At 70.7% G+C, this 85259-nt stretch carries 77 protein-coding genes, 1 tRNA gene and 2 pseudogenes (1 of these 80 running past the window's edge); 30 read left to right on the top strand and 50 right to left on the bottom strand.

Translation table 11 applies throughout. The features are described from left to right. From AB0K92_RS10530 to AB0K92_RS10520, 3 genes are all read left to right on the top strand, one after another. On the top strand, positions 1–1065 hold a 1065-nt coding region (locus tag AB0K92_RS10530; protein ID WP_365921356.1), incomplete at its 5' end, for a PP2C family serine/threonine-protein phosphatase. Positions 1066–1189: 124 nt separating this feature from the next. Then, positions 1190–2536 (top strand): VWA domain-containing protein, encoded by a 1347-nt coding sequence (locus AB0K92_RS10525; protein WP_365921354.1) that lies wholly within the window; start codon positions 1190–1192, stop codon positions 2534–2536. A gap of 82 nt (positions 2537–2618) precedes the next feature. Next, positions 2619–4082: an FHA domain-containing protein gene (locus tag AB0K92_RS10520; RefSeq protein WP_365921352.1), complete on the top strand. Its 1464-nt coding sequence runs from the start codon at positions 2619–2621 to the stop codon at positions 4080–4082. A gap of 95 nt (positions 4083–4177) precedes the next feature. Here AB0K92_RS10520 and AB0K92_RS10515 read toward each other — a convergent pair whose 3' ends face one another. Beyond that, on the bottom strand, positions 4178–5164 hold the full coding sequence (locus AB0K92_RS10515; RefSeq protein ID WP_365921350.1) for a methyltransferase domain-containing protein: 987 nt from the start codon (positions 5162–5164) through the stop codon (positions 4178–4180). Positions 5165–5277: 113 nt separating this feature from the next. Between AB0K92_RS10515 and AB0K92_RS10510 the strand changes: the two genes are divergently transcribed. Then, positions 5278–5691 carry a globin gene (locus AB0K92_RS10510; protein ID WP_165998671.1) on the top strand — a complete coding sequence of 138 codons (414 nt, stop codon included), beginning with the start codon at positions 5278–5280 and terminating at the stop codon, positions 5689–5691. Positions 5692–5799: 108 nt separating this feature from the next. Here the strand turns inward: AB0K92_RS10510 and AB0K92_RS10505 are convergent, their stop codons facing one another. From AB0K92_RS10505 to ettA, 3 genes are read right to left on the bottom strand one after another with little or no spacing between them, the layout of a single operon-like run. Next, positions 5800–6495 (bottom strand): hypothetical protein, encoded by a 696-nt coding sequence (locus tag AB0K92_RS10505; protein ID WP_365921348.1) that lies wholly within the window; start codon positions 6493–6495, stop codon positions 5800–5802. Beyond that, on the bottom strand, positions 6492–6908 hold the full coding sequence (locus tag AB0K92_RS10500; protein WP_365921346.1) for a thioesterase family protein: 417 nt from the start codon (positions 6906–6908) through the stop codon (positions 6492–6494). The genes AB0K92_RS10505 and AB0K92_RS10500 overlap by 4 nt, the downstream gene beginning before the upstream one ends. A 6-nt stretch (positions 6909–6914) precedes the next feature. Beyond that, a complete protein-coding gene (ettA, locus tag AB0K92_RS10495) occupies positions 6915–8579 on the bottom strand; it encodes an energy-dependent translational throttle protein EttA (protein ID WP_165998677.1) in 1665 nt (554 codons plus the stop codon). A gap of 455 nt (positions 8580–9034) precedes the next feature. Here ettA and AB0K92_RS10490 point away from each other — a divergent pair, with 455 nt between their 5' ends. Beyond that, a complete protein-coding gene (locus AB0K92_RS10490; RefSeq protein WP_365921343.1) occupies positions 9035–10246 on the top strand; it encodes an MFS transporter in 1212 nt (403 codons plus the stop codon). A gap of 202 nt (positions 10247–10448) precedes the next feature. Here AB0K92_RS10490 and AB0K92_RS10485 read toward each other — a convergent pair whose 3' ends face one another. The 4 genes from AB0K92_RS10485 to AB0K92_RS10470 all read right to left on the bottom strand — a co-directional run bounded on the left by AB0K92_RS10485 (position 10449) and on the right by AB0K92_RS10470 (position 16690). Beyond that, positions 10449–11864, bottom strand: a complete 1416-nt coding sequence (locus AB0K92_RS10485) for a Cys-Gln thioester bond-forming surface protein (protein ID WP_365921341.1) — start codon at positions 11862–11864, stop codon at positions 10449–10451. 261 nt (positions 11865–12125) lie between these two features. After that, the gene (locus AB0K92_RS10480; protein ID WP_365921340.1) at positions 12126–12653 is read right to left on the bottom strand and encodes a single-stranded DNA-binding protein; all 528 of its coding nucleotides are present in this window, start codon (positions 12651–12653) and stop codon (positions 12126–12128) included. A gap of 209 nt (positions 12654–12862) precedes the next feature. Beyond that, positions 12863–15079 carry a YfjP family GTPase gene (locus AB0K92_RS10475; protein WP_365921338.1) on the bottom strand — a complete coding sequence of 739 codons (2217 nt, stop codon included), beginning with the start codon at positions 15077–15079 and terminating at the stop codon, positions 12863–12865. Between the two features lie 3 nt (positions 15080–15082). Continuing rightward, complete coding sequence (locus AB0K92_RS10470; RefSeq protein WP_365921336.1) at positions 15083–16690, bottom strand: dynamin family protein; 1608 nt, start codon at positions 16688–16690, stop codon at positions 15083–15085. A 321-nt stretch (positions 16691–17011) separates the two neighbouring features. On the opposite strand from AB0K92_RS10470, the gene AB0K92_RS10465 reads away from it, so the two are divergent. Beyond that, positions 17012–17087: transfer RNA gene (locus AB0K92_RS10465), tRNA-Arg, on the top strand. Positions 17088–17262: 175 nt separating this feature from the next. On the opposite strand, the gene AB0K92_RS10460 is transcribed toward AB0K92_RS10465, so the two are convergent. The 11 genes from AB0K92_RS10460 to AB0K92_RS10410 form a co-directional block, all read right to left on the bottom strand. Beyond that, a complete protein-coding gene (locus AB0K92_RS10460) occupies positions 17263–18657 on the bottom strand; it encodes a site-specific integrase (protein WP_365921334.1) in 1395 nt (464 codons plus the stop codon). After that, positions 18657–18854, bottom strand: a complete 198-nt coding sequence (locus AB0K92_RS10455) for a helix-turn-helix domain-containing protein (protein ID WP_365921332.1) — start codon at positions 18852–18854, stop codon at positions 18657–18659. The genes AB0K92_RS10460 and AB0K92_RS10455 overlap by 1 nt, the downstream gene beginning before the upstream one ends. After that, on the bottom strand, positions 18851–20218 hold the full coding sequence (gene repSA / locus AB0K92_RS10450) for a replication initiator protein RepSA (RefSeq protein WP_365921330.1): 1368 nt from the start codon (positions 20216–20218) through the stop codon (positions 18851–18853). Before repSA ends, AB0K92_RS10455 begins: the two co-directional genes overlap by 4 nt. 127 nt (positions 20219–20345) lie before the next feature. After that, entirely contained in the window at positions 20346–20657 is a 312-nt protein-coding gene (locus tag AB0K92_RS10445) for a SpdD-like protein (protein ID WP_365921328.1), read from the bottom strand. A gap of 20 nt (positions 20658–20677) precedes the next feature. After that, entirely contained in the window at positions 20678–20833 is a 156-nt protein-coding gene (locus AB0K92_RS10440; RefSeq protein ID WP_365921326.1) for a hypothetical protein, read from the bottom strand. 10 nt (positions 20834–20843) lie between these two features. Continuing rightward, complete coding sequence (locus AB0K92_RS10435) at positions 20844–21035, bottom strand: mobile element transfer protein (RefSeq protein ID WP_365921324.1); 192 nt, start codon at positions 21033–21035, stop codon at positions 20844–20846. Between the two features lies 1 nt (position 21036). After that, positions 21037–21231, bottom strand: a complete 195-nt coding sequence (locus tag AB0K92_RS10430) for a hypothetical protein (RefSeq protein WP_365921322.1) — start codon at positions 21229–21231, stop codon at positions 21037–21039. 19 nt (positions 21232–21250) lie between these two features. Beyond that, on the bottom strand, positions 21251–21940 hold the full coding sequence (locus AB0K92_RS10425) for a DUF2637 domain-containing protein (protein ID WP_365921320.1): 690 nt from the start codon (positions 21938–21940) through the stop codon (positions 21251–21253). 83 nt (positions 21941–22023) lie between these two features. After that, on the bottom strand, positions 22024–23379 hold the full coding sequence (locus AB0K92_RS10420) for an FtsK/SpoIIIE domain-containing protein (protein WP_365921318.1): 1356 nt from the start codon (positions 23377–23379) through the stop codon (positions 22024–22026). Between the two features lie 3 nt (positions 23380–23382). Continuing rightward, positions 23383–23739 carry a hypothetical protein gene (locus AB0K92_RS10415; protein ID WP_365921316.1) on the bottom strand — a complete coding sequence of 119 codons (357 nt, stop codon included), beginning with the start codon at positions 23737–23739 and terminating at the stop codon, positions 23383–23385. Positions 23740–23879: 140 nt separating this feature from the next. Continuing rightward, positions 23880–24659 (bottom strand): GntR family transcriptional regulator, encoded by a 780-nt coding sequence (locus AB0K92_RS10410; RefSeq protein WP_365921314.1) that lies wholly within the window; start codon positions 24657–24659, stop codon positions 23880–23882. 18 nt (positions 24660–24677) lie between these two features. Here AB0K92_RS10410 and AB0K92_RS10405 point away from each other — a divergent pair, with 18 nt between their 5' ends. Both AB0K92_RS10405 and AB0K92_RS10400 read left to right on the top strand, forming a co-directional pair. Continuing rightward, the gene (locus AB0K92_RS10405; protein WP_365921312.1) at positions 24678–25142 is read left to right on the top strand and encodes an NUDIX domain-containing protein; all 465 of its coding nucleotides are present in this window, start codon (positions 24678–24680) and stop codon (positions 25140–25142) included. A gap of 511 nt (positions 25143–25653) precedes the next feature. Continuing rightward, a complete protein-coding gene (locus AB0K92_RS10400; RefSeq protein WP_365921310.1) occupies positions 25654–26856 on the top strand; it encodes an IS110 family transposase in 1203 nt (400 codons plus the stop codon). 227 nt (positions 26857–27083) lie between these two features. Here AB0K92_RS10400 and AB0K92_RS10395 read toward each other — a convergent pair whose 3' ends face one another. From AB0K92_RS10395 to AB0K92_RS10385, 3 genes are read right to left on the bottom strand one after another with little or no spacing between them, the layout of a single operon-like run. Then, the gene (locus tag AB0K92_RS10395; protein ID WP_365921308.1) at positions 27084–28343 is read right to left on the bottom strand and encodes a DNA adenine methylase; all 1260 of its coding nucleotides are present in this window, start codon (positions 28341–28343) and stop codon (positions 27084–27086) included. A 21-nt stretch (positions 28344–28364) separates the two neighbouring features. Beyond that, positions 28365–29750: a hypothetical protein gene (locus tag AB0K92_RS10390; protein ID WP_365921306.1), complete on the bottom strand. Its 1386-nt coding sequence runs from the start codon at positions 29748–29750 to the stop codon at positions 28365–28367. A gap of 16 nt (positions 29751–29766) precedes the next feature. Beyond that, a complete protein-coding gene (locus AB0K92_RS10385) occupies positions 29767–31827 on the bottom strand; it encodes a DUF87 domain-containing protein (protein WP_365921304.1) in 2061 nt (686 codons plus the stop codon). Between the two features lie 1043 nt (positions 31828–32870). On the opposite strand from AB0K92_RS10385, the gene AB0K92_RS10380 reads away from it, so the two are divergent. After that, entirely contained in the window at positions 32871–33776 is a 906-nt protein-coding gene (locus AB0K92_RS10380) for a hypothetical protein (protein WP_365921302.1), read from the top strand. A 647-nt stretch (positions 33777–34423) separates the two neighbouring features. On the opposite strand, the gene AB0K92_RS10375 is transcribed toward AB0K92_RS10380, so the two are convergent. The 4 genes from AB0K92_RS10375 to AB0K92_RS10360 all read right to left on the bottom strand — a co-directional run bounded on the left by AB0K92_RS10375 (position 34424) and on the right by AB0K92_RS10360 (position 36458). Next, the gene (locus tag AB0K92_RS10375; RefSeq protein WP_365921300.1) at positions 34424–34705 is read right to left on the bottom strand and encodes a hypothetical protein; all 282 of its coding nucleotides are present in this window, start codon (positions 34703–34705) and stop codon (positions 34424–34426) included. Further along, positions 34702–35433, bottom strand: a complete 732-nt coding sequence (locus tag AB0K92_RS10370; RefSeq protein ID WP_365921298.1) for a GntR family transcriptional regulator — start codon at positions 35431–35433, stop codon at positions 34702–34704. The genes AB0K92_RS10375 and AB0K92_RS10370 overlap by 4 nt, the downstream gene beginning before the upstream one ends. Positions 35434–35440: 7 nt before the next feature. Beyond that, positions 35441–35662: a hypothetical protein gene (locus tag AB0K92_RS10365; RefSeq protein ID WP_365921296.1), complete on the bottom strand. Its 222-nt coding sequence runs from the start codon at positions 35660–35662 to the stop codon at positions 35441–35443. Positions 35663–36179: 517 nt separating this feature from the next. After that, positions 36180–36458: a hypothetical protein gene (locus AB0K92_RS10360; RefSeq protein WP_365921294.1), complete on the bottom strand. Its 279-nt coding sequence runs from the start codon at positions 36456–36458 to the stop codon at positions 36180–36182. Between the two features lie 78 nt (positions 36459–36536). Between AB0K92_RS10360 and AB0K92_RS10355 the strand changes: the two genes are divergently transcribed. From AB0K92_RS10355 to AB0K92_RS10345, 3 genes and pseudogenes are all read left to right on the top strand, one after another. Continuing rightward, on the top strand, positions 36537–37292 hold the full coding sequence (locus tag AB0K92_RS10355) for a GntR family transcriptional regulator (protein WP_365921292.1): 756 nt from the start codon (positions 36537–36539) through the stop codon (positions 37290–37292). Positions 37293–37342: 50 nt separating this feature from the next. After that, positions 37343–37540, top strand: a complete 198-nt coding sequence (locus AB0K92_RS10350; protein WP_365921290.1) for a hypothetical protein — start codon at positions 37343–37345, stop codon at positions 37538–37540. A gap of 177 nt (positions 37541–37717) precedes the next feature. Continuing rightward, positions 37718–38596 (top strand): annotated as a pseudogene (locus tag AB0K92_RS10345) (NAD(P)-dependent oxidoreductase). 527 nt (positions 38597–39123) lie between these two features. Here AB0K92_RS10345 and AB0K92_RS10340 read toward each other — a convergent pair. The 3 genes from AB0K92_RS10340 to AB0K92_RS10330 all read right to left on the bottom strand — a co-directional run bounded on the left by AB0K92_RS10340 (position 39124) and on the right by AB0K92_RS10330 (position 40964). Beyond that, the gene (locus AB0K92_RS10340) at positions 39124–39990 is read right to left on the bottom strand and encodes a tyrosinase family protein (protein ID WP_365921288.1); all 867 of its coding nucleotides are present in this window, start codon (positions 39988–39990) and stop codon (positions 39124–39126) included. Then, positions 39974–40393 carry a tyrosinase family oxidase copper chaperone gene (locus AB0K92_RS10335; RefSeq protein WP_365921286.1) on the bottom strand — a complete coding sequence of 140 codons (420 nt, stop codon included), beginning with the start codon at positions 40391–40393 and terminating at the stop codon, positions 39974–39976. Before AB0K92_RS10335 ends, AB0K92_RS10340 begins: the two co-directional genes overlap by 17 nt. Before the next feature lie 292 nt (positions 40394–40685). Further along, positions 40686–40964, bottom strand: a complete 279-nt coding sequence (locus AB0K92_RS10330; protein ID WP_365921285.1) for a hypothetical protein — start codon at positions 40962–40964, stop codon at positions 40686–40688. 594 nt (positions 40965–41558) lie between these two features. On the opposite strand from AB0K92_RS10330, the gene AB0K92_RS10325 reads away from it, so the two are divergent. From AB0K92_RS10325 to AB0K92_RS10290, 8 genes are all read left to right on the top strand, one after another. Beyond that, on the top strand, positions 41559–42770 hold the full coding sequence (locus tag AB0K92_RS10325) for a glycosyltransferase (protein ID WP_365921283.1): 1212 nt from the start codon (positions 41559–41561) through the stop codon (positions 42768–42770). Then, the gene (locus AB0K92_RS10320) at positions 42767–44239 is read left to right on the top strand and encodes an exopolysaccharide biosynthesis polyprenyl glycosylphosphotransferase (RefSeq protein ID WP_365921281.1); all 1473 of its coding nucleotides are present in this window, start codon (positions 42767–42769) and stop codon (positions 44237–44239) included. Before AB0K92_RS10325 ends, AB0K92_RS10320 begins: the two co-directional genes overlap by 4 nt. Positions 44240–44245: 6 nt before the next feature. Then, positions 44246–45604 (top strand): O-antigen ligase family protein, encoded by a 1359-nt coding sequence (locus AB0K92_RS10315; protein ID WP_365921279.1) that lies wholly within the window; start codon positions 44246–44248, stop codon positions 45602–45604. Continuing rightward, positions 45601–47238, top strand: a complete 1638-nt coding sequence (locus tag AB0K92_RS10310) for a lipid II flippase MurJ (RefSeq protein WP_365921277.1) — start codon at positions 45601–45603, stop codon at positions 47236–47238. The genes AB0K92_RS10315 and AB0K92_RS10310 overlap by 4 nt, the downstream gene beginning before the upstream one ends. A 70-nt stretch (positions 47239–47308) precedes the next feature. Then, on the top strand, positions 47309–47998 hold the full coding sequence (locus tag AB0K92_RS10305; protein WP_365921372.1) for a polysaccharide deacetylase family protein: 690 nt from the start codon (positions 47309–47311) through the stop codon (positions 47996–47998). 8 nt (positions 47999–48006) lie between these two features. Then, positions 48007–49197, top strand: coding sequence for a glycosyltransferase (locus AB0K92_RS10300; RefSeq protein ID WP_365921275.1), 1191 nt, complete (start codon positions 48007–48009; stop codon positions 49195–49197). Next, positions 49197–49871, top strand: a complete 675-nt coding sequence (locus AB0K92_RS10295) for a lipopolysaccharide biosynthesis protein (RefSeq protein ID WP_365921273.1) — start codon at positions 49197–49199, stop codon at positions 49869–49871. The genes AB0K92_RS10300 and AB0K92_RS10295 overlap by 1 nt, the downstream gene beginning before the upstream one ends. A 5-nt stretch (positions 49872–49876) precedes the next feature. Then, a complete protein-coding gene (locus tag AB0K92_RS10290; protein WP_365921370.1) occupies positions 49877–50992 on the top strand; it encodes a GNAT family N-acetyltransferase in 1116 nt (371 codons plus the stop codon). A 40-nt stretch (positions 50993–51032) separates the two neighbouring features. Here the strand turns inward: AB0K92_RS10290 and AB0K92_RS10285 are convergent, their stop codons facing one another. The 9 genes from AB0K92_RS10285 to AB0K92_RS10245 all read right to left on the bottom strand — a co-directional run bounded on the left by AB0K92_RS10285 (position 51033) and on the right by AB0K92_RS10245 (position 60345). Next, positions 51033–52358 carry a glycosyl hydrolase gene (locus tag AB0K92_RS10285; RefSeq protein WP_365921271.1) on the bottom strand — a complete coding sequence of 442 codons (1326 nt, stop codon included), beginning with the start codon at positions 52356–52358 and terminating at the stop codon, positions 51033–51035. Between the two features lie 241 nt (positions 52359–52599). Further along, a complete protein-coding gene (locus tag AB0K92_RS10280) occupies positions 52600–53355 on the bottom strand; it encodes an LPXTG cell wall anchor domain-containing protein (protein WP_365921269.1) in 756 nt (251 codons plus the stop codon). Positions 53356–54099: 744 nt separating this feature from the next. After that, positions 54100–54357 (bottom strand): hypothetical protein, encoded by a 258-nt coding sequence (locus AB0K92_RS10275; RefSeq protein ID WP_365921368.1) that lies wholly within the window; start codon positions 54355–54357, stop codon positions 54100–54102. Positions 54358–54442: 85 nt separating this feature from the next. Then, the gene (locus tag AB0K92_RS10270) at positions 54443–54703 is read right to left on the bottom strand and encodes a hypothetical protein (RefSeq protein WP_365921267.1); all 261 of its coding nucleotides are present in this window, start codon (positions 54701–54703) and stop codon (positions 54443–54445) included. A 270-nt stretch (positions 54704–54973) separates the two neighbouring features. After that, on the bottom strand, positions 54974–55222 hold the full coding sequence (locus AB0K92_RS10265) for a hypothetical protein (RefSeq protein ID WP_365921265.1): 249 nt from the start codon (positions 55220–55222) through the stop codon (positions 54974–54976). Positions 55223–55501: 279 nt separating this feature from the next. Beyond that, positions 55502–55759: a hypothetical protein gene (locus tag AB0K92_RS10260; RefSeq protein WP_365921263.1), complete on the bottom strand. Its 258-nt coding sequence runs from the start codon at positions 55757–55759 to the stop codon at positions 55502–55504. A 217-nt stretch (positions 55760–55976) separates the two neighbouring features. Further along, positions 55977–56321, bottom strand: coding sequence for a hypothetical protein (locus AB0K92_RS10255; RefSeq protein WP_365921261.1), 345 nt, complete (start codon positions 56319–56321; stop codon positions 55977–55979). A gap of 506 nt (positions 56322–56827) precedes the next feature. Then, positions 56828–57691 (bottom strand): ABC transporter permease subunit, encoded by an 864-nt coding sequence (locus AB0K92_RS10250; RefSeq protein WP_365921259.1) that lies wholly within the window; start codon positions 57689–57691, stop codon positions 56828–56830. Then, complete coding sequence (locus tag AB0K92_RS10245) at positions 57688–60345, bottom strand: CocE/NonD family hydrolase (protein WP_365921257.1); 2658 nt, start codon at positions 60343–60345, stop codon at positions 57688–57690. The genes AB0K92_RS10250 and AB0K92_RS10245 overlap by 4 nt, the downstream gene beginning before the upstream one ends. 176 nt (positions 60346–60521) lie before the next feature. On the opposite strand from AB0K92_RS10245, the gene AB0K92_RS10240 reads away from it, so the two are divergent. Beyond that, a complete protein-coding gene (locus AB0K92_RS10240) occupies positions 60522–61367 on the top strand; it encodes a hypothetical protein (protein ID WP_365921255.1) in 846 nt (281 codons plus the stop codon). 55 nt (positions 61368–61422) lie between these two features. Here AB0K92_RS10240 and mmsA read toward each other — a convergent pair whose 3' ends face one another. The 5 genes from mmsA to iolC all read right to left on the bottom strand — a co-directional run bounded on the left by mmsA (position 61423) and on the right by iolC (position 67648). Next, entirely contained in the window at positions 61423–62925 is a 1503-nt protein-coding gene (gene mmsA / locus AB0K92_RS10235) for a CoA-acylating methylmalonate-semialdehyde dehydrogenase (RefSeq protein ID WP_365921253.1), read from the bottom strand. Between the two features lie 14 nt (positions 62926–62939). Further along, complete coding sequence (iolD, locus tag AB0K92_RS10230; RefSeq protein WP_365921251.1) at positions 62940–64817, bottom strand: 3D-(3,5/4)-trihydroxycyclohexane-1,2-dione acylhydrolase (decyclizing); 1878 nt, start codon at positions 64815–64817, stop codon at positions 62940–62942. Further along, the gene (iolB, locus tag AB0K92_RS10225) at positions 64814–65635 is read right to left on the bottom strand and encodes a 5-deoxy-glucuronate isomerase (RefSeq protein ID WP_365921249.1); all 822 of its coding nucleotides are present in this window, start codon (positions 65633–65635) and stop codon (positions 64814–64816) included. Before iolB ends, iolD begins: the two co-directional genes overlap by 4 nt. 7 nt (positions 65636–65642) lie before the next feature. After that, positions 65643–66527 carry a deoxyribose-phosphate aldolase gene (locus AB0K92_RS10220; RefSeq protein ID WP_365921366.1) on the bottom strand — a complete coding sequence of 295 codons (885 nt, stop codon included), beginning with the start codon at positions 66525–66527 and terminating at the stop codon, positions 65643–65645. 170 nt (positions 66528–66697) lie between these two features. Continuing rightward, positions 66698–67648 carry a 5-dehydro-2-deoxygluconokinase gene (iolC, locus tag AB0K92_RS10215; protein WP_365921247.1) on the bottom strand — a complete coding sequence of 317 codons (951 nt, stop codon included), beginning with the start codon at positions 67646–67648 and terminating at the stop codon, positions 66698–66700. A gap of 421 nt (positions 67649–68069) precedes the next feature. On the opposite strand from iolC, the gene AB0K92_RS10210 reads away from it, so the two are divergent. Further along, positions 68070–68270, top strand: coding sequence for a MerR family transcriptional regulator (locus AB0K92_RS10210; RefSeq protein ID WP_365921245.1), 201 nt, complete (start codon positions 68070–68072; stop codon positions 68268–68270). Between the two features lie 45 nt (positions 68271–68315). Here AB0K92_RS10210 and AB0K92_RS10205 read toward each other — a convergent pair. Beyond that, positions 68316–69360 (bottom strand): annotated as a pseudogene (locus tag AB0K92_RS10205) (zinc-dependent alcohol dehydrogenase family protein). A gap of 187 nt (positions 69361–69547) precedes the next feature. Here AB0K92_RS10205 and AB0K92_RS10200 point away from each other — a divergent pair. Together AB0K92_RS10200 and AB0K92_RS10195 are read left to right on the top strand one after the other, a co-directional pair. Then, positions 69548–69787 carry a heavy-metal-associated domain-containing protein gene (locus AB0K92_RS10200; RefSeq protein ID WP_365757558.1) on the top strand — a complete coding sequence of 80 codons (240 nt, stop codon included), beginning with the start codon at positions 69548–69550 and terminating at the stop codon, positions 69785–69787. An 88-nt stretch (positions 69788–69875) separates the two neighbouring features. After that, positions 69876–72197, top strand: a complete 2322-nt coding sequence (locus tag AB0K92_RS10195) for a heavy metal translocating P-type ATPase (protein ID WP_365921243.1) — start codon at positions 69876–69878, stop codon at positions 72195–72197. A gap of 630 nt (positions 72198–72827) precedes the next feature. Here AB0K92_RS10195 and AB0K92_RS10190 read toward each other — a convergent pair. From AB0K92_RS10190 to AB0K92_RS10170, 5 genes are all read right to left on the bottom strand, one after another. After that, the gene (locus tag AB0K92_RS10190; RefSeq protein WP_365921241.1) at positions 72828–74117 is read right to left on the bottom strand and encodes a citrate synthase; all 1290 of its coding nucleotides are present in this window, start codon (positions 74115–74117) and stop codon (positions 72828–72830) included. Between the two features lie 244 nt (positions 74118–74361). After that, the gene (locus AB0K92_RS10185; RefSeq protein ID WP_365921239.1) at positions 74362–76632 is read right to left on the bottom strand and encodes an ATP-dependent RecD-like DNA helicase; all 2271 of its coding nucleotides are present in this window, start codon (positions 76630–76632) and stop codon (positions 74362–74364) included. A 39-nt stretch (positions 76633–76671) separates the two neighbouring features. Then, on the bottom strand, positions 76672–76869 hold the full coding sequence (locus AB0K92_RS10180; RefSeq protein WP_365921237.1) for a DUF397 domain-containing protein: 198 nt from the start codon (positions 76867–76869) through the stop codon (positions 76672–76674). Between the two features lie 6 nt (positions 76870–76875). Next, the gene (locus AB0K92_RS10175; RefSeq protein ID WP_365921235.1) at positions 76876–77073 is read right to left on the bottom strand and encodes a DUF397 domain-containing protein; all 198 of its coding nucleotides are present in this window, start codon (positions 77071–77073) and stop codon (positions 76876–76878) included. Between the two features lie 5 nt (positions 77074–77078). Next, positions 77079–77933 (bottom strand): helix-turn-helix transcriptional regulator, encoded by an 855-nt coding sequence (locus tag AB0K92_RS10170; RefSeq protein ID WP_365921233.1) that lies wholly within the window; start codon positions 77931–77933, stop codon positions 77079–77081. A gap of 227 nt (positions 77934–78160) precedes the next feature. Here AB0K92_RS10170 and AB0K92_RS10165 point away from each other — a divergent pair, with 227 nt between their 5' ends. Together AB0K92_RS10165 and AB0K92_RS10160 are read left to right on the top strand one after the other, a co-directional pair. After that, positions 78161–78571 (top strand): ATP-binding protein, encoded by a 411-nt coding sequence (locus AB0K92_RS10165; protein ID WP_165998751.1) that lies wholly within the window; start codon positions 78161–78163, stop codon positions 78569–78571. Then, complete coding sequence (locus tag AB0K92_RS10160; RefSeq protein ID WP_365921231.1) at positions 78571–79467, top strand: hypothetical protein; 897 nt, start codon at positions 78571–78573, stop codon at positions 79465–79467. Before AB0K92_RS10165 ends, AB0K92_RS10160 begins: the two co-directional genes overlap by 1 nt. A gap of 55 nt (positions 79468–79522) precedes the next feature. Here AB0K92_RS10160 and AB0K92_RS10155 read toward each other — a convergent pair whose 3' ends face one another. After that, on the bottom strand, positions 79523–79768 hold the full coding sequence (locus AB0K92_RS10155; RefSeq protein WP_365921229.1) for a hypothetical protein: 246 nt from the start codon (positions 79766–79768) through the stop codon (positions 79523–79525). A gap of 275 nt (positions 79769–80043) precedes the next feature. Between AB0K92_RS10155 and AB0K92_RS10150 the strand changes: the two genes are divergently transcribed. From AB0K92_RS10150 to AB0K92_RS10135, 4 genes are all read left to right on the top strand, one after another. Then, the gene (locus AB0K92_RS10150) at positions 80044–81087 is read left to right on the top strand and encodes a LacI family DNA-binding transcriptional regulator (RefSeq protein ID WP_365921227.1); all 1044 of its coding nucleotides are present in this window, start codon (positions 80044–80046) and stop codon (positions 81085–81087) included. Then, on the top strand, positions 81084–82622 hold the full coding sequence (locus tag AB0K92_RS10145; RefSeq protein ID WP_365921225.1) for a sugar ABC transporter ATP-binding protein: 1539 nt from the start codon (positions 81084–81086) through the stop codon (positions 82620–82622). Before AB0K92_RS10150 ends, AB0K92_RS10145 begins: the two co-directional genes overlap by 4 nt. After that, positions 82612–84573 (top strand): substrate-binding domain-containing protein, encoded by a 1962-nt coding sequence (locus tag AB0K92_RS10140; RefSeq protein WP_365921223.1) that lies wholly within the window; start codon positions 82612–82614, stop codon positions 84571–84573. The genes AB0K92_RS10145 and AB0K92_RS10140 overlap by 11 nt, the downstream gene beginning before the upstream one ends. A gap of 64 nt (positions 84574–84637) precedes the next feature. Then, positions 84638–85259, top strand: the 5' portion of a protein-coding gene (locus tag AB0K92_RS10135; RefSeq protein ID WP_365921221.1) for a ribokinase. Its footprint extends 281 nt past the window's final position; only the first 622 of its 903 coding nucleotides appear in the window; its start codon is at positions 84638–84640; its stop codon lies beyond the right edge, outside the window.

The raw sequence follows: 85259 nt of genomic DNA, 5'->3' as shown, positions 1-85259 counted from the left end.
GGGCCCCCCCCCCCCGCGGCGCGCCACCCCCCCCACGCCCCCGCCGGTTCCGCCGCGCCCGCCGCGCCCGCCGTGCCCGACGAGTACCCGCTCCAGGCCCCGGACCCGCAGATCGCCGAAGGCGCCGCCGCCGCGCCGCCCGCCGGCCCCGCCCGGCTCTGCGTAGCCTGCCGGGCCGGCCGGGTCGACGACGACGGCTACTGCGAGAACTGCGGCCACGCCCAGCCCCGCGAACGCGACCACATGGAGGAGGAGTCCGGTCCCGTCGCCGCCGTCAGCGACCGCGGCCTGCGCCACCACCGCAACGAGGACGCGTTCGCCATCGGCACCACCGCACTGCCCGACGGGTCCCCCGCCGCCGTGGCGATCGTCTGCGACGGCGTGTCCTCGGCGACCCGCCCCGACGACGCCTCCCTCGCCGCGTCCCGCGCGGCGAGCGCCGCGCTGCTCGCCGCGCTGCCGCACGGCACCCACCCCCAGCAGGCCATGCACGAGGCGATCGTCGCCGCCTCGCAGGCGGTGAACGCCCTGGCCCACGAGCCCGCCACGGCCCGCGAGCACGCCCCGCACCAGAACGCCCCGGCGTGCACCCTGGTGGGCGCGGTGGTGACGAACGGTCTGCTGGTGGTCGGCTGGGTCGGCGACAGCCGCGCCTACTGGATCCCCCTGGACCGCACCGCGCCCGCGGCCCGCCTCACCGAGGACGACTCCTGGGCCGCGCAGATGGTCGCCGCGGGCCTGATGAACGAGGCCGAGGCGTACGCCGACGAGCGCGCCCACGCGATCACCGGCTGGCTCGGCGCGGACGCCTACGAACTGGAGCCGCACACCGCCTCGTTCAAGCCGGACCGCCCCGGTGTCGTGATCGTCTGCACGGACGGCCTGTGGAACTACGCGGAGGCCGCCGAGGAGATGGCCGGCGTCCTCCCGCCCGACGCCGCCGACCGGCCGCTGCACAGCGCCCGCGTCCTGGTCGGGCACGCGCTCGACGGCGGGGGCCACGACAACGTAACAGTGGCCGTCCTGCCGTTCCCGGCCCCGCCGCAGGGGGCAGGATCCGCCTGAGGCGTCGGGCGACACGGGGAAGCTTCGCGCGCGCGACGGGGAAGCCTCGCCGGACCGGAGGGGACCGGTCCGGCCACAGCCGTGACCCCGCTCCGGCGGGGCACCGAGGGGGAGTCGAGTACGCATGGCCAGATTGTCGAAGTCGAACGTGCCCCGGTTCTCGGTGGACGTGTACCAGAACGAGTACCTCCCGGAGGGCGGCCGGGAGGTCAACGCGATCGTCACGGTGACCGCGACCGGCGGCGGCACCCTCGGCAGCGCCGTCACCGCACCGCAGGTGTACGCGCCCGGCCGGGGCCCGTCCGCCGCCGTGGCGATCATGGTCGACTGCTCGGGGTCGATGGACTACCCGCCGGCCAAGATGCGCAACGCCCGGGACGCGACCGCCGCCGCGATCGACACCCTGCGCGACGGCGTGCACTTCGCGGTGATCGGCGGCACCCATGTGGCCAAGGAGGTCTATCCGGGCGGCGGACGGCTCGCGACCGCGAGCCCCACCACCCGTGAACAGGCCAAGCAGGCGCTGCGCAAGCTGAGCGCGAGCGGTGGCACCGCCATCGGCACCTGGCTGCGCCTCGCCGACCGGCTGCTGTCCTCCGCGGACGTGGCCATCCGCCACGGCATCCTGCTCACCGACGGCCGCAACGAACACGAGTCGCCGGAGGATCTGAAGGCCTCCCTGGACGCCTGCGCCGGACGTTTCACCTGTGACGCGCGCGGCGTCGGCACCGACTGGGAAGTGAAAGAAGTCACAGGGATCGCCTCGGCGCTGCTCGGCAGCGCCGACATCGTCGCCGATCCGGCCGCTCTCGCCGCCGACTTCACGCGGATGATGGAGACGGCGATGGGCAAGGAGGTCGCGGATGTCGCGCTGCGGCTGTGGACGCCGGTCGGCACGACCATCAAGTTCCTCAAACAGGTGGCGCCCACGGTCGAGGACCTGACCGGCCGCCGCACCGAGGCCGGCCCGCGCGCCGGCGACTACCCCACCGGTTCCTGGGGGGACGAGTCCCGTGATTACCACCTCTGCGTGGAGGTTCCCGCCGCGGACCTCGGCCGGGAGATGCTGGCGGCGCGGGTCTCGCTGGTGATCCCGCAGCCCGACGGCGGCGCGCACAACCTCGGCGCCCAGGGTCTCGTACGGGCCGTGTGGACCGACGACATGGCCGCGTCGACGTCGATCAACCCCCAGGTCGCCCACTACACCGGCCAGGCCGAACTCGCCCAGGTCATCCAGGAAGGGCTCGATCTGCGCAAATCCGGAGACATCGACGGAGCAACGGCCAAACTGGGGCGCGCCGTTCAGCTCGCCGGCGCCTCGGGGAACGCGGATACTGCGAAACTGCTTGCGAAGGTGGTGGACGTGGTCGACGCCGCGACAGGTACTGTGCGACTGAAGGCGAAGGTCGCGGAGGCCGACGAGATGACTCTCGAGACTCGGTCCACCAAGACTGTTCGTGTAAAGAAGTGACGTAAACAGGAACGAGCCTGACCCCTTGGGGTTGGAGAAATCCGGTCGAAGCGGCCGGAAAAGGAGAGGGGGAAGCGCCGACATGCCGACCTGCCCGAACGGACACCAGTCGGGTTCCGACGACTGGTGCGAGGTCTGCGGTCACCGCATGGCCGGAGCCGTGCCCCCGCCCCCGCCTCCTCCGCCGCCCGGCGGTGGCGGATACGGCTTCCCGCCGGCCGCGCCCGGCGCGGCCGGCCGGCCGGCCGCGGCGCCCAGCCCGCAGCCGGAGCTGTGCCCGCAGTGCCGCACGCCCCGCGAGGGCGGCGCGCCGTTCTGCGAGGAGTGCCGGTGGAACTTCCTGACCAACACCGCGACCTCGTACACCCCGCCCGCGCCGTCCGCCCCGCGCCCGCCGGCACCCGGCCCCGGCCAGGGCCCCGACCCGCGCTTCCAGCGGCCGCCCGGCCCGCCGTCGTACGGCGGCACGGACCAGTACGAGTACCAGGGCTCCCGCCCGTCACAGGTGAACCGTCCCGCGGAACCGATCCCTCCGGGCGGCCCCGGCTTCGGCGGTGAGCCGGGTGGCCCCGGCGGACACGCCGCTCCCGGCATGCCGCCCAGGCCCGGTGGACCTGGTGGTCCGGGTGGAGCCGGTGGACACGGTGGTCCTGGCGGCTTCCCCGGCCCCGGCGGTCCGGGTCAGCCCGGCGGCCCCTTCGGGGAGCGCCCCGGCGGCCCCTCCCCCGTGCCCGGCCAGGCGGGTCCGCCGCCCGGTTTCGGCGCGGACCCCTCGCGTTCGGTCCCTCCGCCGCCCGGCCCGCCCGGCGGCCCCGGTGGCCCCGGTGGCCCTGGCGGTCCCGGTGCGACGGGTGGCGCCCCGCAGGCCTTCCACCAGCCGGGCCCCGGCGGCCCCGGTGGTCCGGGCGGTCCGGGTGCCCCCGGCGGCCCGTCCTACGGCGGCGGTGACGACTGGGTGATCTCCCCGCCGTCCACCGGCCCCGGCGCACCCGGCGGCCCCCACGGCCACGGCGGGCCCCAGAGCCACGGCGGTCCCGGCGGCCCGGGTGGCCCCGCCCAGCCCGGCGGCGGCTACGGCTACCCGCACCCCGGCGCGAACCAGGCCCCGCCGCCGCCCGCACCGCCCGCCCCGCAGGGCCCGGTGACCTGGACGGCGACGATCGGCCCGGACCGCGAGTACTTCATGGCGATGATGCAGCGCTCCGGCCCCGAGGCCGCGGGCCTGAACCTGCCCGCGTACTCACCGGAGCAGCGGCGCACCCTCACCGGCAACCAGGTCACCATCGGCCGCCGCCGCCACTCCACCGGCGACACCCCCGACATCGACCTGTCGGTGCCGCCGGAGGACCCGGGTGTCTCGCACCAGCACGCGGTGCTGGTCCAGCAGCCGGACGGCAGCTGGGCGATCGTCGACCAGAACTCGACCAACGGCACCACGGTCAACGGCGCCGAGGAGCCGATCCAGCCGTTCGTGCCGGTGCCGCTCCAGGACGGCGACCGGGTGCACGTGGGCGCCTGGACGACGATCACCATCCGCCGCGGCTGACCGCCGGGGCGGACCGCCGGACCGGACTGCCGGACCGGACTGCCGGACCGGACTGCCGGACCGGACTGCCGGACCGGACTGCCGGACCGGACGGCTCATCCCGGAAGGGGCCAGGCATACGGCCCCTCCGGGTCGTCCAGCCACGCCCACTCCCCCTCGCCGGTGACCGTGATGCCGTAGCGGTCGCGGCGCGGCCGGCCCTCGCGCTCCCACAGCGCGTACGCCTCCTGCGGGTCGAGGCTGCCGCGGGTCAGCGCGAACAGGAACCGGAACAGGTCGTCCTCGCGGCCCCGGCGCGGCACGGCACCCAGCCCCGCCGGCTCGGCGTCGCTCGGGCCGGCGCCGCGCAGCGGCACGAAGTAGGCCGGGGAGTCCAGGAACCGGCCCTCGGCCTGCCCGCCGGCGCCGGCCGTCAGCAGCACCAGGCCGGTGGCGAGGGGGGTGAGGATCCGGCCGCCGGGGCGGCACTGGGCGAGCCAGGCGCGCGGGATCGTGGGCAGCGCGCAGGTGGCGATGATCCGGTCGAACGGCGCCCGCTGCGGCACTCCGCGCGCGCCGTCCCCGGTGAGGACCACGGGGTGGTAGCCGGCGGCGTCCAGATGCCGCCGCGCGGACTCGGTGATCTCCGGGTCCACATCGATGGTGGTGACGAGATCGTCGTCGCCGAGCCGGTGCGCGAGCAGGGCCGCGTTGTAGCCGCTGCCGGCGCCGATCTCCAGCACCCGGTCGCCGTCCTCGACCCCGAGCGCGGCCAGCATCAGCGCCATGAGGGAGGGCTGGCTGCTGGAGGAGAGCAACTGGCCGTCGCGCAGCCGGGTGGCCAGCGGCTCGTCGGCGTACGCGCCCTTCATCCAGCGCTCCCGCGCCCGCGGGTCGGGGTGTTCGCCCCAGCGACGTTCGTATCCACCGAGGACGCCGACGTAGTAGTACGGCACGAACAGGTGCCGCGGCACCGCGGCGAACGCCTCCCGCCACACCGGGTCCGCGGCCCAGGCGCCGCTCGCCTCGATCTCCCGCACCAGCGCGGCCCGCGCGGAGACGGCGAGTTCTTCCAGGTCCTTGTCGAGAGCGTGGGCACCCATACGTCCACTGTGCTGCGCATCACAGCCAGAGGCGAGCACCCCAGGTGGGGAGGGAGCGGGGGGTCCGCGGGCGGGTCCTAGGCCTTCCGTCCTCGGTCACGGTGTCTGAGAGCATGGAGGGCGTGAGAGAGATTCGGCGTGGCACGCTTCAGGAGCAGACCTTCTACGAGCAGGTCGGCGGGGAGGAGACCTTCCGTCGGCTCGTCCACCGTTTCTACGAGGGAGTCGCCGAGGACCCGATCCTGCGGCCGATGTATCCCGAGGAGGACCTGGGCCCCGCGGAGGAGCGGCTCGCGCTCTTCCTGATGCAGTACTGGGGCGGTCCGACGACGTACAGCGAGAACCGCGGCCACCCGCGGCTGCGGATGCGCCACGCCCCGTTCACGGTCGACCGCGCGGCGCACGACGCGTGGCTGAAGCACATGCGGGTCGCCGTGGAGGAGCTCGGCCTGTCCGAGGAGCACGAGCACACGCTGTGGAACTACCTGACGTACGCGGCGGCGTCGATGGTGAACACCCCGGGCTGAGCCCGCGCCGGAACAGCCGGAGCGCCGGAGGAGCCGGAAGCGCCGGAGGAGCCGGAAGCGCCGGAAGAGACGAGAAGGGCGGCAGGGACCCTGTGTCCCCGGCCGCCCTCAGCTCGTCGAGCGGACGCTGACGCCCAGCAGTCCCAGCCCCTCCGGCCGGGACCGGCGTACGGCGATCGACCCGTAGGGCGTGCGCAGCCGCAGCCAGGGCCCGGAGGCCAGCAGCGCCGGCTCCTCGGCGCCGGGCACGGGCCGCAGGAAGCCCAGCGACTGGGCGGCGTGCACGGCCCGCACGGGCAGCCCGGTGGTGCCGACGGTCCGGGACCAGATCTCCCGGCCGATCCGGTCCAGCTCGGCCCGCGTCCGCGCCTCGGGCGCCAGTTCCGCGGTGCGGGAGCGGAACTCGGCGACCCCGGCGGCGACCATCGCGCGCAGCGCGTCCGTCGCCGGCAGTCCGGGCTCCGGCCGCCAGCCGCCGCGCGGCGGCAGCACCCCGGCCCACGGCGGCCCGGTCACCGCGCCGGGCACGGCGGCCGTGGCCGCCTTCTCGTCCACGGACTCGAGCAGTTCGCCCGCGGAGACGGTCACGTCCAGGGTGACGTCCAGCCCGTTCTCGTACGGCTTGGCGAGCCGTACGGCGCGGATCGCCAGCACCTCGAAGGACGGCGGCCGTCCGAAGACGGCGAGCGCGGTGCCCGCCGCCTGGAGGCGCACCGCGGCTCCACGGTCGTAGTGGAGCAGCCGGGAGAGGAAGGCGGCGAGGTCCGCCGCCTCCCTCTCGTCGGCGAGGTGCAGCTCCGTCATGCCGCGCCGGCTCCCCGCTCGGCGGCGTCGTCCATGTACTCCTTGAGGAACGCGCGTTCCTCGTCGGTGATCCGGCGGGGCCGCTGCCGTTCGAAGTCGAACGGCACGATGACGGTCGACGCCCGGACGTAGATCTGGTCGCCGTCCTTCACCTCGTAGGCGATGGTGAAGGAGGCGGCCCGGATCTCGGTGACCCACAGCTCGATGGTCACCGGCTCGTGCCGGTGGACGAGCTGCCGCTTGTAGTCGATCTCGTGGCGCGCCACCACGGACCCCTGCTGGAAGTCCTTCTCCGGGCGGAAGAGGAAGTCGATACGGGCTTCCTCCAGGTAGCGCAGGAACACCACGTTGTTGACGTGGCCGTACGCGTCCATGTCCGCCCAGCGCAGCGGGCAGCGGTAGATGTGCCGCAAGACCGATCAGCCCCGGGTCAGCTTCTTGTAGGTGGCCCGGTGCGGACGCGCGGCGTCCGGACCCAGCCGCTCGATCTTGTTCTTCTCGTACGACTCGAAGTTGCCCTCGAACCAGAACCACTTGGAGTCACCCTCGTAGGCGAGGATGTGCGTGGCGACGCGGTCCAGGAACCACCGGTCGTGGGAGACGACCACGGCGCAGCCGGGGAACTCCAGCAGCGCGTTCTCCAGGCTGCTGAGCGTCTCGACGTCGAGGTCGTTGGTCGGCTCGTCGAGGAGCAGCAGGTTGCCGCCCTGCTTCAGGGTCAGCGCCAGGTTCAGGCGGTTGCGCTCACCACCGGAGAGCACCCCGGCCGGCTTCTGCTGGTCCGGCCCCTTGAAGCCGAAGGCGGACACGTACGCCCGGCTCGGCATCTCGACCTGGCCGACGTTGATGTAGTCGAGGCCGTCGGAGACGACCTCCCACAGCGTCTTCTTCGGGTCGATGTTCTCGCGGCTCTGGTCGACGTACGAGATCTTGACGGTGTCGCCGACCTTGATCGAACCGGAGTCCGGCGTCTCCAGGCCCTGGATCATCTTGAACAGGGTGGTCTTGCCGGCGCCGTTCGGGCCGATGACACCGACGATGCCGTTGCGCGGCAGCGTGAAGGAGAGGTCGTCGATCAGGACCTTCTCACCGAAGGCCTTGTTGAGCTTCTCGACCTCGACGACGATGTTGCCCAGCCGCGGGCCCGGCGGGATCTGGATCTCCTCGAAGTCCAGCTTCCGCATCTTCTCGGCCTCGGCGGCCATCTCCTCGTAGCGGGCCAGACGCGCCTTGGACTTGGCCTGCCGCCCCTTGGCGTTGGAGCGGACCCACTCCAGCTCCTCCTTGAGGCGCTTGGCGCGCTTGGCGTCCTTCTGGCCCTCGACCTTCAGACGGGTCTGCTTGGTCTCCAGGTACGTGGAGTAGTTGCCCTCGTACGGGTAGGCGCGGCCGCGGTCGAGCTCGAGGATCCACTCGGCGACGTTGTCCAGGAAGTACCGGTCGTGGGTGATCGCGACGACGGTGCCCGGGTACTTGGCCAGGTGCTGCTCCAGCCAGTTCACCGACTCGGCGTCGAGGTGGTTGGTGGGCTCGTCGAGGAGCAGCAGGTCGGGCTGCTCCAGCAGCAGCTTGCACAGCGCGACGCGGCGCCTCTCACCACCGGAGAGGTTGGTGACGGGCCAGTCGGCCGGCGGGCAGCCGAGGGCGTCCATGGCCTGCTCCAGCTGGGCGTCGAGGTCCCACGCGTTGGCGTGGTCCAGCTCCTCCTGGAGCTTGCCCATCTCGTCGAGCAGCGCGTCCGAGTAGTCGGTGGCCATCAGCTCGGCGATCTCGTTGAACCGGTCGAGCTTGCCCTTGATCTCGGCGACACCCTCCTGGACGTTCTCCAGGACGGTCTTCTCCTCGTTCAGCGGGGGCTCCTGGAGCAGGATGCCGACGCTGTAGCCGGGCGAGAGGAAGGCGTCACCGTTGGACGGCTGCTCCAGCCCCGCCATGATCTTCAGCACGGTCGACTTACCGGCACCGTTCGGGCCGACGACGCCGATCTTCGCCCCGGGGAGGAAGTTCAGGGTGACGTCGTCGAGGATCACCTTGTCGCCGTGCGCCTTGCGCGCCTTGCGCATGGTGTAAATGAACTCAGCCAAGAGAAACCGTCCGGCAGCTTGAATCTGGCAGTGGGCAGATACACCCCATCTTGCCTGACGGCTACCCCCTGGGGGAAACCCGTATGGTGGGGGGCGTCTGACCTGGGGTTTCACTGAACGTGCGCGCACCTGAACGGGAGAAGCGCGTGATCGTTGATCACGGCGTACTCGTACCCGCGTACGTCCCGCACGGGCTCCCCGAGTCCCCGTGCCGTCTCGACCAGGCTCTCGCGCACCACCCCCGGCGAGGTCGACGCCGTGGGACGCCGTAGGGACTGCGCCTTTTCAGTCCCACAGCGAGGTGCGCGGCCTGAGCCCTCGCGTCGGCCGTTGTCAGCCGGAATGCGACATCACCCGTGAAGGGCAAGGGTGCAGTCGCAGATCTGCCAGCCACCTCTCGGTGAGGCCTGCTGCGCTGATCACGGAACGCGCTGCCTTTCACAGGACGGAACGCCATGCCGGCAACCACCACAGCTTCTGTCAGCGGCGAACTCTTACCCCCTCGCTCTCCGCTGATGGGATGGCCGGCCGTCGTATCGGTGATGCTGGGGATCTTCGCCATCGTCACCACAGAGATCCTGCCGATCGGGCTGCTGACCTCGATCGGATCCAGTTTCACCGTCTCGGACGGGACGGCCGGACTGATGACCATGCCGGGCTTTCTGGCGGCGATCGCCGCTCCCCTGGTCACCGTGGCCACGGCACGCTTCGACCGCCGGCTGATGCTGTGCGTCTTCATGCTCTTGCCGGCACTGGCGAACTTTCTTGCCGCCGCGGCACCCGACTACTGGCTCGTACTGACTTCCCGGATCATGGTCGGGATCACGATCGGCGGCTTCTGGTCGATCGGAGCCGGGTTGGCGGAACGACTGGTGCCGCCGGCCTCGGTCGGCAGGGCAACTGCTGTGATCTTCTCTGCCGTCCCGCTGGGATCCGTCCTCGGTGTGCCGGCGGGCACCCTCATCGGAGATCTCGCTGGATGGCGAACGGCCTTCACCGTCATGGGAGCTCTGACGGTCGGCGTACTGATCATGCTGCTGTTCTTCGTCCCGCCGCTTCCTCCGGTGCAGACCACGCGGCTGGGCGTCCTGGGCGGCATGCTGCGCAACGTCAACACGCACTTCGCACTCCTGCTGACGTTCCTTGTTGTACTGGCTCACTTCGGCGCCTACACCTACGTGACACCATTCCTGGAACAGGTCACCCACGCCAGCGGTGGTCTGATCACTGCGTTCCTGTTGCTCTACGGCGCGGCCGGCATCCTCGGCAGCTTCCTGGGCGGCGCCTGGGTGGCCCGGTATCCGCGGGGCGTCTTCGGGCTCGCGGCCGCCCTGATCGCCACGGCGACTCTCCTGCTTCCAGCGTTGGGCCGTTGGGAGACCGGCGCAGTGATGCTGCTGATCCTGTGGGGCATCGCGTACGGCGCCGTACCAGTCGCGTCGCAGACATGGTTCTCCAAGGCGGCACCGCACGCCCCGGAAGCGGCATCGGTCCTGTTCACAGCTTCTTTTCAGGCAACCATCTCGATTGGTGCCCTCGCAGGGGGAGTCATCCTGGACCGCACCTCTTTGTCCACGGTCATGCTGCTGGGCGGTTGCACCGCAGTGCTCATGGTCCTGGCGGTAGGGACACGCCTCGCCGGGCCAGACTGCAACGAGCGGTCCTGAGCACACAGAGATCTGCTCACAGAAGCTTCTGTCCCACCGCCAAGGGCTTTCACTGTCACCCGGCCAGTAAGCCCGGCCGCCGCCGGGCGGGCCAATGTCACCCTCAGGCGCGGGCGCGTCCCTGTACCGCCATGACCGGCCGTGCCCACGCGTGCCGGTCCCGTCCGACCAGTGGCGGACGAGGCCCCTCGGGCCTCTCCCGTCAGTCCTGAGCCTTGCGCTTGCGGACCAGCACCAGTGCCGCCCCGCCGATCACCACCAGGCCGATGGCCACGCCGCCGATCAGCGGTGTGGTGCCGGAGCTGCCGGTCGCGGCGAGGTTGACGTCCTCCGTGGGGGCGCCGGCCGTGGCGGGGGTGGGATCGGTGAGGGTCTGGGTGGAGACGCTGGCGTCCTCGGACTCGGCGGCCTGGGTGCGGCAGTCGAGGACGCCGGTGAAGCGGTGTTCGAGGCCGGCGGGGCCGGTGATCGTGAAGTCGTAGGCCTGGTCCTCCTGGAGGGGCACCGTCACCGTGCGGGTCTCGCCCGCGGCGATGGTGTGTTCCATGCCCATCAGCTCGAAGGTGAACGGCGCGTCGCCCGTGTTCACGGCCGTGATGTCGACGCCGCCCTCGGCGCAGTTCTCCGCCGCGGAGAGGGCCGGTATGGCGCCGGCCTCCGCCCAGGTCGCGGTGGCCGTCGCGGAGACGGTCGACTCGCTTGAACCGGCCAGGATCTGCGTCTGGCTGCGGCTTTCGGAGGCGAAGGCGCGGCCCACCGGCACGGTGGTGGAGGCCTGCACGGTCAGCTCGGTCGAGCCGTCCGCCGCGTCCGCGGGCACGTCGAAGAACAACTGGGTGCCGTCCTGCGCCGCGGTCACCGGCTTGCCGTCCTTCCCGACGACCCGTACGCCACTGGTGGCGGCGTCGGCCGGCGGGGTCACCCGGACGCTGTCCGCGTTGGTGTTCACCGTGACCGGGCCGAGCAGCGCACCGGGGCGGCCCGAGAGCGCGGGCGGGTCGAGGGTGAGGGAGGCCTCGGGCTCCGCCGTGCCGCGGGCGCTGTCCTCCAGGTAGTCCGCGAGCTTCTCGGCCTGCGGGTCGACCGCCTCGACGTCCACACCGTCCGAGTAGCGCCAGATCGCGACCTGGGTGCCCGCCGCGGCGTCCTGCTCGCTGAGGCCGCCGCTCACACCGGCCTTGCGCGCGAGCGCCGCCAGGTCGTTGACCTGCGGGTAGGAGTTCTGCAGGATCCAGCGGATACGGCCCGCGTCCTCGTTTGCGCCGAGCGACGTGCCGCTCCACGGCGTCTCGTGGTACTTGGCGTCCTTCTGCGTGGGGTTGTGGATGTCGACGCAGTAGGTCTGCAGGGTGCCGCCGCCCTCGACGGACATCTCGAACAGCCCCGCCGACAGCTCCTGATCGCCCGCGTCGCTGTGCACCACGGCGGCGCCGTACGTCTTCAGGCCGCCGATGGTGGCGGTCGCGCCGCCCTGGGCCCGGCCCGCCGTCTCGTCGGCCGCGGCCCGCCCGGCGGCGGCCGTCAGGGTCGCCACGGTCAGTCCGGACACCAGCGTCGCGGCGGCGATACCGGCCGCCCCTCGCCCGCACACGGACCGTGCGGAGAACGAAGCAAACACAGAATTCCCCTTCGAGCAGGACCGGTTGACGTGGGGGCGCGGTCCCGCCAGCAGAGTGGTCAAGCCCCAGGAGCCACGTCCGGCATCCTAGGTAGGCGCGCGTACCGCCTTTCCCGGTGATCCCTTCAGAGCGGTGATCCGACTCGTAATCGTTATCGCGCGGACCGGCGTGAGCTGGGCTTATCGACAAATCCACCGGTCCTTTCCGGCGCATTCGTCGACAAGCCCGCACTTCAGGTCAGGCTCGGGCGTTGCCTGACATTACGTCACCAGTGCTGGCTCGGCTAGGCGTTGGTCGTCGGGTGCGTCCGCAGGGGGCGAATCATCCGTCGGCGTCTCCCAGTTGGGCTCCGGGCGCGGTGACGAGGAGGTCGTTTCCCCCGCCGTATCGGCCGGCCCCGCCGTTCCCGTCGTCCCCGCCGCTCCCTCCGCACGCCCCGTGCGGCGGAACGCCGCCGTGCCCCGTGCCAGATCGTGGCCGATCGCCACGGCGTCGATGTCCGCCCAGGTGCGGCTCTGTCCCTCCCGCATGTCGGTGCGCACCTTGAGCCGGCCCTGCACCACCACCGGCTCCCCCAGGTTCAGCGAGGACATCACGTTCGTGGCGAGCTGGCGGTTGGCCCACACCGTGAAGAAGTTGGTGTGGCCGTCCGTCCACGTGTTCTTCTCACGGTCCAGATAGCGCGCGGTCACCGCCAGCCGGAACCGTGCCGACGCCCCCGTCGGCGTCTCCCGGTAGACCGGCTGGGTCGCCACGTTCCCGACCGCGCAGATGATCGTCTCGTTCATCGTCAGCCCCTCCCTCGTACGGGCCCTCCCGTACGGCGGCGTCGTCTGGTCCGGCGACCGCGTCCGTCGCGATCGCCGCGCACCCAGACTGCCCGCCTTCCGCCGAGCCCGCCGCGGCCTGTGGACCCACCCCCAGGATGTGGAAAACCCCGCCACCCACACGGGTGACGGGGTATGCCCCTGCCCCCACACACAACCCCCCACAACCCCTACGGCGCCCCCGCCCCGATGACCCTCCCGTACTGCTCCCGCACCTCCCGGTACCGGAGCAGCTCCGCCGCCACCGGATCCAGCACCCGGGCCCGCCCGCACCCGGCGGCCGCCTCCCGCAACCGCCGTTCCGCCTCCATCCCGTACCGCCGGGCAGGCCCCCTCGCCGCCAGCCGGCAGCTCCACTCCACCAGCGGCCCGCCGATGATCCCGGCCACCATCAGCAGCACCGGCACCCCGAGGTTCGGTGACATGACCCCGACGATCTGCCCGACCAGCCACAACCCGCCGATGACCTGGAGGATCGTCATGGACGCTTGCGCGAGCACCGCCACCGGCCACCAGCCGGGCCGCGGCGGACGCCCCCCGGGCAGTGCGGCCCGCGCCGTCAGCTGGTCCAGCGCCTCGGGCAGTCCCTGCGCGCCCCGTACGGCCGCCTCCCGCACCGCCTGCGCCCAGGGCGCGGGCAACCCGGCCGCCGCGCGGTCGGCCACCGTCCGCACCGCCTGCTCGACCCGCTGCCGCGCGGTGGCCTCCTCGTCGGCCTGCGCCCGGACCGGGATACGGCCCGTGGACGGTTCCCGCCGGTCGTGGCACCACCGCCACAGCCGCAGCCACGGCGTGCCGCACGCGCGGTTGGCGTTGCGCAGCCAGGCCCGCTCGGCGGCCTCCCCGGCGGCGGTGGCGCCGACCGCGTCGGCGAGCCGCGCGGAGAACTCGTCCCGCGCCGCCTCGCTGAGCCCGGCGCGCCGGCCGGTGGCGTAGACGGGCCGCAGCCGCCACGCGGCGGCGTCCAGGTCGGCGGCGATACGCCGCGCGGGGGCGGCGCGCTCGGCGACGAACTGGCCGAGCGCCTCGCGCAGTTCGCCGACGCCGTCCCCGGTGAGCGCGGACAGCGCCAGCACGGTCGCGCCGGGCTCGCCGTACTCCCCGAGGGCGATGCCGTCCTCGTCGAGCAGCCGCCGCAGGTCGTCGAGGACCTGCTCGGCGGCCTCGCCGGGCAGCCGGTCGATCTGGTTCAGGACGACGAACATGATCTCGGCGTGCCCGGCCATGGGCCGCAGATAGCGCTCGTGCAGCACGGCGTCGGCGTACTTCTCCGGGTCCACGACCCAGATCACCGCGTCGACCAGGGCGAGCACCCGGTCCGCCTGCTCGCGGTGGCGCACGGCCGCCGAGTCCAGGTCGGGCAGGTCCACCAGGACCAGCCCGCGCAGCTGCCCGTCGACGTCCGCGTGCTGTGCGGGGCGGCGGCGCAGCCGGGGCGGGATGCCCAGCCGGTCGATGAGGGGCGCCGCCCCGTCGCTCCAGCTGCACGCGATGGGCGATGACGTGGTGGGGCGCCGTACGCCGGTCTCCGAGATGGTCACTCCGGCGAGCGCGTTGAACAGTTGTGACTTGCCGCTGCCGGTCGCGCCCGCGAGGGCGACGACGGTGTGCTGCCCGGACAGCCGGCGCCGCGCGGCCGCCTCGTCGAGCACGCGGCCCGCCTCGGCGAGCGTCCGGCTGTCGAGCCGGGTCCGGGAGAGCCCCACGAGTTCCCGCAGCGCGTCCAGCCGTGACCGCAGCCGCCCGTCGAACACCGGCGTGGGCGGCTCGCTCTGCGCCCCGCCCAGCCCGCCGATGCGGGTCTCGGACGAGGTGACCGGCTCCGCCGTGACGGCCCCTTCGGTGACCCGCCGCGCGATCAGCCCGTCGTCCCAGGCGATCCCGGACTCCGGACGGCCGGTACGAGGCCCAGGGGCACCGCCGCCCTTCCCACGCGCGCCGCCCTTCCCCGCGCCGCCATTCCCCTCTCGGTCCTCCCCTCCGCCGTCCTTCCCACCGGCGACCTTTTCCCCTCCACGCGCGTCACCCGTCATGCCGCCCGTCCCGCTCCCCTTCGCACCGCGCCCCTCCACATCGCCCTCCACGCGGGAGCCGCCCTTCCCATCGCCCTCCACACAGGAGGTGCCTTTCCCGTCGTCCTCCACGCGGGAGGCGCCCTTCTCCTCACTCTCCGCGCGCACACCTGCCTCCCCTGGCTTCCCGCCCTCGCCGGCCTCCCCCTCCTCCGGAACGCGTCGCTCGACGTGACCGCGGTGACCGGAGTGAGACGAGTGACTGGAGTGTTCAGAACGACTGGAATGACCGGAGCGACCCATGCGACCGTCGCGATCCGGGCGACCGCCCTGATCAGCGTGCTCGGTGTGGTCCTGGTCCGTGACGGCGGTCACCGGTCACCTCTCCTTCTGCAGTACGGACAGCGCGGCGATGAGCTCGGCCTGCGGCTCGGGGTGGACGTCGAGGGCGTCGAGCGGGGCGAGACGGCGTTCACGCTCGGCGTGGATCACGCGGTCCAGGTACTCGGCGAGCAGCCGCCCGCCCCGGTCCCGCAGCCGCAGCGCCCCGTGCGCGCCGATCCGCTCGGCCAGCCCCTCGCCCGCCGACCGGGCCCGGCGGCCGCCGAGCAGCGCGGTGGCGACGAGGGCGGCGACCACCTCAGGGTCGGGTGCGGGGGTGCGGTCGAGCTCGCGCACCTCCTCCTCGGCGTACTCCTCCAGCTCCCGCCGCCACCGCCGTACGGCCATCCCGATCCGGTGTTCGGCGCTGTCCGGCCCGGTGTCGGGGTCGGCGAGTTCGGGGGCGCCCGCGGCGGGTTCGCGCCGCCAGGCGTCGTCGACACGCTCGTCGGCGGCGGTGACGGCGCACAGCAGCAGGTCGCCGAGGCTGTCCACGAGCGCGTCCAGCAGTTCCCCGGCGGTGCAGTCGAGTGGGAAGGCCCGCCACCGCTTGAGGGCGTTCCCGGCGAGCACGGCCCCCGACTGGAGTCGGCTGCGCACGCGCGCGTGCTCGCTGTCGTAGGCGGTGTCGACGGCGGAGGTGAGCCGCAGGGCGGCGGCGTACTGGGCGGCGGCGGCACTGGCCAGCTCGGGCATCCGGGACTTCAGGGAGTCGAGGACGCCGTACGCGGTGCGGGCCATGGCGTGCTGGCGGGCGGCGGGGTCCTGGGCCTGGTGGACGAGCCAGGTGCGCAGCGGCGCGACGGCGGTGGCGGGCAGCAGTCCGCCGCCCCAGGCGGATTCGGGCAGCTCGGGCACGGTGAACCTGGGCACGTCGCCGAGGCCGGCCTTGGTGAGCAGGGCGCCGTACCGCCGGGAGACCTCGGAGACCACCTGGTGGGGCACCCGGTCGAGCACGGTGACCAGCGTCACCTGGTACTCCTTGGCGGTGCGCAGCAGATGCCAGGGGACGGCGTCGGCGTAGCGGGCCGCCGTGGTGACCATGACCCAGATGTCGGCGGCGCAGAGCAGCTCGGCGGCGAGGACGCGGTTGTCGGCGACGAGGGAGTCGATGTCGGGCGCGTCGAGCAGGGCGAGGCCGGGCGGCAGGGTCTCGGCGGTCTCGATGCGCAGCACGCGCGCGGGGTTCTCGCCGGGGAGCAGCAGGTCGTCACTCGCCTCCTGCTGGGGCACCCACACGCGCGTGAGGTCGGGCAGCACCCGCATCCCGCTGAACCAGTGATGGTCCTCCGGGTGGCAGACCAGCACCGGTGTCCGTGTCGTCGGCCGCAGCACACCCGCCTCGCTGACCCGCCGCCCCACGAGCGAGTTGACGAGCGTCGACTTCCCGGCCCCGGTGGATCCCCCTACGACGGCGAGCAGCGGTGCTTCCGGCTGTCTCAACCGGGGCACCAAGTAGTCGTCGAGCTGGGCGAGCAGTTCGTCGCGGTTGGCACGCGCGCGTGGGGCCCCCGCCAGGGGCAGCGGGAAGCGTGCGGCGGCGACGCGGTCGCGCAGCGCGGAGAGTGCGTCGAGCAGCTGAGGCCGTACGTCCAAGGTCACCACATGCGAAGAATGCCCAATTTTATGGGATTTCTGAAGCATATGAGCATGTCTGCGCGCCGACAGGACACAAGGGACGGAAGGGACGACCGGGACAGGACGGCAGCGCAGGCATAACGAGTGCACAACACCCGGTGCGCGAGGCGTCAAAAGCGCTGCACGATTCGTACCTGCCTGCGATTATCAGGACCGCTTCACCGAACCTCCACATCGAGCCACGGAGGCGAAGCAACAGGGTCAAGGATCCGGGAGCCCTATCCTTGTCCCCGGCAACGTCACGGATCAGCCCACACCCGGGCACCACGACAGAGGCCACCACACCCGGCCCCCGTAGCTCAGTGGATAGAGCAGGCGCCTTCTAAGCGCTTGGCCGCAGGTTCGAGTCCTGCCGGGGGCGCCAGTCTCCGCCCTCCCCGATGGGAGGGCTTTCTGCTGTTCAGAGCAGGTGCCGACCGACACGACGAAGCCCCGGACGCCCTGTCGATGATCAAGGGCGGAATCCGGGGCTGTACGGCTGTCGCCGGGTTTTGGCGGGTGGCCGTGTCGAATACGTGTCGAGGTTTTCGGCCGGACGATCAGCCGGCGCCCGGAACCTCCGGGAGATCACCCGCGGCTTCGAGCCGCCGCTTCAGGTCCGGCAACTGCCCGTCGATGCAGCGGGCGTAGGTGGCCAGGAGGACGGCCACGCTGTTTCCGGCCCACTCCGCCACCTGCGCGGGTGGGATCCCGTCGTTCAGCCACTTCGTCAACCGCGTGTTCCGGTTGTCGTACACGCGCCGCCCGGTGGGCGACTCGTAGACGTGAGGGGGCAGTACGGCCTTACGCGCGCTGCGCCACGCCCGACGGATGACGGACCCGGCGAGAATGCCGCCCGACTCGCCCTGGAACAGCAGATCACCCGGCTGGAGCTGCTCGTCCTCGATGTGCTGGCGCAGGATGCGCGTCAGGGCCGGATGCCCCGGCACAGTGCGGGTCTCGCCCTCCGCGCGGCCCTTCAGGTCGCGTTGCTCATGGATCTCCCCCGTGTCGGTCCACTGCTTTCCGACCTCGGGGGTCGCCGTGTGGATCAGCAGCTCGCACCACTGATCTTCGGCGTCAGGCTCCGGCAGCGTCACATCCTCCACGCGCATGGCCACGGCTTCCTCAGGGCGTGGGCCGCAGTAGTAGAGCGTGGCGAAGAAGGCGTGCAGCCGCTTGCCGCCGCGCGGCCGGCGCCGTATCCAGTCGAGGATCGCCGCCGCCTGCTCGGGGTTCATCAGGGACCGCTTGTCCACGGCGTTCGTGGTCTTCGTGGCGGCCGTCGACTCCTTCCCCTTGGGAAGGGGGTTGGCCCTCAGGATGCGCCGCCGGATCGCGTACTTCATGGCGACGTTGAGGATCCGACGGTTGCGCTTGCGGGACCAGGCCGCCGCCTGCTTGCCGTCGAGGCGGGTGTCGATGGCGCGAAGGACTTGGTCGACCATCTCCGGGTCCTCCCAAGCGGAGACAGGCAAGGAGTTCCGCTCGACCCATCGAAGGATGGCCACCACGTCCGGAGGCGCGTCCGGGCGTCGGTTGGTGTTGAACGCCCATTCGCGCAGAGCGGTGCGTACGGCTGCCGGTGCGAACTGGGTGGGCTTGGCCCGTAACAGTGCGATGGTTGTCGCGGTCAGGGTCTTGGCGATGTTCTTGCGGCTGTGGCCGCCGAGTTGAGGCCAACGGGCGTCCACGTATTCGACGGCGAACTTGTACCAGCTCATGGCAGCGGCCTTGGAGCGATGGGACACCGGAAGACCGGTGGCGATGACGAAAGCCTCGCCCTTGCTCGTGGCCCGGATGAGTTCGGAGCGGAAGCCTTCGGCGAGCGCAACCGTGTCGAAGGGTTCACGCCAGCGCTTCCCCGCGACCACCCAGCGCACTGTGTACGTGTTCTTCCGGGCGCCCTTGTAGGTGAGGATCTTGTAGACCTTGACGTCGTACGTCGTCTCCATCAGGCGGCGTCCTCACGGTCGTAGAGCCAGTCTTCGAGGTCGCTCCGCCGGATCCGGAGGTCGCCGTTCGGGAGCTTGATGCAGCGCGGTGCACGGCGTTTGGCCCGCCAGTCGTAGAAAGTCGAGCGCGAGATGGCCAGTTCCTCGCAGACCTCCGCGAGGGTGAGCATGCTGCGTGACCGGACGGTCGTGGTCATTCCGTGCTCCCTTCGGTGAGGAGGGCTTCGCGGGCGGTGTCGCGGTTGGTCAGGAGATCCCGGGCGATGGTTGCGGCGAGGGCGGCCTCGCCCGGCGTGTGGCCGTGGCCGGCGTATTGCCAGTCCGCGAGGACCAGGCCGGTGTCCGGCTCGCGGTCGGCGAGGCCGAGGGCGGTGGCTTCCTGGGCGGCGCGGTAGTCGGCGCGTTCCTGGCGGAGGGCGCCGAGGGTGGTGGAGTAGGTGCGCGACTTGGACGAGAAGTGCCCGCGGAACCCGAGCATGTGCGCCCAGGCCCAGAGGCGCCGGTCCGGGTAGAGGCCGTCCAGGTCGCGGCACGCCGTGATGAGGCGACGGGTGTGGTCGGGAACGCCGTGGCGGTCGAGTTCGGCGAGTTCGCCGATGCGGCGGTCCAGGGTGCCGGTGTTCTCGGCGGCCTTGGTGGCGTACTTGGCCACGTACGAGGCGACGGCCTGTTCGGTGATGTCGGAACCGTCGCCGAAGGCCTTGACCGGGCGGACGTCGAGTTGCCGGCCCCAGCGGAAGGTCCGGGTCGGCTGATCACCGACGGCCGGGACGGAGACCGACGTGTACGAATGCGCGGCGGCGGCACGCAGCGCATCCGTGAGGAGGTCGACCGTGGCCCAGGCGGGCGGGCGTGTTCCGGGCCCCTCTGGCCCGTCGAGGCGTACGACGGCGTGGAAGTGCAGGGCCCCGCGCTTCTGGAATTCGGCGACCTTGCCGTACGAGACGCGAAGGTGATCGGCGAGCTCCCGGCGGGTCAGACCGGCGCGGGCGGCGAGTTCGCGGCGGAGCCGCGTGGTGAAGCGCTGCCAGAGCTGCCCGGCGTGGTTGTTGAACAGCACGGCGCCCGCGTAGTCGTACGTCGCCGGGTCGAGGGCGGTGCCCAGCTCCGGGGCGTCGGGCGCGTGCGGGGTGCCGCAGCGGCAGGTGCCGTGATCGGGCCGGTTGTGGACCGGGCCGAACGACGGGGCCGTGAGGGTGACGAAGACGCGCGGGTGATCCCGGACGGTGGCGGGGACGTCACGGCGGTCATCTCCGGCGAGGCCAGCGCGGATCAGGTGGTAGGTGTCCCCCGCGTAGGTCCAGGCGCAGGCGGGGCAGCGGGACGCGCGGCGGTTCCCGCAGGCGAGGCGGAGCCGTCCACCCGGCTCGTTCGCGGTGGAGTAGTGGTGCAGGGTCTCACCGGTGGTCCTGTCCTTCTGGAGGGTCCAGCCGGTGAGGTGGATGGGATCGGAGCAGCCGCCGGTGCGGCGGATCTGGTCCTCCCAGCGTGCGTAGTCGGAGGCCGAGGCCACTCGGAGCACGTCTCCGAGGGTGATCGGATCGAGCAGTGTGTCTGGCATGGGCGCGCTCGGTATCGCGGATGAGGCGCGGTGGGCCATGCTGGGTGTTCCTTCCGGTTGCGAGAACGGACAGGGACGGCGCCCGGGCGGCGGATGCTTGGCGGTATCGAGGCCGCCCGGGGGCCGGTCAGCGTCGCTTCGCCTCGGCGGCGAGCAGCGAGCGCAGGACGACGGCGCAGACGGCGACCGAGACGGCGGTGACGGCGACCGCGAGGAGCATGGAGACCAGGACGGCTCCGACGACCAAGACCACGGCAGTGCCGCCGCCGACCAGGGCGAGCGCGGTGCCGGGGGTGAGCTGGACCGTGGACCGGGCCGGGACGACGGGTGCCGGCGGCGGGGCCGGGGTGCCCGGGGTGACGGCGGTCGGCTCGATGACCGCGGGCGGGGTGACAGTGCCGGTGGGCTGCGGCATGGTCGGGAGCTTGGGCCGGAACATGACGGATCTCCTTTCTCGGGTTACTTCACGGCGGTGTCGATGACCGGGGCGAGAAGGCTGTCGGCGAGGAGGTAGCCGCCCAGGAGGAGTACGGCGACGAGCCACCAGGGCGGGCGGATGAGCTTGACGCCGAGCCAGCCCACAACGATCAGGGCGAGCCAGAGAGGGACGTCCACGGGTGGCCTCCTAGCGGACCTTGCAGCGGTGAGTGCGGGCGGCGAGCTGGGCGGCGGACCGGCTGGAGTAGTCGGCGGACCAGCCGCAGCCGTCGTTGCTGCACACGGCGGCGTGCTTGGTCTGGCCGTAGCGGTTGCGGTGGGTGCCGATCTGCACCGGGCCGATCCGCATCACGGAGTGGAAGAAGTCGCGGGCGGGCATGTCAGTGGGTCTCCTCTCGGGTGGTGGTCGGGTCGGGGAAGGCGGCGCGGATGCCGGCGGCGGTGGCCGGGTCGGTGGTGCGACGGGCGGCTTCCTCGGCGAGCAGGTGGGCGAGGTAGGGCCGGTCGGCGGCGGTCATCTCGGCGGCGGCGTCGAGGTGGTCGGCGGCGGTCAGGTCGGCCGGGTCACAGGTCAAGACGTGTCTCCCGTCGGGGTCAGGTGAGCTGGGCGGCGATGGCGTCGGCCAGGTGCGGCGGGACGCCGAGGCGGGCGCGCAGGGTGTCGGTGTCGATCCGGGCACCGGTCCGTTGCTCGTGGTCGGCGGCGACCTTGCGGGCGTGGTCGACCAGCGCGGCCGGGACCGGCACCGCCGGAGAAGCCGAGGATGGTTCGGCGGTGGGCGGGGCCGGTGGTTCCTCGGGTGCCGGGGCCGCAGCGGGGCCGGGCACTGGGTCCGGCTCGACGACGGCCGGTTCGGGCTCCGCCTCGGGCACGGGGTCCGGGTCGGGGGTGGCGAGTGCCGGCACCTCCGAACCCCGGCGGGTGGGTGTGTGGGCGAGGAGGGTGCCGCCCATGAAGGCCAGGGCGGGCCAGGCGGCGACGAGGATGCGCAGCCAGGCCGGGACGTCGCCGAGGTCGAGGAGTCCGGCGGTAGCGACGTTGGCGCCGAGCGAGGCGACCAGGGCGATCAGGAACCAGCACCAGGCCAGCCGGGACGGCCCCTCGGTGCGCAGTCGACGCCAGGCGGCGACCAGCAGCAGGTCCACCGAGACCGGGTACGCCCAGGCCTTCCAGCCGTCCTGTCCGGCAGCGGCGGCCAGGTCGTGCAGGTGGGCGAAGGACAGCGCCCCGGCGATGACGGCCTGGACGAGCACGGCGTCGATACGGAAGGTGGGGCGGCCCATCACGGCTCCTTCCTGTGAGCAGGCATGGCGGGGGTAGGGACCTGGCGCGAAGGCGGTCACGCCGGCCGAGAGGGCGGGTGAGGTCAGGCCGTGGCAGGGTCCGTCTTGGACAGCGGCGACCGGGCCGACGGCAGCGCGGCGAGCGCGGGCCGGAAGGGGGCGAGGGCGGGCAGGTCGGGGGTGCGATCGGCGTACTTGTTGCAGAGGTTCACGGCCTGGCGCAGCGAGGTGTGCGGGGCGCGGATGCGGTGCCAGCCGCCGGAGGAGTCCCCGGCGATGGCCAGCCCGCGGATCTCGGCGGGAATCTGGATCGCGGCCAGGACTGCGTCCGGGGCAATGTCGCCGAAGGCCATGTTGGCGGAGGTTTCGTCGTTGACGCGGTGGGCGGTGCGGCCGGTGAGCTGGGCGCGGAGCATGGTGATGCCCTTGCCGAGTTCGGAGCCGAAGCGCTGCCCGCAGATTTCCAGGTAGATGCCGGCCGCGCGGCCGAGCTGAGCGAGGCGGACCAGGGCGGTGATGATCCGGTCCCGCCGCTTCTCCTCCTCCTTGGTGGCGTACAGGGCGAGTTCGGCGACCTCGTCGACCAGGACCACCACCGGTACCGGTCGCAGGTCCTCGGGCAGGTCCCAGATGTCGGCGGCGATCTCCGCATCCGGCACCGCGACGCTGATGCGCTGTTCGGCCCGGATCAGCTGGTAGACCTCCTCCATGTGCGCCACGAGCGCTTCCAGGAGCTCAAGGGCGGTGTCCGGGTTGTCGGCGAGCGCGGAGAACCGCCGGGCCAGCGGGAACAGCTCCACGCCCTGCTTGCAGTCGATGCCGACCAGGGCCACGTGCTGCGGGGCGAGCCCGGCGACGAGGTTGCGCTGGTAGACGGACTTGCCGGACTCCGTCGCGCCCAGCGTCAGGCCGTGCGGGACGGCACGGTAGTCGCGGTAGTGCACCGAGCCGTCCTCCCGCAGCGCGACCGGGACGCGCATCGGGCGAGTGTCGAGGCGGGCGGGCATCTGCACCCGCTTGAGCACGTCGTAGCCGGTCATCCGCACCTCGACCACGCCCGAGCGCAGCTCCCGGGAGGTCACGCCGTACATCCCGAAGGAGTGACGCAGCCGGTCCGAGGCCGCGGCCACGTCGAAGGCGTCTTGGCCCGGCCGGAGCTTGAGCCTGAGCACCAGGCCGGTGCGGGTGGGCCGCAGCCGCAGGATGCGTGGCGGGCGCGATTCCGGCGTCGGACGGTTGGTCATCCGGGCCAGCGCCAGGCGCCAGCGGGAGGGCGGGACCGCCAGGCCGCAGGCGTCCATGACCGAGGCGTAGCGGATCAGGACCCGCAGGACGGCGAGGGTGACTCCGAAGGTCAGCCAGTACCAGGCGGGGCGCCGCCACCGCAGGAGCCCCGCTGCGGCGACGACCACCAGGAGTAAGACCGTCGGCCACGTCATGGCTCAGGCCGCCTTCGAGGCCGAACCCGCAGCGGCCAGTGAAGTCACCGCGACCGCGCGGAAGGCGATCCCGTGCCGCCTCTGGCCGTTGAACTCGTTCTCCCACGGGCGGGCGATCAACCCCGTGAGCGCGACCGGGGTTCCCATGGTCAGCTCCTCGGAGACGCCGGTCTCGGGGACGGTGAGGGACAGGATCTCCACCTCGTTGTTGGCCGCGAACATCACGTCCACGGTCATCAGCTTCGCGCCGGTCTCGGCGTCCAGGGCGATCTCGCCGGTCCGACGGTCCTTCACCTTGGGCTGCGGGGCCTTGGCGACCATCACGACGGCGTTGGAGGTGTCGACGGGGATCTGACGCATGACAGAACACTCCTCTACAGATGTAGGGCTCCTTCACTCATGTACATGAGTGACATAAAGAAGAGTGCGGCACTCCTATACATGAGTCAACCCGCCGCGGCTCAGAAGTCGCGACGGGCTGAGGGCGAGTTGAGGTCGGGTCAGTCGGCGGCGGGGATGCGGTACTCGAAAACGAACTGGTCAGCAGCCATGAGCGTGTCGCAGACCTCGACCACGCGACCCTCGGTCGTGCGAGCCTCACGGATCAGATGGACCACCGCGGCGCCGGGACTGAGCGCGAGCTCCGACGCCTCCGCCTTGGAGGCCGGCCGCGCCTGGAGCGTCTCGACGAACTCCGCGAACTCGTGTCCGTGGTCTTCGAGTCGGGCGTAGATGCCACCGCCACCGGGGTTCTCGGCGAACAGCTCCGGAATCTCCTTCACCACGTCCCACGGGAGATAGGAAGTGGCGGTCTCCACCGGGGTGCCGTTGCGGAAGTAGAGGCGACGCCGGGCGAGGACCTGAGCGCCGACGTCGACGCCCAGCCGTCGAGCAGCATCTTCGGGAGCCTCCATGGGCCCGACGTACAGGACGCTGACCTTGGCGGTGGCTCCGGACTGTGCCGACTCGGCGAGGTAGGCGGCCTTGCCGCCACGCCGGTGCGAGCGGCGGAAGCGGTCGGAGGAACGGTGCCGCACCGGCGGCCGGTCCTTCACGATCGAGCCCTTGCCGTGCCGGGTCTCGACCAGTCCGCTCGCGCGTACTTCGACCATGGCCTTGCGGATCGTGCCGCCCGACACTCCGTAGCGCTCGACCAGCTCGGATTCGCTCGGCACCATGTCACCGGGCTTGAGGACACCGGCCCGGATCTGCTGCACGATCTCATCGGCGATCTGCACGTACCGAGGTACGGACCTCTCACCTCCTGCTGCGGTTCCCATCGTCCTTCTCCGCCTCCTATGCTCCTGTACATGAGTGAATCACAAGGAGCAACGTCCGTACCGCTGCACTCGGTCTCCGTAGCCGGAGTGGTGGTGCGTGAAGACGGGCGGCTCCTGGCGATTCGCCGCGCTGACAACGGCACCTGGGAGCTCCCCGGCGGAGTGCTCGAACTCCACGAAACCCCCGAAGCCGGCGTCGCCCGCGAGGTCCTGGAGGAAACAGGCATCCACGTCGAGGTCGACGAGCTGACCGGCGTCTACAAGAACACGACGCGAGGCATCGTGGCCCTGGTCTTCCGCTGCAAGCCATCCGGCGGCGCTGAGCGCACGTCGAGCGAGTCGACAGCCGTCGAGTGGCTCACCCCCGACGAGGTCAGCGAGCGCATGACCGAGGTTTTCGCCATCAGGCTCTTGGACGCCCTGGACGGCAACGGCCCCCACGTACGAAGCCACGACGGGAAGCGGCTCATCCCAGCGGGATAAGACTTTCTCTACTTCATCAAGGCGGCTCGCTCCGCTCCCCGCGCGCGGCCCGGCCCCCGGCCGGGCCTGCGCTCCTGTCTCCGCCCCGCTCCAGCCCGGCCGGCGCCCGTGCCGCGCGCAAAGCAATCCGCCGCTTTCCGTAGAAGGGGTAAGTCGCGGCTGGGGCGGTCGGCTCCACAGCTTTAGGCAGCCACTTTGGCGCGAGCCTCGAAGATCATGGCCCCAACGTCGTGCTTTACCGGGCAGGTCCACAGACTGCCCGACGCGCCGGAAGCTTACGGGGCCATGATCACTCGCGCCAAAGCAGCTCCGTAAGTTGTTCGGTGGCCCGGGAGGGCCGGATGTGGCTTCAAAGCAGCTTGCCGACCGTGGCTCGGCTGGAGTGGCCGTCCGGCTCTCCGGGGCGCCCTGGTCGCTGATTGAAATACGCGGAACGCGTCGCTGTTTACGGAGCTGACGACGGGGTGTCCTACGGGCCCGACGGCAGGAAACTCGGCTGCGGGAGGGACGCGTGAGCAAACAGCGGGCCCGGATATGGGTCGGTATCGACGCAGGCAAGGGCCATCACTGGGCCGCAGCGGTCGACGAGACCGGCACGACCCTGTGGTCGAAAAAGATCGAAAATGACGAGTCGGCGATCCTGACAGCACTCGGCGAGATCCTGGACCTGGCCGATGGGGTGCACTGGGCGGTGGACATCTCCAGCAGGTCCTCCGCCCTGCTACTGGCGCTGCTGGCAGCCCACGGCCAGAGGGCCGTCTACGTGCCCGGCCGCACCGTCAACCGCATGGCCGGCGCCTACCGGGGCGAGGCCAAAACGGACGCCCGCGACGCCTATGTCATCGCCGAAACCGCCCGCCACAGCCGGGACTTCACCCCCCTCGACGTCCCCGCCCAGCTGGCCGCCGACCTCGCGCTCCTGACCGCCCACCGCACCGACCTGATCACCGACCGGGTGCGAACGGTCAACCGGCTCCGCGACGTGCTCACCGGCATGTTCCCCGCCCTGGAGCGAGCCTTCGACTACTCGGCCCGCAAGGGCGCACTGATCCTGCTGACCGGCTACCAAACCCCGGCCGCCCTGCGCCGACGCGGCCTGGCCCGCCTGACGGCCTGGCTGGCCAACCGAGGTGTCCGCGACGCGGACAACGTGGCCGCCACAGCCATGGAAGCCGCCCAGGCCCAGCAGACCGCACTGCCCGGCGAGGACACCGCCGCACAGATCGTCGCCGATCTGGCCACTCAGATCCTGGCCCTGGACGACCGGCTCAAGCGCATCGACCGGCAGATCCGCGACACCTTCCGCACCCACCCGCAGGCCGAGATCATCGAATCGCTGCCCGGCATGGGCCCCATCCTCGGAGCCGAGTTCGTCGTCGCCGCGGGCGACATGACCGCCTACGCCGACGCCGGCCACCTCGCCTCAGCCGCCGGACTGGTCCCCGTCCCCCGCGATTCCGGCCGCCGCACCGGCAACCTGCACCGCCCCAAGCGCTACAGCCGCCGCCTGCGCAGAGTCTTCTACCCCTCCGCGCAGACCAGCATCGTCCGCGACGGCCCCAACCGGGAGTATTACCTCAAGAAACGCGGCGAGGGCTGCAAACACGTCCAAGCCGTCATCGCCCTCGCACGACGCCGCACCAGTGTGTTGTGGGCCCTCCTACGCGACGACCGGGCCTTCACCCCCACACCGCCCATCACGCAGACAGCTTGAGCATGGCCACAAAGCCGGCAGCATGGCCGAGGCCGGCGGGGCTACAGCGAGACACACGCGCACCTTATCGGTCGACGTGCCCGCCGTCGTGGCTGACTTTCGTCGGCTGAGGCCCAGACGATCTCCGGGACGAGGTGCCGCCCTCACGGGTGGAGAGCGACCGCAGCCTTGACTCGGTCATTGAAACTCCAGCCCAAAGCCGTTCCGCCGACCTTGCGCCGGAAGCACTAGCTAGAGGCAGTCTTCGCGCCACTGAGTATGGAGTCGACAGGCCGGAAGTCATCATTCAATGGGACCGTGGAAGGCGGGAGAGTCGTAATAAGAACCTCTTCTGCCGCCCCCCGACCTTGTCGCGCCGAGGCCGTATACCGCAGGGTAACCACCCGTTTGGCGATATTCCATCGCTTAACTCCGAGCAGTTCCCTTTCAGTGCGATCCGGGTCCATGCGGTTCGCGGCATAAAGCCCGCGATCTAGAAAAAGTTCCGGCTTAGCATCATAGGAGAGAATCCATCGAAACTGCATCCGATGATTCAGATACTCCGCCAGGCGATAATGCAGGAGATTATCATTCCACTGCAAATCCGCCACAGGGGCGTTCGAATATCCCTGCGCTTCGAAAGACGTCTGATAGAGCTTCTGCGACTTCTCCAGATAGGGGGGGTCAAGGTAAGCTAGGACACGATCTGGAATTAGATCTGCATACCATTCTGGAATATCAGCGAGGGTGTCCTTCCAGTCCTTGCACCACACGTCGACCAGACGATTAGCGTCGTATAGTTGCCCCACATACCGGATGCGCTCGGACAATGCTTCCACGTTATATCGGCAACCTATCGAATACTTTGACTGCTGCCGACGTCCGCCGATCGGTCCAGCACTTCCATGCAGGATTCCTGAAAAGGTGGTCCGGTTCAGGAATAGGCACTTCATGGCCGTCTCAAAACGTGCCGTTGACTCCGACATCCCGGGAGTCGGAATCCAAGAACGCCAAAAATCCCAGCGACCTAGAGCCGTCACGCCACCCTTACTGACGTAAAGAGCGTACTCCTCGGTCATTCTGTCTACGAGATTTTCCGTGTCGGAAGCAGCAACCTGCCAAAATGCTGCGACGAGTGGATCCGCATCAGCCAAGAGAATGCGATTTACAATTCCTGCCCCAACAAGCCGTAGAGAGGTGGAGGCGCCACCAGCAAACGGCTCGACGAGGAGATCTACATTTCTAGTCTGAGAGGACTTTTTCGCAGCCTCGATCAATTGGCTAATAAGACTCGACAAACCAGTCTTCGCGCCTGGATACCGAAGTGGAGTCTGATATCTCCCCAAAGCGAGAGGATGCGTGATGCAGCCCACTTCCAGATCAGCCGTTGACCGACCGGGGATACTGCGTGGCGCACTCGGAATTGCTGCAAGCCGTGCGTTATGCGACGGCAAGTCGGGCGCGCTGGGCCAGACTTCGGAAACACCTGAAGCTCTCACCGAGCTCATGCAGCCCCTCCCACTTCGTCGCTACGGGCTCGCTGTTGACGCGTTACCCAAGCCTAGCTTGTGCTCCGCAACTAGCCTCAACACGTCGGTACCGACACCGATGGGGAAAGCCGCCTTACCATGTGCCACAGCAACTGGGATAATTCCATCCTGGTACATGGATGACCCTGTCCGATCAATGACGTCCAGGATGGCCGGCAAGGTCGGGTAGCCAGCAGGACCAGGCTGTCCTCCCCCAGCGTCATACGCAGCGCCTCGCTCAGGCATGACGGTTGGTACGACGATGCGACCATCCTTTGCCCGATAGACGAACTTCCGCCCCCAGTAAGTTTCTTTTCCGTAAGCAGCCGGATTGTCCGTATTCGTTATGACCTTGACGACTTCTTGGTCGCAGACAAGCAAGTCACCGGGTTGAAGTACGTCATGACGGGCAAGCTGACGAGCGTAATCAACCATTGCGCCCGTCTTTTCTAGGCCACAGATGTACGGTCCGTGTCCAGGAGTGGTTGAGGCCATCGCCTGGAAGTATTCCTGAGCGCGGCCACGGAGCTTAGCCGGCGGTCCGTACATAGCCAGGGGGCCATCCACGATAAACAGCGTGGAACACAGCAGCTCATTCCGTGACTGCTGCCAAAGCAGGCTAGTCAGCCCGACAAGGACCAGTAGCTCCAGCACGGACATCAGTCGACCGAGAGCCGACTCGTTGGTGCCTTCCTCAGTGACTTCCTCATGAATACGCAGGACGTCCGTTGGGTACAGAGGTTCCTTGCACAAAGGGCAGCTTCCCCCACGGAAGGGAATTGCAACATCCTTGGCACTGCACTCGCTGGACGGACAGTTTACTGGTACTTCGACAGCTGGCTTCCCTGGCTGCCCATGAAGCAGAAAGAGGAGATCGAGGAGAGACTGATTGAGTCGATTGACCTCGACTTTCTTGCTTCTGAATATACGATCGAGATTTTCCCTCCAAGACGTACTGATGCCAATTCCTGGTCGGCTGTAGGCCCCAGCGACGGGCAGGTCTAGTGAGACCAGCGCGGTGTTCACTGCCTGCTCAATCGCAACGGGGTCGACGAAACGGGCCGCCTTTTGGAACTCCATGGCATCCAAGTCAACATAAGCCGCAGCCGCTTGAGCGTACCCATACACGACGGACGGTAGCCCGTCGCGAACGCGTTCAGTTATCCGCGATCCATCGATAGCAATCGCCGATGTGAGCTGCGTTCCCGCGGAGGGCGACGGGAACGTCCCGGCACGCTGAATTTTCGGGACAAGCCACTGGAGATCTCCTACTTCCTCGGCAGGGACGTAGAAAGTCGCCTTATCCGCCAGAGCACGCAGCGCTGCAGTTGTGTGACCTACCCGTGATGCTCGCTCCGGGGATCCATTCACAGTCTCGTATGGCATGGAGAACCTAGGCCTTCTAGTTCTTAGGCGCCAAAGGCGGGTCGCCCGCCGCCGCCCTTGCTTCGTTCACCAGGTGTGCGTCATACCTGTCGATCTGAACCGGAACGATATACGGAGAAGACAGGGTCTTCAGGCGTACATATCCTCGATCCTCGGAGGAAAGAATCGCCGGAGCGAAGGCACCAAAGTCGTAGAACTTTGCCAGCTCCTGCAGTTCCTTGGTGTTGTTCAGATGCGCCACGACCCAGTTCGCGGTGTTAGCCTTCACCTGATGCGCTACACCGGATACTTCCTGTGTTGCATAGGTCATGCCGATGTTTAGCTTGGCTGCTTCCTTGGCAAGCTTCACCCACACATCGCCATCGTCCTTGTACTTATCTGACGAGAACAGGTTATGCGCTTCCTCAAGCATCACCTGAATCGAGGGTGGCACGGCTCCAGAAGTGAACACTGACGTCTGCTTTGCCAAGAGTCGACGCGTAATGTTCTCCGACAGCGTTTTGACGATGGGAGGAGCACCGACGTGGAGGTCAACGATAACAATCCTCCCCTGAGTCAACTCCGCGTAGATTTCCTCGGCGGGATCAGCTTGCGTCGCCTCGTTATGGAATTCCTTCAAATCCAGCAGGTTTCGCCATCCTCGAACGTTTCCGGACTGCCCGGTTTGCCCTGTGTAGATAGGCTCAGTAGAAGTCCAGCGGACATCATCACAGAACTTTACGGCTTCAGCGTCACCGGCATTTCGCAACTCGATGATTGCGTCCACCACGTCGCGGATATCGCTACCCTTCACCGCGAAGGTAGTCTTCCCTGCCGGAGTGAAGAGCTTCCTATCGCTGTTCTTTTGCTCGACAGCATCGCGCAGCGGTTCCTTCATCGCGACAAGCACCGAGAATGGGCGAGTGGTCCCGGCGTTGTACTTGGGGAGCGCAAAGCCGGCGCGAATGAGCGACGCGTACAGAATCAATCGTCCCCTCTGTGCACGCGTCGTCTCACCGAAGTCCCCTTGGACATCCGTGAACCTGGTTACCGCAAAGTCATTGATATAGCCAGCCGACCCGTCGGACCGCAGTTTGTCGGCGATCAACCCCTGGACGGCCCCGACTTGGTCTGGATCGAAGAAGTTAATGCCAAGCGGCCGAACATGCGGCTGTGTACCATCGGCCCCGAACTTGAAGATGCGGACGTGCTTGTCACCGATCGCCGCAATCTCCGTCCCATCCTGCGTGTTCGGATTCGCGTACTCACCCTGAGGGTCGAAGATCAGTTGACCAATCGGTCCCTCCCCGTTGGCCCGCCGCCGCTCAGACACGACAAAAGTTCGAGCAATGATGATTTTCGCTGTGTTGGATTTACCCATACGGGTCATGCCGAGCAGGCCGGTTTTAGTGCCGATGAAGTCGTGAATATTGACCGTTACGGCCGAGTCGTCTTGCTTAGCTGCCTTAGCACGCCGACGCGTAGCCGAGTATCGCACAGCGCCAATGCGTACACGTTCCACGTCTTTCTCGGAAGGCTTCAGGTATGAGGCAATTTCCGATAGCCCATCCCCGATTGGCTTCAGGACTCGATACGTCGACGTGGCGTAGAAGTTATCAACATCCGCGCCAAAATCAAGGCGCTTACTGCCGTCGACATCTGTCTCATAGAAGGTCCCCAAGATCCGACACCGGAGACCAGTGAATGAAACTCGATTCTTCGTGAAGGGATCGAGGTTTACGTCCAAGACGACAGAGGGAGACGCGTCGCCATTACTCGACAACGCAGCTCGCAGCGCTTCCTCTCGGACTGCATGCAAGTCCGATTCCATCGCAAGCGGAGCAGTTCCATCCACACGCAGCAGCAGCACTTCGTCGTCATCATGGGAGTCCCCATCAATGTCGCGCGCCGTAGCAAGAAGGAATGTGTACTGCGGAATACCGCCAGCTTCGAATTTCCACTTGTCGTGCGTGAGGACGATCGCCTCGTTGTAGTCAAGACGATGGATCGCTCCGATACGCATCGACCGGTCCTCTGCGAGGAGCGTCGACTCAAGAAGAGTGCCGGCCCCTACACCTGGAAACAGCGAAACGGACACTATTCCTCCCCCCCTGGGATGCATGTGCGGGTGACATGTTCTCACAGCGTGCACATGGTCTTAAGAGGATCAACAAGTCGCACTGCAACTGTCTGAAAAACGACTATTGGCTGATTCTTAGTGTCGTGTTCACTTCAGCTTGCTTGCAGTGGCAGCCGGCCACAGGGCGGATGAAAGTGGGGCGGTGCTCAAGCAGGCGGTGGACTATCCGTGGACTCGCCGAGGGATGGAGGCCCCGTCCTGGCCCCTCACCTGCTGCGCGTGCTGCCGTCAAGGGGCCTCCGGAGCCGTGTGCGCAGGTTCGAATCCCGCAGGGGGGCACTCCAGCTCGGACAGCGTGATAAACCCGCTGACCAGCGAGAGTGCCCGATACAGAGACCCGGGCTCAGTCCCATTATGTCCGGGTCTCTGTAGTTGTGTGTCACTGATCGCGAGTGGGTGGCGAGTGACTTTGTCTGTCACTCGCCACACCGAGTCGCCGGCTCGGTGATGTCCTCGGCGAATTAGCGGCTGGAGGCAAAGGTGCCGCCGGGGAGGGCTAGGATCCACCTCCCGGTTCCCCACGTCCCCCGATGTCAGCATCACCCCGCTCCCCGACGCCCTGCGCCGCTTCACGATGGCACGGCGGGACCCATACGGAGGGGCGGTTAGGTAGGCGTGGCGCGGCAGTGGGCCGGACGGAGAACTTCGCGGAACCTGGCGCCCGCGAAGGGGGCCGTTGAGCATCATCCCGGTCAGCGGGCATCATGAGGGCCACTTCCCATCGGTCGATTCCCCGCGAGGGCGCCATGCACGGTACGGACCCGGAGACAGCGACCTCCTCCGCCACGAGCAACACGCACTCCGCACCACCTACCGGGGCCGCACTGCCTTCCGGGCCCGTATCAGCCCCGCAGAGCACGGGCATCGCCCCGGCTCCGGCGGCCACTCCATCCGCGTCGGCCCAAGGCGCGACGACTTCCTCCTCCGCGGCGGCAGCGCCCGACCCGAGTCCGCCCAGGCTACGTCGGCGCGAACTGATCGCCGAGGCTCTCGTGCCAGGCATGCTGGAGAGCCCGCCAGGACAGAGACGACGGAGGGTCCTGTGGACTCTGGCGAGCGGCGCCGTCATTGGCCTTCTCGCCTGGCTCGTTCCGGCCACTCTCGACTATTTCGCGACCGAGCCGATGACACGCCACTCGAAGGAGGTCGAGGAGAACCTCGACCGTGAGGGTCCAGCTTTCACGGCATCCACTCGCGTGGACGCGGACCCGCTCTACAGGGCTTATGTACTGGATCGCCCGCTGACCCGTACCGAGACAGCCATCTTCCTGGAATCCGGCGCTGACGACAGCCCCGACTTCGGGGAGGTAGAAGAACTGGCCGCGACCCACGGTGGCCACGGCCTTGAGGACCCTGGCTGGGACAAGTCCGACGGATACTCGTCCTCGTGGCTCATCGATCTCTTCAGCGACAGATCGGCGGGCCTGACGATTACCGGCATAAGGGCCAAGGATGTGAGATGCGGCCCCGCCGCCGCGAAGACGGTCATCCTGGTCCGTCCCGAGGGCGGGGGCGCCTACGACGGAATTCATTTCAATCTCTCCGAGCCGAAGACGCCCTACTCACTCAGCCCCGACGACTACTTCGGCAAGCCGTACTTCTCGTACAAGAAGATCGATCTCGGTAACGGCACCGAGCCCGGAGGGCTGCGTGCGAGCTTTTCGTCCGGAGTACAAGATTGCAACTTCCTGCTGGAAGCGGAGTACAGGGATTCCTTGGGGCTGCACCAGCAGGAAATCAAGAATGCTTCGGGACGCTTCGCGGTGCGCGGACTTCCCGCAAACCCGTACCAGTTCTTCCTCTGGACGAATGTGGGTGTCTTCGATTGCGGCCCGCACCAGTTGCAGCGCCCCCGAATATGCCCGGCGCTCCCCTTCTCGGTCACCAACTGGTCTTCCGTCGTCTGAAGCGGCACCGCACCGACTGCCGATCAGGTTCCGACGTCTTCGCGAGCGATTCCACGCCGCTGCGTCACTCCCGGGCGGGCGGTCGCGGTCGTCCCGGCAAGGCTCCCGCCGGACACAAAGCCCGCACCATCCCCCTGCTGGGGCCACCTTCGCCCAATGCGAGCAGGTCCTGGGCGACGCCCCCTGACACCCCGACCAGCCGCAACAACCTCGCTTACGCCCGCAAAGCTGCGGCAGTTGTACAGCTACCAGACAGCAACCCCAGCACCCTCCCCGACCTCCCCCCCCTCAGACAAGGCCCGAGCAACCGGTATGACCGTGCTACGGATCAGAAGGCTTCTGACATCCACGACGCCGAACGGAGCCGTACACCAGCGTTCCTGTCCGGCGGTCGCACCAGTCGACAACAGCAGCAGGGGTGGAAACAGATCGAACTCCTAATGCGATGGTCAGCTCGCCATGGACTGTCTATGGACAGGCTTCCTATGGATACGCTTCGCGTGTCCAAAAGCATATGAGCCACCATGACAAAACGGGGAGGGGACCCCAGGATCGTGCCCGGGTTCCTCTCCCCGTCGGGATGGAACGGGAGCGCGCCGCCAGCCATCGCCGCACGCTGCCGCCCTCTCAGGGACGGTGATGCACGCTCACCGCCAAGAGGTGCCCCGGCTGGTCGCCACGCGGAGCACGTCTCGCAGAGCCCCGGTCAGTTCCTGCGCCAGCCGTCGCACGTCTTCCGGGCCGGCGTCCTCGTCGTCGAGGGTTTCCGAGGCCTGGTCCAGCAACTCGGCTGCCGTCCCCAGTTGCGTTGCCTCGATGTTGTCCGCCAGGCGGGACATGTAGCCACCCCTGTTGTCGGTGCTCAGGTAGCAGGGCTTGCCCTCAAGTCCCGTCCACGGGAGGAGTCGCAGTTCGTTCGGTGCCGTCATGCTTGCGCCTGCCTCTCATCGGTCAGGTGGTCGGTGGTGAAGACGGCGTCGACGCGGTCCCCCGGGAACACCAGGTGCGCGGCCTCGACGACTCGCCCGGTGGGGTCGGTCGCAACGCGTGTGATCGCGAGGACGGGCGCCGTGGAGGTGGTCCGGAGGGTCGACGCTTCGTCCGGTGTCGGCGGGCGGGCACAGACCGTCTCCCGGACAGCAGCTGGCGACGCACTGAGGACGGCGAATCTCGCGGCCTCCTCACGGTACGGAGGTTCGTCGTCGAGCACCCCGGCCGGTGCAAGGTCCCGCGGGGTGTAGATGCGTGCCAGTCCGTGTGGTGACTCCCCCTCGTAGCTGATGCAGACGAACTCTGCGAGAGGGCTTCCCGTCGGCACCTTCAGCAAGGTCGTCAGATGCCCGTGCGCCTGGACAGTGGTGCTGCGCATGCTGACGCGCAGGGCCGCTTCAGCGGCCGTCCACGGGTCCAGCGTCCCCCATCCACCGACGTACACGATCTTGCGGAGTGGGCGACGGACGAAGTTGCCTTTGCCGTGGATCTTTTCGACGAGGCCTTCGCCCTGAAGGACGGCAAGGGCGCTTCGCAGTGTCACCGTGCTGACCTTGTACCGGTCGGCCAGGCCGGCCTCGGACGGCAGGCGTTCGCCGGGCTTGATGCGGCCGGTCGTGATCTGGTGCCGGAGGTCGTCGGCGATGTCGTGATGGCGCGGGGACACGGACCCGTCACCGCCTTCTCATCATCCGCACGGCGGCGAGTCGGGTACGCGTGTGTATGGTCAGCAGCTCGCCCGACTCGAAGAGCAGTTGCTTGGCGCCTTGGGGAAGTTGGAAAAGGTCCTGCACCCGGTAGGCCCGGCCGCCGAGTTGGATGACGTCGCCGCGCTGCACCGTGGCCGCGGTCACCTCGATGTTGGAGGCCAGTGCGCTCCTGGGGAGCCTGTCCATCACTGCCTCACCTCCGCGCACGTGGACCGGTCGGACATCGAATGGCAGGGGCAGCCGCACGCTTCGTAGATCACCGGGAGGTCGACCGGCGACGAGACCGGGGAGGATTCCGCGCAGGTGGCATGCGTGCCGATCCTGCATGCGGTCGATCGGTAGGGGATTTCCGCGGCGTCGGTGATGTGAGGCTGTAGGTGACGGGTCATTCGTGGACCCCCACGAGGGCCGACCAGGCCTCAGCCGGTAGACGGGGAGCGACGACCAGTGAACGCGTCTTCTCCCAGGCCAGCACGTACGGGCGGACGAGCGCGACGTCCTCGCCCGGGAGCGAGTGCCGGCGGTTCGCCGTATCGAGGGCCTGGCCGTGGGTGGCCGTCAGCGCGTCGGTGGGCGCTAGGGAATCGGGAACGGCCGGCGGTCGGTGGGGCGCTAAAGGACGGCGGTGCCTGCCCTTGGCAAAGAACCGCACTCTGGTGAGCGAGGCGGCACGGCGGATACGGTTGAGCACGCTGTTCAGCTCCTATCGCTGATGGTCCGGTCCCCCGACATCGCCCGTCGCGGGGACCGCTCTGCGTACGACCGCCCAGAGGGTGCGGTCGTTCAGGCTGGTGGCGTGGAGGCCGAACCGATCGGCTTCGGCCACCACTTCGAGGACCTCCCGCCATAAGTCGGCGGAGAGCGATTCCGGCACCTCCGCTGCGACCGTCGTGTACCGGTCGTGCTCCTCCACGCGGGTGAAGAGCCCGACGGCGGACAGCCGGGCGGCGATGGCCGCCGCGCTAACTCCCGAAGCGGGCACAGGGCAGCCTCCGTCACCGGTGATCACGTTGAGTAAAGCTAGTTAACTAGATTAGAGCTAGTGGACTAGATTTTCCATATGCCTGAGCAGCCGCCCTATCTCCGCGTCGCCGACGAACTCCGGCGGCGGATCGCGGAGCACGAATGGGAGCCGGGGGACCGCCTGCCGTCCCGCGCCCAGATCGGCCAGGAGTACGGGGTCGGCGAGAACGTGGTGCGGCGGGCTCAGGAATTGCTGATCTCCCAGGGCGTGCTGGAGGGCCGCGCGGGCTCGGGCACGTACGTCGCGGAGCCTCGGCAGCGTGTGCGCATGGTCAGGTCGTCCGCACGCGAGCGGCCCGACGGGTCACCGTTCCGGGCAGACATGAAGGCCCTGGGCAGGCAAGGGGACTGGGAGAGCCGGACCGATGCCAAGGTGCCGGCGCCCGCGGACATCGCGGCGCGGCTCGGCATCACCGAGGGCGAGCTGTGCGTCCGGACGACGTACGAGTTCCTGGCCGACGGCAGGCCCGTGCAACTGTCGACGAGCTGGGAGCCGTACGACCTCACCGGCGGCACGCTCGTCGTCCTCCCCGAGGGAGGGCCGCACGCCGGGGCGGGTGTCGTGAACCGTATGGCCGCGATCGGCGTCACCGTCAGCCACGCCGTGGAGCAGCCGGAGCCCCGGCAGGCGACCGCCGAGGAAGCCTCACTCCTGGGCATCCAGAAGTCCGCACTCGTTACGCACATCCGCCGGACGTACTACAGCGATCAGGGACGACCGGTCGAGACGGCGGACATCATCGTGCCCGCCGCGCACTGCGAGATCGTCTACGAGATCCCGATCAGCCGCTAGCAGGCCAGCCCGGCGTCGAGGCACACCCTTTCCGCTCGTATCGTGCCCTCATGCGAAACGAGCGGCACGGTGAGCGGCTGTCGGACGAGGAGCTGGAGCTGTTCCTCCAGTACCTCCACAGGTTCGCGAACCATGACCTCGATCTCTTCGCGCTCATGCAGGTGGGAGACCCTGAGCACCCCGCCTTCGTATCGTTCAGCAGGACGCCGGAAGCGGGTATCGCCCCCTCGGCCTACCGGCGGCCATAGACCGGCTCCGGTTTCGTGCCCTGTCGAATGCGTGTCGACGGCAGGTGAAGAGGCGCCACGAAGGGAGGTTGCTGCGCAGGTCAGCGATCGGCCCAAGGCGAACAGACCGAGCGCCTTCTAAGCGCTTGGCCGCAGGTTCGAGTCCTGCCGGGGGCGCCACAGCCGCGGACCGGCGGGATGGCCATGGGGAGGACCGACGCACGGCTGCGCTGCGCTGTACCGGACGACTTCCAGAACGCGGCGACCGAGATCGCCGACCGGTCACCGGCCGCGGAAGCCGTGGACGTCGTCCTCTTCGGCACCCACATCGACGACGCGGACATCCTGGCCGCGGCCCTCGCCGACTTCGACATCGTCGTGGCCCGGCGCGACCGCGTCCCCTGCCCCCGGCTGAAGCCGCTCGTCGCCTCAGGCAGGCGCAACTCGGTCATCGACCACGCGGCGGCCGAGGCGCACGGCCTCACCGTGCGCGGCATGGCGGGTTCTCTCTCTCCCCCCCCGCCCGCCGAACTGACCTGGCCCCCGCCCCCTCCCCGCCCCTCGGCCCGCCGCTCCCCGTGCCGTGCCCTGCTGCTTCGCCCGGCCCGCGGCATCGTCGAGGAGAGCGCCGCCCTGCGCACCGGCGGCCCCTGGCAGTCGACCCTCGGCGCCGCCCTGCGTGGCCGCTGCCTCGGACTGCTCGGCCTGGGGAAGATCGGGAGCCGCGTGGCCCAGGTCGGCCTCGCCTTCGGCATGCGGGTCAGCGCCGGGGCCAGAACCTCACCGAGGAGCGCGCCTTCAAGGTCGGCGCGGAGCTCGTCCCCTCTCGTCCTCTCCAAGGAGGACGTGCCGGCGAGAGCGTCTTCGCCATCGAGCCGCTGCCCGTCGACCATCCGATGCGCACGGCCCCCGCCGCCTGGCCACGCCACACCCGGGCTACGTCTCCCGCGCCAGCTACGCGACGTACTACGGCCAGGGAGCGAGAACATCCCGGCCTGCCTGGCCGGTTCGTCTGTGCGGCTCCTGTCGCCGGCGCGTGTATCGACCTGCGGAGTTGTCGACGTGGCTGATCGGTGAGGGTCGCCGAGTGCGGTGTGGCGGCGGCGGTGGCAGGCGTGGAGGAGGGCCGCCAAGCGGTGCGGCCATCCATGCCGAGGTGGCCGCCACCGTCGGGGGTGCCGCCCGGTTCTTGATGTCGACGTGGATCAGCTCGCCCTCCCGAGCCCGCTCGCAGCGGCGGGCGGGCCGGCCAGCGGGCCCGTCAAGCGAGGCCCGGCGGTTCAGGCCGGGCCCGCCCAGGATGCGGTGCACGGTCGGGCCCGCCCAGGATGCGGTGCACGGTCGGGGCGGAACACGCCTGGGCCGGGCCGATTCGGGCCGGGCCCCGGGCCTGGGCCCGGTCCTCAGGCGGCAGACGTGGGACACCGCAGGACGCGGGCTCTCCTCGGCTGACAGCCCGGTCCGCAGGCGGCAGACGTGGGCCTCGATCGCCGCGGACGTCCGGTGCGATGCCGTGCGGCCAGGGACCGTCTTCCGGATCACTCGGGGCCCACGGGGCGGCCAGACACTGTCACTCGGAGTCGGGCTGAAACCGAACGAAGGCTCTAGGCGTACCGGTAGATCCCACTGTGGTCCTCCAGTTCGGCGGGTGTCACGTCCCACGGCGGCAGCTTCTCGTGCCGTGCGACGATCCGGCCGCGCTGGGCGTCGCCCCGGGGGAGCGGCTTCGCGGGGAGGTAGCGGGCGCCCCGGTGCCGCCGCTGCCAGCGGGACCAGAGGAGGTCCACGAAGGCGTGGTGCATCCAGAAGACGGGGTCGTTGACGGAGGCGCCGCCGACCATGTGGCCGCCGACCCAACGGTGGACCCGGTTGTGGGTGTGCCACGAAACGGCGCCCCTACCTCGCCCCCACCCCTCCAGCTTGTTGCGGAACCCCTTGGCGGACGTGGAGTCCCAGGGAGCCGTGTCGTAGACGGGGTCGTCGACGGCCCGTTCCACATCGTCGGCCTTGGGCAGGGCGATCGGGTCCCGGGAGCGGCCCAGGTCGCGCCTGAGGAACTCGGTCTGGGTGATTCCGACCTTGATGGTCCACTTGCCGTTGCGGTAGGCGAAGGGGCCGGTCATGACCTGCCGGTCGGACGGGCGCCCGGTGCCGCCGAGCAGGTCGTCGGTCCACGGTACGGCCGTGGGGGTGCGGTTGCGCGTCCAGTCCCAGTACGGCACGGTCACCGAGTCGTCGACCCGGCGCAGCGCGTCCTCCAGGTCCAGCAAGAACCTGCGGTGCCAGGGCAGGAAGGAGGGTGCCATGTGGGCGGTGCGCAGCCCGCGTTCACCGTCGGAGACGTAGTACTCGATGTGTGTGCGCACGAACTCGTCGTACTCGCCGCGGCGTTTGACCTCGAGCAGCGCGTTGACGAACCGGCGCCGCTCGGACCGGGTGAGGGTGCTGACGTCCCTACGTGTGTACACCATGGTGGTGATCTCCCTCGGTTGCCTTGCCTCCGCCCGGCGTGCGGCTGGGCTCCACTCCGCTGCCCCCGTCGTCCGGCGCGCCCAGTTGTTCGGTGGGACCGAGTTCGTCGACGGCCGCGCGCGCGGCGGCGAGTGGGGTCGGATACGAGCAGTAGTGGTCGACCATGCTCATCCAGCTGCCGTCCGCCCGTCGCATCAGATGCAGCGGTCGCCCGTCCACGGTGACGTGCCACGCGCCGGAGCCGTCGCGCCCGGACCGCCAGTCGCCCTCCCTGACGCCGACGATGCGGCGCCCGCGATACGTCTCGGCGAACCGCGCTTCCTCCGCTCCTGCCGGCCTCGACGCCACCAGGAACGGCGCGAACACCCCGCCGACCGCCGATGCGGACAGCCCCCACAGCACCCGCCGCCGTCCTGTGGCGCGCGGGAGGCCGACGACGGCTGACGGACGGTCGTCAGCGGGCCCCGCCTCATCGTGTACCGATGGACACCGGAATGGTCTGTTGGTTCGCAACGGTATGTCTCCTCTCGTCACGACGGACACCTGCCAGCCATGTGGAACACAGCCCAAGGGCCGATCCCGCACGCGACGGAATCGGCCCTGGACGGTCACAAGCGCCCGCTACGCAAGTCCAGCAGAGAGCCCGAATTGAATATCCGGGCGAAAACCTGAGACGAAGGGACGCCCGAACCGCTCAGACCTGCAGGGTGCGTCCGTCCAGCACATGACCCTTGGCCTGCTCGGTCAGGGTGGTCTTCGCGTCCTCGACGGCGCCCGACAGACCGCTCGTCTGCTCGTCGAGCACATTCGCCTGGTCCAGCAGCGCCAGGTCGGAGGGGTCCTTGGCAAGCTGGTTCACCACACCGGTGACGTCCTGCTTGCCCACCGCGAGGTCCAGCGCGAAGGCGGGAGCGGCGACACCGGCCACGACCATGGACCCGGCGATGACGGCGGCAGCCTTCAGAGACTTCATCGTGTTCCTTTCTTCGGCAACTGGAAAGTCACCAGGGGGAATTGCTTCACCGCCTCTAACGATCCCTGGACGCCGCGGAAACTCCGCGCACAGAAAATTCCGGTCCCCGCGCGCAAGCTCACCCGAATGAAGGGCATGTCTTATCTGGGTTTCTCATTCTCCTATGAACGCGGGATGAACACGGGAGGCCATGAAGCCCGTGGCACCGGCCGTGGACCAGCCGCGATACCGGGCGCTCACCGGGCCCCGACCGCGGTGATCGGGGCGTCCACGGCAGTGCCCCGCGGCCTTGCGCCTCGCGAGACCGGGACCGCATCGGCACTGGCACGGCGCGCCCCTGCCTTGCCATCAGGACGCCAACCCGGCGCCGGTCAGGGTGGTTTCGACACACGTGTCACCATTTCCCAATAAAAGAGAAGTTCCGAGATAGAGTGATGTGTCCTGATTCAGCCCGAGAAGTTGATGTCATCGCGAAAGGGCAACGCCGGCCATGCGTCACGCCCGGGGTCTTTCCATTGCGACACGCACGGGGATCCACCTGTCCGACGGCCCGTCAGGGCGGGGCGGTCACCTTCCACGTCGTCCCGCACGGTGATGACCGGCCGGTCTTCGGGCTCGTCGCGCAGCGCGACACGGGCGGCTTCGCCACGCGTCCTCCATGTCACCCAGCCGGTGGACGGCGGAGTCGCCCGCGTGGTCACCGAGCTGGTGCGTGCGCAACGTGCGGCCGGTTTCGGCGTCACGGTCGCGTGCCCCGAGAGCGGCCTCGCACAGGAACTGCGGGAACTCGGTGCGAGCGTACGGAACTGGCCCGCCACGCGGGCGCCGGGACGGTCGCTCCCCGGTGAGGTGCGCCGGCTCGCACGCGTCGTCGACGAGGTCCGGCCCGACGTGCTGCACGCGCACAGTGCCAAGGCCGGGCTCGCGGCCCGGCTGGCGGTACGGGGGCGCATCCCGACGGTGTTCCAGCCGCACGCCTGGGCGTTCGAGGCGGTCGGCGGGGTCACGGCGGTGGCCGCCGTGGCGTGGGAGCGGTGGGGGGCACGGTGGGCCGCCCGTGTGGTGTGCGTCAGCGAGGCGGAACGCGAGCGAGGTGTGCGCGCCAAAGTGCGCGCCCACTGGCGGGTCATCCCCAACGGCATCGACCCGGCGCGCTTCCACCCCACCGCCGTCACCACCGCACGAGCCGCCCTCCAACCGCTCACCGGCCTCGATCCGGCCGTTCCGCTGGTGGTCTGCGTGGGACGGCTGTGCCGGCAGAAGGGGCAGGACGTGCTGCTCGAGGCATGGTCCTCGGTGCTGCGGCGGGTTCCCGGGGCCAGGCTGGCGCTCGTCGGGGACGGGCCGGAGGAAGCGCGGCTGCGGCACCGCGCGCCCGAGGGCGTGCTGTTCGCCGGGGCCGTGGCCGATGCCGTCCCCTGGTACCAGGCGGCCGACCTGGTGGTGCTGCCGTCGCGCTGGGAGGGCATGGCGCTGGCCCCGCTGGAGGCGATGGCGTGCGGGCGTCCCGTCCTGGTCACGGACGTGGCCGGGGCGCGCGAGAGCCTGCCGCCCGGTCACCGGGCGCACTGTCTGGTGCCCGCCGGCCGACCGGGCCCGCTGGGCGACGCGCTCACGAGGGTCCTGCTCGATCCGCCGCTGCGGGAGTCGCTCGGCCACCAGGGGCGCCGCCATGTACTGACCGCGCACGACGTGCGGCACTCGGCCGAGGCGGTCGCGGCCCTCTACCGCGAACTCCTCGACGCCGGGCGCACGGTGACCCACCGCGCGGAATACACCGAGTGCAGGGAGTCCATCCGCTCGTGACCGCCGAACGTACCGTCGCTCCCCCCGGCAGCCAGCCACCGGAGCACGGATTGCCGCCCGTCTCGGTCATTCCCCCGCGCGGGACCGCCGACGGCTTGCGGCACCCCGCTGGGCAACGCCCCACGGCGCGCCCCGCTCCGGGGATGCCGTTGCTCGCCGCGGACGCGGCCGCCGCACTCGCCGCCGCCCCCGCACTCCCCCACCCCCTGCTGGCCGGGCCCCTGTTGCTCGCCGTCCTCTGTCTGAACGCACGGGCGGCGCTGTACCGCCCCGCCGCCGTGCCCGCCGCACTGGACGAGCTCCCCGCCGTCTGCGCCCGGATCACGGTGAGCTGGTGCGTGCTCGCGGCGCTGGTCGCGGCGTTCTTCCCGGCGCATGCCCTGTCCGTCCGTACGCTGCTGACCGGCTGCGCCGTGCAGTGGGCGGCGAGTTGCGCGGGCCGCGGCATGGTGCACTGGCGCCGCCGCCGGGCACTGGTCCGCCACCCCGCCGCCGCCCTCGTCGTGGGTCCTGCCGCCACCGCCCAGCGCGTGGCCGCCGCCTTCCTGCGCCACCCTGGATGCGGCCTCAGGCCGGTGGGCGTCCTCGCCGACGGCCCGGCCTGCGGCGAGGGACTGCCGGTGCTCGGCACCGACGAGGAGGTACACCGGGCCGTCATCCAGAACGGCGTACAGGCCGTGCTCGTCGTGGGCCCGGCGGGCGAACGCGGGCCGCTGCTGCGGGCTTTGGCCGAGTCGGGTTGCACGCTGTGGGAGGTGGACGCGGACGCGGCGGCGTACGACCGGGCGAGGAGCGCCGCGTACGACGAAGCCGGATGCACGGCCGGCGACCGGGGCCCGCGCGAGCGGATCGCCGGCTTCTCCTGCCGCCGCCTGGAGGCCCGTCGACACCGCGGCGGCCCCGCCAAGCGCGCCCTCGACGTCCTGGTCTCCGGGATCCTGCTGCTGCTGGTCAGCCCGGTGCTGCTGGCCTGCGCGCTCGTGCTGCGGGTCAGCGACGGGCCGGGCGTCGTCTTCCGTCAGGAGCGCGTCGGCAAGGACGGCCGCCCTTTCACGCTGCTGAAGTTCCGCACCCATCGCCCGTCCGACGCGCACGAGGCCGCCACCCGCTGGAGCGTGGCGGGCGAGCGGGACATGAGCCGCTTCTGCCGTTTCCTGCGCCGCAGTTCGCTCGACGAGCTGCCCCAGTTGTGGAACGTCTTCCGGGGCGACATGACCCTGGTCGGGCCGCGCCCCGAGCGCCCGTACTTCGTCGCCGTGTTCAGCGAGAGCTACCCCGGCTACGCCGCCCGCCACCGCATGCCGACCGGCATCACCGGGCTCGCCCAGATCCACGGACTGCGTGGCGACACCTCCATCGAGGACCGCGCCCGGTTCGACAACGCGTACATCGACGACTGGTCGCTGTGGCAGGACGTGTGCATCCTGCTGCGCACGGTCGCCGCGCTGGTCCGCCCGACGGGGAGCTGAAGCCCGGTGAGTCACGCGTACGCCCTGCCCGCCGCGCGCGAGGCGGCGCCCGTCCTGCCGGTGGTGGCGGTGATCGCCCTGCTCGCGGTGCCCGTCGCCCCGGACGGTGAGGGGGGCGCGACCCCCGCGGACGCCGCGTCCGGTGTCCTGGTTCTGTGGTGCGTGGTACGTCTGCTGCTCCACCGGCGGCGCCCCCTGTCGCGTACCGCCGCCGTGGTGCTGGGCCTGCCCGTGGTCGGGTTCGCGGTGGCGGCGACGGGGGCCGCCGTGCCGGGCGCGGCGGTCACCGGCTTCGCCCGCTGTCTGCAGATCTTCGTACTCGTCCCGGCCGCCGTCCTGCTGCTCGTCCGTGACCGGCGCGACGTCCGACTGCTGGCCTGGGCGGTGGTGGGGCTCGCGCTGTGGCAGGGAGCCGTCGGGGTGCACCAGTACGCGACCGGGACCGGCGCCTCGTACATGGGCCAGGAGATCCGCGCCGTCGGCACCTTCGGGCCGGGCGACGTCATGGCGATGGCGAGTGTGGTCTCCTTCGGGCTGGTGTGCGCGGTGGGGCTGGCACTGGGACCCGCGCCGGTACGGAAGGGGCACCTCCCTGCGCGAGCGGAGCCGAGAGCTCGGGGGCGGGTGTGGGCCGTGGTGTGCGCACTGCTGCTGGTGGTGCCGCTGGCCGTGTCGTTCAGCCGGGGCGCGTGGATCGCCACCGCCCTGGCCTGCGGAGCGCAGCTGGCGCTGGCGGGCCTGCGGCGGGCGGTGACGGCGGGGGCGGTCGTGGCCGCCGTCGCCGTGCTCCTCGTCGGCGGGTTCGGTGTCGGCTCCGCCCTGCTCCAGGAGAGGCTGAGCACCATCGGGCAGGTCGCCGACGCACCCGACCAGTCGGTCACCGACCGGTACACGATGTGGGCGGCGGCCACGGGCATGTGGCGCGAGCGGCCGCTGACGGGCGTCGGCCTCAAGGGCTTCCCCGAGCACCGCGACGGGTACGCCTCGCTGGCCCTGTCCTCGGGCAGCGATACGGAGGGCGCGGGCGCCGCGTACCGGAAGCAGCCGCTGCTGTCGCCGCACAACATGTACCTGCTCGTGCTCAGCGAGCAGGGACTCGTCGGGCTGCTGGCGCTGGCGGGAAGCTGGCTGGCCCTGCTGGTGCTGGGGCTGCGGCGGCTGGTCCGCGCGCGCAGGGCGGACGGCCCCGGCCTCGACTGCGCGCTGGTGGCCTGCGGGCTGCTGATCTGGCATTTGATCGACTTCGCGTACGCCGACATCGGCGGGCCCACAACCGTCCTCACCGCCGTCTGCTTCGGGTTGACGGCGTGGTGGGCGCTGGCGAGTGACGACCCGGCCGCCTCCCGGAAGGCCGTGGCACGATGACGATCACCCCTACCGGCGCCAGGGGCACCACGCTCCCCCCGGCACGCGCCGGCACGGACACCGGCGGCCCCGGACCCGTCTCGCAGGGCTTCCTCGCCCGGGCTGCCCTCGTCACCGTCGTCCTGTCCCTGGCCGGTGCGCTGCTGGGGCTCGGCCGGGACCAGGCGCTGGCGCACCTCTTCGGTGCGGGGAGCGACACGGACGCCTTCCTGATCGCCTGGACCGTACCGGAGTTCGCGGCGACGCTGCTGATCGAGGACGGGCTGGCCTTCGTCCTCGTACCGGCGTTCAGCGCCGCCGTGGCCCGCCGCGCCCAGGACGGTGCGGGCGACCCGGTGCGGGTCCTGGTCCGCGGCACGCTGCCCCGCCTGTCGCTGGCGTTCGCCGCCGTGTCGGCGCTGCTCGTCTGCGGCGCGCCGTACGTGGTCGAGGCGCTGGCGCCGGGAATCCCCGACCCGGATCTCGCGGTGGACTGCACCCGGCTGACCGGCACCTGTGTCCTCACCTTCGGTCTCGCCGGCTTCTGCAGCGCGTTCCTGCGCGCACACCGCCGGTTCGTCGCGCCCGCGGCCATCTACGTCGCCTACAACGCCGCCATCATCACGGCGATGTTCGGTCTCGGCGGCCGCTGGGGCGTAGGGGCGGCGGCGGTCGGTGTCGCGGCGGGCGGCGCGCTCATGGTCGTCGCCCAACTGCCCGCTGTCCTGCGACAGTCGCACCGCGGGCAGACGGTCCTCCCGGCGGACGCGGCGGACCCACCGGACCGGCGCGCCATGAACCTCTCCCTCATCGTCACCGTCCTGCTCTTCGCCCTGTGCCGCCAGTCACAGGTCCTCATCGAGCGCTTCCTGGCCTCCCCACTCCCCGCCGGCGCCATCTCGCACCTGAACTACGCCCAGAAGGTGGGCCAGATGCCGATGGTGCTCGCCCTGATGCTGTGCACGGTCACCTTTCCGGTCGTGGCGCAGGCGCTGGCCGAGGGCGACACCGAGCGGGCCCGCGACCGCGTCGAACGCGACCTCGCGGTGGTGTCGTACGTCGTGCTGCTCGGCGCCGCGGCCGTCGTCGCGTGTGCCCCGCACCTCGTCCAGCTCCTCTTCCAGCGGGGCGCGTTCACCGCACAGGACACCGCGGCCACCGCCGCCGTCATGCGCGTGTACGCGCTCGGGCTGCTCGGCCACGCACTGGTGGGCGTGCTCGTCCGGTCGTACTTCTCGGCGGGGCGGCCCACCTGGTACCCGGTGGCCGCCATGGCCGCCGGGATCGTCGCCACGTCCTGGATCGGCGCGGCGACGGTCGGCTCGTGGGGCGTGCCGGGGATCGCCGCGGCCAACGCCGCCGGCATCACCCTCACCGCCCTGATCCTGCTGTACGGCATGAAGACGCGCGGAGTGCCGATCCGCACGCGGCCGGTGCTGACCGGGATGGGCAAGCCGCTGCGCGCGGCGGTCGTCGCCTGCGGCGTCGGCGGGTTCTGCGCGGGCCGCGTCGACTCCCCCGCCCTCGGGCTCGCGGCCGGTGGCACGGCCGTGACCGTCGTCTTCCTCCTGCTCGCCCGGCCCTCGGGCGCGCAGCATCTCGCACCCGCCCTGCGCACCGTCTCCAGGAGGCTTCCGCATGCCCGTTTCCGCTGACCGCGGCCCTTCCACCGCCCCCGCACCGGCCACGCCCCCGCTCACCCCCGGCCCTCCCCCGTGGGTGGCGATGTACCACTCGGTGGGCGACTGCTCCCAGGATCCGTACCGCGTCACCGTCTCGCCCCGCCGCCTGGACCGGCAGCTGGGCTGGCTGCGCCGCCGGGGCCTGCGCGGCGTCGGCGTGCGGGAGCTGCTCGCCGCGCGCGCCCGGGGCGCGGGCCGGGATCTGGTGGGGCTGACCTTCGACGACGGGTACGCCGACTTCCTCACCCACGCCCTGCCGCTGCTGCACCGCCACGGCTGCGGCGCCACCCTGTTCGTGCTGCCGGGCAGGCTGGGCGGCGACAACGCCTGGGACCCGCTCGGCCCGCGCAAGCCGCTGCTGTCGGCGGAGGGCATCCGGCAGGCCGCCGCCGAGGGGATCGAGATCGGCTCGCACGGCCTCACGCACGTGGACCTGACCCGGGCCGACGACGCGCTGCTCCGCGCCGAGGTGAACGACAGTGGAGACCTGCTATCCGACCTGACCGGTGCTCCCGTCAGCGGCTTCTGCTACCCGTACGGGAAGGTCGACCGCCGCGTCGTCGACGCCGTGGAGAAGGCCGGCTACGCCTACGCCTGTGCCACCGACCCCGGCCCCCTGGCGAGCCTCCTCGCCCTGCCCCGGGTCCACGTCGGCGAGCGGGACACGGCCTGGCGGCTGCACCTCAAGCGCGGGCTGCACCGGCTGCGCCACCGTGCCGCCGAAGGGGTGTGAGCTTTGCGATGCCCGCGCTGAAGGCCCTGCACGTGATCACCGGCCTGGGCGTCGGCGGTGCGGAGCAACAACTGCGGCTGCTGCTGCGCCACCTGCCCGTCGACTGCGACGTCGTGACGCTCACCAACCCCGGCGCGGTCGCCGAGGGCCTGTCGGCGGACGGCGTCCGTGTCGTCCACCTGGGCATGGCCGGCAACCGCGACCTGACCGCCGTGCCGCGCCTGGCCCGCCTGATCCGGTCCGGCCGGTACGACCTCGTGCACACCCACCTCTACCGGGCCTGCGTGTACGGCAGGGTCGCCGCCCGCCTGGCGGGCGTCCGGGCCGTGGTGGCCACCGAACACTCCCTCGGCGGCTCGCAGATGGAGGGCCGCGCCCTGACCGCCGGCGTGCGCGCCCTGTACCTGGCCAGCGAAAGGCTGGGCCGCGCCACGGTCGCGGTCTCCCCCACGGTGGCCGACCGGCTCACGCGCTGGGGCGTACCCGCGCCGCGCATCGAGATCGTGCCCAACGGCATCGACGTGGCCCGCTTCCGCTTCGACCCGGTCGCCCGCGAACGCACCCGCCGCCGGCTGGGGCTGCCGGACGACGTGTACGTCGTCGGCGGCATCGGCCGGCTGACCGCGGGCAAGCGGTTCGACGTCCTGATCGGCGCCCTCGCCCGGCTCCCCCGTGACTACAGGCTTGTGCTGGTCGGCGACGGCCCTCAGGAGAACGTGCTGCGGCGCACCGCCCAACGGGCGGGGGTGACCGACCGGGTGATGTTCACGGGCGAACGGCCGTACCTGCCCGACGGCACCTCCGGCCCCGACCTGCCGTCGCTGACCTCGGCGATGGACGTGCTGGTCTCGCCGAGCCCCGAGGAGGCGTTCGGCCTCGCCGTCGTGGAGGGCATGGCAGCGGGGCTGCCGGTGCTGTACGCCTCCTGTCCGGCCGTCGAGGATCTCCCGCCGCGCCTCTCCGCCGGGGCCCGCCGGGTGCGGGGCGGCGCGGACGCGTTCGCCCGCGCCCTGACCGAGACCCGCGCCCTGACCGAGATCCGGGCCGGGGCCGGGGCCGGCCGGCCGCACCCGCCGACCCGTCCCGCCTCGGCCGCCGCCCGCCACTACTGCATCACGCGCAGCGCCGCACGGCTCATGGACGTGTACGCGGCCGCCCTTTCCTGCTCGTCCCCGTCCTCCCTGGGAGTGACCCCCTGATGACCTCCATCACCTCCAAGGCCGCACCCCCGTCGCCCCCGACCCGGCGGCGACCGGCGCTCCGGCGCCTGAGCGCGCTGCCGCCGTGGTCCCTGCTGGTGGCCGGCACCCTCGCCGGAGGCCTCGCCGGAGGCACGTACGGCGCTCTCACGCCGCCCACTTACTCGGCCACGGCGTACGTCATCGCCGTACCGACCGCGACGTCGGACCAGCAGACGGCGCTCGGCTTCGCCCAGGCGTACGGCCGGGTCGCCACGCAGCCCGCGGTGCTCGGGGACGCCCAGGTGCGGGCGGGCGTGCCGGTGAGGATGCTGCGGGAGAGCGTGCGGTCGGCGACCTCGCCGGACGCGCCGATGGTGGCCGTGACGGCCACGTCCGAACGCGCCGGTCTCGCCGCCGACATGGCCAACGCGGTCGCCCGCTCGCTGACCCGGCACGCCGACGACGCCAAGGGCGCCACGCACGTCGCACTCCTGCCGTTCTCCCGGGCCGTCAAGCCCACCGAACCGTCCTCGGCGTCCCCGGCACTGACCGGCCTCGTGGGCGCGAGCGCGGGCGGCCTGCTGGGCGGCCTCGCGCTGCTGATCCGTCCCCGGCGCGCCGCCGCCGAGGGCGCCCGCCCGGCCACCGTGCCCGCTCCGGCCCCCGCCGCCGACGCGCAGGAACAGCTGTGAGCGCGCTGCTGCGGACCGACGCCGGCACGCTGCGGGCCGAGCTGTGCACCGACGAGCGGGAGTTCGCCGCGCTGGGTCCCGCCTGGGAGCGCCTGTACCGCAGGTGTGCCGCGGCGACTCCGTTCCAGAGCCACGCCTGGCTGCACTCGTGGTGGATGTCGTACGGAAACCCCGGCCGGCTGCGGCTGGTGCTGGTGCGCGACGGCGGCGAGCTGCGAGCGGCGGCACCGCTGATGCGGGTCGGACGGGTGCTGCCCCGGCTCGTCCCGCTGGGCGGGGCGATCTCCGATTACGGAGACGTGCTGCTCGACGACGAGCACGCCGACCGGGCGGTGCCCGCGCTCGCCGAGGCACTGTCGGCGGCCGCCCGCACCGCGCTGATCGACCTCCGCGAGGTCCGTCCGGGCGGCGCGGCCGAGAGGGTCTACACGTACTGGCGGGGCCCTCGCCGCCGGGTGGGCGACTCGCTGTGCCTTGAGCTGCCCGCCGTGCCGATGGAGGAGCTGACGGCCCGGCTGCCCGGGGCGAAGGCCCGGCGGGCGCGGGCCCGCCTGCACAGACTGACCGCGCTCGGTGTGACGCGCCGGACCGCGCCCCCCGACGAGGTGGGCGCGGCGCTGCGGCGGCTCCTCGCACTGCACCGGCTGCAGTGGCAGGGCCGCGGCGTGACGGCGGAGCACCTCCGGGAACGGTTCGCCGCGCACCTCGTGCGCGCGGCCGTGGCGCTGGTGCGCTCAGGAGATGCCGTGGTCACCGAGTTCCTGCTGGACGGCGAGGTGGTGGCCGTCGACCTGACGCTGCTGTCGCCCCGCCTGGCGGGCTGCTATCTGTACGGCGTCCATCCGCGGCTGCGCGAGCGGAAGGCGGACATCGCCGTGATGCTGCTGGACGCCGGCACCCGGCACGCCGTCAGCGGTGAGCGCAGCACGCTCAGCCTGCTGCGCGGCGACGAACCGTACAAGCGCCGCTGGCGCCCCGACCCCGTGGTCAACCAGCGGCTGCTGCTGGCCCGGCGGCGCACCGCCCCGCTGATGTCGGTGGTCATCTGCGAGGTCGCCGCGCGCGCCCGGGCCAGGGCACTGGTGCGCGGCTGGAAGGAACGGCGCGGCGGCAGGACCTGAGCCTTCCGCCGCCGTCCGGCCGGTGGGGACATCGGGGCCGTCACCGGAAGCGCGACCACCAGTCGAAGCGGATGCAGAGCCTTCCGCCGAGCCAGTGCTCGACCCAGTCGCCCAGGTCCAGCGGCGAGCATTCCGGGTGGGGCGGTGCCGTCGGTGCCGGCCGGGGCGTCGGCACGGGACTGGGCACCGGCACCGGCACCGGCTCGGAGCTGCCGGAGAGCACGGACCGGTACACCTCGGCCGCCTTCGGGTTGCGCCCGCACTGCCACACGCCGTGCGGGCAGTAGTCGGTGATCGAGTGGTACAGCGGCTTGTGCACGTCGATCCAGGCGAGCATGCGCCGCATGTACTCCGGGTTGTCGCCGTTGCGGAACAGGCCCCACTCCGGATACGAGATGGGCTTGCCGTGTTCCTTCGCGAAGTCCACGTGCTTTTGCAGGCCGTACGGTTCCGTCACCTGTCCGTCGAAGGACAGCCCCTGCGGCTGGTCGTACGCGTCCATGCCGATGATGTCGACCGTGGCGTCGCCCGGATAGCACTCGGTCCAGGGAACGGCGTCCCGCCCGCGGCTCGGTGTGAAGTCGAACCGGAACCTCTGACCCGGCACCGAGCGCATGGTGGTGACGATTCTGTTCCAGTACGTCTTCCAGGCCTCCGGGTCCGGCCCGCATCGGTGGGTGTACGTGATGCCGTTCATCTCCCAGCCGAGCACGAGGACGGTGTCCGGCACCCCCAAGTCGACCAGCCGCTCGGCCAGACGACGGTAGTGCGGGTCGAACTCCCCGGCCGCGCCCCGGCGCAGCAGGCCACGGACCTCGGCGTCGGAGAGGCCCTCCTCGTTGCGTTCCAGCATGGGCACGTTGAGGACGAGCATCCGGTCGGCCCTCTCCCGGCGCCAGTTCGCCCAGGCATCGAGGAAGCCGGGGGCGCCTTCGATGTTGCTCCAGCGGTCGCCCGGCAGATAGGTGCGCCCCACGCGCAGGTGGCGGCCGTCCAGCCACCGGCTGATCCCGGCCATACGGAGCACCCCGAGAGGGCTGTAGTGGAGGTAGACGCCTAGGGCGGGCTGCGGGTCGGGGGATGCGGACAGTGCGGGTGGGACGACGGGAGCCGCCGCGGCCGTCGGCACGGGGACTGTCGGCATCGGGGCCGTCAGCACGGGGACTGTCGGCATCGGGGCCGTCAGCACGGGGACTGTCGGCATCGGGGCCGTCGGCACCGGCGTCATCGGAACAGGCGTCTCGGCGGCCTCTTCCACCCCGGCGCCCACGGCGAGTCCGGGTACCTGTGCCAGAACGGCCGACGTGAGAAGAGCGGCCGCGACGTGCACGGCCCATCTTCCGCGGCGCCGTTGCCGAGCGGCCATGGCTGTCCCTCTCCTCCGCTCACCGGCGGCAGCCGGAGCGTGCGCTGCCACTCGTTCATCCGTATCCACCCCGTTGACCAGTCATATGTATGCCCCCTCTGTCGACTGGGTTCTTCGCCTGCGCACACCCCGATCACCCGCACGAGTGAGCCGCGGCCGAGGAGGTTCAGGGTGATTCCGGGAGCAGGCCGGAACGCACGAGGGTGCCGGACGTGGTCCGTCCGGCACCCTGAGCGCTGCACTACCGGCGGGACGCGGCCCGGCCTCGTCGGTACAGGACGGCGCCGCTGGTCAGCAGCAGCGCGGCGACGCCGGAAGCCGCGAGCACCTGCTGGTCACTGCCGGTCTCGGCAAGAGAGGGCGGCTCGGTCGAGGGCTCGGTGTGCGGTGGGGCCGACGCAGGCGGCATGGTCGGCGGCTTCGTCTCCTTCGGCGGCGTGGTGGACGGTGATGTCGGCGGCTTCGTCTCCGTCGGCGGCTTCTCCGTCGGCGTGTCGCCGTAGCCGCCTTCCTCCTCGCCGTAGCCACTTTCGTCATGGCCGTAACCGTTGTCGTCGTCGCTGTCGCCCTCTCCATAGCCACTTTCGTCGTGGCCGTGGTCGGCGTCGTCGTCGCCGTATCCGCTCTCTTCACCGGTGGCCGACGACGTCAGCGGTGTCGTCTGTACCGACGGCGCGGCGGAGTCCTGCGTGGAGGAGGCGTCACCCTGGTCACCCGGCGTCTTGGAGTCGCCACCGGCGCCCTCGTCCTTGCCCGCGTCACCGTAACCGGCCTTGTCGACGTCACCACTGTCGTGGTCGTAACCGGCATGTTTGCGGTCGTCACCGGAGCCGGAGGCCGGGCCGCTCGTGCACGAGTCCCCGTAGGACGGATCCACCGCGGCCTGCACGCCGCTGGATTCGCCGCAGGCGCTGGCGGAAACCTCGGAGTGCGAGACCGCGTACGCCTGGATACCGTACATGGGCAGGATGCCCGTCGCGGCGGCGGCCACAACCATTCCCCTGCTCAGTTTTTTTCGCATCTCGTCGTCTTCCTGTTTGAAAGTGAAACGCCGGCCCTGGAATGCGAAGGAAAGTCCAAGGCCGGCTCGTGCGTGCCGGGCAGGAACTGTGGCCCAGGCATGACGGGCCGATGCCCACTGCGGAATGGGAGAGGACTGGTTCTCGTCAGCCCTTTCCCCTCGTCTTACGTCTGTGCCCCGAGACGGCTTCCCGCCTCCCGTAGTTCCGCCTCCGCTTGATCTTCTGACTGGTCCAGTGATGGGACCCGGTGAAGTGCCAGTACCGGCAGTCCGAACATCGGTAGATACGGTCTGGAATCCTCCTCAGCAGTGGCTGCTTGATCAGCCAGTGCCTCGCCTCGGACTCGGTACGGAAAGACGCTTTTCCTGTCTCCGGACAACGTGGCAGGATGATCACATCGGCCACCTTTCCTCCGAGGCGGGATTCAACATCACATGTCTCTTCAGCGCAACGATGAGAACCGATACTGCATCAGCGGGAAATCCTCATCAAGCAGATGACACCCTTACGGAGGAGTAGTCATCCGACTTCAGCCGCATGGCCCCGTATGCAGCTGATGTGAAGTGTGAACTGATCGGATGATGGGGCCGATCCCCGCGCGCCACTCCCACCGCGCAAAAAGAGGCAGCGGCCATCGGGAGGATGGCCGCTGCCGATATCTGAGCGATTTCGCAACACGCGTCGAAGGAATCCGACGGCTCTGCCGACGGATCAGCCACTCAGCGACCTGGACCCATGTACGAGCAGAAGTTGCCGATCTTCGTGACGTTGCCGCCCGATGCGGGGACCGGCGCGTTGATCACGACCAGAGAAGCGTTGAATGTCTGTTCACACTTCAAGTGCTGCGTGTTGCCGATGCCTGCGCCGGACGGGTCCTCGCCGGCATCGCCGGCCTGAGCCGTTCCGGCGCCCGCCACACCGGTGCTGCCGATAGCAGCGGCCATCAGCATGGCTTTCCTGAACCTGCGCATGCGCATCTCCACGGGCTGACCCCAGGCGATTACGAGAGGAGCGGGCCGCGCACTGAAGGTGCGAGGCCCGGTTCTTCACAATGCCGCGGAATCAGTCCCCGACAGGGCCGGCCACCGTGCAGAAGTTGCCGATCGCCTGGGTGTTGTCCCCGAGAACCGTGACCTGAACGGGCGCGAAGATGAGGCCGCCGTTGAACTCCTGGTCGCACTCCACGAGCTGCAGGTTGTCCAGGGAGAGGCCAGACGGCTTGGCCTCCGGCGCGTCCTTGTCGCAGGCGTGGGCGACTCCGCCGCTGAGAGCCATGCCACCCACCATGGCCGCTACGGCCGCGGCCTTCTGGAACTTCTTCATTACTTCTCCGATTTTCTTGGCGCGCCCGGATCCAAATACGGACCGTGCTCGGACAGATACAGACCATAACACCCGGTCCACCCAACACTGAATTCCCGATACGCCATACGAGGTAATGATTGACGCCGAACCGGGATCACAGAGGAAACCGAGGATTACGGAAGACGGGGGAACGCGACGCCGGCCCCTGATCGGAACAACCGACACGGCCAGGACGAGAAGCGGGTCTCGCGTCAAAGGCGCGAGACCCGACTTCACAACGCTGCGGAATCAGTCCTCGACAGGACCGATGACCGTGCAGAAGTTGCCGATCACCTGGGTGTTGTCACCGGTGCCCGTAACCTGAGCGGGCGTAAAGAGGGCGCCACCGTTGAAGTCCTGGTCGCACTGCACAATCTGCACGTTGCCGAGGATGATGTCCTTGTAGTCGTGGCCGTCATCGGCGTGGGCGACCCCGCCACCGAGAGCCATGCCGCCGACCATGACCGCCACGGCCGCAGTCTTCTTCAGCTTGTCCATCACTTCTCCGATTTCTTCGCGCGCTCGGGCCAATTACGGTCCGTGCTCGGACAGTTACAGACTGTACCACGCGACTTACTCGAAGAGGCGTTTTCTGATACGCCATATGGGTATGATCAATCCTCACCCCCGCCTTCCCCCTCCGGGCATGCTCACCGGGACACAGAAATACCGATCAGTCATTCGAAGCAAAGCCGCGACAGTGAGCGCGCCGGGGTCCCAACGCAGAGCGGGCCTCGCACCAAAGGTGCGAGGCCCGCTCTTCACAATTCCGCGGAATCAGTCCTCGACGGGGCCGACCACCGTGCAGAAGTTGCCGATCACCTGGGTGTTGTCACCGGTGACCGTGGCCTGAATGGGCGCAAAGGCCAGGCCGCCGTCGAACTCCTGGTTGCACTCGACAGCCTGCAGGTTGCCGATGATGATGTCACCCAGGTCCTTGTAGTCGTCGCCGCCATCGGCGTGAGCGACCCCGCCGCCGAGAGCCATGCCGCCGACCATGACCGCCACGGCCGCAGCCTTCTTCAGCTTGTCCATCACTTCTCCGATTTCTTCGCGCGCTCGGGCCAATTACGGTCCGTGCTCGGACAGTCACAGACGATAACACACGAAGCACGTACCACTGCATTTCCGGCACACCCATCGGAGTCTGACTAATTGATTCATATGTGTTTACTGCAGGCCGTCGCGGCGTAGCGTCGGGGATGGACGGCAGGCCGACAGCGCCCCTGAGACGGCGTCGGCCTGCGGAACGTCAGGGGGTGCAGAGGGTGGTGCTCTCGCCGTCGGTCTGCAGCGTGGCGCAGGCCTGCTGAACCCGGGGCACGGTGACGGTGACACTCTGCTGAACGCCGGCCTGAACGGCCTGCCGCAGGCTCATGAGTTCGGCGTCGCCCACGGTGATGCGCACATCGACGGTTCGCGCCTGGCCGCACGTGACGCTGACGCTGATCGTGCTGGTGGTGGCGTTGCTGACGTTCTGGACGCCAACGGCGCAGGGGAAGGCGTGCTGCGGAGCGGCCTGCGCGGGCACGGCGGCGACGAACGGTGCGGAAGCCAGCAGCGCGGTGGCTGCTGAACGGAACATGAGATGAGGCATCGGTCCTCCATCTGTCGACGAGGGCAACCGGCATGGACCGTCGACCCTCGATTGAGCCCAAATGTTCCTTTGGCCTGTTTTTGAGGGCATGTGATCACGGGCGCGCCAGGGCGTGCAACACCTCAGCGCCGTCCAGCTGATCGCCCGGCGTCGGCGGGCGTTGCTCCCCGCGCACGCGTTGTCGTACGCCGTCGGCGCAGCACCCGGGGTGCGGGGCGGGGTCGAGGGCGGGCGCACAGCCGACACGAACGGCAGTCGGCGGTCGCTTCGTTGAGCAGCGCCTCGATCTCGTCCGCTCGCGCAGCCGTCATCGCGTGGCGCTTTCAGGGACGGCGGGGCAGCGGCGGCGCCATACGCGTGGCTGTCGCCGACGCCGAAGCGCCGGCCCATCGGCGGCCGGCTGCTGAGGCGGTCCGCCAGGACGGCCGGGCCGGCGCTCGGAGTGATAAGGGTGCCCTTGGGCCGGCGCCGTGACGATGTCGCGCGTCCGGCCCGGCGGGCACCCTCTAGGACACCACGTCCTTGCGGGCGAAACCGCGGAAGGCCAGGGCGAACAGCACGAGTGCGTACGTCACCGACAGGGCCGTGCCCTGGATCATGTCCGTCCACTGAACCTGCGGTTGGACGGCGTCGAGCCAGGCGTACTGCCAGTGCGCGGGCAGGAAGTGCCGCCAGTCGCCGAGCGCCGTGACCTCGTCGAGCACGCTGCCGATGATGGTCAGGAACACGGCTCCGCCGACCGCGCCCAGCGGCGCGTCCGTCCGGGTCGAGAGCCAGAACGCCAGGGCAGCGGTGACCAGTTGGGACACCATGATGTACGCCGTGACGATCAGCAGGCGCGTCGCGGCGGTGCCGGTGGGCAGGGTGCCGCCGGTGGGCAGCTGCAGCGGGCCCCAGCCGTACGCGGCCGTGCCGACGGCGAGCGCGACGGTCGGCAGCAGGACGAGAGCGGCCAGGCTGAGGCCGAGCCCGACGACGAGCTTGGACCACAGCAGGCGGGCGCGCGGCACCGGGGCAGCGAGCAGGTAGCGCAGCGACGACCAGCTCGCCTCCGAGGCGACGGTGTCACCGCAGAACAGCGCCACGGGGACGACGAGCAGGAAGCCCGCGGAGGCGAAGAGGTTCACCGCGGCGAAGTTGGCCCCGGACGCGGTGGCGGCGTCCATGAGGTTGATCCGGTCGTTGCCCTGGCCCGGTTCGCCGCCGATCTGGAAGGCGACGAGCAGGACGAGCGGCAGAGCGAACAGGACCCCGCCCATGACGAGCGTGCGCCGACGTTTCAGCTGGCGGACGAGCTCGACCCGCAGAGGCAGGGTGCGGCCCGCCCGGTAGCCGGACGCCACCTCGGTCCGCTCGGTGAGCGTGCTCATGCTTCGGCTCCGATCAGGGTGAGGAAGGCGTCCTCCAGGCGGCGGTGCGGGCCGACCGACTCCACGGGCACCTCCAGCCGGACCAGGTCGGCGACCAGGCGCTGTGCGGTGCCGTCGGCGCCGAGGCGGACCAGGAGACCCTCGTCGGTGCGCACGGCCGAGGCCACGTCCGGCAGGGCGGCGACCTTCTCGACGACGGGCTCCTCCAGGCGGGTGGCCGTGCCGACCAGCAGGGTGTCGCCCGAGCCGACGATCTCCGCCACCGGACCGGCCTGGAGGAGCTGCCCGTGGTCCATCACCACCAGATGGGTGCAGGTCTGCTCGACCTCCGCCAGGAGGTGGCTGGAGACGATCACGGTGCGTCCGGCGGCGGCGTACCGGATCATCACCTCGCGCATCTCGCGGATCTGGGGCGGGTCGAGTCCGTTGGTCGGCTCGTCGAGGATGAGCAGGTCGGGCAGGCCGAGCATGGCCTGGGCGATGGCGAGGCGCTGGCGCATGCCCTGGGAGTAGGTGCGCACCGCGCGGGCCAGGGCCTCGCCGAGCCCCGCGATCTCCAGGGCCTCGTCGAGGTGGGCGTCCTCGGCGGGGCGGCCGGTGGCCTTCCAGTACAGCTCCAGGTTCTCCCGGCCGGACAGGTGCGGCAGGAAGCCCGCGCCCTCGACGAAGGCGCCGACGCGGGAGAGGACGGGGGCGCCGGGGCGGATGGCGTGCCCGAAGACGCGGATCTCGCCGTCGTCCGGGGTGATCAGGCCCATCAGCATGCGCAAGGTGGTCGTCTTGCCCGCGCCATTGGGGCCGAGCAGTCCGAGGACATGGCCCTTCTCCACGCGGAAGGAGAGGTCCCTTACCGCATACCGGTCGGTGGACTTGGCGTACCGCTTGGTCAGGCCCGTGATCTGGAGAGGGACGTCGGCCAGCGCGGGGTCGGGCGGGGCGGGGGCCGCCGTGCGGCGCCGGCCGGTCACAACCAGCGCCAGCGCGGTGCCCGCGCCGGCGAGCGGCAGCCACCACACCCAGGCGGGCAGCGTGTCCTCGGCGCTCGACTCACCGAGCGCGTTCGGGACCTTGAGGTCGCTCTTCAGGGAGACCGTGTACGTCGCCGGGCTGGTCGGGGAGGCGTAGGCGAGGTCCGTGGAGGCGAGGACCAGCCGCAGGCGGTGGCCGTCGTCCAGTTCATGGTCGATGGCCGGCAGGGTCAGGGTGACGTCCTTGCCGGCCTTGGCGCCCTCGACCCGGACGGGGGTCAGCAGCTGGGAGGGCAGCACCGCCGCCCGGCCGCCGGGGCCGACGTCGTAGAGCTTCGCGAAGAGCACTGCGTCCTCGCTGGTCGACCTCACGTGAACCGTGACCGTGGGCGAGCCGGTGATCTGGAGGTCGTCGCGCAGAGGCGCCGATTCGAACGCGCCGAACTGCCCGGGGAAGTCCAGGGACACGCCGATGCCGAGCGTGGACAGCTGGGCGAGGCCGCCTGCGCCGCCGAGGCCGGGCAGGGAGGAGACGCCGGGCGGGCTGGCGCCGGCCGGGTTGGCGAAGCTCTGCTCGCGACCGGTCAGAGCGACCGGTCGCATCCCGCTGCCCAGCCCCGGGTAGCGGTCCGCGGTCACGCCGCTCAGCCGGGGCTCGCCGTCGCCGGTACCGGTGCCAAAAGTGCGGGTGACCCGGAAGCCGGAGCCGGTGGTGACGCTCTCATCGTCCTTCAGGTAGCGGTCGAACCAGGTCAGCACGCGTGTCTGGACGCGGCTGGTCTCCATGTCGCCGCCGTCGTGGCCGCCCGCGATCCAGTCGACGGCGACGGGGGCGCCGTTGGCGCGGATCGCCTTCGCCACCTGGTCGGCCTGGTCGAGCGGGAACAGGGAGTCGGACTGGCCCTGCACCAGCAGCGTGGGGACCTTGATGCGGTCGCCGACCGCCGACGGCGAGCGCTCCTCCAGCAGTTTCCGCGCCTCGATGTCGGGCTCGCCCGACTGGGCGACCCGCTCGTACATCCGGCACAGCGCGGGCTCGAACTTCTCGCAACCGCCGCCGGAGTTGACGAAGACGCCCGCCCACAGCTTCTTGAAGACGCCGTTCGGGAACAGCGCGTCCGCCAGGTTCCAGTAGGTGACCGCGGGGGCGATGGCGTCCACGCGCGGATCGTGCCCGGCGGCCAGCAGGGAGATCGCGCCGCCGTAGGAGCCGCCGGCCATGCCGACGCGCGGGTCGCCCGCCTTGTCGAGCCGGACCTGCGGCTGCCGCGCCAGCCAGTCGAGGAGCTTCGACACGTCGGCGACCTCGCCGTCCGGGTCGTTCAGCCCGATCTTCCCGGTGGACCTGCCGAAGCCGCGCGCCGACCAGGTCAGCACCGCGTACCCGTCGCGCGCCAGCTTCTCCGCCTGCTGCCGGACGTCGTTCTTGCTGCCGCCGAAGCCGTGCGCGAGGAGCACGGCGGGGCGGCGGCCGTCGTCGCCGGAGGTGAAGTACGAGGTGTCCAGGCGCACCCCGTCGCCGACGTCCATGACCCGGTCGGCGCGGTGCACCGCGGGCGGGTCGTCGGAGGCGACGGCCGTCCAGGTGCCGGCACCGGCGAGGACGGCGACGGCCGCGCCGGCGGCGAGCAGCCGCCTCGGCCCCCGCGACCGGGCCCCGCGTATTCCGGGCAGTCGAAGATCCATGCATCCACGGTACGGGGCCCACCTGTCGGTGGCAGACAGCTTGTGGACGGAGGCCCGCCCCCTCCTCGGGGAGTACGTCGCGAGGGGCGCGTACCGCACCCGTCGTACGGACGGCTGTCAGTGCGGCCCGCTAGAGTCGCGCTCGTCAATGACACACGGCTTTGGGGTGGGAACACATGAACGTTCGGCACACCGCTGCCTGGGTGGGGGTCACCGCGGCGGCACTGCTGGCGACGACCGCCTGTGGTGCGGACTCGACGAAGACGGCGGCCGAGGCGGCGCAGAGCGCGGACCAGATCCTGGCGGCGCTCACCCGCGCCACCGACCGGACCGAGGAGCTGGGCTCGGCGCGGATCGAGACGACGACCGAGCTGGACGCGACGGGCGGCGAGCCGATCGCGATGGACGGCACGTACTCGTGGGGTGACGGCCCCGCGATGGACGTCGAGATGGACACCGCCGCGGCGCAGATGAGCGCCCTCCAGGACGACGCGACGACGCGGGTCATCATGGTCGACGGCGCCTACTACTACGACATCGACCCCCAGCCCAGCGGTCCGCTGCGGGGAAAGGAATGGATGCGGATCGACGTCTCGGCGGTGCTGGGCGACGCGGGCGCCGAGAACATGGCGGCCACCGCGGACCCGACGGCGACGCTGCGCTACATGACCGCCGCGACGCAGGTGAAGGACCTCGGCGAGGAGACGGTCCTCGGCAAGAAGACCACCCACTACCGGGGCAGCGTGGGCGCGGACCACATCAACAAGTCCAAGCTCACCGAGGCGGAGAAGAAGGCCGCCCTCGCCGCATTGAAGGCGGACGGCGGGAAGCTGACGGCGGACATCTGGGTCGACGGCGACGACCTGCCCGTGCGGATTTCGCAGACCGGTGCCGGTATGACCGTGACCATGGACTTCGTGAAGTTCGGGGGCACCGAGCGGATCACGGCGCCGCCCGCCGCCGAGACCGGCGACCTCACCGAGCAGGTCAGGGAGCAGCGGGACTCGGCGATCGGCCAGTGACACACCGGTGCCCCGGCCCGCCGTGTCGTGCGGCGGGCCGGGGCACCGGGCCGGCTCAGTGGTTGCGCGGGAAGCCCAGGTCCACGCCCGCCGGGGCGTCGGCCGGGTCCGGCCAGCGGGTGGTGACGACCTTGCCGCGGGTGTAGAAGTGGGTGCCGTCGTTGCCGTAGACGTGGTGGTCGCCGAAGAGGGAGTCCTTCCAGCCACCGAAGGAGTGGTAGCCGACGGGCACCGGGATCGGCACGTTGACGCCGACCATGCCGGCCTCGACCTCCAGCTGGAAGCGGCGGGCGGCGCCGCCGTCCCGGGTGAAGATGGCGGTGCCGTTGCCGAACGGCGACTCGTTGATGAGGGCGACGCCCTCCTCGTACGTGTCCACGCGCAGCACGCACAGCACCGGGCCGAAGATCTCGTCCTGGTAGGCCTTGGCGGTGGTGGGGACCTTGTCGAGGAGCGAGATGCCGATCCAGTGGCCGTCCTCGAAGCCCTCGACCGTGTAGCCGGTGCCGTCGAGGACCACCTCGCAGCCCTCGGCGGCGGCGTTCTGCACGTAGGAGGCGACCTTGTCGCGGTGGGCCCTGGTGATGAGGGGGCCCATCTCGGACGCCGGGTCGTTGCCGGGACCGATCTTGATCTTCTCGGCGCGCTCGCGGATCCTCTCCACCAGCTCGTCGCCGATCGAGCCGACCGCCACGACCGCGGAGATGGCCATGCAGCGCTCGCCCGCCGAGCCGTAGGCGGCCGAGACGGCGGCGTCCGCGGCGGCGTCCAGGTCGGCGTCGGGCAGCACCAGCATGTGGTTCTTGGCGCCGCCGAGCGCCTGGACGCGCTTGCCGTTGGCGGAGGCGGTGGTGTGGATGTAGCGGGCGATCGGGGTGGAGCCGACGAAGGACACCGCCTTGACGTCGGGGTGCTCCAGCAGCCGGTCGACGGCCACCTTGTCGCCGTGCACGACGTTGAAGACACCGTCCGGCAGGCCGGCCTCGGCCAGCAGTTCCGCGATGCGGACCGACGCCGAAGGGTCCTTCTCGCTCGGCTTGAGCACGAAGGTGTTGCCGCAGGCGATGGCCAGCGGGAACATCCACATCGGCACCATCGCGGGGAAGTTGAACGGCGTGATGCCGGCGACGACACCGAGCGGCTGGCGGATCGCGGCCACGTCGACGCGGCTGGCGACCTGCGTGGACAGCTCGCCCTTGAGCTGGACGTTGATCCCGCAGGCCAGGTCGACGATCTCCAGGCCGCGCGCGACCTCGCCGAGGGCGTCGGAGTGGACCTTGCCGTGCTCGGCGGTGATCAGCTCGGCGATCTCGTCGCGGTGCGCGTCCAGCAGCGCGCGGAAGCGGAACAGGATGGAGGTGCGCTGCGCCAGCGAGGACTGGCCCCAGGTGGCGAACGCCTCCTTCGCGGCGGCGACCGCCGCGTCCACCTCGTCCACCGACGCGAACGCGACCTTCGTGGTGACCGCGCCGGTCGCCGGGTCCGTGACGGGCCCGAACGTGCCCGACGCGCCCTCGACGGTCTTGCCGCCGATCCAGTGGTTGACGATCTTCGTCATGCCCGGTTACTCCTTCACAGATGGCGGCGTCGCGTCGAGACGTGCCGTTCGTACAGCTCACGTGCCTTGACCGCGGACGGCCGGGTCGCGGTCTCGGCCACAGGTACATCCCACCAGGCCTGCGCCTCGGGCGCGCCCGACACTGTGTCTGCCGTTTCGGTCTCCACGTAGACACATGTGGGAGTGTCGGCGGCCCGCGCCTCCGCGAGGGCGGTGCGCAGGTCACGGACGGTGCGGGCGCGCAGCACCCGCATGCCGAGGGACTCGGCGTTGGCGGCGAGATCGACCGGGAGCGGGGCCCCGGTGTAGGTGCCGTCGCCGGCCGGGAAGCGGTAGGCGGTGCCGAACCCCTCGGCGCCGACGGACTCGGAGAGCCCGCCGATGGAGGCGTAGCCGTGGTTCTGCACCAGCAGGACCTTGATCGCGACGCCCTCCTGCACCGCGGTCACGATCTCCGTCGGCATCATCAGATACGTGCCGTCGCCGACCAGCGCCCACACCGGCCGGTCCGGCGCGGCGAGCTTCACGCCGATCGCGGCGGGGATCTCGTAACCCATGCAGGAGTAGCCGTACTCCAGGTGGTACTGGTCGTGCGACCGGGCCCGCCAGAGTTTGTGCAGGTCGCCGGGGAGGGACCCGGCCGCGTTGATGATCACGTCCCGTTCGTCGACGAGGGCGTCGAGCGCGCCGAGCACCTGGGTCTGGGTGGGCCGGGCGTCCGGGTCGTGGGCGGCGTAGGCGGAGTCGACGCGCTGCTCCCAGCGCCCCTTGGCCTGCGTGTAGCCGGCCCGGTAGGCGTCGGTGACGCGGTGGCCGTGCAGCCGCAGCGCGTCCGTCAGCTCGGTCAGGCCGCTGCGGGCGTCGGCGACCAGCGCCAGGCCGGCCATCTTGTGGCCGTCGTAGGGCGCGATGTTCAGGTTGACGAAGCGGACGTTCTCCCCGGCGAAGAGGGTGCTGGACGCGGTGGTGAAGTCGGTCCAGCGGGTACCGACGCCGATCACCAGGTCGGCGGCGCGGGCCAGGTCGTCGGCGGTGGCGGTGCCGGTGTGGCCGATGCCGCCGACGTCCTGCGGATGGTCGTGGGGCAAGGAGCCCTTGCCCGCCTGGGTGGAGGCGACCGGGATGCCGGTGGTCTCGGCGAACTCGGCGAGGGCGGCCTCGGCGCGGCTGTGGTGGACGCCGCCGCCCGCGACGATCAGCGGCCGGTGCGCGCCGCGGATCGCCCGTACGGCCTCCGCCAGCTCGGTCGGGTCGGCGCCGGGCCGGCGTACCACCCAGGTGCGGTCGGTGAAGAACTCCTCCGGCCAGTCGTACGCCTCGGCCTGCACGTCCTGCGGCAGGGCGAGGGTGACGGCACCGGTCTCGACGGGGTCGGTGAGCACCCGCATGGCCTGGAGGGCGGTTGGGATCAGGGCTTCGGGGCGGGTGATGCGGTCGAAGTAGCGGGACACCGGGCGCAGGGTGTCGTTGACGGACACGTCGCCGGCGTACGGCACTTCGAGCTGCTGGAGGACCGGGTCGGCGGGGCGGGCGGCGAAGACGTCGCCGGGCAGGAGCAGGACCGGCAGGTGGTTGATGGTGGCGAGGGCGGCGCCGGTGACCAGGTTGGTGGCGCCGGGGCCGATGGAGGTCGTGACGGCGTGCGTGGACAGGCGGCCCGACTGCCGTGCGTAGCCGACCGCCGCGTGCACCATGGCCTGCTCGTTGCGGCCCTGGTGGTACGGCATGACGTCGGCGTACTCGACGAGCGCCTGGCCGATCCCGGCGACGTTGCCGTGGCCGAAGATCCCCCAGGTCGCGCCGATCAGCCGGCGCCGCTCGCCGTCGCGTTCGGTGTACTGGGCGGCGAGGAAGCGGACGAGTGCCTGGGCGACGGTGAGCCGGACGGTCATCGGTAGCCCCCTGTGCTTTCTGTGTGGTCCGGGTGGAAGCAGATCCGCCACTCCCGGGTCTCGCCCGGGCCGGCCATGACGTTCAGGTAGTACATGTCGTGGCCGGGCTGGGCGACGGACGGGCCGTGCCAGCCGTCCGGCACGAGGACGGTGTCGCCGGAGCGGACCTCGGCGAGCACGTCGGCGCCGCCCTCGCGGGACGGGAACACCCGCTGGTAGCCGAAGCCGTTCGGGCCGGCGATCTCGAAGTAGTAGATCTCCTCCAGCTCCGACTCCTCGCCGGGCCGGTGCTCGTCGTGCTTGTGCGGTGGGTACGACGACCAGTTGCCGCCCGGCGTGATCACCTCGACGGCGATGAGCCTGTCGCAGTCGAAGGCGTCGGCGGAGGCGAAGTTGCGCACGGTGCGGGCGCAGGTGCCGCTGCCGCGCTGCTCGACGGGGACCTCCGGCGCGGGGCCGTAGCGGGCGGGGAGTCGTCGCTCGCACTTCGCTCCTGCCAGGGCGAAGCGGCCTCCCGCGCCGGAGGCGATCTGTGCCCGGGTGTCCCGGGGGACGTACGCGAAGTCCGTGACGGACGCGAACACGTCCTCCCGGCCCAGGAGTTGGAACATTCGGTCCTCGACCTGCACCGTACAGCCACCGCTGAGGGGCAGCACGATCCACTCGCTGTCCCCGGCGAGCAGGGTGTGGCCGCCGCCGGGCGGGAGTTCGACCACGCGCAGGCTGCTGTAGGTCCAGCCGGCCCGCTCGGGGTCGATGGCGAGGGTGTGGTGCGCGTCCGTGGTCGTGCCCTTGGGCAGGTACAACTCGTCGTTCATGCGGCCCTCACAGCAGTCCTACGGCGGTGTCCACGGCGGCGGCCACATCACCGTCCGCCGGGTAGAGCAGCGACCGGCCCACCACCAGGCCGCGCACGGTGGGCAGCTGGAGCGCGGCGTGCCACTTCTCGTACGCGCCGTCCTGATCGTCCCCCACCTCACCGCCCAGCAGCACCGCCGGGAGGGTGGAGGTGGCCATGACCTGTTCCATGTCGTCGGGGTTCTCGGTGACCGGGACCTTCAGCCAGGTGTAGGCCGAACTGCCGCCCAGGCCGGAGGCGATGGCGATGGAGCGGGTCACGGCCTCGGCGGACAGATCGTTGCGCAGCCGTCCGTCCGGGCCGCGACGGCTGATGAACGGCTCGACGAACACCGGGAGCCGGCGGGCCGCCATCTCGTCGATGGCGCGGGCGGCGGATTCCAGGGTGGTGAGGGAGCCCGGGTCGTCGTAGTCGATGCGCAGCAGCAGTTTCCCGGCGTCGAAGCCGAGCCGCTGGATGTCCTCGGGGCGGTGGCCGGTGAAGCGGTCGTCGAGTTCGAAGCGGGCGCCCTGGAGGCCGCCGCGGTTCATCGAGCCCATGACGACCTTGCCGTCGAGCGCGCCGAGCAGGAGCAGGTCGTCGAGGATGTCGGCGGTGGCGAGGACGCCGTCCACGCCGGGGCGGCCGAGCGCCAGGCACAGGCGGCCCAGCAGGTCGGCGCGGTTGGCCATGGCGAGCTTGCGGTCGCCCACGCCGAGCGCGCCGCGCGCCGGGTGGTCGGCGGCCACGATCATCAGGCGGCCGCTGTCCTTGAGCAGGGGCCGGCGGGAGCGCCGGGCGGCGGCCTCGGCGACGGCCTCGGGGTGGTGGGTGCGGAGGCGGACCAGCTCGGGGACGTCGATGGCGGGGATGTCGGCGGTGGGTGTACCGGAGGTGGGGGTGCCGGTGGTGGGGGTGACTTCGCCGGCGGCGGGGACGCCTTTCGCGACGGCGGGGGCTTCGGACGCCCCGAGCGCCGCGGACGCCGCGGACGCCGCGGAGGCGCCCTCTGCGGGGTGGGCGCCCGTCACCCGGCCCGCCCTCACAGCACCGCCCCCGCGCTCAGCGCCGCCTCGATCTCGTCCGGTACCGGCATCGCGGAGGAGCACTCCAGGCGGGAGGCGACGATCGCGCCGGCGGCGTTGGCGTACCGCATGATCCGCTCCAGGTCCCAGCCCGCGAGCAGGCCGTGGCAGAGGGCGCCGCCGAAGGCGTCACCGGCACCGAGACCGTTGAGGACGCGCACGGGGAGGGGCGGGACCTCGGCGGACGCGCCCTTGCTGTCGATCGCGAGGACGCCCTTGGGTCCCTGCTTGACGACGGCCAGTTCGACGCCGGCGTCGAGCAGGGCGCGGGCGGCGGCGTGCGGTTCACGGACACCGGTGGCGACCTCCACCTCGTCGAGGTTGCCGACGGCGACGGTGGTGTGCTTCAGCGCCTCCGCGTAGAAGGGGCGGGCGGCGTCGGGGTCCTGCCAGAACATGGGCCGCCAGTCCAGGTCGAAAACGGTGGTGGCCGCCCTCGCGCGGTGGGCGAGGGCCGCGAGGGTCGCCGTACGGCTGGGCTCCTCGCTCAGGCCGGTGCCGGTCACCCAGAAGATCCGGGCGTCGCGCAGGGCGTCCAGGTCGAGCTCGTGGGCGTCGATCTCCAGGTCGGGGGCCTTGGGCCGGCGGTAGAAGTACAGCGGGAAGTCGTCCGGCGGGAACACCTCGCAGAAGGTGACCGGGGTGGGCAGGCCCGGCACGGCGGTGACCCAGCGGTCGTCGACGCCGAAGTCGCGCAGCGCCTCGTGGAGGTAGGTGCCGAAGGGGTCGTCGCCGGTGCGGGTGATGACCGCCGTACGGCGGCCGAGGCGGGCGGCGGCGACGGCCACGTTGGCGGCCGATCCGCCGAGGAACTTGCCGAAGGACGACACCTGCGGAAGCGGGACGCCGGTCTGGAGCGGATACAGGTCCACACCGATGCGCCCCATGGTGATCAGGTCGTACGCCATCGAGATCCCTTCGCGTCGCTCGCTCCGTCGCGGCTCTGTGAGGGTTTCTAGTCGCGGCCGGCCGACCCTGTCAATAGTTTGTCCAGACATTCGGACCAGATACGTCCGGTCGGTGGGACGGGGACGGCAGCAGCCGTGACGGGACGCGCCACAGCCCGGAACCGGGGCCGCCGCCCCGCTGTCAACGCGCCGCGCCAGAGAACCCCGCGCGCCTCTGCAGCACCTTCGTCACAAACACCACCCCTGTGTCACGGATGTCCCGCCCGCGCGGAGCCCGGGTCACACGCGGACGACAGCCCCTCACCCTCGTCACTCAGCGCCGTTGACGAGGCACAGGCTTGGTGATCGCCAGCGCAGCGTCCGGCTCCCCCGACGGCCACCCCCAGGCCGCCGCCGTGGCGCGCGCGGGGAGGTGCAACTCGTGACCGACCGAAGGCTCTGGTCCTACAAGGACATCGCGGCGCACATCCGCGTCCAGCCGGACACCGTCCGCTCGTACCGCAAGCACGGTCTGCTGCCGCCGCCCGACCATGTCGAGGGCGGCAAGCCGTACTGGTACGCGGACACCGTCCGGGCCTGGGTCGCGTCCCGTCCGGGCAACCGCAGGCGGGGGCAGGACTGACCCCGGCGCCCGCGCCGGCCGGCGAGCGCGGCGAGCGGGCCGCGCTCAGCTCCACGGTTCGATGACCGTCACCCCCGACCCGGGCGCCGTGCCCAGCGCGGCGAGCGCGTCCGGGGCGCCGGCCAGCGGGATCGTCGAGGTGACGAGCAGGTCGGGGCGCAGGGCGCCGGTGCGGACGAGCTCCAGCAGGGGCGGGTAGGCGTGGGCGGCCATGCCGTGACTGCCGAGGAGTTCCAGTTCGAGGGCCACCGCGCGGGCCATCGGGACGGGCGTCGTCCCGTCCGGCGAGGGCAACAGCCCGACCTGGACGTGCCGGCCGCGGCGGCGCAGTCCGTTCACGGAGGCGGCGCAGGTGGCGGGCGAGCCGAGGGCGTCGAGGGAGAGATGGGCGCCGCCGCCGGTCACCTCGCGGACCGCCTCGGCGGTGTCGGCGACCCGCGCCCCGTCCACGCACGCGGCGGCGCCGAACGCGCGGGCCAGGTCGAGGGCGCGCGGCGAGATGTCCACCGCGACCACGCGCGCCCCGGCCGCCGCCGCGATCATCACCGCCGAGAGTCCCACTCCCCCGCACCCGTGCACGGCGACCCACTCGCCCGCCGCCACCCGCCCCTGCCGTACCACCGCCCGGAAGGCGGTGGCGAACCGGCAGCCCAGTGAGGCGGGCGGTGGCGAAGGACAGCTCCCGCGGCAGCGGCACGAGGTTCACGTCGGCGTGGTCGAGGGCGACGTACTGCGCGAAGGAGCCCCAGTGGGTGAAGCCCGGCTGGGTCTGCCGCTCGCACACCTGCTGATCGCCCGCCGCGCAGGCCGGGCAGGTGCCGCAGGCGCAGACGAAGGGCACGGTGACGCGGTCGCCGGGCCGCACGCGGGCCACCCGGGCGCCGGTCACCTCGACGACTCCGGCCAGTTCGTGGCCGGGGACGTGCGGGAGGGTGATGTCGGGGTCGTGGCCCTGCCAGCCGTGCCAGTCGCTGCGGCACAGCCCGGTGGCCTCCACCCGCACCACCACCCCGTGCTCCGCCGGCCGCGGGTCCGCGACCTCCCGCACCTCGGGCCGCTCTCCGTACCGCTCGAACACCACCGCGCGCATACGCCCCTCGCCTTCCCGCCCCGTCCGTCGTCCCTCGCCGGGGAACGGTAACCGGGCGGGCCGGCGACACGGCGGGCCGCTCGGGCGGGCGCCTCTTGGAGAAATACCCCCTAGGGGTATAGTGTGGAGTGTGGTGAGGCCCCCATGGGCCCCCGCGACCCCATACGCCTCGACGAGGAGTAACGACATGAGCGCCCAGACCGACACCCAGGGTTCCGTCACCACCGTCTACAAGGTGACCGGCATGAGCTGCGGACACTGCGAGGGCTCGGTCTCCGCCGAACTCGGCCAGCTCCCCGGCGTGACGTCGGTGCAGGCCGTCGCCGCCAAGGGCGAGGTCACCGTCGTCTCCGAAGCGCCGCTGGACGAGGAGGCCGTGCGCGCGGCCGTCGACGAGGCCGGCTACGAGCTGGTCGGCCGCGCCTGAGCCGCAGCGAAGCCACGACCGCCGACACCGGGCCGTACACCACCGACAATGGTGGCGTACGGTCCGGTCCGTCGTCTGGAGCCCGGACATGACCACCACTGACACCCCCGCCGACACACCCGCCGACACCCCCACGGGCGCACCCGTGGACGCGCCCGCGACCTCCCAGGTCGAGCTGCTGATCGGCGGCATGACCTGCGCGGCCTGCGCCGCCCGCGTCGAGAAGAAGCTCAACCGGATGGACGGGGTCACCGCCACGGTGAACTTCGCCACCGAGAAGGCCAAGGTCACCTACCCCGCCGGGACCGAGGTCGCCGACCTGATCGCCACCGTCGAGAGGACCGGCTACACCGCCAAGGAATCCCCGCCGCCCGCCCCGGCCCCCGCGACCGAGGACATACGGCCCGAGGACCCGGCCGCGGCGGACCCGCACCCCGCCGCCCTGCGGCGACGGCTCGTCGTCTCCGCCGTCCTCGCCGTCCCCGTCGTGCTGCTCGCGATGATCCCCGCCCTCCAGTTCGACAACTGGCAGTGGCTCTCCCTCACGCTCGCCGCGCCCGTCGTCGTCTGGGGCGGGCTGCCCTTCCACCGGGCCGCCTGGACCAACGCGCGGCACGCCGCCTCCACCATGGACACCCTGGTGTCGGTCGGCACGCTGGCCGCGTTCGGCTGGTCCGTGTGGGCGCTGTTCTTCGGCGACGCGGGCATGCCCGGCATGCGGCACGGCTTCGACCTCACCGTCAGCCGCGCCGACGGCACCTCCGCCATCTACCTGGAGGTCGCCGCCGGCGTCACCGCGTTCCTGCTGCTCGGCCGCTTTCTGGAGGCCCGTGCCAAGCGCCGCGCGGGCGCCGCGCTGCGCGCCCTGATGGAGCTGGGCGCCAAGGACGTGGCCGTGCTGCGCGCGGGGCGCGAGGTGCGGATCCCGGTCGGGCAGCTGGCGGTGGGCGACCGGTTCGTCGTACGGCCCGGGGAGAAGATCGCCACCGACGGCACCGTGGTCGAGGGCAGTTCCGCGGTGGACGTCTCCATGCTGACCGGCGAGTCCGTGCCGGTGGACGTGATCGTCGGGGACACCGTCACCGGCGCGACCGTGAACGCCGCCGGCCGCCTGGTCGTGGAGGCCACCCGGGTCGGCGCCGACACCCGGCTGGCCCGGATGGCCAAGCTGGTCGAGGACGCGCAGAACGGCAAGGCGCGGGTGCAGCGGCTCGCCGACCGGGTCGCCGCGGTCTTCGTGCCCGTGGTGCTGCTGATCGCGGCCGTCACCTTCGGCGGCTGGCTGGGCGCCACCGGCGACACCGTGGCCGCGTTCACCGCCGCCGTCGCCGTGCTGATCATCGCCTGCCCGTGCGCGCTGGGCCTGGCCACGCCGACCGCGCTGCTCGTCGGCACCGGGCGCGGCGCCCAGCTCGGCATCCTCATCAAGGGCCCCGAGGTCCTGGAGTCCACCCACCGGATCGACACCGTCGTCCTCGACAAGACCGGCACAGTGACGACCGGCCGGATGACCCTCCAGGAGGTGTACGCCGCCGAGGGCACCGACGAGAAGCAGGTGCTGCGGCTCGCGGGCGCCCTGGAGCACGCCTCCGAGCACCCCGTCGCCCGCGCGGTGGCCGCGGGTGCCGCGGAGAGGGCCGGGGAGCTGCCGGAGGCCGAGCGGTTCGAGAACGTGCCCGGCAGGGGCGTACGCGGGCGCGTGGAGGGCCACGAGGTGGCCGTGGGCCGCCTCTTCGACACCCTGCCCCCGGAGCTGGCCGCGGCCCGCGAGCGGGCCGAGCGCGCGGGCCGTACGGCCGTCGTGGTGGGCTGGGACGGGGCCGCGCGCGGGGTGCTCGCGGTCGCGGACGCCGTGAAGGAGACCAGCGCGGAGGCGGTGCGCGAACTGCGCGCCCTCGGGCTCACGCCGGTGCTGCTGACCGGTGACAACCGGACGGTCGCCGAGGCGGTGGCCGCCGAGGTCGGCATCGACGAGGTGATCGCCGAGGTGCTGCCCGAGGACAAGGTGGCGGTCGTCGAGCGGCTCCAGGCCGAGGGCCGTACGGTCGCGATGGTCGGCGACGGCGTCAACGACGCGGCCGCGCTCGCCCGGGCCGACCTCGGGCTCGCCCTGGGCACCGGGACGGACGCGGCGATCGAGGCCGGCGACCTGACGCTCGTGCGCGGGGACCTGCGGGTCGCGGCGGACGCCATCCGGCTCTCCCGCCGCACCCTCGCCACCATCAAGGGCAACCTCGTCTGGGCGTTCGGCTACAACGTCGCCGCGTTGCCGCTGGCCGCGGCGGGGCTGCTGAACCCGATGATCGCGGGGGCGGCGATGGCGTTCTCCTCGGTCTTCGTGGTCACGAACAGCTTGCGGTTGCGGACGTTCCGCGAGACCCCCCTTCAATCCGGCGCAAGCCTCACATAAGCTCTTCACAAGGCTCGCGCATCATCCTTACGCTTGAGCCCCGTTCGCCGTATCGGGCCTCTTGTGCATCTTTTGGGACATATGCAAGAGACGCAGATCACAGTGATGTGAACGTAACCATCGAAGGGGTTCGAAGGTCTAAGTTGGCGATGTCAGAAGGCGTCTTGGGGGGCGTCGACTGGCATCCGGGGATGTCTTGGGGGACCTCTCCGGAGATGCGTTGCCGGGGCACGTACACCGGGAAGCTTTGAGCGGCCCTCCCAGCGTGCGCTGTCCCGGCAGACCGCAGTCAGCACATCACAGGTGAACACGCAACACCCGAGTGCGGTGAGTTTTGCTCATTGTGCTCACAGCGATTCAGGCGCTGGTCTCTCAGACGCCCGGCCGGATCCCGTGGGGGGAATCCGCACCGGGACATGGGAAGGCGCCCTGGTCGCCGGCCCGTGGGGGGACCGGTGCACCGGGGCGCCTTCCGCTTTTCCCCGCCACCCCGCCACCCTGCCACCCTGCCACCCTGCCGCCCGGCCGCTCCGCCGCTCCGCCCGCGCCCGTACGCCTGTCCGCGCGCACAGGTAGGCCCCGCACCCTGCGGGTACGGGGCCTGGAGACCGCTGGGCTCAGCGGCAGCGGCTAGCGCTCCTCGACCGGGACGAAGTCGCGCTCGACGACGCCCGTGTAGATCTGACGCGGGCGGCCGATGCGGGAGCCCGGCTCCTTGATCATCTCGTGCCACTGGGCGATCCAGCCCGGCAGGCGGCCGAGGGCGAAGAGGACCGTGAACATCTCGGTCGGGAAGCCCATGGCCCGGTAGATCAGGCCGGTGTAGAAGTCGACGTTCGGGTAGAGCTTGCGCTCGGTGAAGTAGTCGTCGGAGAGCGCGTGCTCCTCCAGCTTCAGCGCGATGTCCAGCAGCTCGTCGGTCTTGCCGAGCGCGGACAGCACATCGTGCGCGGCGGCCTTGATGATCTTGGCGCGCGGGTCGAAGTTCTTGTAGACCCGGTGGCCGAAGCCCATCAGGCGGACGCCGTCCTCCTTGTTCTTCACCTTGCGGATGAAGGAGTCGACGTCGCCGCCCGCGTCGCGGATGCCCTCCAGCATCTCCAGCACCGACTGGTTGGCACCGCCGTGCAGCGGGCCCCACAGCGCGTTGATGCCGGCGGAGATCGACGCGAACATGTTCGCCTGCGAGGAGCCGACGAGGCGGACCGTGGAGGTCGAACAGTTCTGCTCGTGGTCGGCGTGCAGGATCAGCAGCTTGTCCAGCGCCGAGACCACGATCGGGTCCAGCTCGTACTCCTGCGCCGGGACCGAGAAGGTCATGCGGAGGAAGTTCTCCACGTAGCCCAGGTCGTTGCGCGGGTAGACGAACGGGTGGCCGACCGACTTCTTGTACGCGTACGCCGCGATCGTCGGGAGCTTGGCGAGCAGCCGGATCGTGGAGAGGTTGCGCTGCTGCTCGTCGAACGGGTTGTGGCTGTCCTGGTAGAAGGTGGACAGCGCGGAGACCACCGAGGACAGCATCGCCATCGGGTGGGCGTCCCGCGGGAAGCCGCGGTAGAAGTTCTTGACGTCCTCGTGCAGCAGGGTGTGCCGGGTGATGTCGTCCTTGAACGCGGCGAGCTGGTCGACGGTCGGCAGTTCACCGTTGATCAGCAGGTAGGCCACCTCCAGGAAGGTGGAGCGCTCGGCCAGCTGCTCGATCGGGTAGCCGCGGTACCGGAGGATGCCCTGCTCGCCGTCGAGGTAGGTGATGGCGGATTTATAGGCGGCGGTGTTGCCGTAACCGCTGTCCAGGGTCACGAGCCCGGTCTGGGCGCGGAGCTTGCCGATGTCGAAGCCCTTGTCCCCGACGGTGCTGTCGATCACCGGGTAGGTGTACTCGTTACCGTCGTACCGCAGTACTACAGAGTTGTCGCTCACGTCTTCCCTCACCGACGTAGTGCCTCATCTTCGAGGTGCCCTGACTGTCTCTACCATCCCCCATTTGGCTCAGGAGAGTGCACTCGGGGTCGACCATTGGGCTTATCGGCGGCACTCAGTGCCGCCAACTTGCTCATCCTGCCCCCTTGATTCCCCTTCCGGAAGGGCTGTGTGACGTTTACGACTCGTTTGATCGATCATTCTTCCGTCGCGCTCACGGACACCGCCCCGGGACGCCCCGACCTCACGCCGCCGGCCGGCCTCCGGAGAGCCGGAAGTCCAGCGCCGTGCAGCGCCGTCCGGCCGACACCGTGCGCACCGCCTGCCCGATCGCCTTGCGCGAGCCGACCAGGACGACGAGCCGCTTGGCGCGGGTGACCGCCGTGTAGAGGAGATTGCGCTGGAGCATCATCCAGGCGCCGGTGGTGACCGGGATCACCACGGCCGGGTACTCGCTGCCCTGCGAGCGGTGGATGGTCACCGCGTAGGCGTGCGCCAGCTCGTCCAGCTCGTCGAAGTCGTACGGCACCTCCTCGTCCTCGTCCGTGAGCACCGTCAGGCGCTGGTCGACCGGGTCGAGCGCGGTGACCACGCCCACGGTGCCGTTGAAGACACCGTTCTTCCCTTTTTCGTAGTTGTTGCGGATCTGTGTGACCTTGTCGCCGACCCGGAAAACGCGTCCGCCGAACCTCTTTTCCGGCAGATCCGGCCGGCCCGGCGTGATGGCCTGCTGGAGGAGCCCGTTGAGGGTGCCCGCGCCGGCCGGTCCCCGGTGCATCGGGGCGAGCACCTGCACGTCGCGGCGCGGGTCGAGCCCGAACCTGGCCGGGATACGGCGGGCCGCGACGTCCACGGCGAGCCGTCCGGCGGCCTCGGTGTCGTCCTCGACGAACAGGAAGAAGTCCTTCAGGCCGTCGGTGAGGGGGTGCTGTCCGGCGTTGATGCGGTGGGCGTTGGTGACGACGCCGGACTGCTGGGCCTGGCGGAAGACGCGGGTGAGCCGTACGGCGGGCAGCGGGCTGCCGTCGGCGAGCAGATCGCGCAGCACCTCGCCCGCGCCGACGCTGGGGAGCTGGTCGACGTCCCCGACGAACAGCAGGTGGGCACCGGGGGGAACGGCCTTGACCAGCTTGTTGGCGAGGAGGAGGTCCAGCATGGACGCCTCGTCCACGACGACGAGGTCGGCGTCGAGGGGGCGGTCCCTGTCGTACGCCGCGTCCCCGCCGGGCTTCAGCTCCAGCAGCCGGTGGACGGTGGAGGCCTCCGCGCCGGTCAGCTCGGCGAGCCGTTTCGCCGCGCGGCCGGTCGGGGCGGCGAGCAGCACCTTGGCCCGCTTGGCGCGGGCCAGCTCCACGATGGACCGCACGGTGAACGACTTGCCGCAGCCGGGCCCGCCGGTGAGCACGGCGACCTTCTGGGTCAACGCCAGCTTGACGGCGGCCTCCTGCTCGGGCGCGAGGTCGGCGCCCGTACGGGTCCTCAGCCAGCCGAGGGCCTTGTCCCAGTCGACGTCCCGGAAGCCGGGCATCCGGTCCTGCTCGGTGCGCAGGAGGCGCTGCAGCTGGGCGGCGAGGGCGACTTCGGCGCGGTGGAAGGGGACGAGGTAGACGGCGGTGACGGGCTCGTCGCCGTCGCCCTCCGGGCCGGGCACCTTCTCCCGTACGACCCCCGGATCGCCACCGTCCTCCGGCGGCCGGGCCAGCTCGGCCAGGCACTCGATGACGAGCCCGGTGTCCACCTGGAGCAGCTTGACCGCGTCCGCGATCAGCCGCTCCTCCGGGAGGTAGCAGTGCCCCTGGTCGGCGGACTGCGACAGCGCGTACTGGAGTCCCGCCTTGACCCGCTCCGGGCTGTCGTGCGGGATGCCGACGGACTGGGCGATCTTGTCGGCGGTGAGGAAGCCGATGCCCCAGACGTCGGCGGCGAGGCGGTACGGCTGGTTCTTCACGACCGCGATGGACGCGTCGCCGTACTTCTTGTAGATCCGCACGGCGATGGAGGTGGAGACCTCCACGGTCTGGAGGAACAGCATCACCTCCTTGATCGCCTTCTGCTCCTCCCAGGCGTCGGCGATCTTCTTCGTCCGCTTGGGCCCCAGCCCGGGGACCTCGATGAGCCGCTTCGGCTCCTCCTCGATGATCCTCAGGGTGTCGGTCCCGAAGTGCTGCGTGATCCGGTCCGCGAAGACGGGGCCGATGCCCTTGACCAGCCCGGACCCCAGATACCGGCGGATGCCCTGGACCGTGGCCGGCAGGACGGTGGTGTAGTTCTCCACGTGGAACTGCTTGCCGTACTGGGGGTGTGACCCCCAGCGCCCCTCCATCCGCAGGGACTCCCCCACCTGCGCACCGAGCAGCGCGCCGACGACCGTGAGCAGGTCTCCGCCGCCTCTGCCCGTGTCGACGCGGGCGACCGTGTAGCCGTTCTCCTCATTGGCGTACGTGATCCGCTCCAGCACACCTTCGAGAACGGCGAGTCGCCGCTCTCCCTGCGGGGCAGCCGTCTGGTTGGGCATGATCCGACGGTACCCGGGGGGTGTGACAGCGGGTGGCCGTCAGGGGTGGGGGTGGGGGTGCGGCTCCCCTTTGAGCGCCGCGAGGAAGCCGGCGAAGGCGTCGACGGCGAAGGTGAGGTGGGCTGCCGCCGGGGCTTTCGAGTCTCGGACGGCAACGCGGGTGTCCGAGTTCGCAATCTCCACGCAAGCGTTGCCGTCGCCGGAGCCGGAGTAGGACGACTTGCGCCAGTTGTCCATGGGGCCTCACAGCTCCTTCGCCGGCTCCTTGAGGGCCTCGACGAACGTCGTGAAGGCATCGACCGGGAAGGTCAGGCGGGCTCTCTCCGGAGCCTTGGAGTCACGGATGGCTATGAGGGGGTGGCGATGGGCGATCTCAATACAGGCGTCGCCCTGACCGCCGCCGGAGTAAGACGACTTCCGCCAGGCAGAGGGGGTGGACATGCTCCTCACAGCTCCTTCGCCAGCCCACGGATGAAATCGCGTGACCGTTCGGGTTCGAGTGATACCGCCTCCACCCTACGGAAAAGCGTTCGGTATCGGTCGAGTTGAGCCTCGGCGTCGATGAAGTGGGGGCCGTTGGGGCCGTCGCGCACCACGGTGTCCAGCTTGGGGACCGAACCACCGGCGTACACCATGGCGCTTCCGGCTCCCGCGAAGTCGTCCAGGTCGAAGGGGATCACACGCACGGTGACGTGGTCGGCTTCGGACAGTTCGAGTACTCGCATGAGCTGAGCACGGGCCGCCGTCCGGTCTCCGACCCGGATGCGCAGCGCCGCCTCATGGATGATCGCCTCGTACGGGATCGGGTCCGGGCGCTCGAGGATGACGCGACGCCTCATACGGTGCTCGACCCAGCGCTCGACCTCGCTCTCCGGGAACTCCGGGTTCACGTACGAAAAGAGCGCGTGAGCGTACTCCTCGGTCTGCAGGAGGCCGGGAACGTGCAGGAAGTCCACGTCCCTGCGGAAGGTTGCGTGATACTCCAGCTCTGCCAGGTCCAGGAAGGGTGTGGGCAGGCGGCCTCGCTCCTCCGCCCACCAGCCACGGCAACGCCTGGTCGCCATGACCACGAGCGCTTCGACCAACTCGGCGTCGGAACAGCCGTATCTGGCCGCCATATGGCGCAGGCGCTTCTCGCTCACTCCACTGAGACCGGACTCGATCTGGTTGATCTGAGCAGAACTCACCCCGAGAGCAGCCGCCGCCTCGCGCCCCGTGAGGCCGGCCGCGTTGCGAAGCTTGCGCAGCTCGGCGCCCAAGCGAATCTGGCGTGCCGTCGGTTCGCGCCTCAACCCCGCCATACACCGCTCCTCGGCTCAACGCGCCCGTGAGCGCGACCCTTTCGGGCGTCAGATTACGCGACCGGCTTGCTTGACCTATAAATACAGGTCTACCGTCAGTGACGTGACGCACACAGTGCGAAACACTGGGGCACCGGAAGCACACCACTCCGTCCTGCCGTGACGGCTGCGGCAACGACACCGCTCGCCCCCGACATGACTCCCACCTGACCCAACGGAGTTGACGCATGCCCGGAAACGAAGCCTGGGAGTACTCCCTCTACATCCCCAACGACCTCCGCGCCGTCACCATCAGCCGCCGCACCCTGCGCCTGATCCTCACCATGCACGGCCTGATCAGCCTCGTCGACGTCGCCGAACTGCTGGCCGCCGAGCTGGTCTCCAACGCCGTACGGCACACCAAGGGGCCGGCCGCGCTGCGGGTGCGGTGGTCGCCGCCCCGCACGCTGCGGATCGGGGCGTGGGACGCGGACCCCGAGCCACCCGAGCCGCCCGTCACCTTCGAGCGGGCGACCGAGTTGGAGGAAGGGCGAGGGCTCGCGCTGGTGCGGGCCTGCTCGGACCTGTGGGGGTGGCAGCCGTTGTCCAGATTCGGCAACCGGGGAAAGTACGTGTGGTGCGAGCTGGAGGCCGCGTAGTGGTGGGATCGTCGCACGAGGCGCTGCACCGGATCTTCCAGAAGGACCCGGCCTTGCTGACGCGGGCGTTACAGCGGGTGCTGCACGTCCCCTTTCCCGAGCCTCGGGAGATCGCCGCGCTGAACGTGGACCTGACGGAGATCGAACCGGTCGAACGCCGGGTCGACACGCTGCTGCGGGCGGAGACGGACGAGGGCACTTACCTGCTCGTGGTCGAGTCACAGGGGAAGGCGGACGAGCGCAAACGGGGCAGCTGGCCCTACTACCTGTCCTACCTCTACGAGAAGTACCGGTGTGAACCGGTACTCATCGTCATCACCCAGAGCAGCGCCACGGCGAAGTGGGCTTCGCAGCCCATCCGGTTCGGCTTCCCAGGCTGGAACTCGCTGACCGTACGGCCGCTCGTGCTGGGCCCGGACAACGTGCCGGTGATCGCGGACGAGCGGCAGGCCGAGCGGGACGTACCCCTTGCGGTGCTCTCGGCCATGACACACGGGCGTGGCCCGCAGGCCCCGGCCATACTGGAATCCCTGGCTTCCGCCCTGCGGACCATCGACTCCGACAGTGCCGCGGTCTTCGTGCAGTTCGTCGACTCGTGCCTGGCCGACCCCCAGGCGAAGCAGATGTGGAGGGACCTGATGACGGCAATCCAGTACTTCTGGCGCCACCCGCTGGCCGAGCAGGTGCGCGAGGAAGGACGCGAAGAGGGCCGGGAAGAGGGCCGTATCGAGGCTCAGCGGCAGATGGTGCTCCACATCCTGGAGTGGCGCGGCATCCCGGTGCCCGACGCCGTCCGGGAACGGGTCGCCGCCTGCACGGACCTCGACCAGTTGCAGGTCTGGGCCCAGCGAGCCGTACACGCCGCGGACGCGGCGGAGCTGTTCACAGCGGAGTAACCGGGTGACCGTGGGCACTCAGCGGCCCACGGTCACCTTCGCAGTCGTCCGGGGCTCAGGCACCGGCCTGGGACACCACGTGGTCGATGACCTTCTCGAACTCCTCCGTCGGGGAGAACTCGACCAGTTCCGTGTCCTCCTCGATCAGTGGGACGTGGCCCGGTGACCAGTAGTACGCCTGGCCCTCCTCGTAGGTCTGCTCGCCCTCGGCCGTGCGCATGCGGATGCCGCCCTTGAGGACGTAGCCCCAGTGCGGGCACTGGCAGGCGTCGTCGGGCAGGCCCTTGAGGGCGGGGCCCATGTCCGTGCCCCGGGGGAGGGTGAGGTAGCCGACGGACAGGCCGCCGCCGATCGGCTTCAGGCGCAGTTCGACGCCGTCGCCTTCGAGTGCGACGGGGATCTCGTCCCGGCCTCCCCCTGCGCACTTCGCGCGTGCTCATCTGAGCGGCGTTCATCACGATGTGGTCTCGGCCTCCCGCCGAGGGGTTGAACAGGGGGCGTGGAATCGATTTCACTCCTCCGTGCAGGTCGATGTAATCGATTCCATGAGCTTTCACGAGGAGGTGGGAGCAGGCGATGGCGAGCATCAAGGACGTCGCCGCCGAGGCCGGTGTCTCCGCCGCCACGGTCTCGCGGGTGCTGAACGAGCACCCGTCCGTGAGCGCCGAGACCCGCGCGCGCGTGCTGGCCGCCGTCGAGGCGCTGGGGTACCGGCCGAACGCCGTCGCCCGGTCCTTGCGGACGGACCAGACCCGCACCCTGGGCCTGGTCATCAGCGACGTGCTGAATCCTTACTTCACCGAGCTGGCCCGCTCCGTCGAGGAGGAGGCCCGCGCGCTCGGCTACAGCGTCATCATCGGCAACGCCGACGAGCGGCCCGACCTCCAGGACCATCACGTGCGGACGCTGCTCGACCGGCGCATCGACGGGCTTCTCGTGTCCCCCACCGACGGCGGGTCGCCGTTGATGCTGGACGCCGCGCGGGCCGGGACGCCCATGGTGTTCGTCGACCGGTGGATTCCCGGTGTGGACGTGCCCGTGGTGCGCGCGGACGGGCGGGGTGCCGTGCGGGATCTCGTCGCGCATCTGTACGGGCTCGGGCACCGGCGGCTCGCCATCATCGCGGGCCCCGCGGCGACCACCACCGGCAGTGAGCGCGTGGCCGCCTTCCGGGAGGCCCTGGCGGAGTACGGGCTGCCGCTGCCCGCCACGTACATCGGCCAGGGCGACTTCCAGGCCGAGAGCGGGCGGCGCGTCACCGAGGGGTTCCTCGACCTGCCCGAGCCGCCCGAGGTCGTCTTCGCCGCCGACAACCTGATGGCGCTCGGCGCCCTGGACGCCGTCCGGGCGCGCGGGCTGCGGGTGCCCCAGGACATCGGGCTCGCCGCGTTCGACGACATCCCGTGGTTCGTGCACACCGATCCGCCGGTCACCGCGATCGCCCAGCCCACGGGCGAGCTGGGCCGGGCCGCCGTACGGGCCCTGGTGGACCGGATCGAGGGGCGTGCCCCGCGGTCCGTGACGCTGCCCGCCCGGCTCGTCGTGCGCCGCTCGTGCGGCGAGACGCCCGGGACCCCCGAGGCATCCGAGGCATCCGAGAACGACAGGAGCACGCCGTGAGCGACCCGGACGAACTGCTGCGCATCGAGGGCATCCGCAAGGCCTTCCCGGGCGTGGTCGCGCTGGACGGCGTCGACTTCGCGCTGCGCCGGGGCGAGGTGCACGTGCTGCTCGGCGAGAACGGCGCCGGCAAGAGCACCCTCATCAAGATGCTCTCCGGCGCCTACCGGCCCGACGCCGGGCGGATCCTGGTCGGCGGCGAGGAGGTGCGCATCAACGGTGCGCAGGACTCCGAGCGGCTCGGGATCGCCACCATCTACCAGGAGTTCAACCTCGTCCCCGATCTGACCGTCGCCGAGAACATCTTCCTCGGGCGTCAGCCGCGGCGCTTCGGGATGATCGACCGCAAGCGGATGGAGGCCGAGGCCGCCGTGCTGCTGGAGCGCGTCGGCGTCGACGTGTCCCCCCGCGCGCGGGTCCGTGAACTCGGCATCGCCCGGCTCCAAATGGTCGAGATCGCGAAGGCGCTCAGCCTGGACGCCCGCGTGCTGATCATGGACGAGCCGACGGCCGTGCTGACGAGCGAAGAGGTCGAGAAGCTGTTCGCCATCGTGCGCTCCCTGCGCGCGGACGGGGTCGGCGTCGTCTTCATCACCCACCACCTGGAGGAGATCGCCGCCCTCGGGGACCGGGTGACCGTCATCCGGGACGGACGCAGTGTGGGCGAGGTGCCCGCCTCCACCCCCGAGGACGAGCTGGTACGGCTCATGGTGGGACGGTCCATCGAGCAGCAGTACCCGCGGGAGCGCACGGAGACCGGGCCCGCGCTGCTGTCGGTGGAAGGGCTCACCCGCGACGGTGTCTTCCACGACGTCAGCTTCGAGGTGCGGGCCGGTGAGGTCGTCGGCGTCGCGGGGCTGGTGGGCGCCGGTCGTACCGAGGTCGTCCGGGCCGTGTTCGGGGCCGACCCCTACGACGAGGGCGCGGTGAAGGTCGCGGGCACGCGGCTGCGGCGGCACGACGTGAACGCCGCCATGGCGGCCGGCATCGGGCTCGTGCCCGAGGACCGCAAGGGGCAGGGGCTGGTGCTGGACGCCTCCGTCGAGGAGAACCTGGGGCTGGTCACCCTGCGCAAGGCCACTCGCGCGGGGCTCGTCGACCTCAAGGGGCAGCGCTCGGCCGCCGAGCGGATCGCCCGGCAGCTCGGCGTGCGCATGGCGGGCCTCGGGCAGCACGTGCGCACGCTGTCCGGCGGCAACCAGCAGAAGGTCGTCATCGGCAAGTGGCTGCTCGCCGACACCAGGGTGCTGATCCTCGACGAGCCGACGCGCGGGATCGACGTCGGCGCCAAGGTCGAGATCTACCAGCTGATCAACGAGCTGACGGCCTCCGGCGCCGCCGTCCTGATGATCTCCAGTGATCTGCCGGAGGTCCTGGGGATGAGCGACCGCGTCCTGGTCATGGCCCAGGGCCGGATCGCCGGTGAACTCCCCGCCGGACAAGCCACCCAGGACGCCGTCATGGCGCTCGCCGTCGGCACCCCCACCGGCACCCCCGCCACTTCCACGGAAACGGAGGCCTCCCGTGGCCACTGACACGCTCAAGAGCACACCGGGCGCGGGCGGCGCCTCCGCCCCCGGCGGCCTGCGCCGCCTCCTGCTCGACAACGGCGCGCTCACCGCGCTGATCGTCCTCGTCGTCGCCCTGTCCGCGCTGTCCGGTGACTTCCTTACGACGGACAACCTGCTGAACATCGGCGTCCAGGCGGCGGTCACCGCGATCCTCGCCTTCGGCGTCACCTTCGTCATCGTCTCGGCGGGCATCGACCTGTCGGTGGGTTCGGTCGCCGCGCTGTCCGCGACGGTCCTCGCCTGGAGCGCCACGAGCGAGGGCGTCCCGGTCGCGCTGGCCGTGGTCCTGGCGGTCGCCACCGGCATCGTCTGCGGCCTGCTCAACGGCTTCCTCATCTCGTACGGCAAACTCCCGCCGTTCATCGCCACGCTCGCGATGCTGTCGGTGGCGCGCGGGCTGTCCCTGGTGATCTCGCAGGGCTCCCCCATCGCCTTCCCGGAGTCCGTCTCGCACCTCGGGGACACGCTGGGCGGCTGGCTGCCGGTGCCGGTGCTGGTGATGGTCGTGATGGGGCTGCTGACGGCGTTCGTGCTGGGCCGGACGTACCTCGGGCGCTCGATGTACGCGATCGGCGGCAACGAGGAGGCGGCCCGGCTGTCGGGGCTGCGGGTGAAGCGGCAGAAGCTCGCGATCTACGCCCTGTCCGGGCTGTTCGCGGCGGCGGCCGGCATCGTGCTCGCCTCCCGGCTCTCCTCCGCGCAGCCGCAGGCCGCGCAGGGCTACGAGCTGGACGCCATCGCGGCGGTCGTCATCGGCGGCGCCTCGCTGGCGGGCGGCACGGGCAAGGCCTCGGGCACGCTGATCGGCGCGCTGATCCTGGCGGTGCTGCGCAACGGCCTCAACCTGCTGTCGGTGTCGGCGTTCTGGCAGCAGGTCGTGATCGGTGTGGTGATCGCGCTGGCGGTGTTGCTGGACACGGTGCGGCGCAAGGCCGGGGCGACGCCGGTGACCGCGGGGAGCGGCGGCAGCGGCGGCAAGGGCCGGCAGGCGGTGACGTACCTCCTCGCGGCCGTGGTGGCGGCAGCCGTGGTCGGCGCCACCTCGCTCCTGCACGGCGGCTCCCCGGCGGCGCGCACGGAGAAGATCGGCCTGTCCCTGTCGACCCTCAACAACCCCTTCTTCGTGCAGATCCGCGCCGGCGCCGAGGAGCGGGCGCGGAAGCTGGGCGTGGACCTGACGGTCACCGACGCCCAGAACGACGCCTCGCAGCAGGCCAACCAGGTGCAGAACTTCACCAGCGAGGGCGTCGGCTCGATCATCGTCAACCCGGTCGACTCGGACGCGGCGGGCCCCTCGGTACGCGCGGCGAACCAGGCGGACATCCCCGTGGTGGGCGTCGACCGCGGCGTCAACAAGGCGGACACGGCGGCGCTGGTCGCCTCCGACAACGTCGAGGGCGGCAGGCTGGGCGCGCGGGCGCTCGCCGAGAAGCTGGGCGGCAAGGGCACGATCGTCGTCCTCCAGGGCCAGCCGGGCACGTCCGCCAGCCGTGAGCGCGGCGCGGGCTTCGCGGCCGGGCTGAAGGAGTACCCGGGCATCCGGGTCGTCGCCAGGCAGCCGGCCGACTTCGACCGCACCAAGGGCCTGGACGTGATGACGAACCTGCTCCAGGCGCACCCCGGCATCGACGGCGTCTTCGCCGAGAACGACGAGATGGCGCTCGGCGCGATCAAGGCGCTGGGTGCGAAGGCCGGCACGTCGGTGCAGGTGGTCGGCTTCGACGGCACGCCGGACGGGCTCAAGGCGGTCGAGGCGGGCACGCTGTACGCCTCGGTCGCGCAGCAGCCGAGGGAGCTGGGCCGGATCGCGGTGGACAACGCGCTGCGGGCGGCCGAGGGCGAGAAGACCGAGCAGATGGTGAAGGTGCCGGTGAAGGTGGTCACGAAGGAGAACGTGGCCGGCTTCGGCGGCTGACACACGGACCCGGGCGGGCGGTCGCAGGACCGCCCGCCCCGTTCGGCTATCAGGGAGACGACTGATGTACGACTACGACCTCCTGGTCGTGGGGTCGGCCAACGCCGACCTGGTGATCGGCGTGGAGCGGCGGCCGGGCCCCGGCGAGACGGTGCTCGGCTCCGACCTCGCGGTGCACCCGGGCGGCAAGGGCGCCAACCAGGCCGTCGCGGCGGCCCGGCTGGGTGCCCGTACGGCGCTGCTGGCCCGGGTCGGCGACGACGCGCACGGCCGGCTGCTGCTCGACGCGCAGCGGGCGGCCGGGGTCGACACGGCGGGCGTGCTGGTGGGCGGCGCGCCGACCGGCGTCGCGCTGATCACCGTCGACCCGTCCGGTGACAACAGCATCGTGGTGTCGCCCGGCGCCAACGGGAAGCTGACGCCCGCCGACGTCCGCGCGGCCGGCGGACTGTTCCGCGCCTCCCGCGTGGTGTCCGTCCAGCTGGAGATCCCGCTGGAGACGGTTCTGGAGGTCGTGCGGACGCTGCCGCCGGGCACCCGTTTCGTGCTCAACCCGTCCCCGCCGCGCCCGCTGCCGCAGGAGGTGCTGGCGGCTTGCGATCCGCTGATCGTCAACGAGCACGAGGCGCGGGTGCTGCTCGGCGAGACGGGCGTGGGCGACGTTCCCGAGGACTGGGCGCGGCTGC

The sequence above is a fragment of the Streptomyces sp. NPDC052687 genome (assembly GCF_040678395.1).
Classification (GTDB): domain Bacteria; phylum Actinomycetota; class Actinomycetes; order Streptomycetales; family Streptomycetaceae; genus Streptomyces.
Note: the sequence above shows the minus strand (reverse complement) of the source record. Positions and strands in the feature narration are given on the sequence as shown.

Coding starts and splice junctions, on each gene's coding strand:
- AB0K92_RS10240 (WP_365921255.1), top strand. CDS start 60,522: ATGAACGTTCGGCACACCGCTGCCTGGGTGGGGGTCACCGCGGCGGCA.
- AB0K92_RS10270 (WP_365921267.1), bottom strand. CDS start 54,703: ATGAAGAAGTTCCAGAAGGCCGCGGCCGTAGCGGCCATGGTGGGTGGC.
- repSA (WP_365921330.1), bottom strand. CDS start 20,218: ATGCCAGACACACTGCTCGATCCGATCACCCTCGGAGACGTGCTCCGA.
- AB0K92_RS10375 (WP_365921300.1), bottom strand. CDS start 34,705: ATGACGGCACCGAACGAACTGCGACTCCTCCCGTGGACGGGACTTGAG.
- AB0K92_RS10150 (WP_365921227.1), top strand. CDS start 80,044: ATGGCGAGCATCAAGGACGTCGCCGCCGAGGCCGGTGTCTCCGCCGCC.
- AB0K92_RS10255 (WP_365921261.1), bottom strand. CDS start 56,321: ATGCCTCATCTCATGTTCCGTTCAGCAGCCACCGCGCTGCTGGCTTCC.
- AB0K92_RS10395 (WP_365921308.1), bottom strand. CDS start 28,343: ATGAGCTCGGTGAGAGCTTCAGGTGTTTCCGAAGTCTGGCCCAGCGCG.
- AB0K92_RS10420 (WP_365921318.1), bottom strand. CDS start 23,379: ATGACGTGGCCGACGGTCTTACTCCTGGTGGTCGTCGCCGCAGCGGGG.
- AB0K92_RS10285 (WP_365921271.1), bottom strand. CDS start 52,358: ATGGCCGCTCGGCAACGGCGCCGCGGAAGATGGGCCGTGCACGTCGCG.
- AB0K92_RS10330 (WP_365921285.1), bottom strand. CDS start 40,964: ATGAAGTCTCTGAAGGCTGCCGCCGTCATCGCCGGGTCCATGGTCGTG.
- AB0K92_RS10380 (WP_365921302.1), top strand. CDS start 32,871: ATGCTGGAGAGCCCGCCAGGACAGAGACGACGGAGGGTCCTGTGGACT.
- AB0K92_RS10245 (WP_365921257.1), bottom strand. CDS start 60,345: ATGGATCTTCGACTGCCCGGAATACGCGGGGCCCGGTCGCGGGGGCCG.
- iolD (WP_365921251.1), bottom strand. CDS start 64,817: ATGACCGTCCGGCTCACCGTCGCCCAGGCACTCGTCCGCTTCCTCGCC.
- AB0K92_RS10515 (WP_365921350.1), bottom strand. CDS start 5,164: ATGGGTGCCCACGCTCTCGACAAGGACCTGGAAGAACTCGCCGTCTCC.
- mmsA (WP_365921253.1), bottom strand. CDS start 62,925: ATGACGAAGATCGTCAACCACTGGATCGGCGGCAAGACCGTCGAGGGC.
- AB0K92_RS10460 (WP_365921334.1), bottom strand. CDS start 18,657: ATGGAGACGACGTACGACGTCAAGGTCTACAAGATCCTCACCTACAAG.
- AB0K92_RS10155 (WP_365921229.1), bottom strand. CDS start 79,768: ATGGGCCCCGCCCTCAAGGGCCTGCCCGACGACGCCTGCCAGTGCCCG.
- AB0K92_RS10425 (WP_365921320.1), bottom strand. CDS start 21,940: ATGGGCCGCCCCACCTTCCGTATCGACGCCGTGCTCGTCCAGGCCGTC.
- AB0K92_RS10505 (WP_365921348.1), bottom strand. CDS start 6,495: ATGACGGAGCTGCACCTCGCCGACGAGAGGGAGGCGGCGGACCTCGCC.
- AB0K92_RS10510 (WP_165998671.1), top strand. CDS start 5,278: ATGGAGGGCGTGAGAGAGATTCGGCGTGGCACGCTTCAGGAGCAGACC.
- AB0K92_RS10340 (WP_365921288.1), bottom strand. CDS start 39,990: ATGGTGTACACACGTAGGGACGTCAGCACCCTCACCCGGTCCGAGCGG.
- AB0K92_RS10200 (WP_365757558.1), top strand. CDS start 69,548: ATGAGCGCCCAGACCGACACCCAGGGTTCCGTCACCACCGTCTACAAG.
- AB0K92_RS10325 (WP_365921283.1), top strand. CDS start 41,559: ATGACCGGCCGGTCTTCGGGCTCGTCGCGCAGCGCGACACGGGCGGCT.
- AB0K92_RS10490 (WP_365921343.1), top strand. CDS start 9,035: ATGCCGGCAACCACCACAGCTTCTGTCAGCGGCGAACTCTTACCCCCT.
- AB0K92_RS10445 (WP_365921328.1), bottom strand. CDS start 20,657: ATGTTCCGGCCCAAGCTCCCGACCATGCCGCAGCCCACCGGCACTGTC.
- AB0K92_RS10260 (WP_365921263.1), bottom strand. CDS start 55,759: ATGGACAAGCTGAAGAAGGCTGCGGCCGTGGCGGTCATGGTCGGCGGC.
- AB0K92_RS10195 (WP_365921243.1), top strand. CDS start 69,876: ATGACCACCACTGACACCCCCGCCGACACACCCGCCGACACCCCCACG.
- AB0K92_RS10175 (WP_365921235.1), bottom strand. CDS start 77,073: ATGTCCACCCCCTCTGCCTGGCGGAAGTCGTCTTACTCCGGCGGCGGT.
- AB0K92_RS10165 (WP_165998751.1), top strand. CDS start 78,161: ATGCCCGGAAACGAAGCCTGGGAGTACTCCCTCTACATCCCCAACGAC.
- AB0K92_RS10365 (WP_365921296.1), bottom strand. CDS start 35,662: ATGGACAGGCTCCCCAGGAGCGCACTGGCCTCCAACATCGAGGTGACC.
- AB0K92_RS10280 (WP_365921269.1), bottom strand. CDS start 53,355: ATGGTTGTGGCCGCCGCCGCGACGGGCATCCTGCCCATGTACGGTATC.
- AB0K92_RS10295 (WP_365921273.1), top strand. CDS start 49,197: ATGACCTCCATCACCTCCAAGGCCGCACCCCCGTCGCCCCCGACCCGG.
- AB0K92_RS10390 (WP_365921306.1), bottom strand. CDS start 29,750: ATGCCATACGAGACTGTGAATGGATCCCCGGAGCGAGCATCACGGGTA.
- AB0K92_RS10265 (WP_365921265.1), bottom strand. CDS start 55,222: ATGGACAAGCTGAAGAAGACTGCGGCCGTGGCGGTCATGGTCGGCGGC.
- AB0K92_RS10525 (WP_365921354.1), top strand. CDS start 1,190: ATGGCCAGATTGTCGAAGTCGAACGTGCCCCGGTTCTCGGTGGACGTG.
- AB0K92_RS10300 (WP_365921275.1), top strand. CDS start 48,007: ATGCCCGCGCTGAAGGCCCTGCACGTGATCACCGGCCTGGGCGTCGGC.
- AB0K92_RS10250 (WP_365921259.1), bottom strand. CDS start 57,691: ATGAGCACGCTCACCGAGCGGACCGAGGTGGCGTCCGGCTACCGGGCG.
- AB0K92_RS10305 (WP_365921372.1), top strand. CDS start 47,309: ATGTACCACTCGGTGGGCGACTGCTCCCAGGATCCGTACCGCGTCACC.
- AB0K92_RS10275 (WP_365921368.1), bottom strand. CDS start 54,357: ATGCGCATGCGCAGGTTCAGGAAAGCCATGCTGATGGCCGCTGCTATC.
- AB0K92_RS10480 (WP_365921340.1), bottom strand. CDS start 12,653: ATGAACGAGACGATCATCTGCGCGGTCGGGAACGTGGCGACCCAGCCG.
- AB0K92_RS10405 (WP_365921312.1), top strand. CDS start 24,678: ATGCTCCTGTACATGAGTGAATCACAAGGAGCAACGTCCGTACCGCTG.
- AB0K92_RS10520 (WP_365921352.1), top strand. CDS start 2,619: ATGCCGACCTGCCCGAACGGACACCAGTCGGGTTCCGACGACTGGTGC.
- AB0K92_RS10355 (WP_365921292.1), top strand. CDS start 36,537: ATGCCTGAGCAGCCGCCCTATCTCCGCGTCGCCGACGAACTCCGGCGG.
- AB0K92_RS10310 (WP_365921277.1), top strand. CDS start 45,601: ATGACGATCACCCCTACCGGCGCCAGGGGCACCACGCTCCCCCCGGCA.
- AB0K92_RS10435 (WP_365921324.1), bottom strand. CDS start 21,035: ATGCCCGCCCGCGACTTCTTCCACTCCGTGATGCGGATCGGCCCGGTG.
- AB0K92_RS10170 (WP_365921233.1), bottom strand. CDS start 77,933: ATGGCGGGGTTGAGGCGCGAACCGACGGCACGCCAGATTCGCTTGGGC.
- AB0K92_RS10410 (WP_365921314.1), bottom strand. CDS start 24,659: ATGGGAACCGCAGCAGGAGGTGAGAGGTCCGTACCTCGGTACGTGCAG.
- AB0K92_RS10455 (WP_365921332.1), bottom strand. CDS start 18,854: ATGACCACGACCGTCCGGTCACGCAGCATGCTCACCCTCGCGGAGGTC.
- AB0K92_RS10180 (WP_365921237.1), bottom strand. CDS start 76,869: ATGGACAACTGGCGCAAGTCGTCCTACTCCGGCTCCGGCGACGGCAAC.
- AB0K92_RS10350 (WP_365921290.1), top strand. CDS start 37,343: ATGCGAAACGAGCGGCACGGTGAGCGGCTGTCGGACGAGGAGCTGGAG.
- AB0K92_RS10415 (WP_365921316.1), bottom strand. CDS start 23,739: ATGCGTCAGATCCCCGTCGACACCTCCAACGCCGTCGTGATGGTCGCC.
- AB0K92_RS10185 (WP_365921239.1), bottom strand. CDS start 76,632: ATGCCCAACCAGACGGCTGCCCCGCAGGGAGAGCGGCGACTCGCCGTT.
- iolC (WP_365921247.1), bottom strand. CDS start 67,648: ATGGCGTACGACCTGATCACCATGGGGCGCATCGGTGTGGACCTGTAT.
- iolB (WP_365921249.1), bottom strand. CDS start 65,635: ATGAACGACGAGTTGTACCTGCCCAAGGGCACGACCACGGACGCGCAC.